The organism is Agathobaculum sp. (assembly GCF_034098985.1).
Classification (GTDB): domain Bacteria; phylum Bacillota; class Clostridia; order Oscillospirales; family Butyricicoccaceae; genus Agathobaculum.
This window is the reverse complement of sequence record NZ_JAXEOA010000022.1, coordinates 1-109,323: the sequence shown is the minus strand read 5'-3', so window position 1 is coordinate 109,323 and position 109,323 is coordinate 1. Positions and strand designations below refer to the sequence as shown.

Here is a 109,323-nt window from a genome sequence, read left to right as displayed (position 1 = left end):
CGCAAGCCACCCGCTATACGGGAGTGAACAAAGTAAATCCGGTTTTGGTATCTGCTATCAATTTGCTATCAAATGCCCCGTTTCCGTTTCAAAAACCCAGTGTTTTCAAGGCTTTGCGGGTTTTGTTAGTTATTCCCACTCTATTGTCGCCGGAGGCTTGGAAGTGATATCATATACAATCCGGTTAATCTGCTTCACTTCATTTACGATACGCACGCTGACACGATCGAGTACTTCATATGGGATGCGCGCCCAATCGGCTGTCATGAAGTCCGAGGTGGTCACCCCGCGCAGAGCGAGTGTATAATCATATGTGCGGTCATCGCCCATGACGCCAACCGAACGCATATCGGTTATAACGGCAAAATACTGGTGTATCGAACGATCCAGCCCAGCTTTGGCGATCTCATCCCGGAAGATATAGTCAGCCTCACGCAGAATATCTAACTTTTCCTCCGTCACTTCACCAATCACGCGAATACCGAGCCCGGGCCCCGGAAAAGGCTGACGCCACACCAGTGTTTCCGGCAGGCCTAATTCCAGTCCCATTTGGCGCACTTCATCCTTGAACAGCATGCGCAGAGGCTCAATCAGTTCTTCAAAGTCCACCACACTCGGCAGGCCGCCGACGTTATGATGGCTTTTAATTACCGCGCTGTCGCCCAAACCGGATTCAATAACGTCCGGGTAAATGGTACCCTGCACAAGAAAATCGACCTTGCCGATTTTCTTTGCCTCATCCTCAAATACGCGGATAAATTCTTCACCGATGATTTTACGTTTTGCCTCAGGTTCACTGACACCTTTCAAGCGATCTAAAAATCGCTTCTGTGCTTTGGCATGCACAAAGTTCGCGTTAAATCGCGTACGGAACGCATCCTCGACCTCAATGCCCTCATTTTTACGCATCAAACCGTTATCCACAAAAACGCAGGTCAACTGTGTTCCAACCGCCTTGCTCAATAAAGCGGCGGCTACACTTGAATCCACGCCGCCCGAAAGAGCGCACAACACCTTGCCATCGCCCACCTGTGCCCGAATCGTCTGAATCTGTTGGTCAATATAGCGTCCCATCGTCCAATCGCCGGTGCAACCGCATACCTCATATACAAAGCGGCGAAGCATATCGCTTCCATGCGGCGTATGGTTTACTTCCGGATGGAATTGCACGCCGTAAAACTTCTTTTCTGCGTTTTCCATCGCTGCTGTTGGGCAGGTAGCGGTAGTCGCCGTCACGCGGAAGCCTGCTGGAACTGCAGATATAAAATCTGTATGGCTCATCCAGCAAGTCTCTTGTTCGTCTAAATCAGAAAACAGAGTGGAAGAACAGTCCAATTTGACCAACGTCTTTCCATACTCGCTTTTTTCCGCAGCCTCGGAGACCGTGCCGCCTAGTACATGCGCCATCAATTGGCATCCATAGCAGATCCCGAGTACTGGAATACCCAACTCAAATATTTCCCTGCTACATTTCGGTGATGCTTCAGCATATACGCTGTTTGGTCCACCCGTAAAGATAATGCCAGCCGGGTTTAACGCCCGGATCTCCTCCAGCGGTGTTTGATAGCTTCTTACTTCGCAATATACATGCTGCTCACGCACGCGGCGCGCAATCAACTGATTATATTGTCCCCCAAAATCCAGCACCAGAATCAACTGATGATTTTCCATCGGGAATCTCCTTTCTTTCTCATAAAGCTTGTTAAAATTATGCCATAAAACGATGCTTTCAGCAAGCATTTTGCACCTGTTTTTCCCCTTTGAGCAAGAATGTCCGGTTTTCAGCACAAAATACACAATATTTTGTGCTAAACGACGGAATGGTTACATTTTGTGGTGTTCGACAAGATTCTACAATAAAATATGTGACCCAAGAGTATCATGGTACAAGCTGTATTAGAAAAGGAGATGCGACATGCACTATTTGGTCACAGAAAACCACGGACAATACGGCATCCGCGGAAGCAAACTTTCAATTGATGATATCACAGTATCAAAGGAAGAAATCACGAATTTGGTCCAGTTGCTCAATAATGGCGCCGCCGATGAAGACCAACTTTATGACATAATAGAAGATTGGTTCGGACGCTGGTAAGCTGATAATACATCCCAGTTCTGCTTGTTTCACCATGTATAATTTATCACTTTGTGGTACATACTGCGGGCAAGAGAACCTTTGGAAAGGGTGTATTGATTTTGAAAGATAAGAAATTGTTGTTGGCAGCCATCCTCCTGCCGTGTACTTTACTGTTTTCCGGCTATGCTCTGGCGGCGGGGCTTCGACCGGTGCAGACGACTGGAGCAGCACCGGTCGCGCAGGCGATAGAGGATGAAACCTGTGTAAACATCCCGATTGAATTAACTTTGTGTGCCACAGATGCTGACAACGATATTGCGCTCTATCAGCTCACCGAGCAGCCGCGTCTGGGCGCGGCTAAAATTGACGGTACTGTGCTCACCTATACTCCTGGCGCCAAGGCGGGCACCGACAAATTTTCCTATACTGCCGTTGATGCCAATGGCAACACCGCGCCTGCGGCACAGATCATCATTAAAGTTACCAAAAACCGAACGAAACTGACCTATTCCGATATGGCCGGCAATCCGGCGCACTATGCTGCCATCAAGCTATCGGAAGAGGGCGTCATGACAGGTGAAAAATTTGGCGACTGTGCATTCTTTCATCCCACACAAGAGGTCACTCGCAGCGAATTTATCACCATGGCTGCCGCTATGGCAAATTTGCCTGTCGAGCCGACTGAACAGACCGATTTTGTAGACGACAGCGGATTGTCGTCTTGGGCCAAACCCTATGTAAGCGCAGCCGCATCCAGCGGCTTGATCAGCGGTTACCATTTGGCAAATGGCCTTGCCGAAATTCGCGGTGAAAACCCTATTACGCTTGCAGAAGCATCCGTGGTCATCAATAACCTGCTGACCGAAACGCTTGACGGCGTCGAAGCCGCCTATGCGACCGAACACAGCGAAGATTTAAACTGGGCGCAAGCCGCAGTCAGCTCACTTGACCGTTTGGAAGTGCTCTCCCCTCTCGCACAAATGCAGCAACCCGGGCAAGCCATAACAAGGCAAACAGCTTGTGAGCTGCTTTATCGCGCTATGTGTTTGATGCGGGATTAATGTAAAGCAAAAAGCCGCCCGGTTAAATACCGGACGGCTTTTTTAGCTATTCTACACGGAGTTTTTCGATCAGTGCCTCATCCGGCGTGACATACGCTGTCTGGTATACATGGTAGATCACCATGCCGGGTTTGGCACCTGACGGTTTTTTGACCTGTCTGACCGGTGTATAATCGACCGGTACCATAGAAGAAACGCGCGCCTTTGAATGATAGGCAGCAATAATTGCGGCTTCCGTCATCGCTTGTTTGGTCGGCTCTCGGCCGTCAGCAGCCAAAATGACATGGGAGCCGTGAATCTTTTGCGTATGGAACCAAATATCGCTTTTTAGCGCCGTTTTTAACGTGAGCAAATCGTTTTGCAAATTATTTTTTCCCGCATAAATATCAAAGCCGTCACTGGAACGATAGTGAAACGGTTTGGTGGACGCAGGCTTCATCTGCGCCTTTTTGTTTCGGACTTGTTTGCGGGACAGCACGCCGGTCTGCATCAGTTCTTCCCGGAGCTGCGCTAAATCGCGCTCGCTCTCAGCTTCGCCGATCGATACCAAAACGCTTTCAAGATATTCCAAATCATCCCTGCCGCGCGATAGCTGCTCTGTCAGCACTTCTTCCGCGGTTTTCGCCTTGTTGTAAAGCTTAAAGTAACGCTGTGCATTTTGCTGTGGCGTCAGCCGCACATCCAAATCGATCTCAACCTCGGGGCAGGCTTCGTTATAATAATCGATGACCCGAACCTTGTTCATGCCCTTTTCAAGCTGGTATAGATTCGCTGTAATCAGATCGCCCAGGCGTTTATACTGGTCGCGGTTTCTGGTCTGCGCTAATTCCTTTTCCTGTGCGGCCAATTTTCGCGCCAAACGGTCGCGCGCGTTGACAACAGTCTTGTGCATATCCTGCGAGCGCCGCGCCATGCGCTCCACTTTACCTTTTTTTTCATAAAACGCGGCAAGCAGCGTAGAAAAGCTATCCATCTGTGTGACCGTCATCAGGCTTTCATACTGTGTGATCGGTAAAAAGGAAAAGTCAAAAACCGCATGGGTATCCTTTTTGGTCAGTAGAAATGGCCGGAAACGGTTTTCAATTACATACGTGCAGAAATCATCATAAACAGCACTGAACTTCTGCCGTTCTTCCTCCGTCAGTTTCTGAACCGGCTTGCCGGTGTCGCCGGTTGCCCGATAGCTAAGCTCACGACAAAGTAGCGGCGAAAAACCGAACAGGTTTTGAAGTAGAAAACGGTCAAGCGTTGTCGCACCATCTGCATCCAGCAAAGCGGCCGCCAGTCCGGAACCTGATACGGCAAATGGATCCTTTTTATCCTGCGCAGGCGGCATACGGTAAAACAGGCCGGGCAACAGCTGACGTTTGCCGCTCGCCAGATCTCCCTCGACCCGCCGGAGCGCATCTATAATGCGGCCATCCTCGCCGCAAAGAATCACATTAGCCTGATTGCTCATCATCTCGCACACCAAACGTTTTTTGCATGCAATTCCCATTTCATCGGTTGTATCCAGTTCGATCACGAGCACGCGTTCAACAGCAGGCTGTGTAATGGCTGCGATCTTCGCTCCCTGCACATGCTTTCGCAGCAGCATGCAGAACATTGGCGGCGCAGCAGGATTTTCGCGCGCGGATTCAATAAAATGAACGCGGGCTGCACCCGGCGTGATTGCCAACAGCAGGCGCTTTGCGCCGCCTGCGCCGCGTGTCTGTAGCACGATCTCATCTCTATCCGGCTGATACACCTTTTCGATCCTACAGCCGCAGAGCGCCTCATTCAGTTCATGTGCGGCTGCCCGCAAGCAAATTGCATCCAACGGCATAAATAATCATCCTCATACAAATTCAATACAGTCCACATGCCGTGCAGAAATCTTTACGCATAGCTGTGGAAACGCCTCCCCAATTTTTTCAGCAAATACCGCGGTCATTGGGTTTTCCGTCGGAAAATGCCCGGCATCCACCAAAGTCAGCCCAATTGCCTGTGCGCGCTGCATTAGGTCATAGCTGCAATCACCGATGACAAATGCCTGTGCGCCGCATTTCAGCGCATAATCCATCATTTTTCCGCACGCGCCGCCGCCGACTGCTACGCGGGAGATTTTACTGCCGCCGACGCAAAAACGTACGCCGCCCGCCCGGAGGCATTCTTTTACATACCCCGCAAACTCTCGCGGTTCCATCTCCCGTGGCAGCTCGCCTACGCGGCCCAGCATCCCGTTTTCACCTGCTCCCAATGGAAAGACGCCGGTTAGAAACAGAGCGGATGCCAGCGCATCGTTGACGCCGCCCTCCGCACAATCTGCATTGGTATGCATGCAGATTAACGCAATATCGTGCCGGATTGCTGCGCGCAGGATGCGTCCGGTCGGATCGTCGGCCGTCACACGGTTGACTGAAGTGAAAATAGCCGGATGATGCGCAACGATCAGCTCTGCACCGCATTCCGCCGCCTCTGCCACCACTGCTTCCGTCACATCCAACGCGCAAAGCACCTTGGTTACCTCCTGCGAGCGGTCTCCCGCCAGCAAGCCGACATTATCCCAAGATTCCGCCAAATCCGGCGGTGTAATTGCTTCTAAAAATTGCAGTACATCTAAAACCGTAATCATGTTAATTCCTCCATAGCCTGTTGGATGGCGGCGACCGTATCCCGCTGCTCCTGCAGCAGACCTATATCCATCACGCTTCCCTGCTCCATGCCCGCAAGCGCACGCGTCTGCCTGGAAAGAAGATGTCTGAGATAGTCATGCGCCTGCGCATCCCTGCATAACGCTCTGGATATGTGGCAGCGAGATAAGGGCAGTATTTGTTGCGCAGCCCCGCCCCGAACCGACAAAATAGTATACCAACGCCGTGCCTCTTGGCACAGCGTCTCTTTCTCCAGTTTATAGCCGTGCGCCCAAAGCCATTGCCGCAGCTCCGCCGCCATCGTCATGGGCTGTAAAAGCAGCAGATGGTCGCCACGGGCTGTCCACGGAGCCGCATCCAATATTTCCGCTATCGTTTGCCCGCCCATTCCGGCGATGGAAATCGTATCGCACTCCTCTGGGGAAACTGCATTCAGGCCCGGCGCCAGCCGAAGCGGCAACGCTACACCGTGATCCAGTGCATTTCGCGCGGCATGTGCAAGCGGTCCCCTCCCGATATCCGTGCCGACCGCAAACGCTATGCGTCCCTCTTTCAGCAGCCAGATCGGCAGCTTCCCATGGTCGGTCCCCACGTCGGCCAGCCGCGCCTGCAGCGGCATGAGCGCCGCGATACACGCCAACCGCGGCGTTAAAATTAATCGTTCCATAGTATCACCCAAAAAAACAGGGCCGGCATCACTCGCCGGCCCGTTTTTTCATCACTCTCCGAAAAAGCTGTTCAGCTTGGCAACCAGCTCGTCCGCATCCGTGCCATGCACCATGCAGGCTTCCTCAATGCTTTCACCCTGAGAGGCCGGACAGCCCAGGCAATGCATGCCGATTTCCATGAAAAACTTGGCGGCATCCAGATTGCGGGCCAAAACCTCGCCAATCGTGGTCTTTTTGGTAATGCTAGCCATGATAGACCTCCTATATCTATTTATGATGTGTTTAGTATACCGCAAAAAAAGCAGAATTTCAATAGGAACAGAAAAACACCCGATGGGAAATCCACCGGGTGTTTTATTGGACAAATTAGCCCTCTTCGCGCATCTTGGCGAAGCACTCGCTGCAGTACACCGGGCGATCGGACTTGGGCTCGAACGGAACACGAGCCTCGCCGCCGCAGGAAGCACAGGTAGCGGTGAAGTATTCACGCGGGCCACGGGCCGCATTCTTGCGGGCATCGCGGCAGTTCTTGCAGCGCTGGGGCTCATTCTGGAAGCCGCGCTCTGCGTAAAACTCCTGCTCGCCGGCAGTAAATACGAACTCCTGGCCGCATTCCTTACATACTAAAGTCTTGTCTTCGTACATGGTTTTTACCTCTCTTTGATACCGTTCCCTCGGGAACCTAGATTTATTGCGCACAGGCTCTTACGCCTGCTTTCGCCTATTGGGGTTTAACAGCTGCCGATTTTCGCTTGATGCGCTGGATGGCATTGTCCACAGACTTTATTGGTTTGTTCAGTGCTTCGGCCATTTGTTCATACGATAGGCCGTCCAAAAACAATGTCAAAACCTTTGCCTCGAATTCAGACAGAAGCGAATAAAGCTGCTTTTGCAGTTCCTCCCGCTCCTCATTGCCGATCACCAGCGTTTCGGGGTCACCAGTCGGTGCTACAACCCGGGTGTGCGATTCCGCAAGGTCTTCAAACAGAGGTCGATCAAAGGACAGAGAACGATTGAGTGGATCGTGCTTAAGCGCCGCCGCCGCACGCACCGCAGAATATATCCGCCGTGTGACACACAGCCGCGCAAACGCCTCAAAAGGCGTTCCGTTCGTCTGGTCAAACTCCCGGATCGCATGCAGTAATCCCAGCATACCTTCTTGCAACAGGTCTTCTGCATCCGCGCCTACTAAAAAATATGGGCGCGCACAGGTTTTGACCAGCCTGGAATACCGTTTGACCAGTGTTTCCGCTGCCGCGCCGTCGCTTTTTTGCGCCCGTTGGCACAAAACTTCATCGGACAGGCTGGGCAACGCATAATTATCGCTGTCGTTTCTCATGTCAACATTCATTATAGGGGAAGTACAGAGATTTGTCAAGAATATTTTGTGTAACCTATTTATTTTGCGTCAAAATTCTCATTCTCTTTTTGTGCTCTTTCTACAATTCCCAACTTTTCTTTATTCAACAGTGACCGATTTAGCCAGGTTACGCGGCTTATCAACGTCACAACTACGTTCGACCGCTATATAGTATGCCAAAAGCTGCAGCGGAATAATCGAAAGCGATGCGGAAAACTCAGATAAGCACTTGGGCAGCCGCACAATATGCTGGCAAACCGATTCGTCGCCGGTAAAATCGTCAGTCGTTACCAACACCACGACCGCCCCGCGCGATACGACTTCGCGGATATTGGAGACTGTCTTTTCAAATAGCGCAGGCTGCGTCGCCAGCGCGACGACCAAAGTCCCCTCTTCGATCAGCGAGATCGTGCCATGCTTCAGTTCACCCGCTGCATAGGCCTCCGAATGGATATAGCTGATCTCTTTAAGCTTGAGCGACGCCTCGAGCGCCGCCGCATAATCCAGTCCGCGGCCCAGAAAAAACACACTGGCGCGGTTTGCATACAGAGTGGCAATGCGCTGCATCGTCTCCTTACATTGCAGCGTTTGCTCGATGCACGTGGGCAGCCGCTGCAACTCCGCGCACAGCGCGCGTTCATCGCCGATCGAGATCAGGCCGCGTACACGCGCAACTTTGACCGAGATCATGTAAAGCGCGGCAAGCTGCGCTGAATAGGCTTTCGTGGTAGCGACCGAGATCTCCGGCCCCGCCCATGTATACAGTACGCCGTCGGCCTCGCGCGCAATCGTTGAAGACACCACGTTGACGACCGCGATGGTAAACGCGCCGGCCTGTTTGGCCAGTCGCATAGCGGCCAGTGTATCCGCCGTCTCTCCCGACTGGCTGATCACGATGCACAGGTCTTTCTTCCCAATAATAGGGTTTTCGTAACGGAACTCACTGGCGACTTCAGCCGTACAGCGGATTCGGCACATGCTCTCGATGACACGTTTTCCAACCATCCCGGCGTGCAGAGCCGAACCGCAGGCTACAAGATGGATGTGCTCGATGTCGCGCAGACGCTCGTCCGTTAAGCCGTTTTCCTCGAAGATCACCGCGTCATTTTGCAAGCGTGGACGCACGGTATCACCCACCGCTTTGGGCTGCTCCATAATCTCCTTAATCATGAAGTGCTCATAGCCGCCTTTTTCCGCAGCGGACATGTCCCACGTGACCGTCTGTACTTTCTTTTCTACCACGTCGCCGAATTCATTCATTACGGTCACGCTCTCCGGACGAACAACGGCGACCTCGTTGTCGTCCAGAATGATATAATTTCGGGTCCGGCCGATAATTGCCGTGATGTCGGACGCGATCATGTTCTCACCGTCCGCCAGACCGATGACCAGCGGATTATCCCGGCGTGCGGCGACGATCTCCTCTGGGTTATCCATTGATACCACACCGAGTGCATACGAACCACGCAGGCGCTGCACAGCCTGCAGTACGGTCTGCGCGAGATCTTCCTGTTTACCGGTATGCAGATAATCTACCAGATGTGCGACCGTTTCGGTGTCTGTTTCGGACTGGAACACATAGCCATGCGCCTCCAGGCGTTCGCGCAGTTCCATATAGTTTTCAATAATGCCGTTATGTACAACGGCGATTTTCCCTTCTGTTCCGCCCAAGTGAGGGTGGGAGTTGCGGTCTGACGGCCCGCCGTGCGTTGCCCAGCGTGTGTGCCCGATCCCGCAGGTGCAGGACAGCCCATCTCCCTCCTCCCTGATTTTTTCCTCCAGATTAGCGATGCGGCCTACCGTTTTGATGACGCGAAGACCATCTTTGGTGAAAGCAGCGATGCCCGCCGAGTCATAGCCGCGGTATTCCAGGCTGTACAGCCCCTTAATGAGCACCGGCAGCGCGTTGTCGTGTCCGGTAAATCCAACGATTCCACACATAAAATAGTATATCCTCCCAATAAACGGATGGTAATTTCTAGAAATTGAATCCGCCCAATTTTGGGCATAAAAATAGTGCGTTATGCATAGCTGCTTTGTCCGCGCGGTCGCCCGCGCGATTTGTCAGCCTGCTGACGACCAACCCACTCGTGGCCGAAAGGCATCCGCCGAATTTTCGATAAACCTTTCCCTCGTCAACTGCGATACCGGCTGCACCGCAGTTCTGGCGCTTTTGGCTATTCAGTTGTACTTGGCTCTCACCTCCCCGCTTAAAAAGGTGGACGCGAAAACCACGTCCACCCGGTTGGTTCTATTTATTATACGACAGACTCGATGACCTTTGCAACTTTTTTTGCCAAAGCCTCGACCTGCTCGCTATCCTTTCCCTCGACCATTACACGCACGAGCGCTTCCGTGCCGGACGGACGCACCAGAATGCGGCCGTTGCCCTGCAGCACAGCGTCCGCCGCATCAATTTCCGCTTTTACCTCCGGCAGTTCCTGCAACGTGGCTTTTTTGTCGTTTGGCACGCTAACATTAATCATGATCTGCGGCCACGGCACGACCTCCGCCGCAATTTCGGAACACTTTTTACCGCTGTCCTTTAAAATTGACATAAACTGCAAGGCAGTTAGTTCACCATCGCCTGTCGATGCATACTCCAGGAAAATGACGTGTCCCGACTGCTCGCCGCCCAGAATATAACCCTTATCGAGCATCATTTCCAGCACATAGCGATCGCCCACGTTGGAACATTCAATGCGCATATCATTCTTTTCCGCATACGCGTGCAACCCCATGTTGGACAACACGGTTGCAACGAACGCGCCGCCACGTAGCTTTCCCTCTTTTTTCATGCGCGCCGCACAGACCGCCATGATACGGTCGCCGTCAAGCTCTTCGCCAGTCTCGTCTACAATCAGGCAGCGGTCTGCATCACCGTCAAATGCAACGCCCAAGTCAAAATTACCGTTTTTGACACGCTCTTTCAATTTGTTTAAATGAGTCGAACCACAGCCAGCATTGATATTGATACCGTCTGGCTCGTAAAACCGGATCTCCGCTTTACATTCCACTAAGCGCATCAGCCGTTCGACCGTTGTCGAGGACGCACCATTCGCGCAGTCAACCGCGACGCGAAGGCCGGATAGGTCGCCCTTAATGGTTTCTGCTAAATGGTCAGTGTACTCTACGATCGGATCGATCGCGCTTTTGATAACGCGGCCCAAGCGCTCATGGGTTACTTTAGGGATCGAGTCAATATCATCGATCAGGTCTTCGATTTTTGCTTCGATCTCATCGGACAGCTTATATCCGTTCCCGGCAAAAATCTTGATGCCGTTGTATTCAAACGAATTATGGCTCGCGGAAATTACGATGCCCGCATCTGCTTTGTGCTTAATCGTCAAATAAGCGACCGCAGGCGTCGGGATCACACCGAGTAATTCAACATCTGCGCCGACCGAGCAAATGCCGGCAACCAGCGCATTTTCCAACATATCCGAAGAAATGCGCGTATCTTTACCGATCAGCAGCTTGGCTTTGCCCGTATGTGTGGCCTCCTCGGTCAGCACATATGCAGCAGCCGCACCGATTTTAAAAGCCAGCAACGCATCGAGTTCGACGTTTGCCACACCGCGCACGCCGTCCGTTCCAAAGTATCTACCCAATATAAAACACCCAACTTTCCTGTTATTCCCGCGTTTTGGATTACAGCTGCTGCTGTCCGTCTGCGGGTTCCATATCCAAATGGCGGTAGGCCTGCATCGTCGCACACCGCCCGCGCGGTGTACGGTTTAAAAAACCAATCTGCATCAAATAGGGCTCACATACATCCTCAAGTGTAATCGACTCTTCGCCAATGGTCGCCGCCAGCGTTTCCAGCCCGACCGGACCGCCGCTATAATTAAGAATGATGCTTTTCAGCATCCTGCGGTCAATATTGTCAAGCCCCAGATCATCAATTTCCAGCGCTTTGAGCGCCAAGTCGGCAATCGCACGATCGATTGTACCGCTGCCCCGCACCTGTGCGAAATCTCGCACCCGGCGCAGCAGACGGTTGGCGATACGTGGTGTGCCGCGGCTGCGCCGAGCGATCTCAAAAGCTCCCTCATGCACGCATGGAACGTTTAAAATCCCGGCTGAACGCTCAATAATCTGACACAGCTCCTCGGGGGAATACAGTTCGAGCCGAAGAATGACGCCAAAACGGTCGCGCAGCGGACTGGTCATCTGTCCCGAACGCGTTGTGGCGCCAATCAGCGTGAAACGCGGCAGATCCAGCCGGATCGATCGCGCCGACGGTCCCTTGCCAATGATAATATCGAGCGCATAATCCTCCATCGCAGGGTATAGTATTTCCTCTACGCTGCGGTCGAGCCGATGGATCTCGTCGATAAACAAAATATCATTTTCCGATAGATTTGTCAACAAAGCGGCCAAGTCTCCCGCTTTTTCAATGGCAGGGCCACTCGTCACGCGGATATTGACTCCCATTTCCGCCGCGATAATACCTGCCAATGTCGTCTTTCCCAATCCCGGCGGGCCATATAGCAGTGTATGGTCAAGCGATTCGCCGCGCTGCCGCGCTGCTTCGATAAACACCTGCAGGTTTTCTTTGACCTTGACCTGCCCGATATAGTCGCCCATCGTTTTAGGACGGAGCGAAGAATCGGTCTCATCCTCGGTGAGCTGACGGGTCGAGATGATGCGCTCGTCATCGGTCATGCCGCCTGAAAATTCAATACTCAAAGGAACACTCCTTTACTGACTGGCCAGCTTTTTGAGGCATTGCCGGATGATCTCGTCCGCCTCCAAATGCGCCGCGTCCAGCCCATCCATTGCGTGCAACGCCTCGGCTTGGCTGTAACCGAGCACCATCAGCGCCGCCACAGCTTCCTGCGTGTGATTGATGCCTCCATTCGCAGCCACGGCCGCCACAACACCCGATGCGCCCGATGCGGTTTCAAGCTGCTCCCGGCTCATCTTGTCACGTAGTTCCAAAATGATGCGCTGGGCAATTTTTTTCCCGATTCCCGGCGCCTGCGTGAGCAGTTTCTCGTCCCCCGTGATGATTGAAAGCGCCAGACGGTCCGGCGGCGCAACAGATAGGATCGACAGTGCTGCCTTAGGTCCGACACCCGATACTCCAATCATCATTTGAAAACAGGAAAGCTCTTCTTCATCGATAAACCCGTATAATTCAAAAATATCTTCGCGGACGTTAAGATATGTCAGAAGCCGGGCGCGGGCGCCCATTTTCAGTTTTCCGACGGTATGCTGCGAAGCATGGCAGGCATAACCGACACCGCCGCAGTCGATCACGGCTAGGCCCTGCTGCAGCAGTGCGACCGTTCCCTCTACATAGTAAAACATAGTCTTCCCTCTTTATCGATATCGCAGTGCCTGTGCGGAATGCCCATGGCAAATCGCAAGCGCAAGCGCGTCAGCCGCGTCGTCCGGACGCGGGAGCTTTGTCAAATGTAGGATGCTTTTTGTCATTTCCATCATCTGCATTTTTTCCGCGTTTCCATAACCGACGACTGCCATCTTCACCTGGTTCGGCGTGTAGGATACCGGGTGAAGGCCTTTTTGCGCGAGCGCGAGCAAAATGACCCCTCTCGCCTGCGCAACCTGGATTCCGGTAGTGATATTCTTGGAAAAAAACAGCTCCTCAATGGCAACTTCGTCCGGGTGGAATGTATCCACCAATGTGAAAATATCCTCATAGATCTCACAAAGGCGCAGATGCATCGGCATCCCCGATTTTGTCGTGACCGCGCCATATTGCACAGGGGTGAATTTCAAGTTGTCATACCGCACGACACCATAGCCAATCGTGCCATATCCTGGATCAATGCCAAGAATCGTCATAGCTGTCAAACCTCTGTTTCTTAACCTAAATATTGTACCATGAAACCGTGATTCGTGCAATATAGGGCATAAAAAAAGAGCGGCATAGCCGCTCTTTTTCAAACCTAACTGTGATTTTTGATCCGCTCAGCCGCCAGTAGGATCCCCGCTTTGCCTGATGAATACGTCAGGCCGCCCTGCATATAGCAAACGTACGGTTCCCGCATAGGCGCGTCCGCGGATAATTCAATTGAGGCGCCTTGGACGAACGCACCAGCTGCCATGATTACCTCATCATCATAGCCGGGCATTGCCCACGGTTCCGGGGTGACAAACGAGTCGACCGGCGCTCCCGCCTGAATGCCCTCACAGAAACGGCGCAGCGGTTCGGGCGCGCCGAACGCGATCGTCTGAATAATATCGTAGCGTGGGTGATCGGCTTTCGGACTGACCTCATAGCCCAGCAGTTCCATAATTCTAGCGCAAAAAATCGCGGTTTTCAGCGCCTGCGCCGTTGTGTGAGGCGCCATAAACAGCCCCTGATACAGCAAACGGTTCTGTCCCATCGTGCAGCCACACTCGCCGCCGATTCCGGGCGCAGTTAACTTATAAGCGGCGTTTTCAACCAGATCAGCGCGGCCTGCAACATATCCTCCAGTAGGTGCCAGCCCGCCGCCCGGGTTTTTGATCAGCGACCCGGCAATCAAATCGGCTCCAACCTGCGTAGGCTCTATTGCTTCCACAAACTCGCCGTAGCAGTTGTCGACCATGATGACCGCCGACGGATTGACACGGCGCACAGTTTCGCAAATCTCCCCAATCTGCTTGCAGGAAAGCGTCTCCCGCACTGCATACCCTCTGCTTCGCTGGATAAAGACCAGTTTGACTGCAGCGTCTTTTGCAGCCGTCTCGATTGCGGGCAAATCGGGCAAGCCGTTTTTCAAATCGACCTGCCGGTAGGCAATGCCATAGCTTTTCATACTGCCGCAATAATCGCCTGTTATGGTATTTTGCAGCGTATCATAGGCGGATCCGGTAACAGACAGCACCGTGTCCCCTGTTTTGACTGCGGAAAACATCGCGCAGGATAACGCGTGCGTGCCGTTAACAAAACCGATTCGTACCAACGCAGCCTCCGTATCAAAAACATCCGCGAAAATCCGGTCAAGCGTGTCGCGGCCATGATCGTCGTATCCATAGCCGGTCGTACCCGCGAATAGATTGTCCGAGACACGGTTCTTTGCAAAAGCTGCAAGAACTTTTTCCGTATTTTGATCACAAATTTTATCAATACGTGTAAAGTAAGGCATAATTTCGCGCTCAGCCTGACAGCCGAGCGCGCGAATCTCTTCTGAAATCTGAAGTCCCATGGTTTATTCTTCTCCTAATACCGATTGTCCGCCCGGCAGCGTAAACAGTTCCTCCCCGGGTTCGCCGGCCTGCAGTTCGCTGACCGTAACCTGCCGCACGAGCGTGTCGCCTTCGTAAAACGAAGCAGTTTTCAACAGGCCGCTCGCTGTGGAGATATAATAGACGCAACGGTAGCCATCCTGCTCAAATGCTGCCCGAATGCATGGCTCAAAGTCTACGTCCTGCTTGGCGGCATCCTGAAGCTTTACGCCCTCTTGCAGCACATCTTCATAGGTCGGTAGCATCGCTGACGCGTCATCGCTGAAATCTCCCCAAGCGCCTTTATAGTAACTCCGATCGCCCGCATTCCAACTATAAGCGGTGTCGTTTGCACGCAGAAGCGTGCTCTCCACTGTCCCAGATGCGTTCAGGGTATCCGTGCGCACAGCTTGCCCACGCGCATACCGGCGGCAAAAGCGCGTGGCAGAACCGCCTGAAAAATACAGCGTGTTTTCAATACGGCAGCTATACGCATCTGGCCGAATAAGCGTTGAGATGACCTTTTGCGCATTGTTCGTATTGATATCGATCTCGGCTACGCTCTGTGCCGTCAATATCAGACCGCCTTGACTTACTTGGGGCGCGTCTTCTTCCTCTGACGGCAGTTCAATGCCCGCGCCGCGTTCATGCAGCAGCCCTGAGGACAGCAGAAAACTGAAAAAAAGAACCGCCACCAGCACCGCTGCGCCAATTGAGGCCAGCATCGGTGTCGACACCTTTATTTTATTGGGTTTCCCGTTCATGGCTGGAACGGTGCGGGTGCATCCTCACGCACACCGAAATGCTGCTCGATCGCCTGCACGATCCGTTCGCAGGCTTTGCCGTCGCCATAAGGATTGACGGCATGTGCCATCGCATTATAGGCCTCCGAATCATCAAACAGCTCACGCGCAAGGCGCACGATTTCCGCCTGATCCACGCCGGCAAGCTTGACTGTGCCAGCCTCGATCGCTTCAGGACGTTCGGTCTCCCGGCGAAGCACCAATACCGGTTTCCCCAAGCTGGGAGCTTCCTCCTGCAGGCCGCCGGAATCGGTCATAATCAGATAGCAGCGAGCCATTAGGTTATGCATTTCGTCCACTGCGAGCGGGTGAATCAGATGAATGCGCTCGTTGCCGCCCAAGAATTTTTCGGCAGTCTCACGGACATACGGGCTCAAATGCACCGGATAAACGAAATGCACGTCAGGATACGCCGCTGAAAGCTCGGCGATCGCTCGACATATGTTTTCCATCGGTGCGCCATAATTTTCACGGCGGTGCGCTGTAACCAGAACGATGCGGTTGTTTTGAAAATCCAGCGCGCGAAGCTGCTCATCGCGGAATACGAAGTCCTCCCGCACCGTTAACTTAATCGCGTCGACTACTGTATTACCGCAGATGGAAACACCCTGCGTGATATCCTCGCGCGCGAGGTTGTCACGGTTACGGGCGGTAGGCGCAAAGTGAAGCGTCGCGATCTGCCCGGTGAGCTTACGGTTCATTTCCTCTGGGAACGGTGAATATTTGTCATAGGTGCGCAGTCCCGCCTCTACATGGCCGACCGGAATCTTATGATAAAACGCAGCGAGCGCTCCCGCGAACGTCGTCGACGTGTCGCCATGCACCAACACGATGTCGGGCTTTGCTTCTTCGAGCACACCGTCCAGACCGTGCAGGCTTTTTTCCGTAATGAGCGCTAGCGTTTGCTTAGGCTGCATGATATTCAAATCATAATCAGGCCGAATTTTGAAAATATCCAATACCTGATCCAGCATTTCCCGGTGCTGGGCAGTCACACAGACGATCGCCTCAGTATTTTCGTTCCGCTCCAGCGCGTGCACCAGCGGCGCCATTTTGATGGCCTCCGGACGCGTGCCAAATACGGTCATGACCTTAATCTTGTTCATCATCTTTCTCCTTTTGGCCGGTCTCATCTTTTTTATCTTCCGGCGGCTGCTCCTGCGGCGGTTTGCCGAACATATGGTGCTCCGCGCCATAAATCACGCAGGCGCCAACGATCGTCGCCACAATCACCGCCAGCAGCAGAAAAATCGCCTTGACCTCACCCGATGAGGTCAGCACAACGGCAGTCAGGCCGAGCGTACCACTGATCGCATACAAGATTGCCACCGCCTGCTTCTGGTTAAAGCCCATGTCGATCAGCTTGTGGTGCACATGCCCGCGGTCAGGGCTCATCGGGCTGCGCCCGGCGGCTACGCGCCGGATGATCGCATTTGCCGTGTCGAATATTGGCAGCCCGAGGATCAGGAACGGTACCGCAAATGAAATGACCGCGTAAAATTTGAACAAACCCATGATCGAAGCCGTAGCCAACATATACCCCAAAAACGTCGATCCCGTATCGCCCATAAAAATCTTGGCTGGGTTAAGATTGTATGGCATAAAGCCGACGCACGCGCCGGCAAGGGCGCCCATTGTGATTGCAATTCCCATCTCGCCCGTCAGCAACGCGACTGCCAGCATCGTAATTGCCGCAATCGACGACACGCCGACAGCCAAGCCGTCCAAGCCGTCGATCAGGTTGACTGCGTTGGTGATGCCGACGATCCATATAATTGTCACTGGGATCGCCAGCATGCCGAGATGGAAATATGGAGAATCGGAAAAGGGATTCAGGTTTGTAAACATATCGATGCGCAGCCCGCCAATGCAGACCGGTATCGCCGCTGCGACGATCTGCACAACAAATTTGAGTTTTGCGCCAAGCGCCATGATATCGTCAAAAATACCGAGCACCACGATCAGCAGAGCGCCAAATAGCACGCAAAGCATCTGCATGTCGAGCCGCCCGAAAATCAGCACTGAGCATAGGAACGCCATAAAGATGCCTAGGCCGCCAAGCCGCGGGATCGGCTCCTTGTGCATGCGTCGGTTGTCTTTCGGCACATCAATCGCGCCGACTTTCTGCGCAAACTTTTTCACGTAGGGCGTGAACAGATAGGAGAGCACGCCGGCAACAAGAAACGCGCCGACAATGACCCCGATCACAATATATTCTGGCATTTGTACTTCCTCTCCGGACGCTGGTCAGCGCGCGACGAAGCCAACTTTCCGATAAACCTTGTCGAGCGTTTTGCGCGCCAGATAGTTCGCTTTCTGCGCGCCCTCTGTATAAACCTTTTCCAGGTAGTCCTTGTTTTTCAGCAGATCCTCAGTTGTCTCACGAATCGGGCGCAGCAATTCGACCACAGCCTCGCCGACCGCGGGTTTAAACTCGCCGTATCCCTTGCCCGCAAATTCGTTTTCCGCCTCGGCAACCGTCTTGCCTGTCGCAAGCGCATAAATTTGCAGAAGATTGGAAACACCCGGCTTGCCCACCGGATCCATCACGATACGAGCCTCAGAATCCGTGACCGCACGCTTAAACTTACGCATAATGACTTCGGGTTGATCCATCAGTAGGATATAGCCGTTTTCATTTTCATCTGATTTGCTCATCTTTCGTTCCGGGTCGGACAGACTCATCACTTTTGCACCCTCGCCCGCTTTGGGATAGTATCCCTCCGGGATGGTGAACGTATCAGAATACACGCCGTTAAAACGGTTTGCAATATCACGCGTCAATTCAATATGCTGGCTTTGGTCGACGCCGACCGGCACCAAATCGGTCTGATACAGCAGGATATCGGCCGCCATCAGCACCGGGTAAGAAAACAGGCCTACATTAACATTATCCGTATGCTTAGCGGATTTGTCTTTAAACTGCGTCATTCGGGAGGCCTCTCCAAACATCGTATAACAGTTCAGAACCCAAGCCAGCTCCGCATGCGCCGGGACATGGCTCTGGATGAACAGAATACTTTTTTCAGGGTCCAGCCCACAGGCAATATACTGCGCGAGCACCTCAAGCGTCGAACGGCGCAGCGAAGGCGGGTCCTGCCTGACTGTGATTGCATGCATATCGACCACGCAGTAAACACAGTTGTATTCCTCCTGCAGGATCGGGAAATTACGGATTGCACCGAGATAGTTTCCGAGCGTTAATTTACCCGATGGCTGTACGCCGGAAAAGATGGTTTTCTTCTGTTTATCGCTCATATATACTACTTCCCTCATCAAAAAGTTGCAAACTCTCAAGTATCTAGCATACTGCCCCATACTTATTTGTTATCATACCACATTTCCCCGCTTTATGCAATTAAAAACTCGGGTTTTATGCACCGTTGACAAGGGCTTGCCACGCAGGCTATGATAGGTTTAATACAGAAAGAGAGGGACAGGCTATGGGAACCTATTTGCTTGCGCTCGACCAAGGCACCACCAGTTCGCGCGCCATCCTGTTTGACAGAGAACAGAATATCCTTGCGATCCGCCAGCACGAATTGCAGCAGCATTATCCGCATGAGGGCTGGGTCGAGCAGGATCCGATGGAGATTTGGTCGACCCAATACGCCGCCATGCTTGAGGTGCTGGCGGTCAGCGGGATATCGCCCGGCGAGGTCGCGGGCATCGGCATCACCAACCAGCGTGAGACCACGATCCTTTGGGACCGCCAAACCGGGCGGCCGATTTATAACGCGATTGTCTGGCAGTGCCGTCGTTCAGCCGAGCTTGTCGATCAGCTGGTAGCGGACGGGTTGGATTCGCACATCCGCAAAACGACTGGTCTTGTTCCGGATGCCTACTTCTCTGCCACTAAAATCAAGTGGATTCTTGATCACACGGAGGGTGCGCGCGAAAAAGCCGCGCGCGGCGATATTCTATTTGGCACAGTCGATTGCTGGCTAGTCTGGAAGCTGACAGGTGGCAAGACGCATGTAACCGATGCGACCAACGCCGCGCGCACCATGCTTTTTGATATCCACAAGCTGGACTGGGATGACACACTGCTCTCCGCGCTCGACATTCCCCGCGCAATGCTACCCGAAGTACGTTCTTCGAGTGAAATCTACGGTTATGTCGACCTGCCGGGCGGACGCATCCCTATCGCAGGCATCGCGGGCGACCAGCAGGCCGCCCTGTTCGGGCAGACCTGCTTTTCAGCTGGCGATGCGAAAAACACCTATGGCACCGGCTGCTTCCTGTTGATGAATACCGGAACGATCCCATATCAGAGTCAAAACGGTCTGCTGACAACCATTGCCATTCAGCTTGACGGAGAGACGCAATATGCGCTCGAGGGCAGTGTATTTGTCGGCGGCGCTGTTATCCAATGGCTGCGTGATGAGCTGCGGTTTTTCTCAGAAAGCCGGGATGCCGAATATTATGCCCAAAAAGTGCCGGACACGGGCGGCGTGTATCTGGTGCCGGCATTCACCGGTCTGGGCGCTCCGCACTGGGATATGTATGCCCGCGGCTGTTTGATCGGCCTGACGCGCGGCACTAAACGCGAGCATATCACCCGCGCCGCGCAGGAGTCGATCGCCTATCAGGTCAACGATCTACTGGATGCAATGGCGCGCGACACAGGCAAAAAGCTAACCCAGCTATTCGCAGACGGAGGCGCGAGCCGTGACAGCTTTTTAATGCAGTTTCAAGCCGATTTGTCGGGCTGCACGCTACGCCGTCCGGTCATCCGCGAGACCACCGCGCTCGGCGCGTGCTATCTGGCCGGACTGGCGGCCGGCGTCTGGAGCGGACGGGACGAGCTGACCCGGCTATGGCGGTGCGACACACTTTATCAGCCGCAAATGGACGAGCACACCCGCGCGGCGCTTCGGCGCGGTTGGGAGAAAGCAGTCGGCCGAAGCTTGGACTGGGCAGAGCACTAAAAAAAGCGGCGAGATTTTTCTCGCCGCTTTTCCCATAGAGCGGTCACTTCCGCTCTTTTCTTTTGCGCAAAATACCATAAGGATGCACTTCAAATGGAAATTGCAGAGCAAATCGCATCTCCGGGCGGTTAAAAAGTCCCAGTTCTTCGCCTTCCTCATTGACCGCATGTTCCGCGGCAAATACATAAGGCGCACACCCCGGCTGCATCAGCTCGAGTTCCTCCCCCTGATAAAAGCGGTTTTTTAACGAAAACATCGCGGCACCGTCGTCTCTCGTACCGACTGGCATGCCAACGACCTCCCAATCCCGGATATACTGGCTGTCTTCATAATGCTGGCCGATTTCCTCTGTACCAAAGTAAAAACCGGTATAGTAGTTCCGATGGCTGACCTTTCCGATTTCCTCCCGGATATCGGCGGGCAGCACAAACCCGTCAGGCTCCGATAAATACGCGTCGATTGCGCGGCGATAGGCTCCGGTAATCCCAGCCGCATAATACGCCGTTTTATTTCGCCCCTCGATTTTGAATGATGTGATACCCGCGCGTACAAGCTCCGGAATATGCTCGATCATGCACAAATCCTTTGAGTTATACAGATAAGTCCCGCCATCGTCCTCCAGCACCGGGAAATGCTCCCCCGGACGTTTTTCTTCCATCAGCGTGTATTTCCAGCGGCAGGGCTGCGCACACGCGCCTCGGTTGGCGTCGCGCCCAGTCAAATACTGGGAGATCAGGCAGCGACCCGAGTAGGAAATGCACATGGCGCCATGCACGAATGCTTCGATCTCCAGCGCGGAGGGCGTTTTGGCGCGAATCTCCGCAATCTCCTCCAGACTCAGCTCGCGTGCCAGCACAATGCGCTCCGCACCCAGATCAGCCCAAAAGTTTGCGGCTTCGTAATTGAGGATACTTGTCTGTGTGCTGATATGCAGCGGTACGCGCGGCGCAAACTTCCGCGCCAGACGGAGCACACCGACGTCAGCGACGATCAGCGCATCTGCCCCTACGTCCTGAAGCAGTTCCAGATATCCCGGCAGCGCGGCCAGCTCCCGGTTAGACGGCATGACGTTGACCGTCACATAGCACCGAACGTTCCGCATGTGCGCATAAGCGATTCCCTCACGCAGCTCGGCTTCGCTGAAGTTCGATGCCGCGGCACGCATACCAAACTGCTCTCCCGCCAGATAAACCGCGTCCGCACCGTATGCTGCTGCAAAACGAAGTTTTTCCAAATCTCCCGCGGGCGCAAGCAGTTCAGGACGGTTATTCCCCATCGCCATTGTCACCCGCCGCCTTTGCAGATGCAAAGGCATTTGCCGCCGTCACTTTGTTCATCTCATGCTCGTCGTTCGAGTTTGCAAAGAGGTGCGAGCCATCCGGCATTGCGACGTAATAGAAATAATTATGCTCCTCTGGATGGGATGCCGCGTAAAGCGACTTATAGCCTGGGTTGCAAATCGGTCCGGGCGGCAGACCCTGCTGGGTATATAGATTGTACGGCGTGTCCTTATCCAGGTCTGCCTGCGACAATTCGCCGCTCGTCCGACCAAGCCCATACAGAACAGATGCGTCTACCTGCAAAAACGGGAACTGTCCCGCATTGCTCAGACGGTTGTAAATAACGCCCGCAATTTTTGCATATTCATCATCATGCTGCGCCTCACGCTCGATGAGCGATGCGATTGTCACAATCTCATGCATGGAACGGCCGAGTTGCTCGGCGCCCGATTTGATCTCATCATCATACTTTTCATCAAAGTTATTGAGCATTTTATTGATTGCATCGACCGCATTGTTATTGGCGTACACCTCGTAGGTGTCCGGGAACAAATAGCCCTCAAGCCAGCCCTCTTTCGCGGGAAGTTCATCTTTCAAGTACTCATGTTTGAAAGAATATTCGTTCAGTGCTTCGTCTGCCGCTTTTTCCGTACATACGTGCTCATTTAGCAGCAGTTCCTTGATCTGGGCGACCGTATAGCCCTCTGGAATGGTCACCTTGACCGTTTCCGTCGTTTCGGAATTGACTAATGCCCGCGCGATCTGCGCATAGTCCATATTGGGGTTCAGTTTATAGGTGCCGGCCAGCACGCTGTCGTTCTTGCCAGACAAGCTAATATACAGTTTAAATACCGAACCATAGTGCAGCACGCCCGCATCGTCAAGCTGTTTGGACAGCGATGCGATATCGGTGTTTTCAGGCACGACGATCTCGACCGGCGCGTCGTCCGCGACAAAGGCGAACACATCGTTCGCCAGAAAAATAGCGACCAGTGACAGAACGATCGAAATACCGAGCACTGCAATTACATAAACCACCGTGCCCGCACATCCGCCGTTTTTCCGGCGGCGGCTTCTACGGCGATGCGGCGTCTGCTGTGGTTGTTGATTTACATTGTTTTCCATAGTCTCACCTCTTATTGATCTCGTTAAATCCAATGCAATACGGCTCTTGCTGTAAATGCCAGCACAAAGGCAATGACACCCGGATTGCGCACCAGACAAAACAAGTCACGCCATCCGCCGCCCTTTTCGAAACGCGGTATCGATCCCTTGACCAGCAGGATTTCGGCCGAGCGCAATGTCAGATACAAGAAGAGCAACAGAACCAGCGCGTTTATGGCCGCGAAATAGTTCCAGATACCGAATGCAGCATAAGTTTCGGTAATCCAAACGACGAATAAGTAATAAATATTATTGACCGCGTGTGCAAGCACGGCTGGCCAGATACTGCCGAAGCAGTAGGTCAAATAAGCATAGGCTGCACCAGCGATCATAGGGCCTGCAAAATTCATCAGGCTTCCATGTAGCATAGCGAACGCAAGACCGCTTGCCAGCAGGCACGCCCCCGTTCCTGCCATCTGCTCATTTGCTGCAAACAGCGCGCCGCGCAAAAACACCTCTTCGACGACTGCCGACAGCGCAACAATCACCAAAATCCGTCCGAGCGCTGTCAGCCCGGTCTGTGGCGCGTCCAATGCCGTCGTAGAAAGATCGGCGCCGGTCATACCGGCAATTTGATAAATGAGCAGGTTTAAAAACAATGACAGCACAGCGACCGTAATCCCCATGCGTATTGTAAGCCCCAGCGCGCCCTTAGGTAGTTTTTTCGGCTTGAGCCGCAAGGTAAACGGGGTCCGGTTTCCGCGAAGTGCACGCGCAAGCAGAAACGCCGGCAGAAGAAACGAAGCCGCTTCCGCTGCCGCCAGCGCAGGCGTGCCCCCGCCAAAGCGAGTGACCATCACACCTGTTCCCGTCAGTAGGCAAAAACAGAAGAACAGCGAGAGGCCGGAAAACAGCGCGGTCTTATTTCTCATAAATGCGCAATACCCGCCTTTCGGTAAAAATGAGGTCACACCGCTGATCGTAATTATCACAAGGCAACGCATCGATCAGCCTTTTTTCCGCACACAGCACAGCGGCATGAGCCGTGGTCTGTGCAAGATAACGATCGTAATAGCCGCCGCCATAGCCGAGCCTGACACCGGTTTGATCGCAAGCCAGCGCAGGCGTGACGATAAAATCGATCTCGTCAGGCCGCACGAGCGGCGTTTCTTTTGCAGGCTCTAAAATACCAAAAGAGCCGGTTTCCCGCAATTCATCAAGCGAATTAATGCGGTGCGCAGTCATCTGTTGATGTGCGCCGCACCGAGGTACGCATACGCACTTCCCATTTTGCAGTGCGTGCTGTAAAATCGCGCGCGTGTCAATCTCTTCCGCCGTTGCAACATAGAGAAAAACCGTGTTTGACCGCTGATATTCCGGGCTGTTTAAGACCCGCTGAACAACGGCTTCATCAATCTCCCGTTTTTCTGCGCACGATGTTTGCCGCCGCTCCCGGCGAAATTTTTGCCGAAGAAATTCTTTATTTTCCAACATGGTGTACGACCGCCTCGGCCACCTCGCGTGCCTTATCCTCTCCGCAAAGCGCTGCAACCAGTGCACATGAAAAATCCAGTGCACCGCCCACACCGCGGCCTGTGATGATATTACCGTCAACAACGCAGTTTTGCGCGACCGGTATCGCCCCGGTCATTCCCTGCTCCATTCCAGGATAGCAGGTAGCTTTTTTGGCGTGCAAAAGTCCCATTCCGCCGAGCACAACAGACGGCGCGGCGCAAATCGCCGCGACATATTTTCCGCGCTCGTACTGCGCTTGGACCGCAGCGGTCACGCGTGCGTCGGCGTATAGGTGTTTGGTTCCAGGCATCCCGCCCGGCAGTACGATCATATCCGCATTCGCAACATTGGCTTCATCAATCGTACAATCCGTACAGATCGCAATGCCATGCGCGCCGCGCACCGGATTACCGGTCACGCCAACCAGCTGGACTTCCACGCCCGCGCGGCGCAGCAGATCGGCTGGCGTCAGCGCCTCCACTTCTTCAAAGCCCTCAGCCAACAATACACATACCATCTATTTCACACCTTTCAGTTGAGCATCAGATTCATATATGCGGCAGAAACCGCATATTTCTCGTCATGCCATTTGGCACAGCCGAGCGGCACCGTTCCACCGGGCGATGACCAAGATAGCGCTTCAATCCCCAGCGTCCGCATCAGTCCCTGTGCATAAGGCTCAGTTAAGCCGACGGTTTCCTGCGCTTCGTTTTCCCAGCAAAACGCATAGGCAGCAAGCGCGCCCCCCTCGTACCAGCCATATACGCCCTTGCCCAGTGTATCAAACAGCGCTATCTGCCTGCGCCAATAATCTTCTTCTCGCTCAACAAATGTGTCGCCTGCCGTTTTGCGGAACAGCCTGTCCATTTGCGGGATGTCCGCACAGCTTAGATGCCGCGGCGTAACGCCTTCGGAACAGCGTTTTGCCTCGTGCCTGTCCACGAAAAAAACGGTCTGGTAACCAAACGATTGGTAAAAGCCAAACAGCCAATCCTCCTGCGGGATAAGGATCGACGCCACGCTGCCGGCTTCCTGATCAAGCGCGAAAGAGTGCTCAAGCAGCTGCGCCATCAATCCTTTGCGCCGGTGTTCCGGCGCGGTGCACGCACCATAGATATAGGTGACGCTGCGCGATTGGCGGCCACAGTGCATCCGGTATGGCAGCATTTGTAGCATAGCATATAGCGCGCCGCCCTCCTCAAACACCAGTGTGCGTTCAGGCTGAAACCATGCGTCAAAAAAGTAATCGTTAAAGCCGCCTTCGTCCGCAAAGCAGGCCTCCCATAGCCGCCGCACCGCTGCGCGCTCGTAGGGCATTGCAAACCTAATCACAGTTTCATCCCCTTCGGCACAGCAGCGTATTTGATGCCACGCATTGCCGGATAGTAGGAGAGCTTGGCCTTTCTCAGGCCTTCCAGTCCAAGGTCTTCTTCCCGATTGACGTATTCTACCCCGTCACAGTTCCGTAAAACAAACTGTTGGTTAATCATTTGATACGCGCCCGCGATCGTATGATCGGCTTTTTCAATTTGCACCACATACATATCGGGCGTTGCGGGACAGCCCAGCGTGAACGCGACCACCTTGCCGTCGAGCCGTAGCATGCCGCCGCGTAGGCCGAGCGCCGCAAAGTTTTCCAGCGCCAGTACAATCGCGCAGGTTTCCCCTTCAAATGCTGCGTTGTGCAGACAGCCGTTCTGTTGACACCAGCGCAAATGGTATGCATAGGCTTCGCGCGTCGATTCCGGGGAGATATCCTCATAGCTCCAGCGTCCGTCATACGCCGCGCGGAAGCGATTGACCAGATTGCGCTTGGACTGCAGCTTTTTACCGGAAAGCGTGCGCAGCTTTTCAGCCAGATAGATATAATCGTCCCCATCCTCGTTCGGATGGACAAAATCATACCGTCCGGGACGTACGGCTTGGATACGTCCAATCATTTCTTCCGCCACCGAAACCATGACAAATGGAACGCCGCGTTCCCGCGCGTCCGACTCCAACGCGTCCAGCGCGGCGCCAAGGTCGCCCTCGCCAATCGGCGCCAGATAGCGCGGCGTTTTATCCTCCATAGAATGCATCTTGACCAAGAGGAATCCATTCAGGAAACATATCTCCGTGCCATAATGCCCACGCCACATGAACATATCAGTGAAGCAATGTTCGCATAAATGATAATTATAATGGGACGCACAAGCTTCTACCGCCTGCTTGTCCTCCATGGTGATTTGACGAAATGGTAGTTGCATGAAAATCTCTTTTCTTTATTGAAGTGCCTGTTCCCGCAACCGCTTATAGTGTGTGCGGACCTCTTTTGCTTGCCCACACGACATTTTGCCTTCGCCGCAAACACCATCCACACAAGAAGGACCGCAGTTTGCAAACAGCGTAGGCGCGACCGCGTAGACCAGCCGATACATTTGTTCCGCCAGAGCGCGGATCTCCCACTGTGCGCGGTTGCAGCAGCGGAGCCTGAAGAAGTTTTTGAGCGAACGGGCGTTTGCCGTCATGATAATCCGCGTCGTGCAGGCGTTCGGCAGCACATAGCGCGCATCCTCAATCGCATGCTTTTCCGCCTGACTCCTCGCCTGCTTTTCCGAAACGCCCTGCCTAAGCAGGTCTTCCAGATAGCCCTCCATCAGAGCTTGTGTCAGCGCTTCATAGGTACGCTGATCATCTTCCATAGCTTTAATAAATTGTTCCCGCGCAGCAGGGATTTTATCAATCTCAGGCGGAATTACATATTCAAAGCCCTTCTCGCGCACATATCGCTGCGATTGCACGGAATACGACGCCATCCGGTGACGCGTGATCTGCGCGAGCAGCGAGCGAGAAACGCCCTCGGCCGCAAAGGTGAACGATACGTGCTCGATCGGGCTTTCATGGCCGATCTCGGTCAGCATGCCAAGGAAGCTCTGCGTTTTTTCGGGTGTTAAGCCTTCCAGCACGCTGTCCACGTCAGAAGCGGAGTAGCAGTTTTTCGCCGCAGCCGCGATCAGCTTTTCCGGCTCGGGCGTATGCGCGAGCAATTTCACTTTCATAATTTCTTTTTCCCCTTTCCGCGGGACATCCGCTGACCGATGACCAGAAACAAAAACTTGGGAAGCTTCATCATGCGGCCGATACGGCTTGGCTGGCAAAGCAGGCGGTAAAACCATTCCAGCCCCAGCTTGATAAATATTTTGGGCGCACGCTTGGCCTCTCCGGCGAAAACGTCCAACGAACCGCCAAGGCCGCAAAACAGCGTCCCATGGATCTCTTCCATGTGTGCAGCAATAAACTTTTCCTGCTTGGGCGCGCCCAAGCAGACAAATACCACATCTGCGCCGCCGACGCTGTTAATCGCGTCGACAACCTCCTGTGCGTCAGAAAAATAGCCGTCATGGCAACCTGCAAGTACCAGTCCCGGGTATTTATTACAGAGATTTTTACCCGCCTTTTCGGCAAATCCTGGTTTGGCGCCCAGCAAATATAAACGCATGTTTTCTTTTGCCATTGCCGCTATCAAAGCTTCACCAAATTCAATCCCAGGCACTCGCCCCTCGAGCGGCTCTCCTAAAATTTTTGCACCGTAATAGATTCCAATGCCATCAGGCAGTACGAGCGCGGCATGATTGACGATGCCGCGCAACTCGTCGTCCTTGCGGCAGAGCTCCACGATTTCCGGGTTAGGCGTCACCACATATCCCTGTTGATGCGCCCGAATTCGCGCCATCGCGGTATCGACTGCCTCCGGCAACGTGACTGCGTGAAAATGGACATCTAAAATTGAAGCGGTTCTCATTCCGGCAACTCCCTGTTTTCTTAAATCCAAAACTCTTTTTATTATATACCAAATGCCCCCAAATCACAAGAAAAACTATTTTCTCCGACCGCAGCCTCCCGGTCCGCAATGCTTAACAAATTCGTTCAAATAAACCGACATACCGGTGCATAGTACGCCTTGTACCACGCCGTCGTACAAGGCAGCGGCCAGGTTTGCATACTGTGAAATGCGCGCCAACGCCGACAGGCATGCAAGCCCCATACCGCAGATGGTCAGCGTCAGCGGGATCCACTGATTCGGGAACTTTTTTAGCGCCTTTAGCCCACATCCCAGGCAGTACAACACAGCGACCAAGATAGTATAGTCAGGCTTAATATATTGCGTTATTTCCGCCAAGTCTCCACACCTCCCGTTTCAATCTATGCGCAAACGGAAGGAAAAGACGCAAAAAGGGACTGCAATACTTGCAGTCCCCCAAAGCATTAAAATAGTTTCGCAATTTACAGCGCGTCCCGAATACGCTGCCCCATCTCCGAGGTGGAGATCGCGGCTTCGCCCTCTGCAGCAATATCCGCCGTGCGGTATCCAATGTCCAGCACTGACTCGACCGCGTTTTCAATCGCTTCGGCCTCGCTTTGCAGGCCGAACGAATATCGCAGCATCATCGCGCACGAAAGGATCGTCGCGATCGGATTGGCAATGCCCCTGCCCGCGATATCGGGGGCAGAACCGTGGATAGGTTCATACATGCCCTTCCCGCTTTCGTTCATCGACGCCGACGGCAGCATCCCGATCGAACCGGTAATCATTGAGGCTTCATCGGACAGAATATCGCCAAAGAGATTGCCGGTAACGATTACGTCAAACTGTCCCGGATTACGCACAAGCTGCATCGCGCAGTTATCCACGTACATATCAGAATATTCAACTTCCGGATAATCGCCCTTGATACGGTGCATGGTCTCGCGCCAGACGCGGCTGGTTTCCAGCACGTTTGCCTTATCTACCGAGCAGACCTTTTTATTCCGCTTCATCGCCATTTCAAATGCACGCCGGCCGATACGCTCCACCTCATAAACCGAATAGTTCATATCGTCTGCGCCAACGGTACCCCAGCCGTTTTCACTTTCGCGGCGATAATGCCTGCCGAAATACACGTCCCCGGTTAGCTCTCGGCAAACGAGGATGTCGAACCCACCGCCAATGATCTCCGGCTTGATCGGGCATGCGGCGCTAAGCGCCTTGTGCATCTGCGCCGGACGCAGGTTGACGAACAGGCCGAGCGCGCTTCGCAACCCCAAAAGCGCCTTTTCCGGACGCTTTTCCGAGGGTACGTCGTCCCACTTAGGGCCGCCGACCGCGCCAAGCAGCACCGAATCTGCCGCTTTGCAGGTTTCGACCGCCTGTTCTGTCAGCGGAATCCCGTGCGCATCGATCGAGCAACCGCCCGCGAGCACCTCGGCAAAGTGGAACTGGTGCCCAAACTTTTCCCCAACCACCTCCAGCGTTTTCATCGCTTCATCTACAATTTCAGGGCCGATGCCATCGCCTTTGACAACTGCAATTTGATACTGCATCGCTTACTCCCCTCTTTCTTTCAGCGATTTCAGAAGCCCACCCGCCTTGATGATGCTTTGGATAAAAGGAGGGAAAGCGGCCGCCTGATAGGTCTCGTTTTTGGTCTCGTTTACAATGGCGCCCGTATCAAAATCGATCGACACCGTATCTCCAGCTTCGATACCGTTTGCCGCGGCTTCACATTCCAAAATCGGCAGGCCGATATTGATCGCATTGCGGTAGAAAATGCGGGCAAACGAGCTCGCGATCACGCAGCTTACACCGTTTTCCTTGAGCACCAGCGGCGCGTGCTCACGAGAAGAGCCGCAGCCAAAGTTTCGCGTCGCGACGACGACATCGCCCTGCTGTACCTTTTTGACAAACCCGGTATCGATATCTTCCATCGCGTGGGTGGAAAGTTCCTTTACATCGGCAATATTCAGATAGCGTGCGGGAATGATAACGTCGGTATCGACATTATCTCCATATTTAAAAGCTTTACCTTTTGCATTCATATCGTTCAGTCCCTCTCCTTACTTTAGCTCGCCGGGCGCGCAAATGTAGCCTGCCACTGCCGACGCAGCCGCCACCGCCGGGCTGGCCAAATAAATTTCCGAGGTAATATGTCCCATGCGGCCGACGAAGTTGCGATTGGTCGTCGAGACCGAACGCTCGCCGTGCGCCAGAATGCCCATATGCCCGCCGAGGCACGGGCCGCAGGTCGGCGTCGAGACGATGGCTCCCGCCTGGATAAAGATCTTTGCCAGCCCCTCCTCAATGCACTGGAGATAGACCTCCTGCGTCGCAGGAATGATGATGGTGCGCACATTCGGGTTTACGCGGCGGCCTTTCAAAATTTCAGCTGCCGTGCGCATGTCGTCGATGCGGCCGTTGGTGCAGGAGCCGATGACCGACTGCTGGATCTCGATTTTGCCGAGCTCGCCGACCGTTTTGGTGTTTTCCGGCAGATGCGGACACGCAACCGTCGGCTGCAAAGCGGAAAGGTCGATCTCGACCGTGCGTTCATACGCCGCGTCCGCATCGGCTTCAAACACCGTCACAGGACGTCCGACGCGACCTTTAATATAGGCCATCGTCTTTTCGTCCACCGGGAAAATGCCGTTTTTGGCGCCTGCTTCGATCGCCATGTTGCAGATCGTGAAGCGGTCATCCATCGACAAGGAGGAAACGCCCTCGCCCGCAAACTCCATCGACTGATACAGCGCGCCGTCCACGCCGATCTTTCCAATGATATGTAAAATCACATCTTTGCCCGAAACATAGGGCCGGAGTTTGCCTTTCAGTTCAAACTTGATAGCAGTAGGCACCTTGAACCACGCCTTGCCGGTCGCCATGCCGGCCGCAAGGTCAGTCGAGCCGACGCCGGTCGAAAACGCGCCGAGCGCGCCGTAGGTACAAGTGTGGCTGTCCGCGCCAATGATTAGTTCGCCGGGCGCTGTCAGCCCCTTTTCTGGCAGAAGCGCATGCTCAATGCCCATTTCGCCCACGTCAAAAAAGTTCACAATGTCGTATTTCTTCGAGAATTCGCGGCATTCCAAGCACTGTTCCGCCGATTTGATGTCCTTGTTCGGCGCGAAATGATCCATCACGAGCGCAATCTTCGTGTTGTCGAATACCCGATCAAAACCCGCCTTTTCCATTTCCCGGATTGCGACCGGGCCGGTAATATCGTTTGCCAGTGTCAAATCGACATTGGCCTCGATCAGCTGTCCGGCAGCCACGCGATCCAGCCCCGCATGTTTGGCGAGGATCTTCTGCGTCATTGTCATGCCCATGGTTGGCATATCCCCCTGTCAATCGATAAAATATTTATTGATACCATTGATATAAGCCTTAATAGACGCCTCGATCACGTCGGTCGATACACCGCGGCCGGTGACGGTGTCACCGCCGTCTACCGAGATCTTCGCGATGGCTTCGGCCTGCGCGTCCTCGCCGTCCGTCATGGATTTCAGTGAGTAATCCTCAAGTACGACGTCCTTACCAACGATCTTGTTGATCGCACGGTAAGCGGCGTTGATCGGGCCGTCTGAAGCGGCGACGCGCTCAAACACTTCGTCACCTTTTTTCATGCTGATAACGGCGGTCGAAGTGATCGAATTGCCCGAATTGATGACAAACCGGTCGAGCGAATAGCGCTCCTCACCGGAAACCGGAACAGCGCCGACCAACGCTTCCAGGTCGCGGTCCTTGATGACCTTTTTCTTGTCGGCCAGTGCCTTGAACTTATCAAAGACCGTGTCCAGCTTGGCCTTATCGAGCGTATAGCCCAATTCGCGCAGGCGGTCTTCAAATGCGTGACGGCCGGAATGCTTGCCCAGAACGATCGCGTTCTTCGGAATGCCGACTGATTCTGGCGTCATGATCTCATAGGTCTCCTTGTTGGCCATCACGCCGTGCTGATGGATACCCGATTCGTGCGCAAACGCATTTGCGCCGACGATCGGCTTGGTCGGCGCGACCGGAACGCCGGTGATGGTCTGGATCATGCGGCTTGCACGGTAGATCTGCGTCGTGTCGATATTGCATCCGATACCAAACTGATCCTTGCGCGTTTTGAGCGCCATAACGCATTCCTCCATCGATGCGTTGCCCGCGCGCTCCCCAATGCCATTGAGCGTGCATTCGATCTGGTCGATGCCAGCCGCGACGCCTGCGAGCGAGTTGGCAACCGCCATGCCGAGGTCGTTGTGCATATGGCAGGACAGCGTGACATTTTCAATACCCGCAGTGTGTTCGCGAAGGTATTTGACGCGCGCCGCGTATTCCTCAGGAACCATATAGCCGACCGTATCGGGAATGTTCAGCGTCGTCGCTCCCGCCTTGATGGCGACCTCAAATGCGCGGCAGAGGAAGTCCAAATCGGAGCGGGTCGAATCCTCTGCTGAAAATTCAATATCACCGCAATACTTTTTTGCATAGGCAACATTGTACGCGATCGACTCGAGCACCTCTTCCGGTTTCATTTTTAGCTTATATTCCATATGCAGCGGCGAGGTGGCAAGAAATACATGAATCCGGGCGGAATTGGCCATTTTAATTGCATTCCATGCTGCATCGATATCCTTTTCCACGCACCGAGCCAGCGAGCAGATAGTCGAATCATGAACGGTGTCAGCGATCGCGGCGATGGCAGCAGCGTCGCCGGGCGATGCAATGGCGAAGCCCGCCTCGATAATATCGACTTTCAGCGCTTCCAGCACCTTTGCGACCTCAATTTTTTCATTCAGGTTCATGCTGCATCCGGGCGACTGCTCACCGTCGCGCAGTGTGGTGTCAAAAATTTTGATGGTTCTTTCCATGGTTTTGTCCTCACTTTCTCATGGTGAATGTGTTTGAAGGAGACAGGGACAAAAAAAGCTCCGTCCCTTACTCCGAAAGTAAGAGACGAAGCGAAAGCTCCGCGGTACCACTCTTGTTGCCGCAAACATGCGGCCACTCAGCGCGTATCTAACAATACGCCTCCCCTATAACGGTGGGCATCCGTTCCGACCTAGCGGGCCGAGCCTTTCAGCGGACAGCTCCCGGGCGAGGTTCACCGTTTTCAGCCGCTGCCTTACACCAACCGGCAGCTCTCTGCGGACATCCAGCGACTACTTTACCCGTTCATCACATTTTTCAATTTATGTACTATATATTATCCTCCGTCGCGCCGGTTGTCAAGTCCCTTTTTCTGTTTTTGCACGGTTTTGACGCGCGCCTTGAAAAAAGACGGTTTTTCTGCTATCATAATAAAGATTGTATAATAAGGAGAGAAAGAATACGTGAAACATTTCGGATTGTTGGCAAGATTGATCACCGGCATCGTGGCCGGCACGCTGATCGGCCTGTGCGGCGGCTGGTTCGGCATTGGGGATTCGGCGGGCTTTGTCGCGGTCGTCCGCCTTTTTGCAACCTTTACCTCCCTGTTTTCCAGCTTCCTGTCTTTCATGATCCCGCTTATTATTGTGTCGTTCATCACTGTCGGCTTGGCGGAACTTGGGAAAAAGGCCAACCGGCTTTTCGGTATCACATTGCTGCTGGCCTATGGAACCACGGTTGTTTCCGGATTCTTGACATTTTTTATTGGAAAAGCCGCGCTCCCGCATCTGATCCAGCCGATTATAGGCAACGTGCTCGAGTCCAACGCGTTCGAACCGTTTTTTACCATTGAGATGGCTCCGGTTTTCGGCGTTATGACTGCGCTGGTACTGGCATTCACTCTTGGCATAGGCATGGCCAACATCAAAGGGCAGTCGCTTCTGGGCGTGTGCCGCGATCTGCAAAAGATCGTCACCGCTGTCCTGTCGCGCATTATTATTCCTTTGATCCCCGTGCACATCGCAGGCCTGTTCTGCAATATTGCTGCGGAAGGCCGTCTGTTTGCCACTGTTAAAATGTTTGCTTCTCTTTATGTGGTAATCCTGATCCTGCAATTCGTTTATATCGTATCGCAGTTTGGACTGGCCAGCATTGTCTGCCGGAAAAACCACTTTAAAAGCATGAAAAATATCGCTCCTGCCTATTTTACCGCGTTGGGAACGCAATCTTCCGCCTCTACCATCCCAGTTGCGCTCGGCTGCGCGTATAACAATAAGGTTAAAGAGGATGTCGCGGATTTTTGTATCCCGCTCTGCGCGACTATCAATCTGAATGGCGATACGATCTGCCTTGTTCTCGGCGCAATGGGCATCATGCTTGCGAACGGCCTCACACCGACGCTTGCTATGTTTGCGCCGTATATCATGATGCTCGGCGTGACCATGGTCGCAGCACCCGGTGTCCCCGGCGGCGGCGTTATGGCGGCGCTTGGCCTGATCTCCAGCATGCTTGGATTCACCAATCCGATGCAGCAGCTCATCATTGCGCTGCATTTCTCGCAGGACAGCTTCGGCACTGCGACAAACGTCACCGGTGATCAGGCGATCGCACTGATGGTAGACCGGTTCGATGATTTGCAGGAAGCCAAAAATTGACCTCGAAAGGATGCTGACAACCCATGGACGTTGTGCTCGACATCATTCACACGTTTGATTATGATTTGCTGCTTCACATCTCCCAGACGATGCGCGGCGGCGTATCCGATACTGTTTGGAAGTTTTTTTCCTATCTCGGCAACTACGGCCTCTTATGGATCGCGCTCGCTGTGGTTCTGCTGCTCTTCCACAAGACGCGCCGTGCGGGTATCGCCATGTTGGCGGCGCTTGTCCTTGGTCTCCTAGTCGGCAACGTACTGATCAAAAACTGGGTGATGCGGCCAAGGCCGTTCGTTACCCACCCGGATCTTACCGCGCTGCTGGATCCAGGCGATCAATGGTCGTTCCCGTCGGCGCATACGCTGTCTGCATTCGCGGCCGCCACAGCACTATGCTTCCATTGGCGGCTTGCGGGATTTGCGGCCTATATCCCGGCTGCGCTGATTGCGTTTTCCCGACTCTATGCCTGCGTCCATTATCCGACCGACGTATTGGCAGGTTTACTTTTGGGCATCCTTTGCGGCATTACCGCCGCTTGGTTGACTGACCGCCTGATTGACCGCTTTCACACGCTTCGCCTGCGAAAAGGCACCTAAGAAGGAGCAGAAATGAATCAATACAAGCGTCTGCTAAGCAACACTTTTATCTTTGCCATCGGCACATTCAGCTCCAAAATCTTAGTTATTTTAATGCTCCGTTTTTATACGGGCATCCTCACACCGGACGAGATGGGCGTGGCCGATCTTATTATTAAGACCACCAGCATCCTATATCCAGTGGTTTCTCTCTCCATCGGGCAGGCCGTCATCCGATACGGTTTGGAACGGGCTCAAAGCAAACAGAACGTTTTTTCGATTGGCCTTCTGACCGTTCTTTGCGGATTTCTGATCGCGCTTCCTTTTCATCCTGCGCTTAATCTGGTTCATTATAATACCTCAGCCGGTGCAACCGGCTCGCTGTTGCCCTATGCATGGCTGATTTACCTATATGTACTGGTGTCCTGCACACAAAATGTATGCAGCCAATTTATTCGTGCGCTTGGCTTTGTGCGGCTCTATGCAATTGATGGTATTTTCCGCACGTTCATGACCATTTTGCTAAACATCTTGTATCTGAAGGTATTTGAATGGAATATCTTTGGCTATGTTTTTTCAATCATCTGCGCGGACGCACTTTCGACTGTCTGCCTGTTTCTGATTGCCGGACTCTGGAAGTATTTTAAGATCCGCAAACCCAACTTCCATTTATGGCGTGGGATGCTGGCCTATTCCCTTCCGCTCGTGCCTGACGCGATCCTAGTATTTGTAATTGGCTTTTCCGATCAGATGTTTCTCGCGCAGATGAAAGACACGGCGGTCAGCGGCATATATTCGGTCGCTTACCGAGTACCGACGCTTATCGCGCTTGTTGCTTCGATTTTTATTGATGCTTGGCAGCTTTCCATGGTAAACGATAACTCCCGCAAGGAACAAATTCGCTTTTTCTCCAACATCGGCAATATGTATGGTTCTATCGTATTTATCATCGTATCAGGCGGCGTAATGTGCGCCAAGCTTGCCATGAAAGTGCTGGCCGTTCCAAGTTATTATATTGGATGGACCTTTATTCCGCTTCTCGCGCTTGGCGCGGGTTTCAATTGCCTTTCCAGCTTTCAAAAAAGCGTGTATCTCCTTGAAAAGAAGACGGTATCGTCTTTTATTTCCACCGCATTATCTGCGGCAGTCAATATTACGCTCAATGCGCTGCTCATTCCTAAAATGGGCGGCAACGGCGCCGCGCTGGCAACGCTAATCAGCTATCTGCTGTTATTTTTCTACCGCGCGCTTGATAGCCGACGCTTTATGCCCGTGCATTGGAAAGTGCCCCGGCTCGCGCTGACTGTCCTGTTGATCGCGGCGCAGACCCTGCTGATGCTGAACGAACCTCCGTTTTGGGTTCTATGGCAGTTACTGCTGTTTATCATCGTTTTTTTGCTTAATGGTAAAGAACTTTTATATGGCGCAAAAAAAATCCTGCATCGCGCATAATAAAAAACGGACGATTGAAATCGTCCGTTTTTTATTTAAATTGAAAAGTCCGGCGCACGTCCCCTGTTTATGAGATCCTCAAGTGTTGTCTTATCCACATAGCTGTTGACTACTTTATATAGGCCGCGCCAAAATTCCAATGTGACACATTCTCCAGCGCGCACGCATTCCAGAGGTTCATGTTCCAAACAGGCAACCGGAGCCAGTGAACCCTCTGTGATGCGCAGGATGTCCCCAACCGTATATTCACTGGGCGGTTTTGCAAGCTGGTATCCGCCTTGCGCGCCGCGGGTTGAGCGTACAAATCCCGCGCGCGAAAGTTGAACAACGATTTGCTCCAAATATTTTGCTGAAATCTCCTGCCGCTTGGATATATCACGAAGCGGCACATAGCCGCCGGTATCGTGTTCTGCCAGGTCGATCATCAGCCGGAGTGCGTATCGTCCCTTTGTAGATATTTTCATAAGCACCTCTCCTGAAATTTGTTATACCACAAAGTCACTATGAATTCAAGCATATTCACATTTTTTACAGATAAAAGCATAGATTTGTGAAACTTTTCCCACAAAACGCACGAATTACTTGTTATATCGCTGATTTTTACGCACACAATACTATCAGCGAAACCCAATAAAACAAAAAGGAGAGAAAAAATCATGGCTAACACGAACAATGGTTCCAATCAGGGTATGGTGCCCGAAGCTCGCGCTGCAATGGATCGTTTCAAGATGGAGGCTGCTGCTGAGGTTGGCGTAAACCTGAAGCAGGGCTACAACGGCGATCTGACTTCCCGCCAGGCCGGTTCTGTCGGCGGCCAGATGGTCAAGAAGATGATCGAAGCCTACGAGCAGAAACTTGCTGGTCAGGGCTAATCTTCTCAAATGAATAGAAAATGCGCTGTTTCCAATCAAAGAACTGGAAACAGCGCATTTTCCCTATCTGAAAAGCCTGGATAACCAGGCTTTTCTATTATTGTTTTATTTGCGCCAATCAGCTACCATTTGCTCCGCCTCCGCCGCGCTTGGCGCATCCAACAGCCGCTCAGCAAGCATACGGCACTCTTCAAATGTCACCTCAGCCAGTTCGGCTTTCGCACCCAGCATCGCAGAGGCAGACATGGAAAGGTTGGTCACGCCGAGGCCGCACAAGACGGGCGCCATGCCCGGCGTTCCTGCCATCTCACCGCACACACCTACCTCAATGTGGTTTTCGTTGGCAGCCTTGGCCGTCATACGAATCAGCCGCAATACCCCAGGATGCAGCGGGCGGTACAGGTACGATATTTTTTCGTTGATACGGTCAACCGCGCAGGAATATTGGATCAAGTCGTTCGTACCGATCGAGAAGAAATCAACCTCTTTAGCCAGCACATCGGCGCACACAGCCGCCACCGGAATCTCGACCATAATACCGATCTTAACGTTCAGATCGAATTCTGCACCTTCCGCTGTCAGCAAGTCTTTCGCCTGCTGCAGAACCTGCTTGGCCGCTCGCACCTCGTCCACCGAAGATATCATCGGGAACATAATGCGCAAATCACCAAACTTGGCTGCGCGAAGCAGTGCGCGAAGCTGCGTTAGGAATAAATCCGTTCGGTTCAGACAAATGCGAATTGCGCGGTATCCCAAAAATGGGTTTTGCTCTTTTTCCAAACCGAGAGCGGGTACTTCCTTATCGCCGCCAATATCAAGCGTCCGGATAATGACCGGCTTGCCTGCCATCTCCTGACACGCTTTTTTATAGGCTTCAAACTGCTCTTCCTCACTCGGTAAATCGTCCCGATCCATAAACAGGAACTCCGAGCGAAACAGGCCAACACCCTCACCGCCCAGTTCGGCAACGCGTTTGGCGTCGCCCGGCGTACCGATATTCCCTTCGATTACTACGCGGCGGCCGTCCTTGGTCGCGCCTTCCCTGTCCCGGTAAGTTTCCAACACTGCGCGAAGCTTTTCCGCTTTCTCAAGCTTATGCGCAAACTCCGTAAGCGTTGCTTCATCCGGAGAAACCACGATCTCACCGGCGCTGCCGTCCAGCAACAGTTCGTCGCCGTCCGCAATATCATCTACCTTATCGCCCGCGCCTGCGATCGCCGGAATGCCCATAGAACGCGCCATGATTGCAGAATGGCTTGTGCGTCCACCGATCCGGGTGATAAAGCCCACGACAGGCTTGCTGCCAATACGTGCGGTATCAGACGGCGTCAGATCATTGGCGATCAGGATGCAAGGCTCGGTGATCGCATCGATTGCGTTATCGGCTATGCCTTTCAGGTTCTTGAGCACACGTTTGGAGATATCCCCAATATCCGCCGCGCGTGCCTGCATGTATTCATCGTCCATCGCCCGGAACATCTGCTGAAAATTTTCACAATTGCAGAAGCAAGCATACTCTGCACAGACTTTTTCCTCCGCAATCATGCCTGTCATGCCTTCGACAAAGTCCGGATCATCCAGCATCATCAAATGCGCATCAAAAATCTCGGCCTCCTCCGGGCCGATCGTACGTTCCGCTTCCTCGCGCAGCAGGCTAATCTGCTGCTTCGCTTTTCCCACCGCATCCAGCACGCGCTGCTGTTCTGCTTCAACGTCCGTAATGCTGTCCTTAACGACAGTAAGATCCTCCTCACGAATCAGCAGCGCCTTGGCGTGAGCCAAGCCCTCCGACACGCCGATTGCCTTGATTTTCAACATATCTTCATTTCCTCCCATTGTTCCTGTTGAACAAAAATCATAATACAATTGTACGGTATCTTGTCGCATCCGTCAACCCCGCAGCGAGGCGATCCCAAAAAGGTCACAAAAAATTAAAATTTAAGTGCTCTCCTTTGAAATATCTGTTATACTTAACCCATCCTACACCATTCGAGGAGGAAAGACAACGATGTCCAACCGATGCACGCATGTGCCCCATATCATGATGCCCAAAAAAGGAACAGACCTTTCCAAATGGGCGGTAATTGCCTGCGATCAATACACCTCGCAGCCCGACTACTGGGCCGAAACCGACCGGATCGTCGGGAGCGCGCCCTCCACACTGCGCCTGACTTTGCCCGAAGTCTATCTTGAGGACAGCAATGTGGGGACCCGCACCGCAAAGATCCACGAAACCATGCGCCAATATTTGACGGATGGAACGCTGGAGGAGCTTCCTGCCGGTATGATGCTGACCGAACGTTTTTCCGGCGGCAGCTGTCCCCGCCGCGGCTTGGTGCTCGCGCTTGATCTGGAAGCGTATGAATACAAAGCCGGTTCGCAGTCCCTAATCCGCCCGACGGAAAAAACCGTCGTTGAACGTATCCCGCCGCGCCTCAAGGTGCGCCAGGGCGCCTCACTCGAGCTGCCTCATATCATGATCCTGATCGACGACCCGGATCGCACGGTGATCGAGCCGCTGTTTGACCGCGTTTCTTCGTTTGAGCAAGTCTATCACACTGGTCTGATGCAAAACGGTGGGAGTATTCAGGGCTGGTTCATTCCGCAGGGCGCAGAGACCGATCTCATCGAGTGCAAACTCGAAGCGCTTTCCGAGCGCAAAACATTCAACAGAAAATACGGCTGCACCGATGAGCAAGCGTTGCTTCCCTATGCAGTTGGCGACGGCAATCACTCTATGGCGACCGCCAAGGCTTATTGGGAAGATATTAAACAAGGCCTGTCCGAAGCCGAACAAGCCGATCATCCTGCCCGCTTTGCTCTGGTCGAAGTCGTCAACATCCATGATGAAAGTCTCATTATCGAGCCAATCCATCGCATTATGTTCGGCGTGGACGCGGACGACTTGCTGAACGCCGCCCTTGCGTTTTATAAAGCGCAGGGCTGTGAAGCCTCGCTTGATGCCAGCGGCGATCACGTGTTCCCATTCTGTACAGAAAACAGCGGTGGTGTGCTCAGTGTAAAAAATCCCAAGTGGGCAATTCCGCTAGCCACGCTTCAGGCTTTCCTAGACGACTATATGGAAAGCCGTAAGGATGTGAAAATTGACTACATCCATGGCGAGGATGTAACCCGTGATCTTGGAAGCAAGCCGGGCAATATGGGCTTCTTCCTGCCCGATATTTCCAAAAATGATCTGTTCCGTGGTGTTATTTTTGACGGTGTTCTGCCACGTAAAACATTTTCCATGGGAGAAGCGCATGAAAAACGCTACTACATGGAAGCCAAAAAAATTGTAAAATGATTTTAAAAGGGCGCTGTAATGCAGCGCCTTTTTTATTTACGCCAATGTAAGGTTGCTATACCGTCGTTCACTTCGCATAGTGCAAAAACCGGTGCCAAAGCGAATGACGTATCACGTACAAATTGGCAGCATAATATAAAACCGTCTGCGGTTTGCTCAACCTGCACACCGTCCGTACGCAGCAGTATATCCAGCACTTCGTCGCCTGTCTGAACCCGCTGTTCTACAGACGTTTCAGGCGCTGGGACGGTTTTTTCCATCCCTGCTTTCCGCGCCGGAGGCGCTGTTCCATCCGACAGGTAGAATTCCCTTGGCGGCGCATGCAGACAGCCTGCCGCTTTCAGCGTTTCACGAGAAAGATGGCGCTTCAGCCGCAATCGGCCGTTCTGAGGTTCGGGCAGACCGATCAGCAGCGGTTCCCCATCTGTGCGGCCATAGCAGCGCAGCAAAATTCGGGGGTCGGAGGGCAGCACACAGTCGAGAGAAACCTGAACGCCATACGCATCCGGCTCCCATTCCAGATTGCCAGCCTCTTGCCCCTCCGACCATACCGATGCCCGCATGTCCGTCCCCTCCCATCAAAAAGCGCGTATCCTTGTTGATAGGATACGCGCTTCGTTATGCAAGTATGACTGTCAGCCCTGCACCGCGCCAAGACCGAAGCTAACGGCCAGCGCTTCGTCGACATTCCGCATTGCGTTCTCGTCAAGCGTGCCCATTTTCTCACGCAGGCGCCTCTTGTCCAGCGTACGGATCTGCTCGGCCAGAATGATGGAATCCTTGGTCAAGCCGTAGTTGGGCGCGCCAAGCGTAATATGCGTCGGCATTTTGGCCTTGTTGACCTGCGACGTGATCGCGGCGGCAATCACCGTCGGACTATAGCGATTGCCCACGTTGTTCTGGACAATAAGTACCGGACGGACGCCACCTTGCTCGCTGCCGACCACAGGACTGAGGTCGGCATAATAAATGTCTCCTCGTTTTATGCTGCTATCCACTTGGTTCACACTCCGATGAAATAGATTTGCGGCATTTCGCTGCAAACCTATTTTTCCCGTGTGCCGTAAAATTATAACGCGGCTGCACGAAAAAAACTGTGGCGGAAAAGCGATGCCTTTCCGCTTCATCTTATGTGGCCGTACGTCAGTTTGTCAATCCACGTAAATCCGCGGCATTCTCTGCCGCATGGCGCAAAGCACCTCATAGGAGATTGTTCCGGCTGAATCCGCCACGTCATCAGCTGTCAGGGATTCCGCTCCAAAAACCGTCGCTACGTCGCCGCGGTGGATCACAACGCCATCCGGGATCCGTGCCATGCACATGTCCATGCAGATGCGCCCCAGAACCGGCGCACGCACGCCGCCCAGCAGCACCTGTGCTTTTCCCGAGCCTGTCCGTAAAAAACCGTCCGCATACCCGATTGCCAGTACGGCGACGCGCGTTGCTTCCTGTGTCTCAAATGTCCTCCCATAGCTGACCGCCGTTTGTGCCGGTATATCGCGCACCTGCACCACACGTGCTTTTACCGTCATCGCCGGACGAAGATCGAGCACGGGCTGAACAGCCGGGTCGGGCCGGTAGCCATATAGGATGATACCGGCGCGTGTCATGGTGCCATGCATGCTTTCATATTGCTGGATCGCGCCGCTGTTCGCACAGTGGCGCAGCGGCAGATCGAGTCCGGCAGCCTTTAACGCTTCGCATACGCTGTAGAAGCGGCGGTATTGCAGCGCCGTATAGTCTCCGCCGGTCAGCGTGTCTGCATCCGCGAAATGCGTAAAAATGCCCTCGCTTTTCAGCCCCGGTAAACGGCTGCACGCCAAAACATCCGATACGGTACGCTCTTTCTCCCAAGATGGGAAACCCAAGCGTGTCATTCCGGTATCGAGCTTATAGTGCACCGTGATCGGGATTCCTGCGCGTTCTGCCGCGGCGGAGAGCAGTTTTGCCGTCTCGCAGTCATAAACGGGTGCGGCGATGTGGTACCGCGCGATGTCCACCATATCCGCTTCGTGTACATATCCCAGGATCATGATCGGCGCGCGGATGCCATGCTCCCGAAGTTCCACGGCTTCGGGTACGGTTGCGGCCGCAAAATACGGCGCTCCAAGTTCTTGTAGCCGCTGCGCGACACGCACTGCGCCGTGGCCATAGGCATCCGCCTTGACCACGCACAGCACGGGCGCTTTGCTTTGCCGACAGATTTCCCGGTAATTATGTTCAATGGCGCGCAGACTGATTTCCGTCCACGCACGGTGGCGCTGCATATCCTGCATATTCTTTTTCATCCCCGTTTTTTTATGTTTTTTCCTGATAACGTATAACCTGAATGGTTAAAATGCATCGGTTATCCGCGTAAAGCTCGGCGCAGACGGGCTGTCTGCCATCCGCGGTGAGCCACACCTGTTTGGCGATCTTCCCGCGATCGTCTTCGCTTTCATAGCGAAGCACGAGCAGCGTTTGTCCCGCCACGTCCTCTGTCCACTGCCCGGCGGGCGCGTCGTTCCGCAAATCGCTGAGCAGGCAGAATAGGCTATCCGCCGGCGTCAGCCCAGTGCGCTGCGGCATAGCGTCGTCCAGCTGGGCGCCGTCATATTGCAATGAAAATTGGCCGCTTCCGGTGCCTGCGATCGTGCCGCCGATCCCAGCCAGCGTCTCGGGCGCGGTAATAGTGAACGAATCGCTGTCTTCCTTATTATAAACGTAGTCCAGCTCATATTCCAGTACCGAATCTTCTAAATTGGATAAAATTTTAACATGGGCTTCAAAACCTGTGACTTCGCTGAAATAAGATCGGACATTTTCACTGTCTGCGGCTGTGCCGCAGCCCGACAGCACGGTAAGCGCCAGCAACGCCGCACAAAATTTTGCTTTCAGATCACCACTCCCTTGTGTTGTATAGTTTCGTGAGCCGCGGCAGGCGATCCAACATATCCGTCGGCGTCATGCCGGATTCTGACAGCTCGTTTGCCGCGAGATCGCCCGCTTTTCCATGGAGCCAGGCGGTAATGCAGGCCGCGCGCACCGGTTCAACGCCTTGACCGCACAGCGATACAAGCATGCCTGCCAGTACATCCCCGCTTCCGCCCTTAGCCATTCCCGGATTCCCGGAATGGTTGCGGTATACTTCGCCGTCAGGTGTATAGATGCAGGTCCGATGCCCTTTGAGCAGCACGATGCACCGCTGCTCCTGTGCAAATGCCACTGGATCTTTCTCAGGGCATAGACGCGCAAATTCACCGTCATGCGGCGTCAGGATCACTGGCTTTGCAGCTTGCCTGATACTATTTTTATGCCCGGACAGCGCATTTATGCCATCCGCATCCAGCACGATTTGGCACGGCGCGCGCTGTACAAGCGCACGGACGGTTTTCGTGACTTGCTCCGAACGCCCGAGTCCGCAACCGATCAGCAGCGCGTCCGCTTTATCCGCGAGCACCAAAAGTTCTGGAATCGCAGCTTCCGACAGCAGTCCCTCCTCATCGCACGGCATTGGCCGCACGACCGGCTCATTCAGCTTTGCTGCGAGTACCGGCCAAACCCTTTTCGGCGTTGCCAGCGTGACCACGCCGCTTCCCATCCGTACCGCTCCCATAGCCGCAAAATACGCCGCGCCAGTATAGCCCACGCTGCCGCAGACGCACAATACCCGGCCAAAATCGTTTTTATTTGCTTCCGCATCACGCCGCGGCATCCATTGATCAATGAAAACTTGCCCGATCTCCTGCATGCTGCATTCCTCCTGCTTGTTATACATATTTCCGCTCAACAACTATTGCATTTATCTTATAATTTGATAGTATTCCATATGCCAATATGCTGAAAAATATCTTGACATCTGGTTATAGATTTGGTATCCTAATTAGGCAAGGTTTTTGAAGATTACCAAATATCCGGGTGTAGCGCAGTTGGTAGCGTGCTTGACTGGGGGTCAAGAGGCCGCAGGTTCAAGTCCTGTCACTCGGACCAACTCAAAAAAGGCTTAAAATTACGTTTTTAACGTGTTTTAAGTCTTTTTTATTTGTTTAACAACAATTATGTTTAAAGATCTACGCTCCCTACAATCCGGGTGCGAATAGGGTGCGAAATTTTATAAAAAGCTAAAGGAACGCCCCTAACGAAAGGGGCGTTCCTTTTCGTTATCACAAAGTTACTTTGTGAAACGTCTTCTTACCTTTTTTTATAATACATTCATCCATAAATGTACTCTTGTCAAGCATTTGTTTTGGATCGCTTACCTTTTCATTATTTAACGACACACCGCCGCCGAGCACCAGCTTGCGTGCTTCACCATTGGAGCCCGCCAAGCCGCACTTTACCAAAAGCGTCAGAACGCCAATTTGATTATTGGAAAATTCTTCATCTTCCAATTGGGTCGTTGGCATATTCTCGCTTGATACACCGCCAACAAAAATACTCTTTGCCGCATCCATCGCCTTATCAGCTTCTTCTTTGCCGTGAACAAGTTCCGTCAGCTCATAAGCCAGTATTTCTTTTGCCCGGTTCAGCTGCGCACCTTCCCAATTGTCCATATCTCGGATCTGGTCCATTGGTAGAAAAGTCAGCATACGGATGCACTTCAGTACGTCTGCATCGTCTACATTACGCCAATACTGGAAGAAATCATATGGAGAAGTTTTATTGGGGTCGAGCCATACCGCGCCGGCGGCCGTTTTCCCCATCTTCTTGCCTTCCGAGTTGAGCAGCAACGTAATGGTCATCGCGTGCGCATCCTTGCCCAGCTTGCGGCGGATCAGTTCAGTGCCGCCCAGCATATTGCTCCACTGATCGTTTCCGCCAAACTGCATGTTGCATCCATAATGCTGGAACAGATAGTAAAAGTCATACGACTGCATAATCATATAATTGAATTCCAGAAAACTAAGCCCTTTTTCCATACGCTGCTTATAGCACTCTGCGCGCAGCATATTGTTCACAGAAAAGCATGCGCCGACCTCGCGCAAAAGCTCAACGTAGTTCAAATCCATGAGCCAATCCGCGTTATTGACCATCTGCGCCTTACCCTCGCCAAATTCGATAAAGCGTTCCATCTGTTTTTTAAAGCAGTCGCAGTTGTGCTGAATGATTTCTGGCGTCATCATCGAACGCATATCCGTGCGCCCAGACGGGTCGCCAACCATCCCCGTTCCTCCGCCGATCAATGCGATCGGCTTGTTACCCGCCATCTGCAAGCGCTTCATCAGACAAAGCGCCATAAAATGCCCGACGTGCAGGCTGTCCGCGGTCGGATCGAAACCAATATAAAAGGTCGCCTTGCCATGATCAATCATATCGCGAATCATTTCTTCATTGGTGACCTGTGCGATCAACCCACGATCCTTTAACTCCTGAAACAGTCCCATTATCTAAAATCTCCTTAATATTAAATCTATTTTAAAAACAGATTTATTATCACGGTGCGCGCTCCTTGCGCCGTTCGTCAATTACCACCGTACTCTTCCCTGTTTTAAAGCGCTTCGCTTCTTCCAGCAATTCAGCGGCATTATTTTGTGAGGCATCCGTGATTCGTTCGCCCGATATCATGCGCGCAATCTCATCGACCCGCGTAGCCTTGTCCATCGGACTGACCGCCGTATAACTACGGCCATTGTGCACCGATTTGGAAATCAACAAATGATGGTCCCCCATCGCGGCGATCTGCGGCAGATGTGTAACACAAAGCGTCTGTTTTTTTTGTCCAATCACAGAAAGCTTGTGCGCGATCTGCTGCGCCGCGTGCCCGCTCACGCCAGTATCGATCTCGTCAAAAATCAGCATACCAACATCTTCGCCAGCCGTCAAGACATTTTTGAGCGCAAGCATGATGCGTGACAGCTCACCGCCCGATGCTACTTTGGACAGCGGCTTCTCCGGTTCGCCAGGGTTGACTGAAATTTCAAACGAAACCGTATCAAACCCGTAAACCGTCAGTTTCGTGCCCGTATGCACTGCTATCCGCATGCGCACCTTTTCCATGTCCAAATCGGCCAATTCTTTTATGATATGCTGCTCCAGCTTTTTCGCGGCGCAGCGGCGCGCTTCGGTCAGCTTTGAGGCGGACTGCTTAGCTTCTGCCAGCTGCACCCTATATTGTTCCCGCAAAGCATCCCGGCGTGTATCTGCCGTTTGCAGGGACTCCAGTTCAGCCGTGATGCTTTGATGATATGCCAGAATTTCTTCAATGGTTGCGCCATATTTCTGCTTTAAGCGGTAGATCTCATCAAGCTGCTGTTCTACCTGTTCGCGTTCCGCTTGCGAAAAATCCAGGTTATCGCACTGTCCTGATACGCTGTCTCGCAAATCGGCTGCCAAATAGCGCAGTTCCTGCGCCCGGTCAGCCACTTGCCCAAAAGCATTCGACACCTCATGGATGCCGGACAGCGCTTCAGCAGCGCGTTCCAATAAAGTGCAGGCGCCCTCCGCGTTATCGTCTCCCGTCAAGGCGAACCGCGCCGTTTCCAGCGCGCCCGCGATTCGGCTCGCATGATCAAAAAATGCTTTGCGCTGCGCCAGTGTTTCGTCTTCTCCCGGCTGAAGCGCCGCCTGTTCGATCTCCTCTTTGTGAAACGCCAGCATATCTATCCGCTGCAGCCGTTCCTGTTCGCCGGTTTCCAGCGCGGTAATTTCCCGTTTAAGGGCAAGAAGCGCCTGATACCGCGGCCGATAGTCGGCCAGCAGCGCTTCATTTTGTGCAAAGCCATCTAAATAGTCGATGTGGTGCTGTTCGTCCAAAAGTTTTTGCCCATCGTTTTGACCATGGATGTCAATGAGATAGGGGGAAAGCGATTTTAGCACCGCCGCCGTCACCGGTTTCATATTGACCCGGCACGTGCTTTTCCCATCTGCCGTGATCTGCCGTTGGATATGCAGTGTATCGGGTTCATCACCGGTCAATTCCAGAGATTCCAACTCCGCTGACAGCGCAGGAGACAGTCTTGTGAACACCGCGCTGACAAAACCCTTTTCCGACCCGGAACGGATCAAATCACGGCTGACGCGGCGCCCCAAAATCGCCCCGATCGCATCAATGACGATCGACTTACCCGCGCCGGTCTCACCGCTCATAACCGTCAGCCCCGGCTCCAGTTCGATGTCGGCCTGCTCGATCACCGCGATATTTTCAATGTGAAGCAGTTCCAGCACCGCCCAGTCTCCCCTTTCGCCCTATTACTTCAAAATGTCGCGCGCCGCTTTGCAGAACTGCGCCGCGCTTTCATTATCTTTCATCACAGCAAAAACCGTATCGTCGCCGCCCAGTGTGCCGATAACCTCCGGGGCGCGCATCGCATCAATCGCCATAGCAGCCGCCTGCCCAAGTCCGGGCAGCGTCTTGATGACCACCATGTTCTGCGCTGCCTGGATATCGGTCACACATTCGCGAAAGATGTTTCGCAGGCGCGTGGTAAAGCTATCCGCCGCACCCGCGGCGGCGGCCGCATATTTATACTTGCCTGTTTGCTCGGACATGGTTTTGATCAGGCGCAGCTCCTTGATATCGCGCGAAACAGTCGCTTGTGTAGTGGTATAGCCCAGCGCACGCAGATGATCGGTCAAATCCTCCTGCGTTTCGATCTCGAATCGATCGATCAATTCCAGAATTTTAGCCTGCCGCTGAAATTTCATTGTGCGCCCTCCCGTTATAGCTTCTGATGCAAGATCGTATAAAAACTATTGCCTTTCAGACGGATCAACCTGCTGACCAGCCCGGAACGCGTAATCTCGACCCGGTCGTCCGGCCGGATCGCAAAGCCCTGTCCCCCGTCCGACGAAACAAAAACCTCGCTGCCCCCCTCGCACGATGCGGCCAGCGTGATATGCCGTCCAGGTCCAAAAACAAATGACTTTGCCTGCAGCGCATGTGCGCAGATCGGCGTGACCGCCATGTTTTCCGCGCTCGGCTCAATGATCGGCCCACCTGCAGAAAGCGCGTATGCCGTCGTCCCCGTAGGGGTGGAAACTATCACGCCGTCGCCGTTAAAAGCCGTCACCGGCTCGCCGTCGGCCTCGATATTCACGCATACGACCCGAAACGCCGTGCCCTTTGCCACCACAATATCATTCAGCGCATCGTTTTCATAAACGACGCGTCCAGCGCGCAAAATCTTTACATGCAGCATCATGCGGCTGTCCAGCACATATTCCCCGGTAAAAAGCTTTTCCATCTGCCCCAATTCGTCGCGTTCGAGTTCGGTCATAAACCCGACGTGCCCCAAATTGATGCCGAGCAGCGGCAGTTCCTGTTGTGCAGCCGCCCGTGCGATGCGCAACATCGTGCCATCGCCGCCCAAAACGACTGCCGCGTCCGCCACGCGAACCGCTTCGTCGGTTTCCATATAGTCAGCACCCTCCTGCACGCCAAAGCCGCGCGACTGCATCGGCAGCGTCAGCCGTGCACCGTGCGCTCGCAGCAGCGCGCAGATCTCGGGCAGCACTTCCCGCACGCCCTCCTTGCGGGTGTTGGGATAGATGAAAAAGTTTTTCATACGCATCAATCGTCCAATTCCTTATGTGCTTGCCGCACGATTTCGGTCAAATCGAGTACAGCGTCGCTCCCCAATTTGGTCAGATAACCTAAAAACTCAATATTCCCTTCTGGCCCTTTAATAGGGGAATACGTAATATCCTTTACTGCAAAGCCTGCGTCATGCGCATTCTGAAGAAAGGCTTCCAGCACCTCAGTATGGATTTCGGGTTCGCGCACCACGCCTTTTTTGCCGACCTTGCCTTTTCCCGCTTCAAACTGCGGCTTGATCAAGCATGCAACGCAGCCGTCATCCGTCAGCAGTTCCGCTATAACAGGCAGCACCAGCTTCAGCGAAATAAACGATACGTCGATCACGCACAGGGACGGCGTCTCCTCCAGTTGTTCCGGCGTAACATACCGAATATTGGTGCGCTCCATGCAGACGACGCGCGGGTCCTGCCGGAGGCTCCAAGCAAGCTGCCCATAGCCCACATCGATCGAATAGACCTTGATCGCGCCGCGGCGCAGCAGGCAGTCGGTAAAACCGCCTGTCGAAGCGCCCACGTCCATGACCACCAAACCGGCCGGATCAATGGCAAAATAGTCGAGCGCTTTCTCAATTTTATGTCCGCCGCGCGATACAAACGCCTTGCCCATATCCCGCACTTCGATTTCTGCGTCCTCCGGGACCGTCATGCCGGCTTTATCGGCTTTTTGGCCATTGACATACACCAGTCCAGCCATAATCGTTGTTTTGGCCCGCTCACGCGAGGGCGTCAGCCCACGCTCGAACAGCACGACATCCAAACGTTGTTTGCTCAAATCCCCATTGCCTCCCCGACCGTCTTTGCTAAACCGTCCGCATCCAGCCCGCATTCGCGGTACAACTCGTCCACACTTCCATGAGTCAGAAAGCGGTCTCCCGTATTGCATAAACGCAGTTTCGCCGTTGTCAATCCCTGCTCTGCCAGCGCAGCGGCAAGCGCCTCGCCCATGCCGCCGCGTTGCACAACATCCTCGGCAACGAGAACCGCGCGCGCCCGAGCCGCCGCCTGCAGCAGTTTCTCCTCCATAGGTGCGGTCAAATCATTCCATTTATAAACCGCGGCCTGCACGCCTTTTTCCGCTAATATTTCAGCAGCGCGCAACGCCTGATCGACTAAAGCTCCGTAAGTGGCAATAACCGCATCGCCGCCCTTACACACGCATACACAGGCCTCGCCCGCCGTGTTGCCCGAAAACACAGCCTGTCCGCCGCGCGGATACCGGATGGCAATCGGGCCGCTGTCACGGTAAACGGCTTGGCTGAGCATGGTGCGCAGTTCCGCAAAATTGGACGGCGCATAGAGTTTAAAGCCCGGTATCTGCCGGATAAAGCCTACGTCGAACACGCCGTTATGCGTCGCTCCGTCCGCGCCGACAATGCCCGCACGGTCGATTGCCAGTACCAAATGGATGCCCCCGTCAATCGCGACATCGTGGATCAGCTGGTCATACGCCCGCTGTAAAAACGTGGAATACATAGCCACGACCGGGACAAGCCCCTGTTTTGCCATGCCGGCCGCCATAGCAAGTGCGTGCTCCTCTGCAATGCCGACATCAAAAAAGCGGTCTGGATGCGCTTCCGCAAAGTGTGAAAGCCCGGTGCCCGACGGCATGGCTGCGGTCACAGCACAGATTCGGCTGTCCTTTTCCGCGAGCGCGCAAAGCTCCGCTCCAAAGCAAGCCGAGAAATCTTCCGCGCTCTGCCCGGCGCTCTTTCCCGTGGCCGCATTGAACTGCGAGATCCCGTGAAAGCGCTCGGGATCGGATTCCGACGGTCCATAACCTTTCCCCTTGCGCGTCATCACGTGCAGCAACACGGGTTTTTTCATTTTCTTTGCCTGTGCAAGCAATTCGCACACGGATTTTAGGTCGTGCCCATCGACCGGCCCCAGATAAGCAAGCCCCATCTGCTCAAACAATGAAGTCGGCAATAACAGCCGTTTCATTCGCGTCTTAAACCGCGATACTGCTTGGATCAGGCTTTTGCCGCCTGGAATCTTGGCCAGCACAGCTTTGACATTGGTTTTGGCGCGCAGATAACCCGGATTGACGCGCAGCCGCGACAAATGCCGGCTCATGCCCCCGACATTTTGTGCAATCGACATATTATTATCATTGAGCACGACGAGCAGCGGTTCACCGCTCGTGCCCACGCTATTGAGCGCTTCGTATGCCATGCCGCCGGTCAGCGCGCCGTCTCCAATCACCGCGACCACATGGTATTTCTGATTTTTCAGCGTGCGTGCATGCGCCATGCCAAGCGCGACAGAAACCGATCCGGACGCATGTCCTGTGATGCAGGGGTCGGTGATGCTTTCCTCTGGCTTCATGAAGCCGGACAGCCCGCCATATTGCCGCAGTGTATCGAAGCGGTCTTTGCGGCCAGTCAATATTTTATGCACATAGCTCTGATGCCCGACATCGTAAATGATGCGATCTTTCGCCGAATCAAATTCACGCTCCAGCGCGACTGCCAACTCAACAACACCGAGATTAGACGCCAAATGTCCCCCCGTCTGCGAAACATGGTCTACGATAAACTCACGCAGCGCGCCGCAAAGCGCAGCCAGCGAATCGTACGACAGATCACGCAGATCGGCGGGACTGGTTATATTATCTAAAATTCCATACCGTTTGTTCATGGTTCCTCCTTTGGATGGAGGTGCATTTTATTTCTTTTTTTCAAAGGAAACGGGCAGCACCGACAGCACCCGACCGCAGATCGACAGCACCTTGCCGCTGTATGCGATCGCAATCCCCTTGCCGGCAGCCTTGCCGCCGATCGTCATGGCAGAAATCATGCCGGTAATCAAGAGTGAGACAACAACCGCTTCACCCGCGCCTTTTCCCGCTGTAAGCGCGGCAACAATCAGCGCGCCAGTAGCACCCGAAATAATGCCTGCAATATCGCCGATTACATCGTTGCAGATGCTCGATACCTTTTCCGCGTTCCGCGTCATCCACACTGCCTCTTTTGCGCCTTTGACCTTGCGCGCCGCCATGGAGTGAAACTCCTTTTCCGTCGCTGAGGTCGCCGCTACACCAATCATATCGAACATAATGCCAAAGGCAATAAACAAAAACAGGACGATAAACGACGTAGCCGTATTTGCATTGTTCAGCGCTTCGTTGGAAGCGTAGGACATCGTCATGGAAAGCAGCAGGCTGACCGTCATGATGGTGACCACCCAGCGAACGTTGACCAGCCGGGCTTTGGGTTGCGGGGATGGCTTTTTCTTCTGTCTGTCGGATGCGTCCAAGGATATAAGCTCCTTTATAAGAATAATACGCCTATACGAGGCGCTTTCTGTAATAAAAAAAGTGGCGGCAGGCGGAGTAAATCTTACGGCTTGAGGTTCGGTTGGATTTCCCCGCGGACTGCCACGCGTCGCCGTCGTGGGGGTTTCCCATTAAAGTCCGTGCCGGGATGTTGCCATCACCGGGACCGAATTGCCACTGAGTCCGTACTGCAATCCTCCGTCTGCCTCTTTGGGAACAGCCTAGGTGATTTCCACTGCAGGCAACACGATTCTTAGCCTCTTTTGCAGCCATGGTTTCAAGCGTCAATTCCCGCGGCGTTCCTGGCCGGGAAACCGCGGGCGGATACCCTATCCACCATAACCACTCAAGGCAGGCTACACTGCACACAGCGTTTTGCAGCTGATTGCACACCTTTCTCTTGCCCCGAAGGCAAGCGTGTCGCTCACATCTGCTCCGCACCGCAATACAGGTTTCATCCTATACCGTAAGACATCCATCAATCAAAACGATGCTATAGGTGTCCCACGCATATAGGTCTCCACGGCAGGAGGGTCGGTACTTCATGCCATTGAAGCGCGCCCTCGAGCCTTAACCTCCAGCATCCACCCCAAACTGGGCGTAAGAAGCAAACACCAGAGACTTCATCGATATGCCCTTCTACGGATTTTTAGGCCCGTCCTGGGAATCGCATGCGCTGACTAGGATACTGCGCCACTTTAAACGATATTTGTACCCCGTTTTGCACGGAAGCATCCATGATCGTCTAGTTGCAATTATAACAGATATATAACTTGCTTTTCAAGACATATTCATATTAATTTGTTAACATTTATCTTTTGCTGATCTCATCTGTACGCATATAGGGAATAAAATCTCTTTTTCGATGCTTATAAAGAGATTAGCTATTCATAGTATTAAACAGCGTGTATCTCTCCGCTTCTTTCTGAAACGGTGAAATACACGCCTTTGCAAGCTGTATTGTTTATCAAAAAAACGCTGTTAAACTATTTTATACATAAAACAGAATGTCAGAATACGTGGGGAAGGGCCAAAATTCCTTGCCGACACGGGTCTCCAGCTTATCAGCCGGTTCCCGCGCGGCCTGCATAGCCGGGATCACGGTATCATGATAATATTGAGCGATTGCACACGCTGAAGTCTCGGGGGCGTTATCCAGCGCGGACTCCAGCGCTGCACACTCGGTATACAGCTTCTCCGCAAGCGCCGAAACCTCTGCAAGCAATGCAGCTTCCATGCCGCCCGCAATACCGATATCCTTTTTATCTTTGACAGTCTTTGCGAGTTCGCGTTCATATGAAACACACGCAGGGACGATCTGCTGGCGAATCATGTCGCTCATGGTCAGCGCCTCAATATGAAGCGTTTTGGCATATTCTTCGAGCAGTGTCTCTTCGCGGGACTCCATTTCTTCCTTTGTATAAACATTGTGCTGTGCGAACAGTTTCAGGTTCTTTTCATCCGTGTAGTGCGGCAGTGCGTCTGCGGTCGACTTTAAATTTGACAGACCGCGCGCTTCCGCCTCTTCAATCCAAGCATCGTCGTATCCGTTCCCATTGAAGATGATACGCTTATGCGCCTTAATTTCACGCTGCACCAACTTGATCAACGCGTCATTAAAGTCTTCTGCACGCTCCAATTCGTCGGCAAACACGCGCAGTTCTTCGGCAACCGCCGTGTTAATCATGATATTGGCGCACGCAATATTGAATGTAGAACCCAGCATGCGGAACTCAAACTTATTTCCGGTAAATGCAAACGGCGAAGTACGGTTGCGGTCAGTCGTATCCTTGGGAATCGGCGGTAGCACAGAAACACCCAGAGACATCTTGGTCTTGACCATGTCGGTATAGTCCTCACCTGTTTCGATCGCGTCCAGCACCGCCTGCAGTTCATCGCCAATGAACATAGATACAATAGCGGGCGGGGCTTCGTTCGCGCCCAGCCGGTGATCGTTACCCGCCGAAGCGACCGAAATGCGAAGCAAATCCTGATACTCATCGACCGCTTTGATAACCGCAGTCAAAAACAGCAGGAACTGCGCGTTCTGGCTTGGGCTTCTGCCCGGTTCCAGCAGATTTTCGCCATCGTCTGTGGACAGCGACCAGTTGTTATGCTTGCCAGAGCCGTTCACGCCTTCAAACGGCTTTTCATGCAATAGACAGATGAAATTGTGTTTCTGTGCCACACGTTTCATCACTTCCATCGTCAGCTGATTGTGATCGGTCGCGATATTGGTCGTGGTGAACACTGGCGCCATCTCGTGCTGCGCCGGCGCAACCTCATTGTGCTTGGTCTTTGCAAAGATACCGAGTTTCCACAGTTCTTCGTCCAGTTCTTTCATGAATGCCGAGACCCGTGGACGGATAGAACCAAAATAATGATCCTCCATCTCCTGCCCCTTGGGCGGCTTTGCGCCGAATAGCGTGCGTCCGGTGAAGATCAGGTCCTTGCGCTTAGCGTAATCTTTCTTGTCGATCAGGAAATATTCCTGTTCCGGGCCGACCGTCGTTGTCACGCGCTTGACATCCTTACCAAACAGCCGCAGTACGCGAACGGCCTGCTTACTGATCGCATCCATCGAACGCAGCAACGGGGTCTTTTTATCCAGAATCTGACCGGTGTACGAACAAAAAGCAGTCGGGATGAACAACGATCCATCCTTGACAAACGCATAGCTTGTTGGATCCCAAGCGGTATAGCCACGCGCCTCAAATGTGGCGCGCAGGCCGCCTGACGGAAAAGAAGAAGCGTCTGGTTCCCCGCGGATCAGCTCTTTGCCCGAAAACTCCATCATAACGCCGCCGTCGTCGGTCGGCGAAATAAAAGAATCATGTTTTTCGGCCGTGATGCCTGTCATTGGCTGGAACCAGTGGGTATAATGGGTCGCGCCCTTGCTCACTGCCCAGTCTTTCATCGCAGTCGCCACAACAGCGGCTACATCGGCGTCGATCGCGTTGCCCTCGCGCATGGTTTTCTTCAATTTTCTGAAGATGTCCTTGGGAAGACGTTCTTTCATAACAGTCTCATTAAAGACCATGCTGCCGAACAGCTCGGGGACATTGCTTGCTGTGCTCATGAACCAATCGCTCCTTACTATATGTGAATTTCATTGCGAACAACATAAAAATAAAATAAGCGCTGCGGGTCGTGTTCCCACAGCGCCTTTGCTGTTTACACTCTGAATTATATCCATCCAGCCTTTCTTTGTCAAGCAAAAACCCGTTTCTTTTTTCGTTTTTACCAGATTTAATGCAAGATATTGAATTAAAGTCGGCACTTTCCACCTATTTCTATGCAACTTGCAAAAATCCGGGTATTCTTTGGGATTTCGCTTGACGGCGCGCCCATCCTCCTATAAAATGAAAAGCGGACAAAGGCGTCCACCATAGCCAAGGAATTAGGGCTTTCCCTTTCTTGGCTATGGTGGACGCCTTTTTATTTTTCGAATTTTGGATGTGCGTACAGTGATAAGGAGGAATCAATTGTGTTGCAAAAAGAAGGAGCGGTCCGTATCCCATCTGGATGCGCCATTTCCGGCATATTCCATAAGGATGGACACCGGGAAAATGGAGAGCGTATCATTGCATCGATCCGCATGATGCACGACCGTTCCAACGGTTTAGGCGGCGGTTTTGCCGGCTATGGCATTTATCCCGAATATGCCGACTATTACGCATTTCACATCTTTTATAATACGCAAAAAGCAAAAGAAGCCTGTGAGGAGCAGCTGGAAAAGCATTTTGATATCGTTAACCTTTCCAAAATTCCGACCCGCCGTCATCCATGTATTACGGATGAGCCGATGATCTGGCGGTATTTTGTCATCCCGCTTCACGTTAAGCTGACTGCAAGCCAGCTTGACGAACGAGAATTTGTTTCCCGTTTCGTCATCCGTATCAACCATGCGCTTGACGACGCGTACATTTTTTCCTCTGGTAAAAACATGGGCGTATTTAAGGCCAGCGGTTTCCCAGAGGACGTCGGCGAATATTACAAACTGGAAGAATACAAAGCTTATTGCTGGACCTGTCACGGCCGCTATCCGACCAATACGCCAGGCTGGTGGGGCGGCGCGCACCCGTTTTCGCTGCTCGATACCACAGTCGTGCATAATGGAGAGATTTCCTCATATGACGCCAACCGCCGCTATATTGAAATGTTCGGCTATTCGTGCGACCTGCAGACCGATACCGAGGTCATCACCTATATCATTGACTATCTTAGCCGCAAGCTCGGGCTCACACTCGAAGAGATCAGCCATGTCCTCGCCGCGCCGTTTTGGTCTACGATCGAAAAACAGAAACCTGCGGAACGCGCACGGCTGACTTATCTGCGTAACGCATTCGCTTCACTCATGGTCACCGGGCCGTTTTCCATCTTAGTCGGCTACGAAGGCGGACTGATGGCGCTCAACGACCGGTTAAAGCTGCGCTCTATGGTCGTCGGTGAAAAAGGTGAAACCGTCTATATTGCGTCTGAGGAATGTGCAATCCGCATAGTCGAATCCGAGTTGGACCGTATCTGGGCACCGCGCGGCGGTGAAGCGGTGCTGGTCAGTCTAAACGATGGAGGAGAACAGTAATGGCGATTAATTTCATATATCCGCAGTACGAGGTCGTCCGCAATTATGACCGCTGTATATCCTGCCGTGTCTGTGAACGGCAGTGCGCCAATGAGGTGCATTTCTACAGCCCAGAATCTCAAAAGATGCTGGTGGACGAATCCAAATGTGTCTGCTGCCACCGCTGCGTATCCCTATGTCCAACGCGCGCGCTCAAGATCGTCAAGACCGATCACACCTTTAAAGAAAATGCTAACTGGACGGGCAAAACTATTTCTGAGATTTATCTTCAGGCCGAAACAGGCGGCGTATTACTCTCCTCGATGGGAAATCCCGAACCGTTTCCGGTTTATTGGGATAAAATTCTCATCAATGCATCTCAGGTCACCAATCCCTCTATCGATCCGCTGCGCGAACCCATGGAGACTAAAACTTTTCTCGGCAAAAAGCCCGGCAGGATCGAACGAAGTGCGGATGGTGTCGTCGTGCCCAATCTGTCCCCACAGCTCGAACTCGACGTGCCGATTATGTTTTCTGCTATGAGCTATGGGTCGATCTCCTATAACGCACACGCCTCACTCGCCCGTGCTGCCGCCGCACTCGGCACCTATTACAATACCGGCGAGGGCGGCCTGCACGAGGACTTCTACCAATATGGCCCTCACACTATCGTACAAGTCGCGTCCGGCCGCTTTGGCGTTCACAAGAATTATCTGAACGCGGGCGCCGCTATTGAGATCAAGATGGGCCAGGGTGCGAAACCCGGTATCGGCGGCCATCTGCCCGGTCTCAAGGTCGACCCGGACATTTCCAAGACCCGCATGATCCCCGAGGGAGCAGATGCGATCTCCCCTGCACCGCACCACGATATTTACTCCATCGAGGATCTCCGGCAGCTCGTTTTCTCCCTCAAGGAAGCAACTTCTTATCAAAAGCCAATCATGGTCAAGATCGCTGCTGTGCACAATGTGGCGGCGATCGCGTCGGGCATCGCCCGCTCGGGGGCGGATATTTTATGCATCGACGGCTATCGCGGCGGTACGGGTGCGGCGCCGACCCGGATCCGCGACAACGTCGGCATCCCAATTGAGCTTGCGCTCGCTGCAGTCGACCAGCGTCTGCGCGACGAGGGCATCCGCGGGCAAGTATCAGTCGTGGTCGGCGGTTCGATCCGTAATTCTGCCGATCTTTTAAAAGCGGTCGCGCTTGGCGCGGACGCCTGCTATATTGCTACTTCCGCCCTGCTTGCGCTTGGCTGCCACCTTTGCCGCTCCTGTCAATCAGGTAAATGCAACTGGGGCATCGCAACACAGCGCCCCGAATTGGTTAAGCGCCTTAACCCTGATGATGGCTCACAACGGCTGATCAATCTAGTTGCAGCGTGGGATCACGAGCTGAAAGAAATGATGGGTGGTATGGGCATCAATTCGATCGAAGCGCTGCGCGGCAACCGCTTGATGCTACGCGGACTAGGCTTGACGGAAAAAGAGCTTGCCATCCTTGGTATCAAGCACGCTGGCGAATAAGGGGGCGAATGTTTATGAATATTCAGGCAAACCTGACCAATTATCAGCTGGTCAACGAGCAGCTTCGCTCGCATGATGACCGGGAAATCAGTCTAGAGCATGTAATCGGCCAGCGCTATCTGGGCTGTGGTTCCGCCGGCAAGTATATTTCTATCCGAGGCACGCCGGGTAACGGCCTCGGCCAATATTTAAACGGCTCAACCATCGAGGTATTCGGCAACGCGCAGGAAACAGTCGGCAACACGATGAACGACGGCGAAATCATCATTCACGGAAACTGCGGCGATACCTGCGGTTATGCCATGCGCGGTGGACGCATCTTTATCAATGGTGACTGCGGCTATCGTGCAGGAATACATATGAAAGCCTATCAGAACAAAAAACCTGCCATCGTCATCGGCGGCAAGGCAGGCTCGTTCTTAGGAGAATACCAAGCTGGCGGCCTGATCCTGGTGCTCGGCATTGGGCAGAACGGTGCGTATCCCGTCAGTAATTTCTGCGGCACCGGTATGCATGGCGGCAAAATTGTGATACACTGTGAGCAAGCGCCCGAGGGTCTGCCCAAGCAGGTGCTTGTCAGCCGTGCAACCGGGTGCGACCTCACTGAAATTCAGCCGCATATTGCGGATTTCTGCCGTCTTTTCGGCGGCGATGCCGACAATCTCATAAGGCAACAATACTTTGTGCTGACCCCCAATCCCGCAGCGGGTTATAAACAACTCTACACATTTAATTAACCGAACAAATACAAGGAGGAGCGGCTTTATGGATTCCACCATGAATGAGGTCGTGCAATTTATTGAGGAAAATGACGTAAAATTTATTCGTCTGGCTTTCTGCGATATTTTCGGCAACCAAAAAAACATTGCCATTATGCCCGCGGAACTACCGCGCGCTTTTGAGCAGGGGATCCATTTCAACGCAGCTGCGCTGCGTGGATTTTTAAATATCGAAGTCTCCGACCTGCTTCTATTCCCTGACCCGGCCACGCTGTCTGTTCTGCCATGGCGGCCAAGCCAGGGACGGGTCGTCCGATTTTACTGCGACATCCGCTATCCGGACGGCTCGCCGTTTGAGGGCGACGGCCGGCACATCCTGCGTCTGGCTTCGGCGCGCGCCCGCAAACTGGGCTATACCGTCACCATGGGCACAGCCAGCGAATTTTACCTCTTTGAGCTCGATGAAAATGGCCATCCGACCATGATTCCGCACGACCATGGGGAATATTTCGATATTGCACCGCTCGATAAGGGTGAAAACGTCCGCCGCCAAATCTGCCTGACCTTAGAGGAAATGGGCATTCAGCCTGAGTCCTCCCACCACGAGCAAGGCCCTGGCCAACATGAGATTGACTTTCGTTATGCCGACGCGATAGCGGCGGCCGACAATTTTCTAACCTTTAAATCTGTCGTCAAATCGATAGCCACGGCAAGCGGCCTTTTTGCCTCGTTTCTGCCCAAGCCTCTGCCCGACGCGCCCGGAAACGGTCTTCATCTCAGCATTTCCATTCATAAAAACGGGCAAAACCTGTTTTGTCCACAGTTTTCCACGGCTCAGGAAGGTCAGAGCTTTGTCGCCGGCGTATTGAAACACGCCGCGGCGTCAACCATCTTCGGCAATCCGCTGACCAATTCCTACGCTCGGCTGGGCGAATTTGAAGCGCCCAAATATATCACATGGTCGCATCAAAACCGTTCTCCGCTCATCACGCTTCCCATGACGACGCTCGGCTCGCCCAGCCGCATGAAAGTCCGTGCGTTCGATGGCTGTATTAATCCGTATATCGTGTTCGCGCTCATCATCCATGCCGGGCTGGACGGCATTGAGCAAAGCATGCCACTTACCCCCGCATGTGATGTCAACCTGTTTACCGCGCCACCTGAAACTGTTTCCCTTTATCAGACGCTTCCGGTATCTCTATGCGAGGCAGTCGAATATGCGCAAAGCAGTCCGTTCATAACAGGCATTCTGCCAGAGCGCACGCGAAGCTGTTTTTTTGCCGCAAAACAGGCTGAGCATGACCGGATCAAAGCGGCGGACGACCGCACGGCAGCGGAACATGCTTTGTATTTTGAGCGTTATTGACCATATCGGTCCCAGAAAGCGATAAAGGAAAGGGGGACTTTCTTGGAACAGATTCTGGTCGTCTCTGCACTGGAAAACACATATGCCACACTTGTGCAATTCCTGGTATCCTGCGGCGTACAAGCGCAAATGTTCCCCGCTTTTTCCGGCGCAGAGGCGCGGCGCGCTCTGGTTGATCGCGATTTCGATCTCGTTTTGGTCAACGCGCCCCTTTCCGATGAATTTGGCCATGAGCTTGCACAAACCGCCGCACACCGTTCGCTTGCAGGTGTATTGCTGCTAACAAAGGCCGAGATCGCCGACGCGGTGTCGGAAAAGGTGGAGGATGACGGCGTGTTTGTTCTGCCAAAACCGCTGAACCGGGCGCTAATGCACCAGGCGCTTCGCATGGCCCGTGCAGCCCGCTCACGCCTGACCGGGCTGCAAAGCGAAAACCGCAGGCTGCAAAAACGCATTGCAGATATCCGGCTGGTCGACCGTGCAAAGTGCGTACTCATTGAATGCTGCGGCATGTCCGAGCCCGACGCGCACGCATATATTGAAAAACAAGCGATGGACCGCCGCCAGACCAAGTGCGAGATCGCTGAGGATATCCTCCGTGGTCAGGAAAAGTGACCAAAAATCCGCCGCATCTATCCGACAAAATTTTTCCGCTTTTTTTGAATTGACTAGAGAATTTTCGTCCGGATTATGCTATACTAAATGGTGTGTGAGCCAGTTTTCGAAAGAAACTGCCTTGCGCGCCATTTTTTGTATCTAAGGAGTGATTGCACGTGAGGCTGGCTTTCACCAAAATGCACGGCTGCGGCAACAACTATATTTACTTTAATTGCTTCGACCAGACGATCCCGGAGCCCGAGGCGCTCTCGATCCGCCTGAGCGAGCCGCATTTCGGCATCGGCGGCGACGGCATTATTCTCATCTCTCCTTCGGATAAGGCAGACGCGCAAATGCGCATTTTTAATGCCGACGGGTCAGAAGGTAAAATGTGCGGCAACGGCATCCGCTGCGTCGGCAAATACCTATATGACAACGGCATGGTAGGCGAACGCACCACGGTCACCATCGATACCCTGTCGGGTGTGAAAACGCTCGAGCTTTTTACGGAGAACGGAAAAATGGTCACCGCGCGAGTCGACATGGGCGTGGCCATTCTGGCGCCGCGCAATATCCCCGCCGCGTTTGACGGTGAACATGTGATCGACGCGCCGTTGGTCGTAGATGAAAAGGTATACCATATCACCTGCGTTTCCATGGGCAACCCGCACTGTGTAGTCTTTACCGACGAAAAGGTCGCAACGCTGGATCTTGCGCGCATTGGGCCTAAATTCGAGCACAACCCGCTCTTTCCCGAGCGTGTTAACACGGAATTTGTCAATGTGAATCCAGATGGTTCGCTTCAGATGCGCGTTTGGGAACGCGGATCTGGCGAAACCTGGGCATGCGGCACAGGCGCATGCGCAGTCGGTGTGGCGGCGGTGCTCAACGGGCACGCGCAGAAAAACCAGGATATCACCGTGCATTTGCGCGGCGGCGATCTGACGATCCGATATACAGATGAGACCGTGTTCATGACAGGCGCGGCGACTACCGTATTTGAGGGGGAAATCGAGTTATGACAAAATATATTTTCGTGACCGGCGGCGTGGTCTCTGGTCTGGGAAAAGGCATCACAGCGGCTTCGCTCGGCCGCCTGCTTAAAAGCCGCGGCCTTAAGGTCGCCGCACAGAAGCTGGATCCGTACATCAACGTCGATCCGGGCACGATGAGCCCATTTCAGCACGGTGAGGTCTACGTGACCGACGACGGCGCAGAGACTGATCTTGACCTCGGCCACTACGAGCGCTTTATCGACGAGGATCTTAATAAATTCTCCAACCTTACGACTGGCAAGGTATACTGGAACGTGCTCAACAAGGAGCGGGCGGGCGAATATCTGGGTGAGACCGTGCAGGTCATCCCCCATATTACCAACGAGATTAAATCGTTTATTTACTCGGTCGGTAAAAAGACCTCGGCAGACGTGGTCATCACAGAGATCGGCGGCACGACCGGCGATATCGAATCACAGCCGTTTCTGGAGGCCATCCGGCAGGTCGCGGTCGAAGTCGGCCGCCGCAACTGTCTATTTATTCATGTAACGCTTGTTCCTTACATCTCCGGCTCCAACGAACCCAAGTCCAAGCCCACCCAGCATTCTGTCAAGGAACTGCGCGGTCTGGGCATTTCCCCAGACATCATCGTCGCGCGCGTCGACCGGCCAATGGATGACGAGATCAAGCGCAAGATTGCTATGTTCTGCACCGTAGCGGAGGACTGCGTCATTGAAAACCGCACGCTTCCCGTGCTGTATCAGGCGCCCATGATGCTGGAGGAAAGCCACCTGTCGGATATCGTGTGCCGCGAGCTTGCTATCGGCGCGCCCAAGGGCGATATGAGCGAGTGGACCGCGATGCTTGAACGCATCGCAGCCCGTCAGGATCATGTGAAGATCGCTCTTGTTGGCAAGTACGTCAAGCTGCACGACGCGTATCTTTCCGTGGCAGAGGCGCTCCAGCACGGCGGCTATGAGACCGAGTGCTTTGTCGACATCGACTGGGTTGATTCCGAGGAAATCAACGACTCGACCGTGGACAAGCTTTTGGGCGAGGTCGACGGCATTATCCTCCCCGGCGGATTCGGCCCGCGCGGCATTGAAGGCATGATCTGCGCAGCAAATTATGCGCGTACACAGGGTATCCCCTATTTCGGCATTTGCCTTGGCATGCAGATCGCGGTCATGAGCTATGCCCGGAATGTGCTGGGCTTTGAGGACGCCAATTCCAGCGAGTTTGACCCGGAATCCACCCATCCGGTCATCGACTTGATGGAAAGCCAGCAGGGCGTTTCCAAAAAAGGCGGAACGATGCGTCTTGGCGCATACCCCTGCAAGGTGCGCCCAGATACCATCATGGCGCGCGCCTACGGGGAAGAGATGATCTCCGAGCGCCACCGCCACCGCTATGAGTTTAATAACAGTTTCCGCGAGGATATTGAAAATAAGGGCATGCTGATTACAGGCTCCTCGCCGACCGGCGAGCTTGTTGAGACGGTTGAAATTCCAGAGCATCCGTTTTATATCGGCGTGCAGTTCCATCCCGAATTTAAATCCCGCCCCAACCGTGCGCACCCGCTGTTCAAAGCATTTGTGCACGCAGCACTGAAAAGGAGTCAAGACGATGCAGATCAACAAGAATTTTGATAATCTGGAGCAGAGCTATCTGTTCTCTACCGTAAACCGCAAGCAGCGAGAGTTCGCCGCCGCACACCCGGAAGCCGATATCATCAAGCTGTCGATCGGCGATGTGACCCGTCCGCTTGTGCCTGCTGTTATCGACGCGCTGCATGCCGCCGTCGAAGACCAGGCCAAACAGGAAACCTTTCACGGCTATGGCGACGAGCAGGGCTACGGATTCCTGCATGAAGCGCTCGTCGGATATTATCAAAGTCATGGCGTGGCGCTCGATACCGATGAAATCTTTATTTCCGACGGTGCCAAAAGCGACCTTGGCAATATCCTCGATATTTTTGGCGGAGACAATACCGTGCTGATCCCCGATCCGGTTTATCCGGTTTACGTGGACACCAATGTGATGGCGGGCCGCAAGGTCGTTTTCATGGACGCAAACGAAGAAAACGGCTTTTTGCCGCTTCCCGATTCTTCCGTCAAAGCCGATATTATCTATCTCTGCTCGCCAAACAACCCGACCGGCGCGGCCTACGACCGTGATGGGCTGAAAGCTTGGGTCGATTATGCGAATAGCATGAATGCCGTCATCCTATATGATGCGGCGTATGAATGCTTTATCGAGGACAAGAATCTTCCCCGTTCGATCTATGAGATCGATGGCGCAAAGACCTGCGCGGTCGAGTTTTGCTCATTCTCCAAAATGGCGGGTTTCACCGGCACGCGCTGCGGCTGGACCGTCGTTCCCAAGGCGCTGGCAGAAGGTCAGCTCAACAAGATGTGGCTGCGCCGTCAGACAACCAAGTTCAACGGCGTTCCTTATATCGTCCAGAAAGGCGCGGCGGCTTGTTTCACCGATGAGGGACAAAAGCAGATCCGTGAAACACTCGCATATTACAAGCAAAACGCCAAGGTGCTTTCCGAAACGCTCGACGAACTCGGCATCTGGTATACGGGCGGAAAATCCAGCCCTTACCTGTGGCTCAAATGTCCGAACGGTATGGGAAGCTGGGACTTTTTTGACTATCTGCTTGAAAACGCTCATGTGGTCGGCACGCCCGGTGCGGGCTTTGGCAAAAACGGCGACGGTTTTTTCCGCCTAACCGCGTTTGGCGACCAGCAGCGCACGCTAGAAGCGGCGAAACGCTTGAAAAAGCTGCTCGGCTAACTGCTATATTCATAATGGGACTGTTGTGAAACAGTCCCATTGTTTCTATCAGGTGGTGCGTAAATGGGGTTAATTTATCCGAAAAAATGTCTGCTTTGCCGGGAACCACTTGCCGTTTCCGGCACGGGCAACGCCATGCTGTGCGAAGCCTGTGCACGGCGGGTGCGGCAGGAATACCGCTGCATCGAGGGTATCCGTGTTTCTGGAATCGATGGCGTTGCAGCACCTCTTTATTACAAAGGGCTTGTCGCCGAAGCAATGAAACGATATAAGTTCAGTCATTTCCAGCATTATGCCCCTTGGTTCGCCGCGCAGCTTGCCCCGCTGATCGCGGAGCATTTGGAAGATTGGCAGCCCGATCTTATCACGTTCATTCCTATTGGCATGTTTCGCTTATACCAGCGCGGCTATAACCAAAGCAAGCTCCTTGCAGAACCGATCGCTGCGCAGTTTGACCTGCCGTGCATACCGCTGCTTCGCAAGCGTCCGTTTTCCGCCAAGCAATCCCTGCAAAAGAATGCGGCCAAGCGTTTTCAAAATGTAAAAAAATCCTTTCTTCCCATGAACACATGCGATTTGTCCGGAAAGTCCGTCCTCATAATCGACGATATTATTACGACCGGCGCAACGGTTTCCGCCGCTGCATCCATACTCCGGCAGATGGGCGCATCGCGCGTGTTTGCTGCCGCTGCAACGCGAACCCCGCATAAATAATAAAAATGCCGCCCTTTTTAGGGCGGCGTTTTTTATTCGTAGCCGTTGCTGGAAGAATATTGGTGCTCGTTTCCAAAATTGTCTGTCAGCGTCACGCGTATCTCGACCGCATCAATGGAGGGGCTTTCATGTGCAGAAAAATCGGCGCAAAGCTGGATGGAGCCTTCGGCAAACCGAACCGGCCCATCCGCATCATGCCAAATGGGCTGCGCATTCTCCTCAACACGTAGTTCATGCGTCTCCACCAGCTCTCCCGAAATGTACAGCTCCGCGCGGCCACCGGTCGGTTTTACGGAATTCTCAGAAAGCCCGGGCTGCACATCCACGGTGACAGTAACGGCCTCAAGCGTGCCGCCGCGCCAGGAAAACGGTGCATGGACAAATGTGTCTCCCAGCTTATAAAGCTTGTTTAAATCATAAAACGTCTCGACTTCCAAATTTCGTGTCTTGCCGTCCTGCTGCAAGCGCAGGATCAAGATATACGTCTGGGCGGGCGGTGCCGTTATATCCGCTTTCAGCATGCCGTTTTCTTCTAACGCCTGTGCTTCCAGCGTTGTTTCATCGCCCTGCAATACAAACCATGCTCCCCCGCCCGCTTCACGCGGCATGACCTTGCAGGAAAACCGTAGGTTTTCGCCGTCAAAATGCACCTCATTATGAATACTTGTAAAGTCACCCGGCTGCGTATTTGTATCCGGACCTGGCACATATACCGTGTTCATGCCTGTTGGCATGCTGTCCACTTGCTTTTGCAGTTTGTCCAGCCAAACCAGTGAGACGATACCGCATAGAACGCTTACCGCAATCAACGCGCTCAGGCACCAAATAAACCACTTGGTCTTTTTCGTAAGCTCCGGCTTGTAGGAAATAGTATAGCCATTTGGTTGAAAAGCCGTGGGGCTTTCCACAGATTTCCCGGGCAATGGTTCGTCCGGCCGCAGCAGCGTGTCCACGGACACCCCAAACAGCTTAGCCAGCTCGACCAGATTCTCCATGCCTGGGACTGTTTGGTCTGCTTCCCATTTGGATACCGCCTGCCGGGACAGTCCCAGCTTATCCGCAAGCGCCTCTTGGCTGAGATCCAGCTCGCGCCGGAGTGCTGCGATTTTTTCTCCAGTCGTCATGTCCGTTCCACCTGCCTTTCCTGCTTTCAGCGTACCTTAAATATGTGTGCCACGCCACCAACCCGGTGTTTCTTTTTGTCAACCAGCAGTTGCCTCATCAAAAAAGCTCCGAAAGACAATGCTTTCAGAGCTTTCGTTTCGCTATGTAGGATTTACTCAATGCCCTCTTCTTCCCCTTCGGGACGATTGTTAAATGCGTATTCCGGGCACTTTTCCTTGGCTTCCTCTTCGGTCGCATACGGACACTTTCGGACGATTCCCTCAACTTCCTGCAATGCTACACAAATCTTATCCGTGCCGGTCGCGTTGCGGCGGCGGAACAGACACCAAAGCTTTTTCATAAGGATTCTCCTTTTCTTGTCGGTAGTATGGTTTTATTATACCGTGAGAAGTGATTCTTGTCAATCCAACATTGATAAATAATTATCATTCTTACTCGCCAAAGAATTCCTCATGAATCGCCTTGACCGCCTTTTCGCTGTCTTCTTCGTTAATCAGAACCGAGATTTTGATTTCCGAGGTCGAAATCATACGGATATTGATGCCCGCCATCGCGAGCGCCTCAAACATTTTCGCCGCAACCCCTGAGCTGGACGCCATGCCCGCGCCGACGATCGAGACCTTTGCGACGTTTGTATTGATGGAGACATCCTCATAGCCCAGCATCCCGGCGTTTTCGCGCAGGATCTGGCCGACACGCTCAGCGTCGTCCTGCGGGATCGTGAACGAAATGGATTTTTTATTATCGCGGCCGACCGACTGCAGGATAATGTCGATATTCACATTATGCTTGGCCATCAGCGAAAACACCTTGAACGCGGTGCCCGGCGTATCAGACAGGTTGATGATCGCGACACGCGCGCATTTATTATCGCGGGCAACGCCCGAAACATTCAGTTTTTCCATGTGTGAGCCCTCCTTGACTTTGGTACCCGGATTGCGGGTAAAGCTGGAAACGACCTCTAGGTCGACATTGTACTTCTTGGCCATTTCGACGCTGCGGTTATGCAGCACCTGCGCACCGAGCGACGCGAGTTCGAGCATCTCGTCATAGGTGATGGCATCGAGCTTACGCGCACCGGGAACAATACGCGGATCAGCGGTATAGACGCCGTCCACATCGGTATAGATCTGGCACAAGTCGGCTCCAAGCGTCGCCGCAATCGCGACCGCCGTCGTATCAGAGCCGCCGCGACCGAGCGTGGTTACGTCGCCCAGCTTGTTGATGCCCTGGAAACCAGCGACAATGACAATCATGCCGTTGTCCAACTCCGCTTTCAGCCGATCCCCCGCCAGACGCTTGATGCGCGCATCCGAATAGTTGCTGTTGGTCTCGAGGCCGATCTGCCATCCTGTCAGCGATACGACGGGAAAGCCCAGCTTTTGAATCGCCATTGCAAGCAGTGACATAGAGATCATTTCACCCGTGTTCAGAAGTACATCCATCTCCCGGTTGGAAGGCCGGTCGTTCAACTCAGCGGCTTTTTCGATCAGGTCATCTGTCGTATCTCCCTGCGCGGATACGACCACGACGACTTGGTTTCCCGCTTTCGCGGTCGAGGTCACGATATCTGCAACGTTTTTCAGCCGTTCGGTATTGGCTACCGAGGTGCCGCCGAACTTTTGTACAATAAGACTCATACTAGTTTCATTTCCTCCTTATATGCCCTCAGAGGCTCAAAGCCGCTTCACCACTGCGCCGACTTCGTCACAGCGCAGCTGCATGGGCTTCCAATGCGGGTATTTCTCTGCACAGAGCGTCTGCGCACGGGTTAAGTAGTCGTGGTCGCCTTTATAGACCAGCGCGATAATGGACGGCCCGGCCCCCGAGATAAATGTACCCAGCGCGCCCAATTCTTTCGCGCCGCGCACAATGTCCTCGCCGTTTTCAATCAGCGGGAACCGGTAAGGCTGGTGCAGGCAGTCGCCCGTGGCCACGTCCAGGTTTTCCAGTTTGCCTGTTGTCAGCGAGCCTGCAAGCAGCGCGGCGCGCGCAAGGTTAAACACGGCGTCTCGATGGTCGATCGTTTTGGGCAGCGCGGCACGCGCCTTTTCGGTCGACAATTTAAAATCAGGGATAAACACCACGAAATCGATTGCACCGTGCACGGGCACGCGCACGTGATGCACATGGCCGTCTTCCAGAAGCGCAACACAGAAGCCGCCCAGAATGGCTGGCGTCGAATTATCCGGATGGCCTTCAATAGTCGCTGAAAGATCGATGACCGCCTGCCGATCAAGCGGATCGCCCAAAAGCGCATTCGCACCCAGAATGCCCGCGACTGTACAAGCCGACGACGAGCCTAAGCCGCGTGTCTGTGGGATCGCACAATCCTCGACGATCTTTAATCCGTGCAAAGGCTTGCCACACTCGTCAAACACACGCTTGGCACATTGATAAATTAGGTTGCGCGCGTCTTTGGGCACAAACTGCCCGTTTTTATCCGAAATTTCAATGCGGTCGCTCTCTTCCAGATCGATGATATTATAAAGCTCGAGCGCAATACCGATGCTGTCATAGCCAGAGCCCATATTCGCGCTCGTGGCCGGAACGGTTACACGAATCATCTCCCGTTCCTCCTTACAGCATACGCATCGCAGCCAGCACCTGACCCTTTTGAGCAAGCAACTTGCGTTTTTGTTCCATGTCAGCCGTCGACAACTTCTTTGTCTTGACTACGACCACGCCCTGCACCGGCTCGGTCACGCTCTCCACGGGAAGCACAGCTTCTAGATCTTTGGGGTCGCCCTTGTAACGCACATACCACGCGCTTTGCAGCGCATCGACCGGGCGCAGCAGATGTTTGGATCCATTGCCCCACAAGATGCGGCGGCGGTTCTCCTTATGTTCGATGCAATCCAGCATATCGGCCACGACAGCCGACGCCGTCGCGAGCTTGCCCGCTCCTTTGCCATAAAACATGACTTCGCCTGTCGCATTACCGTCCACCATGATCGCATTGAATACGTCTTCCACTGCGGCCAGCGGGCTTTCTTTATGGATAAGATGCGGCGCAACATAGGCATAGGCCGTGCCGTCCTCGCATCGCACCGCGCGGCCCAGCAGTTTGATGACACAGCCTAGCTTGTCAGCATTGGCCACATCCTCTAGCGTGATTTTTGTAATGCCCTCACAGGATACCTCGTCTGGCTCAAATTTATCGCCAAATGCCAGATCAGACAGAATGCAGATTTTCCGGCAGGCATCATGCCCTTCGATATCGGCAGTCGGATCGGCTTCGGCATAGCCGCTCGCCTGTGCCTGCTTGAGCGCGTCCTCAAACCTGACGCCGTTATGAATCATCTGTGTCAAAATGTAGTTGGTCGTGCCATTCAGGATGCCGCAAATTTCATTAAACTCATTAGCCGCCAAGCATTGCAGCATCGGGCGGATAATCGGGATGCCGCCGCCGACCGACGCTTCAAACATATAGTTTACGCCATGCTCTTCCGCGATGCGGAGAAGTTCTTCGCCGTGCGTCGCCACGAGCTCCTTATTGGAGGTGCAGACACTCTTGCCCGCCTGCAGGCAGCGCTTGGTAAACTGGTATGCCGCGCCAACGCCGCCCATGACCTCGGCTACGACCGAGACTTCAGGATCATTCTCAATCACTGCGAAGTCGCTTATAAATTTATGGCCGTACGGCAACGCGGAAAAATCGCGCAGGTCGAGCACATATTTAACCTCGACCGGCTCCCCGACGACACGCGCGATCTTTTCAGCGTTCATTTCAAACACTTCATAAACGCCTGAGCCGACTGTTCCGTGGCCCATGATAGCTGCTTTGATCATAAGATTAATTCCTCCCGGATGGATTATCAGATTCAGTTACTCGGAAGCCAGTATTTCTACTTTGCCGACCCCTTCCATGTTCTCTGCGCGATGGATCAGTTCTTCGACTGTATATTTCATTTCCCCTGTGCGCGCGGCGATAGTCACAGAGGCCTGCCCGCGCATGGGGATCGACTGGTTCACAGTCAGCAAATTAGCGCCTGAGCGCGCCATTAGCCCCAGAATGCTTGACAGTACGCCCGGCTGGTCGTGCAGCATGAAATGAAAGGTTACGATGCGGTCGGTCGTGGCCTCAAAAAAAGGACGAACGCCGTCCTTATACTTATAATAAGCGCTACGGGACAGCCCGGCAATTTTGGCGGCTTCGCTCGCTGTAGCAGCGCGGCCTGAGGCGATCGCCTCGTTTGCCTCGATCACCCGCTGAAAGACTTCAGGCAGCAGCGAGCGCTCAACCAGATAGTATTTTGGCTTTACCATGCGTTGTCCTCCCTAAAAAGACAAGTGTCTTTCTCACGCTTAAATAGCATACCATACCGTGCTATACAAAGCAAGGGAATATCCGATAAAAACTTCAGTTTTTTGACTTTGCTTTTGTCCATTGTGACGATGCAGCACTTTAATTCGGTTTTTGTCTGCCAAAGTTGATCCTATTTTTCTAGTAAAACTGCGCAACATGACCACCTTGTTCGTTTTGCCGTTTCATGGTATACTACTTAAAGTACGCTTTAAGCGTTTATCAGTTCAAAAATCGGAGAGTAAAAAAGATGAAACAAGAGAACGGTAACGGCACTTTTTCTTCCAAGATCGGCTTTGTGCTCGCCGCAGTGGGGTCGGCGGTCGGCATGGGTAATATCTGGATGTTCCCCTACCGCACCGGGCAATATGGCGGCGCGGCGTTTTTAATCCCTTATCTGCTGTTTGTGGCGCTGTTCGGCTATGTTGGCTTGTCGGGCGAGTTTGCGCTCGGACGCCTTACCGGCACCGGCCCCATCGGTTCCTATGATTACGCGCTCAAATCGCGCGGCAAAAAGGGCGGTTCGATTTTAGGCTCAATCCCGCTGTTTGGTTCGCTTGGCATCGCCATCGGCTATGCGATCATCGTCGGTTGGGTCGTCCGCAGCGCGTTTGGCGCACTGACCGGCACGCTGATGACCACAGAACCTGAAACATTTTTCGCACAGATGAGCGCGTCTCATCTGTCTAGCGTCCCGTGGCATATCATTGTCGTTGTGATCACCGCTGCTATCCTGATTTTCGGCGTTTCCGGCGGTATTGAAAAAATCAATAAGGTTATGATGCCGACCTTTTTTATCCTGTTCCTTGTAATCGCAGTGCGCGTTGCCTTCCTTCCCGGCGCAATGGAGGGGTACAGATATCTACTGGTTCCCGATTGGAGCTATTTACTGAACGTTAAGACCTGGATCATGGCGATGGGACAAGCGTTTTTCTCCCTTTCCGTCACAGGCTCCGGCATGATCATTTACGGCAGCTATCTTTCAAAGAAAGAGGATATCGTACATTCCTCGACCATGACTGCCGTGCTTGACACCTGCGCCGCCATGCTTGCAGGCTTTGCTGTCATCCCAGCCGTGTTTGCTTTTGGGCTGGATCCGCAGGCCGGCCCGAAACTGCTCTTCATCACACTACCCCGTGTATTCCAGCAAATGCCCGCAGGGCGCGTATTCGCATTGTTTTTCTTTGTTTCCGTTTTGTTTGCCGGCATCACATCTCTGGCAAACATGCTGGAAGCAGTATCTGAAGCTGCGCAGACCCGCCTCGGCCTAAAGCGCAAGACCGCCGTGCTTCTCGCTTCTCTGGCCACTTTGGTCGTCGGCCTGTTTATCGAATACGAACCGTTTATGGGTAAATGGATGGATATCATCACAATCTATATTGTGCCGATCGGCGCGATCCTAGGTGCGGTGATAATCTACTGGGTGCTTGGCGTGCCCAAGATCAAGGAAGAGCTGATGCTGGGGCGCGATAAGCCCTTGGGACGCGCGTTTGCACCGCTGGCGAAATATGTCTATGTATTTCTCGCGGCCCTCGTAGTTCTGTTCAGCTTTCTCATCCCCGGCGGGATCGGATAAAATAAAGAAAGGAACGGCTAATTGCCGTTCCTTTTTATTCCACCAGAGAAAAAATACTCTCAACTGGCTGCCCGAACAAACGGGCAACCTTGATGGCCAGTTCCAACGTTGGGTCATATTTATCGTTTTCCATCGCCACAACAGTTTGCCGCGATACACCCAGCAACTTTGCCATGTCCTCCTGACGTAAACCGCGGGCCTTGCGAAGCGCTTTAATATTGTTCTGCATATCCCCCTCCGCTCAGGAAGCAAGAACGACGATGACCAGCAGCCCGCCAAGCGCGCCGATCAGCGCGGAAACCCCCAGAATCCACAGCGCAGTCTTCCACAGCGGATAGGTTTTATATTCCTCATCTCCCTGCGTGCTGCGATGGCGGAGCACCAGCGTGGCGCCGGACTGGGTCAGCACACCAAGCAGCAATGCAAAATTAGACAGGGGCATGCTTTCCCTTTTGACAAACGTACTGTAAAAAGTGATACCCAGCAGGGCGAACAGCACAACGGTATAGGCGATCGAGACCGCTTTATACTGAATAATGCGCTCCATTTCATCCATCTTTCGCATTCCCAGATGGTCGGCCAGCGCCATAGCCCGTTTTGATTTGCTCTTGCCAATCCAAAGCACGATGCCGAACACGATGCCAAAGGCCGCAAACGGCATAGCGGCTAAAAAAATATATTTCATAACAGACTCCCAAAGCAAAATGTTAAACTCCCTTTACATTTAGAGTTTACATCTGTTTTCATGGAATGTCAAGATCTTTTTACATTTCCTCATAAAAGAAACCCACGGTGTCTGCCGTGGGTTTCTTGTTACTCCGACTCTTCCGACTCCGCTATCCCTTCCGGGGTAACCGTGCGCTCCGCGGAGGTGATTGGTTCTGCCTGCGCCATCAGATCGTCCCCGACGACCTTATCAGGTACGCTCTCGCCGTTATAGACTTTAACAAAAGTCTCTCCGTCCATCGTTTCATTCCGAATCAAATATTCCGCAACATTGGTCAACTGTTCCATATGCTCGGAAATCAGCTTTTCACAGGCGCGGTGCGCGTCCTCGATGATACGGTGGATTTCCTCGTCAATCTCAGCAGCCTTTACCTCGGAGTATCCCTTGCCCGCAGCAAAATCGCGGCCAAGGAAAATCTCCCCGTTATCGGCTGCATAATCAATTGGGCCGATACGGTCGCTCATGCCATAACTAGTGACCATTGCGCGCGCCATCTGCGTCGCCTGCTTAATATCGCCGTATGCGCCGGTGGAGATATCGTCCATCACCAGCTGCTCGGCCACGCGGCCGCCCAGGCAAACAACGATATATTCCTCCATATAGTGGCGGGTGCGGTACGCCTGATCCTCCTCTGGTAGCGGCATCGTAAAGCCGCCCGCACCGGAGGAACGCGGGATGATGGTCACATGGTGCACCGGATCTTGCGTCGGCAGCACGTGGAAGCAGATCGCATGACCGGCCTCATGATAAGCGGTTAGCTTTTTGTCCTTTTCGGTGATGATATGCGTCTTTTTCTCGACGCCCATGACCACCTTGAGCAACGACTCTTCAATCTCCTCAAGCGTAATAAACTTTTTGTTCCGCCGTGCAGCCAGAAGCGCCGCTTCATTCAGCAGGTTTTCCAGATCGGCTCCAGTAAAGCCGGCGGTCGTTTTGGCAATGGAATCAAACTTAACATCTGGATCGAACTGCTTATTGCGCGCATGCACCTTGAGGATCGCCTCACGCCCCTTGACATCGGGGGCGCCCACATAGACCTGGCGGTCAAAGCGTCCCGGACGCAGCAACGCGCCGTCCAGAATATCCTTACGGTTGGTCGCAGCGATGACGATGACGCCCTCGTTTGCACCAAAGCCATCCATCTCCACAAGAAGCTGGTTAAGCGTCTGTTCGCGCTCGTCATGTCCACCGCCCAGTCCAGCGCCGCGCTGGCGGCCGACCGCGTCGATCTCATCGATAAACACGATGGACGGAGCGTTTTTCTTTGCCTGCTCAAACAGATCGCGCACACGGGATGCGCCGACACCGACATAGAGCTCGACAAAATCCGAGCCTGAAATCGACAGGAACGGCACCCCCGCTTCTCCAGCTACCGCGCGGGCAATCAATGTTTTACCGGTACCCGGAGGGCCCACCAGCAAAACACCCTTAGGAATGCGCGCACCGATCTGCACAAACTTCTGTGGGTTTTTTAAAAACTCGACGATCTCCTGAAGCTCTGCTTTTTCCTCATCCGCACCGGCCACGTCTTCAAAGGTGACCTTGCGCTTATCATCCTGCGCGAGCTTGGCGCGCGCCTTGCCGAACTGCATTGGGCTGCCGCCGCCGCCCGACTGCTTGTTCATCATAAAATACCAGAACGCGCCGAGCAGGACAATCAAAATTAGATACGGCACAAAATTTGCCCACCACGGGATATTCTGTGAGATAAACTCCACCCGGGTCAGCGTGCCGTCCTTGATCTGGTCATCGATCATATCGCTGAGCTGCATATAAAGGATGCTGAAATAGTTGCCGAAATCGCAGTCGACGACTTTCCCGTCTTTCAGTTTGAGGGTAATGACATTGTTCTCTGTCTTAAATTCTTCGACCTCCCGGCTGTCAAAATACCGGTAAACGTCGTCAAACGTTGTCGCATCGGTCTTCTGCGACTGGCTGAGCACAAAGCTGAGGCCAGCCAGCACAAACACCAGAATGACCATATAAAGGCCAAAGCCTTTCATCTTACCTTTCAAATCGGTATCACACCTTTCTCTGCGGAACGCTTATTCCGCGCCGCCGTAAACGGCTGGTTTTAAAATGCCGATATACGGCAGGTTACGGTACTTTTCCGCATAGTCGAGGCCGTAACCGACGACGAATTCGTCTGGAATCTCAAAGCCGAGATAATCGACCTTAACATCCACCTTGCGGCGAGAGGGCTTCGATAGCAGGGTACACAGCCGGATCGACCGCGCGCCGCGCGCTTGCAGCACTTTCATCAGATAGCTGAGCGTTACGCCGCTGTCCAGAATATCTTCGATGATCAGCAGATCGCGTCCATCGATCTGCTGTTCGATATCCTTGATGATCTGCACCTCCCCCGACGTTTTGGTGCTTTTCCCATAGCTGGAGACCACCATAAAATCCACATTGCAGGCCGTGTCGATCTTGCGGGTCAGGTCGGCCATAAAAACATAGGAGCCTTTGAGCACGCTGACAATCAGGGGATTCTTACCCTCATAATCCCTAGTGATGCGCGCGCCAAGCTCGGCGACCTTGTCCGCGAGCTGCTGCTCGGTAAACAGCACTTCTTTGATGTCGTTCCTCATGCTTATTTCCCTTCAAAATGAATTTCTATCGTTTTGCCGTCCGTGCCTCCGCGGCTCTGGTCTGCGCCCAGCCCCTGCACCGCGATAACGCCGTATTTGTCAGCGATCACTGCAAGGCGCGCACGCGCAAAACGCGGGATGCGCCGGTCAATCATCAGCTTTTTGAGCGACCGGCTGCCGCCCCGTTCGGTCAACCGCAGACGGTCTTCCGGTTTTCTCGCTCGAACGGTCAAAGTTTCAATGTCTATTTTACCACAATCTACGGGAAAAGTATTGAATGATTTGTAAAAAACCTTGTTTTTTTCAGCAAATCTAAGCGTCAGCCTGACCTCGTCCGGCCCTACCGCCCCGTCAAACGGGATGGAGAGCCGCTTTTCCCACCAAGCCGTCGTGGTTCCCTCCCGTGTGACCGCTATCTTTTCATAGTTCCTGAGAGCAGAATAGCCGCCCGGCAGATTCAGCGATGCGGAGGGGTTTTCGCTCGCCAGCAGCTTCTGCAATAGCAGGATATGCGTTTCGCCGGTCTGCGCGCGCGGCACGCCGCTTTGCGCAAGCAGCAACCGCAGCGCGCGGGAGCTGAGTGGATGAGGTGCTTCCCGCAGCGGCTGTACAAGGTATCCGTCGATCTGCCGCGCTCGTCGCAAGAGCGTTTCAGCCTGAAAATCCAAATATGCGTCGTCCTGCCGGATCAAGCGGGTCAACCGTCCGACTGCCTCCCCCAGTTCTGGGTTCAACTGCCGCAGTATAGGCACGACCTCGTGCCGAATACGATTTCGTGTGCAGTCAGTGGTCAAGTTCGTGCTGTCGGTGACAAACGCCTGTCCATTATCTTTAAGATATGCTTCGATCTGCGACCTGCTGGTTTCTATCATCGGGCGGATGATCGCGCCGCGCATCGGAGGAATGCCAGCCAGACCTTTTGCTCCAGTGCCACGGGTTAAATGAAAGAGTACGGTTTCAATATTGTCGTCCGCCGTATGCGCTGTTGCTATCTTTTTCCCGGCCGCATATTCCCCCAGCAGCTGATAGCGTTTGACCCGCGCGGCAGTTTCGATGCTCTCTTTCCGCTCCACAGCCAGCGCGGCGATATTCTCCCGGGCGACCGTAAGCGGCACGCCCAATCCGGCGCAAAGGCTTCGTACAAAGGCCTCATCGCGCATCGCTTCATCCCCACGCAAACCGTGGTTCAAATGAAACGCGGAAACCAAGTATCCAAGCTCCCGCAGACAAAGCAGCATAGCTACTGAATCCGCCCCGCCTGAAAGCGCAACCAGCACGTTTTCGCCGGGTGTGAGCATTTGATAACGCGCGACCGTTTGCCCGACCCGTTCCAGTATATTATGCTCCATGGACACGGTCCTGATTGGAGAATGTCGTATATTGGCCGACCCATTGCAGCTCAATGGTGTTGGTCGCGCCGTGTCGGTTCTTCGCAACGATGATCTCCGCGATATTTTTCATTTCACTATCATCGTCGTAATAATCATCGCGGTAGATGAACATGACAATGTCGGCATCCTGCTCGATCGCGCCCGATTCACGTAGATCAGACAGCATTGGGCGTTTATCCGCACGCTGCTCGGACGCACGCGAAAGCTGAGACAAGCAGACCACCGGGATGTTAAGCTCTTTCGCCATAATCTTGAGCGAACGTGAAATTTCCGCAACCTCCTGCACACGGTTGTCCGAGTGCCGCCCGCCGGAATGCATCAGCTGTAAATAGTCAATTACAATAAGCCCCAGCTCGTCGCCCAGCCGGCGGCATTTGGCTTTGATCTCCGCGACCGTGATCGCGGGGTTATCGTCCACATAGATGTTGACTCCGGCGAGCACACCCGACGCGCGCGCGATTTTTACCCAGTCGTCCGGATCCAGATTGCCGGTCTTAAGCTTTTGCGTTTCTATCAGCGCCTCGCTCGCCAGAAAACGGCTTGCCAACTGCTCCTTGCTCATTTCAAGCTGGAACACGCAGACGCCCGTCCCCTTTCTGTCATGTTTATCCTTTTTGGCTTTAACGGCAGCTTTTGCGGCGTTCAACGCGATATTCAAGGCAAACGCCGTCTTGCCCATACCGGGGCGCGCCGCAATCAGAATCAGGTCGGATTTATTTAGGCCGGTTAATGCGGCGTCCAGCGCGTGGAAGCCGGTCGACATGCCGGGAATCTCGCTGTCCGATTTCGCGCGTTCATCCAGCTCGGTATATAGGTCTGCAATGACCTCGCTCAGCCGCGAAAGCCCTTTGATTTCACGGCCCTGCCGGATATTATAGACCCTTTGTTCGGCAAGCTCGGCAATCGAGGAGGCTTCGCCGCGCGCCTCCAAAGCGTTTTGCTGGATTTCGGCACCTGCATCTGCCAGCTGGCGCAGCAGGCTTTTATCGCGAACAATGCGCAGATATTCGCCGACATTCCGGGTGTTCGGCGTGACCTCCATCAGTTGAAACAAATACGCGCGTCCGCCCGCCTCGTCATAATAGCCCATGCGCGTGAGCATATCGAGCACAGTGACAGGGTCAATCTTCTGCGCGCTGTTGAACATTGAATAGATGACCTCAAAAATGCGACGGTTCTCCTCCGCGTAAAAATCTTCCGCGCGCACCTGTTCGATGACCTCCGGGATACACGCCGGGTCGACCAGCATGGAGCCAATCAGCGACTGCTCCGCGGTCAGGTCCTGCGGCACCTGCCGCATCAAAAGCTCATCCATCCATCCCACCTCCCCGGGCTGCAGTTCCCACGTTTATTCCTCTACGACCTGCACCAAAATTTCGCCCGCGATCTCCGCATAAAGCTTAGCTTTTACATGATGCACACCAAAGGTCTTAATTGGCTCGTCCAGCACGATCTTGTTTTTGGGCACGTCGACCCCGTACTGCTTCTTGAGCTCCTCCGCAATCTCCTTTGCTGTGATCGCGCCGAACAGTCTTCCGCCGGAACCGCCCTTTGCCGGCACCTTGACCGGGCTGACCTTTAGCTTTTCCGCCGCCTCGCGCGCCGCTTTCTGCTCGAGCGCGACCTTGCGGGCGTGCGCCTCGTCCTGCGCGCGTTTGACGTTTAAATTATCCGCAGTCGCAGGCTCGGCCAAACCGCGCGGCATCAAAAAGTTGCGCCCGTAGCCCTCGCTGACCTCGATTAGATCGCCCGCTTTACCTTTTCCCTTTACATCGGCCTTCAGAATGACTTTCATAGCTTGCATATCTCCCTTGTGTGATTATTCTTTGGTGTCTCCACTGTTATCAGCCAAATAGGCCTCGATCGTTTCTGTCAACAGACGGTCGGCTTCGGCAGCCGTTGTATTTTTCAGCTGCGCGCCCGCCGCGGAATGGTTTCCGCCACCGCCCAGCCGCTCCATCAGCAGCTGCACGTTGACCTGCCCCGCCGCGCGTGCGGAAACGGCCATATCCGACCCGCTCCGGAACGCCACCACGCTCGCCCGCGTGCCGATGATGCTCAAAAGCTCATCGGCTGCCTGTGCCGCGGCGATGCGGTCAATCTCCTCGTCCGACACGGCGAGGATCACGCCCTGTCCGCAGTCGCGCGCAAGCGATATCAGCTTTTGCCGCTCCATGTACTGGTCGAAGCTCGATTGGAACATCCGCTTTACATCGGCAACCTCCGCGCCTGCACGGCGAAGATAGGCGGCGGCTTCAAATGTTCGCACGCCAGTGCGCGTGGCAAAGCCCTTGGTGTCCAGATAAATACCCGCAAGCATGGCCTCAGCCTCGCCCGTCAAGATACCTGTCGTCGGCACCAGGTATTGCAGCAGCTCGCTGACCAGCTCGGATGCCGATGAGGCATACGGCTCGTGCAGGCTGACGACCGCGTTTTCAATATAGTCCGCCGCGCGCCTATGATGGTCGATAACCGCCACTTTATTAATGGATTGCAGCAACGCCGCGCTTTCAACATAGCCCGGGCGGTTTACGTCCACCACGATCAAGAGCGTGTTGAAATCGCACATGATCATTGCCTGATCGGCGTCGATGAACACGTCCTGATATTCCGGCAGTGTTTCCAGCCGGCGGATCAAATCGCCCGCCATGGTATGCTGCCGGTCGACCACGATATGCACAGGCTTTCCCTTGACGCGCGCCGCACAAACCATGCCCGCCGCCGCGCCGACCGCATCCATATCGCTGTTCTGGTGACCCATGACCAGCACCTGCGACGAATCGCGGATCAACTGGCTCAACGCACCCGCGACGACGCGCGACTTGACTTTTGTACGCTTTTCTACTTCTTCGCTAAGACCGCCGTAAAAATCAAACGTATAGCGGTTTTTAACGACCGCCTGGTCGCCGCCGCGAGATAGTGCCATATCGATCGCCAGTCCCGCGTATTGATAGCTTTCAGCCAGCGTTTCGCCGTCCCGTCCGACGCCGATGGAAAGCGTCGCGACGACGCCCTCATGGTTCTGAATTTCTCGGACCTCTTGCAAAACAGAAAACTTTTTTTCGGCCAGCTTGTTTAGGTCTGCCGTTTCCAGAATGAAGATGTACTTGTCCCGATCATACTTGCGCAGCACAGCGCTGCACGCTTTGGTCCACGCCGACAACCGCTTATCGATCCCCGCCAAGATGGCGGATTTTTCAGAATCAGTGGCGTTTTTCATCAGTTCTTCATAATTATCGATCGCAATCACAGCAATCGCAGGACGTCTGGTCTCCGCTTCATCCCGCAGATGGACAAATTCGGTGCAGTTGAGAAAATGGAGCATCATCATCTGTCCGTTTCCGCCCGGCATCATACTGCCGAAGATCTGGAAGCTATCCTTACCCATGCGCAGCTCACCCGGAAGCTGATGTTTCCCTTCGATCAGCCAGCGCGTCTCAAAATTGGGGGCAAGCTCGCTGATCCGCATGTTGCGCGCACCGTTAAACTGTCCGGTCAGTTCGCTGAACGCATCGTTCGACCAGACGATCTCTCCCGTCGTTGCGAGCGCCACCACCGTCGGCAACGGGGACTGGACAATCGTGGTCTTCAGTTCGCCGCCGCTGTCGATCTCCACATTGTTCATCAGCTCCTGCACCTGGCGTTTTCTCTCAGCCTCCTGCCGAACGGATGCCAAACGCAGCAGCGCACATACTGCAATACCGATCAGCCCAAATGGAATTGAAAAAAACAAACTGCTCAGCGCAAATAACAAAAACAACGCAAAGTAAAGAGTCTGCCCCGGCTGCAGGGCTTTTTGTATTCGTTTATTCAAGGATTCCCGTCCTCCTTTCGGACGCAAATATACACGTTAATTATAGCATATTGCTTGCCCAATGGCAAACCCTTTGTTGCTTCCCCTATACAGCCTCTCTTTCAATAGCGGCAAACAAATACCGCCAAGAATTACTCTACGGCGGTATCAAAGCATATTGTTGTTTATGTGGGACTGTATTGAAGCAGTTCTTCGAGCGGTACCGCAGGGCTGTATAAATATCCCTGAAATACCGTGCAGCCCAATTGTAGCAGCGCATTCCGGACAGCTTGATTTTCAACATATTCTGCAACAACTTGAAAGCCAAGGCTGTGTCCCAGTGTGACAATGGAACCGATGATTTCACCGGATCTGCCGTTTTCCAGGACTTGCCTTACCAAGCTGCCGTCCAACTTCACATAGTGGAATCTATTATTGCGCAAATAGTTCAAAGACGTATGCCCCATGCTAAAATCATCAATTGCCAGATAAACGCCCTGCCGGCTCAGCTTATCGATATTCGCGGAGATATGCGGAAGCGCTGTGAGCGAGGTCTCTTCCGTCACCTCCAACACCAGATTACGATGGATCCCCTGCTGTTCCGCCAAGCGGAGGATGCGCTCGGTCAGGATAGGATCATTCAGCTGTTCCGCCACAATATTGACCGAAACGCGTATTTCCGTTCCAAAGCGATCCCGTATGACCGGGATATCTTTGCAAACTGTATTGAAGATACTCCATGTCAACGCTTCAAAACAGCCGTCCTCCTGTGCCAGCGCGACGACCAGCGGTGGATACAGTATGCTGCCGCCATACCGCCAACGAAGCAAGGCTTCAGCACCAACCAGCGCTCCCCGCTCGTCTACCTGCGGTTGGTAAAACATCATGATCCTATCGGCGGCGATATCTGCGCGCAGCTTACCCATTAGGCTTTTGGCCATCACGCCCAAGCTATCGTTACGATCCAGATAATATATCCGCTCGCCGCGCTGCTCCCGGCTCTGGAAATGTGAGGTCAACTCTTTGGTCAGAAAAACTTCGCGATCCTCCTGCAGGCGCTCCGACAGACGGACAAACGGAATATAGATCAACGTTCCGAGCGCTACAGACACGAGTTGAACCGCCGCGCCTCTCCATGAACCAGTCGCCAGATATCCGCTGAAAAAGACAGGCGTGGTCCAATTGACCGTCTGCTGTACAAACGGCATCCAGCCAATGGCCGCTGCGCCGTAAGCCAGCAGCATGGATACAATCGGCGTCAGGATAAATGGGATCGTGAAGACCGGATTCAAGACAATTGGAAACCCAAAGACCAAAATTTCATTAATATTAAATAACGCCAGCGGCGCCGCAGAATATGCCAGTTGGCGGTTGCTCTTTTGGCGCGACACGAGCAGCAGTGCAAGAAGCAGGCAAAGGGTTGCACCGCTCCCTCCAAGCACTGAAAAACTATCTAAAAAGGATTTTGTCATGATGCTGCCAGACGTTCCATCGGCAAAAACCGTTTGCGCAACCGCATCGAGCGCATTGCCGCCATGGATACCGAACACCCACAAAAAATCCAACAGAAACAGGAAGACTACCCCGTTCCCCGGCTCATGCTGCAGGCCGCCGAAAGCCTGAAAAAGCAGCCCGCTGATCAGATCATTAAGGTTTCCAACATGGAACAGCTTTTGCAAAAGCAGATTGCCCGCCGCAAAAACGGCTACGCAGACCGCCACCGGAAAAATCGCCGACATGGAACTACGGAAGTGAATATCATTTCCCGCGGCATACGAACGGTATCGGCTATATAGGCGTAATTCCAGCGCAAAAAACAACCGCGTCGCCAAAACCGCACATACCATGGCGGTGAATACGCCGATGGTACCAAAGGACGCAATTGACAGCGAGCCGCTCTCGCCGCCGAATGAGGCTATAAAGCACGCGCAGGATGCTACCATGGCCATGATCTGCAATGTAATATGGTTGCCCGCAAGTGGAGCCGAATAAAAATAACTGATCGCCAGGACCAGGTAAAGCGAAACAAATCCAGTGGTCGCATCGACGATGAACTGTAACAGTGAGGCGACCCATCCGCCGCCAAACGAGCGCAGAAATTCCTGATATGGCAGCAGCGGGAAATTCAATAACAGCAAGGCAAAGGAACCAGTCAGCACGATCGGGATGATCAGCAGAAAGCCTTTTTTTATGGCGCTCAGCACCGGACTATTTTCCACTGCGTACAGCATCTTGCGTATCTTTTGCAGCACCGTTCCACCCCCTGCCCGTTTCATTTATTGTACCATACCCTGCCCACGGATTAAAGCTTGGATTTTCATTCTTTTTATGCCGGTTGCCATTTTGCATATATCATGTTAAAGTAAAGATATCATGAAAAACAAGGAGGTTCTTTCATGCAATTTACCTTTGCCCATAATAACCTAAACGTATTTGAGCTCAGTCGCTCACTCGCTTTCTACAGCGAGGCGCTTGGGCTGACAGAAACCCGGCGCATCGAAGCGCCGGACGGCAGCTTTATAATCGTATATCTTGGGGATGGGAAGACGCCGCACCAGCTCGAATTGACATGGCTGCGAGACCGTACCACGCCTTACGATCTGGGCGATAACGAAATCCATTTGGCTTTCCGGACAGACAATTTTGATGCAGCGCACGCAAAACACGCCTCCATGGGCTGCATCTGCTTTGAAAATCCCCATATGGGTATCTACTTTATCGCCGACCCCGACGGCTACTGGCTCGAGGTCATTCCCGCCGCCAAGTAACCTGATGATCCGCCGAACGCTTTCTGCCGTCCGGCGGATTTTTCCTATTTTCATGTACGCCGCTGCCGGAATGTGGTATACTAAACGCCGGAAGGAGCTGACAGTGCTTGAACCCCTATCTGGATTTGTTTTTGACATTCGCCCGCGTCGGCGTATGTACCTTTGGCGGCGGATACGCCATGCTGCCGCTTTTGCAGCGTGAAGTGGTCGAACGCCGCGGCTGGGCAACGGAAAGCGAACTTATGGACTACTATGCCATCGGCCAATGCACACCCGGTGTGATCGCGGTCAACACCTCGACGTTTATCGGCTATAAAACGCGCGGGATCCGCGGTGCGGTCTGTGCGACAGCGGGCATGATTTTCCCCTCGCTTGTGATCATTTCGGTCATCGCAGCGTTTATCGCACAATTTGCCCATATGGAAGCGGTGCAGCACGCGTTTGCCGGCATCCGGCTGGCGGTGTGCGCGCTTGTGTTGCGGTCAGTCTATAAGATGTCACGAAACGGTGTGGTGGACTTGCTGACCGGCGCGCTGCTACTGGCCACTTTTTGTGCTGTGGCGTTTGCCGGGCTGTCGCCTGTGCTAATGATCGTGCTGTCAGGCGCGGTGGGCATCCTTGCCGGGCTGGTTAGGAGGCGGCGCATATGATTTTTTTGCAGCTTTTCTGGGAGTTTTTTAAAACCGGACTGTTTGCTGTCGGCGGCGGTCTGGCTACATTGCCGTTCCTGCGGCAGATCGCTCTCCGTTATCCCTGGTTTACCACTGACGACCTACTCAACATGATCGCCATTTCTGAATCGACGCCTGGGCCGATCGGCGTTAACACTGCGACCTATGCAGGTTTTCATGCTGCCGGGGTGCCGGGCGCGCTGACCGCGACCCTGTCTCTTGTACTGCCTTCGGTCGTCATCATTATTCTGGTTTCCCGCGCATTGGAGCGGTTCCGTGATTCTGCATTGGTGCAGGACGCATTCTACGGTCTCCGTCCGGCCTCTGCCGGGCTGATATTCGGCGCTATGTTTGAGGTTTTTTTCGCATCGCTGTTTCACCCAGAAGCGTTTACCAGCCTCAGCAGTCTGGGAGACGCGTTGAACATTCCCGCAATCCTGTTTTTCTTGATCATGCTGTTTGCAGTCTGGAAGCTTCCCCGGCTGCATCCGATCGTTTTCATTTTAGTCGGCGCGGTCAGTGGTATCGTGTTTCAATTCTAAAGGGAAAAGCGGTGAAAGCCCCCTGCTTTCACCGCTTAATTATTGTTCTGCGAGAATATAATCCTCCACCACATCATGAAAATGTTCTACTGGCACAGCGTTTTCTTGTAGTAACCGCACCAATGGCATAACGCGTTCGAATGACGGAAACACGTCCTCGATACAGTCAGCCACTTCTCCCCTATCAACGGCTGCGATACTGAACATTTCCCGTTCGGTCGTTTCTTTCTTTACCGCAATATATTGTGTCATTTCTCTCACCCTCCTGGATAATATTGTATTTTCCTGGTCTATTGTATCGGATGAGAGAAGTGCCGTCTGTCCAAAAATGTCGACTGAACAGAAAAAAATTTGCCGCAGATGCCTTGACATCTGCGGCCATTGTTCATTCCACCAAAAGTTTCTCCACCAATCGACAGGCATCTTCAATACAGCCTTGGCAGGAGCGGCGCACATTCCCATCCCCCACACCTTTCAGCTCCCGGCAGATGTAAGTTCCATTCTGCTCCTTAAAGGCTTTTGCCAATTCACGGTTAATGCCATACGTCGCGGCCTTGGTCTTTCCGGGCGCCTCCAGTCCTGCGCTCCCTTTCAAGCCCGCCAGCATGTACGCGCCGGTTAACGCGCCGCAGGTGTCCATCAGCCCCATGCCTAGGCCAAATCCCTCGGCCATTTTATAAGCCGTTTCTTCATCCGTGGCAAACAAATCGCAGTATGCGCAAACAACCGCCTGCGCGCAATTATATCCCTGTTCATGCAGGCGTTGCGCCCGCTCCATCCGGTTATCCATGCAAAAGGCCTCCTTAATATTCCACCTGATCAAAATAGCGCATGATCGCATTGCACTGCGCGCGCGCTTCTGCCTGCCAATCTTCCTCGCTGTCGATATAAGCGGCGTCTTCATTATTATCAATAAAGCAGAATTCACTCGTTAGTGCCGGGATCTGTAATTCCGCCGCAACGCGGTTGGTGTAATAATAATCGCCGTTATCTCCGTGCCGGAACCAAATCGGTCGAATGGACAGCCCCAGCTTTTCATATTCCTCGTTTAGCAATTCGGCCAGCACCTTGGTCGGCCCACCGTCTTCATCGGAGATCTGTGCGAGGATCTGCGCGCCGCGCGCCTGCGTGTTGAACGAGTTGTGATGGACGCTGAAAAACAGGTCGACGGAATCCTGGTATTTCTCCATGACAGTTTTGCGCAGGGTCAGCGATGAGCCCTCCTCGAGCGTATCGCGTACCATGATGACTGTAACGCCTTCGTCCTCCAGATACTGCTGCAAATATTTGGAGACGTACAAGTTGACGTGCTTTTCATCCAGATCAAGCTCTTTATTGTTTGCGCCGCCGTCGCTTCCTCCATGGCCGGGATCGAGGATAACTGTGATCTTGCCATCCAACTGCGATGTACGCGGCTCCGGTTCAGGCTCGGGTTCCGGCTCCGGCTCGGGATCGGGCTTCGGCGTTGGTGTCGGCTCAGGCTCAGGCTCCGGTTCGGGGGTATGGATCATCACCGTGCGGCTCGCGCTTTCAAAGGCAGCTGTAAAACCGATCTCAGAAGCAACGTCGGCAATTTTATAATAGTTATTTCCATTTATATTATAGCCCTTGACCGAAACAGCTTTTCCATCCATCGTGACCTTGGCGGTTGAAGCCTGCACTTTAAGCGTGCCCGCCGACTGCTTCTCCATTTCGCCGCCGACCGCAGTGTACTTCGAGCCGGTCACCATATTGATAGTCTTAGCCGCACTGTTCCATTTCACATCGAACGTCGACGTAGTGCCGCTGAGCAGATATGCGATATCGCGCAGCTTAAAATAGTTGTATCCGTCAATATTGTAGGCCTGCGGTGTGACTGCGGCGCCGTTCACCTGGACTTTGTGCGTTGAGGCGACGACGCGCGGTGCCGCTGCAAATGCCGTGCCGGTCGACAGGCACAAAACCGCGCATAAAAGCGCGAAAAATCGTTTGGCTTTCATGTGATCCTCCGTAGTATATCAAGCGGGCGACTTCAAACGAAACCCGGGATAATACGGAAAGTATATCACCATATTCGACTGTTTTCAATGGGAAACCAGCCTTTTCGCCGCATTTGTAATATTACAAATTGCAATATCCGCATTTTACAGCATCGCAGCGCCGATCAGCCCGGCGTCGTTTCCCAACGCCGCCAGTACGATCCGCGTATTTTTTGTTTCACAGCGGAACGTTTCCGGGAATGTCAGGCGGCGCAGCGGCTCGATCAGCTTTTCGCCGTAGCCTGCAAGCCCACCGCCCAAAACGATACAGTCTGGTTGGAAGATATTGATCAGATTCGCCAGACCGCACGACAAATTCTGGCAATATCCCTCAAAAAGTTCGATAGCCAGCGCATCGCCCGCGTCCACCGCATCGCAGATCATCTTGGCGTTTAAGTGTCCCTTATTGATGGACAGTACACTCTCCCGTCCCGCATCCAGCGCCCGCTCGGCAAATTTAACAAAATGCGAAGCCGACGCATAAGCCTCCAAGCAACCCTTTCTGCCGCAGTTGCATGGTTCCCCGCCCTGCCGGATGACCATATGGCCGATTTCTCCCGCAATATCATTGCAGCCGGCATACAGCTTTCCGTCGATCACAATGCCGCCGCCGACACCCGTCCCCAGCGTTACCATGAGCATATGGCGCTCCCTGCTGCCAGCGCCCGCCGTCGCCTCGCCCAGAGCGGCGCAGTTCGCATCGTTATCCAGCTTGACCGGGCAGGAAAACTCCGGCTGGAACGCGTCTCCGAACATCACGTCCCGCATATCCAGATTGGTACCGAAAATCAGGCGGCAATTCGCCTTGTCCAACGAGCCCGGCAAACCCAGACCGATACTGCTGACTGTATCCGGGGCAATCCCCTCCATCTGGCACAGCCGCAGAGCGAGTGTTTTCATGCCGCCGCGCAGGCCGTCCGGGTCACCGACCGGCGTTGGGACGCTGTCCCGTTGCAAAATGGCGCCGCCATCATTGCAAAGCGCGGCTTTGACGCTCGTACCACCCAGATCAATACCGATCCTCACGATCCCGTCCCCCTGTTCTCCCACAGCATAATGTCGCGCGACCGGAAGTACGCGTCCAAACGCTCCATGCTGCTGTTGATCACCAGTTCTTCCGGAAATCCGATCTCGGCAAGCATTGCGAGCGCGCCGTCTACGCGGCCGACCATATACTCGATATGCGCATCGCTGCTTACCGCGACCGGCACCTCATATTTCCTGCACAGCCGCGCGATCTCCGCGCAGTTCTCCCGGCTGCCTTTTCGAATGCTCAGCGAGTTGTTGTTGATCTCGACGATCTTACCGCAATCGTTGCATTGCCGGATGATATATTCCATATCGAATTCAAACGCCGCATTGCCAAGGTGTCCGAATGCATTGACATATGGATTATGCAAAATCGCCTCCAACGCAGCCGTGTGCACCGCACGGGTCGAAGGCGGGAACAGGCACTCATGGAAAGACGCAAGCGCAAACTCCACCGAACGCAGGCTTTTGTTCGCCATAAAATTTATGCCGCCCGCTGGAGCGGTAATATCGAATTCAATGCCGCGGATCACGGTCACACCGTCTATCTGCCGCGGGATTAGATCCATATTGGCAAAATGCCATTCATGCGGACCATCCGGGTTGGTCGGTCCGTGATTGGTGATCGCGATTGCTTTCAGCCCGGCGGCTTTCGCACCGCGCACCATTTCAGACAGCGTACTGAAAGCATGTGCGGTTACGCTGGTATGCGTATGCAAATCTGCAATGATATTCACAAAACATCTCTCCTTTAAAAATGGCGAGGCCGCTTACGCGGCTTCGCCAATCTGCCCGTGCCGTATTAGTTGCCGTACTGTTTCAGCATGCGCTCCTGCAGTTCTTTTGCCGCGTTAAAGCCCATCTTTTTCTGGCGGTTGTTCATTGCCGCGACCTCGATAATGACCGCAAGGTTGCGGCCGGGCTTGACCGGGATCGTCAGCGACGGCACCGAGATGTCGAGAATCGAGGTGGTCTCCCCTTCGAGACCCAGGCGGTCGTACTGCTTGCCGTCCTCCCACGGTTCGAGGTTGATAATGAGTTCTACCTTTTCCGTCATCTTGATCGAGCCAATACCGAAGATGCGGCGCACATCAACGATTCCTATGCCGCGTAGCTCGATAAAGTGACGGATGACCTCGGGCGCCGTGCCGACAAGGGTCTTGTCCGATACACGCTTGATCTCCACCGCGTCGTCCGCGATCAGGCGGTGCCCACGCTTGACCAGCTCGATCGCGGTCTCCGATTTACCGACGCCCGAATCGCCGAGCAGAAGCACGCCCTCGCCGTAAATCTCGATGAGCACGCCGTGCAGCGTGATGCGCGGCGCAAGACTGACCTTAAGCGACGCAATGATCGCGCTCATGATTGTCGAGGTGAACTCATTTGTGCGCAGGACAGGGACCTTGTATTTTTCGGCGGCTTCCCGGCACTCGGGAAATACGTCGATATTTCGTGAAATGATCATGCATGGGATACCGGTGGCGAACAGCCGGTCAAAGCACGCGCGGCGCTCTTCCGGCGCCATTTTTTCCACATAGCTCGATTCAACCTTACCCATGATCTGGATGCGGTTGGGATCGAAATAATCAAAAAAACCGGCGAGCTGCAAACCGGGGCGGCTCACATCGTCCTTGGTGATTTCCACCTTTTCAAAGTTTTCGGGGCCGTAGACCACCTCAAAGCTGAATTCTTGTACTAAATCGCCCAGGCTGACGCCGAATTCCTTTAACTGCATAACTGAAAGCTCCTCTCCGCCGAAGCGGCTGCATTCCTCAATTGATGCCTTTATTATACCCTGATTCCCCCCTGTTTTCAATGCTTTTCCAGCACCAGCGCGGATTTTTCGGGGCACATACTTTTTTTGAGAATTTTTCTTGCAATTCCCCGGTTCGTGTGGTAATATAATATACGTTACGCAATAAGCACAAGAGAAGGAGGTGCAGGAAAATGGCAAAGTGTGATATTTGCGGCAAGGGCGTGACCTTTGGTATTCAGGTCTCTCACTCTCACCGACGTTCCAACCGTACATGGAAGCCGAACATTCGTCGAGTGAAGGCTCTGGTCGAAGGTACTCCCCGCCATATCAACGTATGTACTCGGTGCCTCCGCTCCGGCAAGGTTACCCGCGCCGTCTGATGCATTTCGTATCCCACGTTGAATAATTTGAGGCGCTCTGCTTGCAGGGCGCTTTTTTATTGGGTGATGCCTTTATGAAACAAGCTCTGCGCCCCGCCTTCACCGCGACAGTCCCGGTGCTGTGCGGCTACTTATTTATCGGCTTCGCGTTCGGCGTCATGCTGCGGGACGCGGGCTTTGCGCCCGGCTGGGCGTTTTTGTCAAGCCTTACGATCTATGCCGGTTCTGGCCAGTACCTGCTCGTATCGCTGCTCGCCGCGAACGCTTCGCTCGTCACCGTCGCGGTGATGACGCTGCTGCTGAACTGCCGTCATATCTTCTATGGCCTTTCTTTTCTCGAGCAGTTCCGCGAAATGGGAAAGGCCATGCCCTATATGGTCTTTTCTCTCACCGACGAGACCTATTCCCTGCTCTGTTCGCTTAAAACGCCGGAAAACGTCGACCCGAACGCCATGCGCTTTCTAGTCGCGCTCCTCGATCAGAGCTATTGGATCTTTGGCTCGGTTATCGGTGCGATTATCGGCGGCGTTTTGCCCTTTGATTCGACCGGTATCGATTTTGCCATGACCGCGCTTTTCGTCGTCATTTTTATCGAACAATGGAAAAGCGCCAAGCGCCACCTGCCTGCTTTCATCGGGCTCGGCTGCGCCGCGCTCTCGCTCGCGGTGTTTGGCGCGCAAAAATTTATTATGCCCGCGCTGCTGCTGATTTCAGTGCTGCTGCTCGTATTCCGCCAAACCATTGAAAGCGGGGTGTCCGAAGCATGAGTTTTTCCCGCACGCTGCTCATGATTTTAATTGCCGCAGCTTGTACGCTCGCCACGCGCGCCATCCCTTTCCTCGTATTTGGCGGCAACAAGGAAATCCCGCATTGGGTGCGTTATCTCGGCATGGCGTTGCCCCCTGCCGTTATCGCGCTGCTTGTGGTATATTGCGTCAAGGGCGTCAATTGGCTTGCTTTCCCAAACGGTATTCCGGAACTAATCTCGATCGCCGTCGTCGCCGTGCTGCACCTGTGGAAACGCAACAACCTGCTTTCGATCGGCGCGGGCACTGTGCTATACATGGTGTTGGTTCAGGCTGTATTTATTTAAAAAAACAAAAGGCATGGTTTACCATGCCTTTTGTTTTTGGTAAAATAGGGGTAGTCATGAAAAGGAGTAAGTTATGGAAACGATCCTTCAAATACTGGCGCGTGAACTAGGCCAGAAAGAGCAATATGTGGAAAACGTGGTGCAATTGCTGGATGAGGGCAATACCGTGCCGTTTATTGCGCGCTACCGCAAAGAGCTGCACGGCACAATGGACGACCAGCTCATTCGCACGTTGGCCGACCGGCTGGCTTATCTGCGCAGCTTGGACGAAAAACGCGCCGACATTTTGGCCTCCATCGAAGAACAAGGCAAGCTGACTGCTGAACTTGCAGAAAGAATCGCGGCCGCGCAAACGCTTGCCGCGCTCGACGATCTATATCGCCCGTACCGTCCCAAACGCCGCACCCGCGCATCGGCGGCGCGGGAAAAAGGGCTGGAACCGCTTGCCGCGGCTCTGCTGGCCGCCCGTGCGCCGTCCCCCTCCATGGAGGAATTGGCGCTGCCCTTTGCCGATGCGCAAAAGGGCGTGGAAAGCGTGGAGGATGCGCTCGCAGGCGCGTCCGATATCATTGCAGAAGACCTTTCGGACGACGCGGGCGTCCGCGCCAAGCTGCGTGCGCTCCTCCGGCGCACCGGGGTGCTGCATACCGTCGGTGCGGATGAAGAAGACACAGTCTACGCCATGTACCACGATTTCTCCGAGCCGGTCTCCAAATTGCAAAGCCACCGCGTGCTTGCCATCAACCGCGGCGAAAAAGAGGGCAAGCTAAAAGCCACACTGACGGTCGACGACGCGCAGGCGCTGATCGAGCTGAACCGGGCTGTTCTTCATCCCAAAAATCCATTTTGCGACGCGCTGCGCAAGACCTGTGCCGACAGCTGGAGCCGACTGCTGTTTCCCTCGCTCGAACGGGAGCTGCGCGGCGAACTGACCGACAAGGCTAATGAGCAGGCCATCCGCACGTTTGCGCTCAACCTGCGCCCGCTGCTGATGCAGCCGCCGGTGAAAAACCGCGTGACCTTAGGCTTTGACCCCGCCTACCGAACGGGCTGCAAGCTCGCCGTGGTCGACGGCACGGGCAAGGTGCTGGAAACCGGCGTCATTTATCCTACGCCGCCGATGAAAAAGATCGACGAGGCCAAGCATTCCATGAAGCGTTTGTGCGACAAGTATCACATCACTTGCATCGCCATCGGCAACGGTACGGCGAGCAAGGAAAGCGAGCTCTTTGTGGCCGATTTTATACGGGAATATGGCGGCGGCATTGAATACATGGTCGTTTCCGAAGCCGGCGCGTCGGTCTATTCCGCTAGCAAGCTGGGCGCGGAGGAATTCCCGGAATTTGACGTTTCCCTGCGCTCGGCCGTATCCATTGCGCGGCGGCTGCAAGACCCTTTAGCCGAGCTGGTCAAGATCGACCCCAAGGCCATCGGCGTTGGCCAGTACCAGCACGATATGCCGCAGACGCGCTTGTCCGAGTCGCTTGACGGTGTGGTTGAGGACTGTGTTAACGCGGTCGGCGTCGACCTGAACACCGCTTCCCCCGCGCTGCTTATGCGTGTGGCCGGTGTATCGGCCGCAGTCTCTAAAAATATCGCGTCTTTCCGAGATCAAAACGGACGGTTCGACAGCCGCAAACAGCTTTTGAAAGTCAAAGGGCTCGGCCCCAAGGCGTTTGAGCAGTGCGCGGGCTTTCTGCGCGTGCCGGAAAGCGAAAACCTGCTTGACCGGACCGCCGTACATCCCGAGTCCTATGCCGCCGCGCAAACGCTGCTCACGCTATGCGGCTATACTGCCGAGGACGCCGCAAGCGGCAAACTGGCAGAGCTTTCTTCGCGGATCGAACAGCTTGGCCGCGAGGAGACCGCGCGGCGCTGCGGCGTGGGCGTTCCCACATTGCTGGACATCGCCTCCGAGCTGCAAAAGCCGGGGCGCGACCCGCGCGACGAACTGCCGCCTCCCATGCTGCGCTCGGACGTTTTGGATTTCAATGACCTGCAGCCCGGCATGAAGCTCAAGGGCACCGTGCGCAATGTAGCGGATTTCGGTGCGTTTGTCGACATCGGCGTGCATCAGGATGGACTGGTGCATATTTCCCAGATCTGCGATAAGTTTATCAGGCATCCGTCTGAAGCTGTCACGGTCGGCGATATCGTCGAGGTCACCGTGCTTTCGGTTGACCCCAAAAGCCACCGCATTTCGCTTTCCATGAAGCAGGCATAATCAAAACAAGGCGCGGCCCTTTTGAGGCTGCGCCTTGTTCTTTATTCCTCCGGGTCTTCCCGTTCTTCTTCAATAAACATTACGCCGAATACAATAAGCAGCAGCACACAGGCAAGAAGCAATGCCTTTTCAGCCAGAAAACAGGTTGCAAAGCTGCCCAGCACCGCGCCGGCAATGAAAAACAGGATGATAGAATAATACCGCGCCATCTTGTTCGCCGCTCCGCGTTCGCCGGTCTGCCGCCAAATCACAAGCTGTTCGGTGCCCGATCGGAGGTTTCCCGTGCACATCGTGGTCGCAAACGCGCTACCCCGTACCTTGCGAAAGGTTTGAACCTGAAGCGCGCACACAAAGGAAATCACGATATTCACTGTCATATTCATTTGCTGGGGCAGAAATGCCGCCATTGCCAGCAGCACCACCTCGGCCAATATAATAATCTGCCGCCAGTGGATGTTGATATCCTGATTCTGCCGCCGCTTATACCGCCCCTTGACCACCTCGGCCACCACCACGCCGAGCGCGAACGCCACAATCGGAAGCAGGTAGGTCAGCGCGCGCAGCCACTCGCCGTCCGCTGCTTTGATGCCAAGCAGCACGATATTGCCCGTTTGCGCGTTGGCAAACACCCCGCCGCGGCAGAGATAGGTGTAAGCGTCAAAAAAGCCGCCCGCCACGGCAAGCAACGCGCCCAGCAGCATGGATTCCGACATCTGCCCCCGTATCCGCTTCATCCGTCTGTTCCCTTTCCCATTGCTTTTTGCCCATTATACCAAAAAAAGCCGTCCGTTTCAATCAAACGGGCGGCTTTTCTGGGTTTTACTTATCCTCTGCGATGCGCAGGCGGTTGACCGCCTTTTTCAGCTTGATCTGCGCGAGATCCTGCTCATGGTCGCTCTCCTGCTGCTGCAGCCGCAGGCGGGCGCGCTCGGCGGCCTCGCGGGCGCGGTTGATGTCGATCTCGTCAGCCCACTCGCAGGTGCGCGCAAGCACGACGGTCTGTTCTTTCGATACGTCGACAAAGCCGCCCGAAACTGCAGCGACGCGCTCTTCCCCGTCCTTGATGACGGTCAGCCCGCCGATGCCGAGCGCCGCGGTATACGGCACATGGCCGGGCAGGATACCCACGTCGCCCTGCGTAGTGCGCACGATGATGCGGTCGACCTCGCCGTCGTAAAAGCTGCGCTCGGTCGTCAGCACTTTCAGGTGAAAGGTAGACATGCCTTACGCCTCCTTCTTCGCCTTCTCCACAACCTCGTCAATAGAGCCCGCGAACAGGAACGCCGATTCGGGCAGGTCGTCATACTTGCCTTCGAGAATTTCCTTAAAGCCTCGCACGGTCTCGTTAACCGGCACATATTTGCCCGCCATGCCCGTGAATTGCTCGGCCACGTGGAACGGCTGCGACAGGAAGTTCTGGATCTTACGCGCGCGGGCGACTGTCAGCTTGTCCTCGTCGGACAGTTCATCCATGCCCAGAATCGCGATAATATCCTGCAGATCCTTGTACTTCTGCAAAATGGACTGCACGGCCCGCGCGACCTCGTAGTGCTCGATGCCGACGACCTCGGCCGTCAGGATGCGCGAGGAGGAATCCAGCGGATCCACCGCAGGGTAAATACCCATCGACGCGATATCGCGCGACAGGACGACCTTGGCGTCCAAATGCGAGAACGTCGTCGCAGGCGCAGGGTCAGTCAGGTCGTCCGCAGGCACGTAGACCGCCTGAACCGACGTGATCGAGCCCTTCTTGGTCGACGTAATACGCTCCTGCAGCGCGCCCATCTCGGTCGCAAGGGTCGGCTGGTATCCAACTGCGGACGGCATGCGCCCCAGAAGCGCGGAAACCTCCGAGCCCGCCTGCGTGAAGCGGAAGATGTTGTCGATAAACAGCAGCACGTCCTGACCCTCCACATCACGGAAATACTCCGCCATGGTGAGCCCAGAAAGCGCCACGCGCATACGCGCTCCGGGTGGCTCGTTCATCTGGCCGTAGACCAGCGCGGTTTTGTTGATAACCCCGCTTTCCTGCATTTCGTTATATAGGTCGTTACCCTCGCGGGTGCGCTCGCCGACGCCGGTGAATACCGAAATGCCGCCGTGCTGCTTGGCGATGTTGTTGATCAGCTCCATGATAATGACCGTCTTGCCGACGCCCGCGCCGCCGAACAGGCCGATCTTACCGCCCTTGGCGTACGGCGCGATCAGGTCGACGACCTTGATGCCGGTCTCCAGGATCTCTGTCGTAGATTCCTGCTCCTCATACGAGGGCGCGGGACGGTGGATCGGCCAGCGCTCATCGCTCTGAACGGGTTCCTTTTCATCCACCGGCTCGCCGAGCAGGTTAAAGATGCGGCCGAGGTTGCCCGAGCCGACCGGTACTGTAATCGGTCCGCCGGTGTCGACCGCTTTCATGCCGCGCACGAGGCCGTCGGTCGACTGCATTGCGATGCAGCGAACCGTATCCTGGCCGATGTGCTGTGCGACCTCGAGCGTGACCGTGCGGCCCTCTGCCTCGATGGTAATTGCATTGAGCAGCTTGGGCAGCGCGTCCGCATCGAATTTAATGTCCAGTACCGGTCCAATGATCTGGACGACGGTACCAATATTCTGCTCACTCATTGGCATAACTCCTAATTTCGTGATTTCGCTAGCCGACCTGACCCGCGCCGGCGACAATCTCGGTGATCTCCTGCGTGATCGCGGCCTGACGTGCACGGTTGTACGACAGGTTGAGATTCTCGATCATTTCGCCCGCGTTATCGGACGCAGCCTCCATCGCCATACGACGCGCGGATTGCTCTGAGCAAAAGCTCTCGACCACCGCGCCGTACAACACGCCGTATAGGTATTCGGGGATAATCGCCTCAAACACCGCCTCGGGAGAGGGATCGTATTCGGTCAGCACAGTTGGCTCCTGTTTTTCCTCCTGCTCCTTCTTTTCAAAGCTTGCAGGCAGCAGTTGAATACATTTGGCCTCCTGCTGTAAAGGCGACAGGAACTCAGTATAGCACAGGAACACCTCGTCGACCTCCCCCGCGCGGAACAGCTCAATCAGCCGCGCCACGATCGGATGGGTGTCGCTAATCTTGAGCGTTTCCGCAATACCCGGGAAATCCTCCACGACTGGCCACGGGCGCTTCGCATAGTGCTCCTCCGCTTTTTTGCCAATCGTGATCACGCGCGCCGATTTGCCCGCCATGTGGGCGGCGGCCAGCTTGAAGATATTGGCGTTGTAGCCGCCCGCCAACCCGCGGTCGCCCGCGACAACCAGATATAGACTGTTTTTGACCTCGCGCTTTTTGGTGTAGACCGAATCATCCTCGCGCGTGGCCGATGCCAGACGTGTGATCGTTTCGTACATCGTATTAAAGTACGGGCGGGCACGCAGCGTGCGCTCCTTGGCGCGCCGCAACTTGGAGGAGGCAACCAGCTCCATCGCCTTGGTGATCTGCATGGTCGACTGCACGCTGCGAATGCGGCGCTTAATGTCTTTCATATTGCCGGAAGCCATCGGTTCAGCCCTCCTTCCTTCCGAACTAGTTTATTTAATGCTCGGACAGGAACTTGGCCTTGAACTCGTCAATGGCCTGATCCAGCTTCTGCTTGATATCATCATCCATTTTGCCGGTCGCGCGGATGGTTTCCGGGATGTCGCCATAAACACCGTCGACGAACTCGAACAGTTCTTTCTCAAACACGCCGATCAGATCGGTCGGCACGTCGAGCAGCTTGCCCGAAATAACTGCATAAATGATAATGACCTGCTTTTCAACCGGAATCGGGCTGTTTTGCGGCTGCTTGAGCACCTCGACAATGCGTGCGCCCTGTTCCAGACGCTTCTTAGTATCCGCGTCAAGATCCGAGCCGAACTGCGAGAACGCCTGCAGCTCGCGGTACTGCGAATACGCGAGTTTAAGCGTGCCCGCGACCTTTTTCATCGCCTTGATCTGGGCGTTGCCGCCGACGCGTGAAACCGAAATGCCGGGGTTTACCGCCGGACGGATGCCCGAGTTGAACAGCTCAGTCTCAAGGAAGATCTGGCCGTCGGTAATTGAAATGACGTTGGTCGGAATATAGGCCGACACGTCGCCCGCCTGTGTCTCAATCAGCGGCAGCGCGGTCAGCGAGCCGCCGTCTGCAAGGTTCGCCGCGCGTTCGAGCAGACGGGAATGCAGATAGAAAACGTCGCCGGGGTATGCTTCACGTCCTGGCGGACGGTGGAGCAGCAGGGAAAGTGCACGGTAAGCGACGGCGTGCTTTGACAGATCATCATAGATCACGAGCACGTCCTTACCCTTGTGCATAAAATATTCGCCGATCGAACAGCCGGAATACGGCGCGATATATTGCAGCGGCGCAGATTCCGACGCGGTCGCCGCGACAACGATGGTATAGTCCATCGCACCGTTGGCGGTCAGCGTCTCCACGACCTGTGCAACGGTCGAACGCTTTTGTCCGATCGCCACATAGACGCAGATCACGCCCGTGCCTTTCTGGTTAATGATCGTGTCGAGGCAGATCGCGGTCTTGCCGGTCTGCCGGTCACCGATGATCAGCTCGCGCTGTCCGCGACCGATCGGGATCATGGAGTCGATCGCCTTGATACCGGTCTGCAGCGGCACATTCACAGGCGCGCGCTTGATGATACCCGGCGCCGGGCATTCGATCGGCCGCGCCTCACTCGTGTTCACCGGCCCTTTTCCGTCAATCGGTGCGCCGAGCGCGTCGACGACGCGGCCCAGCATAGCTTCGCCGACCGGCACTTCGACAATGCGGTTCGTCCGCTTGACAGTATCGCCCTCACGGATGTTTTGATCAGAACCCAGGATAACGGCGCCCACAAGGTCCTCCTCGAGGTTTTGGGCCATGCCGTATACCCCGCCGTCAAATTCGAGCAGCTCGCCGGACATGCAGTCCTCCAAACCGTGGATATGCGCGATACCGTCACCCACCGTCACGACCGTGCCGACGTTCGTCAGCTTGATCTGGGACTGGTAGTTTACGATCTGCTCTTTGATAATGTTACTGATCTCTTCGGGGCGTAATTCCATAAAGTCACCTACTTCCTTACGCTATTGTATTGGTAAGCTGCTGTGCAAGCTCTGTCAGCCGGGTACGCAGGCTGGTGTCAAACTGTTTGTTGTTCACCTTGACCACGATGCCGCCGAGCAGCGCCGGATCGACTGCGGTCTTCAGCACGACCTGCTTGCCGGTCACAGCCGCCATTTTGTCACGCAGTTTCGCAACAAGGGCTTCGCTCATAGGCGCCGCGGTGACCGCACGCACCTCAACGATGCCATTTTCAAGATAATAAAGATCCTTATAGGCCTCACACATATCTGAAATTAGGCCAATACGGCCTTTTTCGGTAATAAGCATGAGGAAATTGAGCAAATATGGTTCGATACGCCCATCAAACACGTTTTTTAAAACGGTCTGCTTGTCCTCGAACGCGATAGACGGTGTTGTCAGCACCTTTAAAAAGTCGGGCTGCGCCTCAAAAATGCCGCTTACGGACAACAGCTCTGTTAGAAACTGCTCATCCTTGCCCACGTCTTTCGCGACCTCGTAGAGCGATAGCGCATAACGCTCGCTGACTACATTAGCCATGCTATGCTCACCCCACCTTGTCGATGAATTCTTCGATCAGGCGCTCATGGTCGGCCTCGTTAATGTCGCGTTCGACCACCTTGGAGGCGATCATGACCGACAGGCCGGCGATCTCGTCCTTGATCTCATTCATCGCTTTCTGGCGTTCCATGGTGATATTGGCCTCTGCTTTTTTCACCATGGCTGCCGCCTGCTGTGAGGATTCTTTCAGGATCTCTTCGCTGCGCACAGTCGCGCGGCGGGTAGCGGAACCGACGATCTCGGCCGCCTCCTCCTTGGCTTTTGCCAAGCGCTCGGTGTATTCGGCGCGCAGGCTTTCCGCCTCGGTCTGTGTCTTTTCCGCAACTGCATACATATTCTGCACTTCCTCCTGCCGCGCGGCCAGCATCTTACGAACCGGCTTAAAGAGGAATCGCTTTACGATCAAAAATGTGATCAGCGTATTGCAGATCGTCACGACGATCTCCCACGGTGTGAATCCTACAAACGGCAAAACTTTATCCAACAAAGGCTTTGTCCTCCTTCCTTTCTGGAAGTTTTATTTGCCGTCCTATCAGAATTTGCCGCCCTTAAAGTCAACAAACGGGTTGGCAAACAGCAGGATCAGCGCGACGACCAGCGCGTAGATACCGGTCGATTCGGCCATCGCGATACCAAGGATCATTGTGCGGGTAATATCGCCCTGCGCCTCTGGCTGGCGACCGATCGCCGCACACGCCTGACCGGCGGTATAGCCTTCACCAATACCAGGGCCGATACCGGCGATCATCGCGAGTCCCGCGCCGAGGGCGGACATGCCTGCTACAAATGCTTTGGAATCCATAATTTTTTCCTCCTGAACATGATTAGGATGATATTGTTTTACCGCGTCAGTCCGTGCTGCGCGCGTCGCCGACGTAAGCCATCGTCAGCATACTGAAGATGAATGCCTGCATCGCCGAGGTGAACAGATCAAAATATAGAGATAAAACACCCGGCAGGCCGACCTGCAACAGCGGCACCGGCAGGAAACTGAGCAGCATATTGCTCAAAGCGCTCAGCGCTCCGAGCAGCAGCGTTGAGATGACCAGACCGCCCGCGATATTGCCGAAATGACGAAACGACATCGCGACCGGCGTCGCCACCTCGCTGAGCACGTTGAGCGGCGCCATTATGAACACCGGCTCCAAAAAGCCTTTCAAATAACCGCCAAAGCCGTTAAACTTGATTTTGTTGAACGTGATCAGGAAAAACGTAATGAGCGCCCAGCCAAGCGTTGTGTTCAGGTCGCCCGTTACCGGACGCATGAAGAACAGCGAGGCCATTGAACCGCAGAACGAGAACATTAAAAGTGTCGCGATATAGGGTGAAAAACTGCGGTTTCCCGCTCCCATCGTGCTGTCGACCAGACTGTCGATCATCTGCACTGCTTTCTCTGCAAGCGCCTGCTTGCCGTGGGGCACCTTTTCCATCCGGTGCGTCAAAAACATGCACAGGAACAGAATGAACAACATGACGATCCACGCGTTCCGCATGGTTTCCGTGATCGGCTGCCCGCCAATCAGCGGAATGCCTTCCGGAAGTTCCCACAGTATTTTAGGGCCGGTGATTTCAACTCCCATGCGTTACCCTCCTTTCCTCGGAAATAAATTGGCACATACCAGAATGACCTTGGGAAAAAACAGCGGCAACACCGCTGCCAGCGGATTGATAAACGGAAGCTTGATGGCCAGAACCACCAGGATGCCGGTCAGCACATAGCGGAAGATATAGCCCTTTCGGACGATCCGAATACCCCGTTCGGGCGGGAACAGCGTCGCCTTGACGGCGTTTTTCCCGATCATCCGGAACAGCGTGAGCGAATATGCCGCGCCTAGCAGCAGGCTGAGCGCTGTGCGCACGCCTCCAAAGCCGAACAGCGTCAGCGCGCCGAATGCGATCAGCAGCAACGGTACAAAGCCGCGCGCCAGCCGCACAAGCTCCTGACGGACGATTTCCATGCCTTCTTTCAAGGCTTGTCCTCCTCACGCTCTCTTTGGCGGGCTTTTTTCTCGGTCATACGCAAAAAATCGCGCAGCCCACAGGCCGCGACCGCGACGCCGAGCAAAATCCCGCCGATCACCACGCCGTTTCCCCATCCGAATTTATCCCGCAGCCAAAGCGAGAAAAATGCGAACAGCACAGGCGGCATGACCAGCGTGACGCCCACCTGTGTAAAGTATACCAGATAGCGCAGCGCCGACCAGTCTGTTTTCCTTTTTTTCAACCGCATCCCCCCAAGGGAAATTTGATGTTAAAGAGCGCATCCGGAATTTTGCAGCATGCGAAAAAGCCAGACTGCCCCCTATCCCACACATCAGCTTTATTATACCGAATTCCACCAAAAAGGGAAACACTTTTTATCACGAATCCATAAAAATTTTTCGTCTTTTCTCGCGCTATTATGCAAACCGCATAAAACATTTTTACACTTTTTAGCGATTTAGCCGATTGACGAATTTGGAAAAACCTGTTTTCCAGAAAAATAAAAAGCGTTCCAATACGGAACGCTTTTTATTAAACTAAGTATTCTTTTTTATAGGAACCGCTTCATACCCTCGGTCGCCTTTGCTGCATCCTCACTGAGCGAAACCGTAAAATTGACGCTGTGCTTCTGCGAAAACGCATCGAGCCCGTTCAGGAACGCTTCTGTCTCAGCAACGTCCTTGGTACCCGCGATTTTGTAAAGGCCATCGATAAAAATGCGGGTAATATCATAGTTGCCGGCATGGATACCGCACACAAAGCCGAGCAGGCTGTTATAATCCTGCACTGCATAGTCGGACGCATCGATCAGGCGGGCATCATGCGAGATGTCAAATGTGAGCTTGCTGCCGCGCGAAATGCAAACCACGCTTCCTTTTTCTTCTTTTACTGCGGCGTTGACCTGGTCGATCAATTCCTTGGTCTTGCCCGATCCGGTGCCGCCAATGATAAGTTTTACCATTTGTATTCCTCCCAACCTTTGAGGTCGTTATAAGTGTATCATAGTTTGCCCAAAATCACAAGCACGTTTTCCAAACTTCCCGTGAAATTATCCAAATTTTATTCACCATTTGTCAGGCTGTCGAAGAAAGCGGTAAACAGGTCGCGCAGCCCTTTTGCCTCGACCGCTTCGGACGCGTAAAGCGGCACCGTGAGCAGCGTTTCGCCGCCCGCATCCCTAACGGTCAATTCGCCCAAATGCTGCCCCCGCTCGACTGGTGCGGCCAGCGTTTCCGGCAGCGTGACCTCGGCCGACATCTCGGCCATCTTAGCCTTTTCCACGATCAGCTCACCCTGATCCATCGCGGGCATCACGCTGTCCGCGCGTCCCAACGTCACCGGAATGGGCTGAAGCACATCGGCGGGCGGCGTGTAAGCCGCGAAGTTGGCAAAGCCGTAATTCAGCAGCGCGGTCGCCGCCGCCATGCGGTCTTCTTTCGTTGGCGCGGCCATCACCACCGCGACGATCGAGAGTCCGTCCCGTTCGGCACTCGCCGAGATGCAGAAACCAGCCTCGGATATGTAGCCAGTCTTAAGGCCGGTCAAACCCTGATAGCTTTTTAGCATCTTATTGGTGTTGGCCAGCGCGAATTTGCCGCCACGGATGCTGTCCATCCAAATTCCGGTGTAATCTAAAATCTTCGGATGCTTCAGCAACTCGCATGAGATCAGCGCGAGGTCGCGCGCCGAGGTCAGCGTCTTCTGCCCCATGCCGTCCAGACCGTTCGCGTTAATAAAGGTCGTGTTTTGACATCCAAGTTCGGCCGCGCGCGCATTCATCTTCTCAACGAATGCCGCTTCCGTACCCGCAAGATGCTCGGCGACCGCGACCGCGCAGTCGTTCGCCGAGCCGACCGCAATCGCTTTTAGCATATCGTCCAGCGGCATCTGCTCGCCCGGCTCGAGCCATATCTGCGTGCCGCCCATCGAGCAGGCGTATTCACTGCCCGTAATCATGGTATCGAGCGTCACGTCGCCCCGTTCCAGCGCCTCCATCGCGAGCAGCATGGTCATAATCTTGGTTACGCTCGCCGGCTGCAATTCCTCCTCGGCGTTGTATTCATAAAGCATCTGTCCATTCGCGGCATAAAGTGCGGCGGATTTCGCGGAGAGCGTCCCCATCTCCGGCAAAGCCAACGCGGATTGCAGCAGGAGCCCCAGGCAAAACGTAAGGCAAACGATCTTCTTCATCCGATCTTTCCTCCTTTTTGTTCAGCCTATGCGTTTTTCATCTGAAACATGCCCTCCGGGAAATTGACAAATTTGGCAATGCATCGTATGATTGATAAGGTTGCACAATGGAGGGGTTTTATGTTCACAAACAGCTTTCTGGTCCTACAGCAGATCATCGTGATGTTTTTACTCATCGCGGTGGGCTTTTTATTGTTCCGGCAAAAAATTTTTGATAACCACATCACGCAGAATATGTCGCTGCTACTGAATAAATTTATCATACCAATGTGCATTTTAAGATCGTTCCAGCGCCCGTTCGACGCGGAGCTTGGGTATTCCTTGGTCATGATCTTCGTTTGCGGCACCGTTCTGTTTTTGTTATCCATCGTGATTATAAACCGGATATACCGTCCGGAAAAAATGGCGAACTTCGCCGACCGTCGCGTGGCCGCCGTATTGACCAACAATGGGTTTATGGCGCTGCCACTGCTCGAGGCCATGTTCGGCACGGACGGCGTTTTCCTTGGCTCGGCGCATATCGCCTGCATGGCGATCGTGCTATGGACCTATGGGATCAATCAGCTTTCCGGCGGCAAAGAGGGCTTTGGCGCAAAAAACATCTTCTGCAATCCCGCGATGCTGGCGACCATCGGCGGTTTTATCCTGTTCTGCTCGCCGGTCAAGCTGCCGGAGGTGGTGTTCCGGGCTGTCGACTTCATGGGAGATATCAACACGCCGCTCGCCATGTTTGTGCTGGGCTGTTTTCTGGCGCAGACCGACCTCAAAAAGTGCTTTGCCGATAGGACTGTTTGGCAGCTTTCTGCCGTACGTCTGCTGTTTGTCCCTGCCGTAAGCATCGTTTTGCTGCTGTTTGTCCCGCTGAACACGATGTCCAAGCTGACGCTGCTCACCGGCGTGGCGGCGCCCTGCGCTATCGCCTCGGCCATGTTCGGGCAGATCTACCATACGGATTACTTATTCTCCACCCGCGCCATCACACTGACTACCATCCTATCTGCTTTCACGCTGCCGTTCTCCATTGCCGTGCTTGAAAGCCTGCTACGGCTCATCGGATGAGAAACGAAAACGCGCACTGCTTCATGCAGCGCGCGTTTTATTATAGGCCTTAATCTTCGATCTCAATTAACACCGGACAGTGATCCGAGCCGAACACATCGGACAAAATCCCGGCTTGCCTCACTCTGTCTGCAAACCGGTTCGATACGAGGAAATAATCGATGCGCCATCCAGCGTTCTTTTCACGTGCCTTAAAACGGTAACTCCACCAAGAATACGCGCCCGTCAAATCCGGGTAGAACGCGCGAAACGTGTCGGTAAAGCCCGCGGCAAGCAGCTCGGTCATCTTCTGCCGCTCATCATCCGAGAAGCCGGCGTTTCGGCGGTTGGCCTTCGGATTCTTCAGATCGATCTCCTCATGCGCGACATTCATATCTCCGCAAATCACAACGGGCTTGCTCTCGTCGAGCCTGCACACGTAAGCGCGGAACGCGTCTTCCCACTGCATACGGTAATCCAGCCGCTTGAGTTCATCCTGAGAATTTGGCGTGTATACCGTGACCAGGTAAAAACCGGGATATTCGGCGGTGATCACACGCCCCTCATGGTCGTGCTCGTCGATCCCCAGACCGTTTGAAACCCGGAGCGGCTGCTGTTTGGACAGCAGCGCCACGCCCGAATAGCCTTTCTTGTCCGCTGAGTTCCAATACGTATGGTATCCCACGATCTGCGGCGCCTGTTCCGGCTGCAGCTTGGTTTCCTGCAGGCACAGCACATCCGGCTGCTGTGCTTCTATAAATTCAAAAAATCCCTTGCCCACGCAGGCGCGCAAGCCGTTAACGTTCCAGGAAATCAGTTTCATTCGGTTATCCTTTCAAAATCCCGCTTTTTTCGATGCGCCGAACCGCCTCGCGCATACGCTCGGGCGGCACGACCAGCGCAAAGCGTACATAGCCTTGTCCCCGCGCGCCAAAGCTGTCTCCCGGCACGCAGATGACACCGGTCCTGTCCATCAGCGCCATGGCAAATTCGACAGATGAAGCAAAATGCTCCGGGATTTTTGCCCAGACAAACATCGTGCCCTTGGCGTCAGGCACGTCCCAGCCGATCGCACGCAGCCCGCCGCACAATGCATCGCGCCGCTCCATATAGCCTGTCCGGTTTTTTAAAACAATATCCTGCGGGCCGTTCAGCGCCGCCACCGCACCCGCCATGACGGGATAAAACATGCCGTAATCAATCTGCGAGCGGAACGCGCGGAATTTTGAAAGCACTTCGCTGTTGCCCAGCGCGAACGACACGCGCATACCGGTTAGGTTATAGGTCTTTGAAAGCGAGTTAAACTCAATGCCGATTTCCTTTGCGCCGGGCACAGAAAGGAAAGAAATCCCTTCCGTACCATCCAGTAGCAGGTCGGAATAAGCATTATCATGGATGACAAGCAGTTCATGCCGCTTTGCAAACGCCACCAGTTTTTCATAAAACTGGATATTTGCGGTCGCGGTCGTCGGATTATTGGGATAGGATACAATGATCGCTTTGGCGCGGCTCGCCACGTCATCCGGAATATCGGCAAAATCCAGCACCCAACCGTTTTCCTCCCGCAGGGGATAAAGGCCGATCGTCGCACCTGTCATCATCGGGCCAAAGGAGAAAATCGGATAGCCCGGATCGGGCGCAAGCACCAAATCATCAGCGCCCGCGAAAGCAAAGCCCACGTGCGCGATCCCCTCCTGCGAACCACAAACAGCCATGATCTCCTCGTCACGCAATATAACGCCGTAACGCCGCCGATACCAAGCCTGCACCGCGTCCAGCAGCTCCCGTGTTTCGATCAGCGAATAACGGTACTGCTCCGGGGCGAGCGCCGCACGGCTAACCGCTTCCATCACATGCCGATCTGGCGCAAAATCCGGCGTGCCGATCGATAGGTTAATTACATCCTTGCCGCTCGCTAAAAGCTGCCGCTTTTTCTCATCAAGCTGATTGAATATATTGCTTTCGGCGCTCTCGCCGGCTTTGATAAACTGCATGTTGTCCTTCATCTTCCCATCAAAAATTCTATGACCGTGCGGTTAAAGCGCGCGGGCTGTTTTTTGGCTACAAAATGGTCGCCATCGCGGAACACCTCGACGCGGCAGTCCGGAATGCGCGACGCTATTTCCTTAGTCTGTTTGTCCCGTATCAAATCATGCTCGCCCACAATGATGAGCACAGGCATGGAAAGGCGCACCAGATCGGGCATCGAAACGCCGTATGGATGCACCATCAGACCGAGCACATCGCGTTTGTGCGCCGCCTTACGGCCGAACCGCCCAAACACGCTCAGCAATCCGTATACCGGATAAAGCGGTAGTTGTACCGCAGGCTTGATCCCACGGAACATCTCCACATTTGCCCCGTTCAGCACCAGTTTTGCGACATACTGCGGATTGGCAAGCGCAAATTTGATTGCAAGATTTCCTCCATCCGAAAAGCCCAAAATATGCGCTTTTTGAATGTGCAAAGCGTCCAGAACTGTTTTCAGGTCTTCCGCCATCACTTCAAACGATAAGCCTTGCCCGCCGCTGTCCGACTGTCCGTGTCCCCGGCTGTCGATCGCGATAACACGGAAAAACTTCGTGAATTCCGGGATCTGGGCCTTGAAATACGAGCTGTCCTCCCCATTCCCGTGAAGCAGCACCAGAGGGAAACCCTGCCCCTCATCATAATATGCAATACGTGCGTCTCCGCACAAAATAAACTGCGGCTCCAGCCCGAATATCATAATGTGCTCACTCCATACCGTCCTTACAGTCTTCGATAAACTTAATCGGATGCTGAATGATCTCCGCCGTCTGCTCTGGCGAGTATCCCTCTTTTAAATACCGCTTCGCAATCACTGCCATCGACTCTCCAATTTCAATCATATGCCAGTCGGGGTCATAAATACGCACCACGCGCTGCTGCCATTCATGTTTTTTCGGCGGATGCACCAGTTCGATTTCAGGATGCCGGCGCAGGCGATCCAGAAACGCCTCAAAATCGTCGACCTCAAAATATAATTCCATATTGTTCGATTGGTGCAGCACAGTGGTTTTCGGAATGCCAACCAGCCAGTCAAAATCCTGCTGCAACGCAAAGCCTCCCGAAAGTGTGACGTTTTTTCCCAGATCCATCACGACTTTCTGATCGAACAGCTCTCGGTAAAACTGTTTAGAACGCTCAACATCCCGTACTGCGATCAGCGGCAGTTCAAATTTGATCGTCATGGTGTTTCCTCCGTCATAATCATCATTGGCGTACTGCCGGTGGCAGTAAAGCCATATTGTTCATAAAACGGAATATTATTAGGATCATCGGCCAGCAGTAGCAAATATAGGTATCCTCTATACTTTTCTTTCAAACGCCTGACTAGCTCTTTTCCGATTCCATGCCCATGGTATGCAGAATGGACAAGCACATAATGCGCGTACGCGGTCAATTCCCCATCGTCTATTGCGTTCACCAAGCCGACTAGACGGCTGCCATCCCACGCAGAGATCACTGTATCACTGCCATTGAGCGCCTTTGCCAGACGCTTCGGGTATTTCCCGGAAAGCCAGCCGACAGACAAAAACAAGGCCTCCACCTGTTCGGGTGTAAAGCACTTATCTTCCCGATAAGAAATCGTCATGCGTGTTCCTCCTAGTATGAGTTGCAATATTATCATAGCACAAATTCATTTATCCGACAATCCTCAAGGTATTCTGAAAAAGAAAAAAGCAACAACCGAAGTTGCTGCTTTTTCCAGTGTGCGCGTCGAGTTATCTTTCCGGGCCGTCGCCAGCCAAGTATTGTCACCGTAAATGAGCTTAACTACTGTGTTCGGAATGGGAACAGGTGTACCCTCATCACCATTGACACGCACTATATATGAGAAACGCTTACGCGTCTTCTCCCTTTGTATTTCGCATACCCCGCCGCCTCTTCACCATACAAAATAAATGGTGACCCGTGGGGGAATCGAACCCCCGTTTGCGGCGTGAGAGGCCGCCGTCTTAACCGCTTGACCAACGGGCCATTTCGCGGCTTGCCGGTATGCTCGGCACCCTGTGGGATCAAACTTGCCGTCCAATCCCACAGCGCACCTCTCTGGTACACCATCACGGGCTCGAACCGTGGACCCACTGATTAAGAGTCAGTTGCTCTACCAACTGAGCTAATGGTGCATTTCCAAGGAATATACCCTGAAAACTGAACAAGAACTACTTGCAAGCTATAAGAGTTTGAGGTTACCTCTAATAATGAGGTCAAGCCCTCGGCCTATTAGTATCAGTCCGCTGCACGTGTTACCACGCTTCCACTCCTGACCTATCAACCAC

At 53.9% G+C, this 109,323-nt stretch carries 111 protein-coding genes, 3 tRNA genes, 1 rRNA gene and 1 other annotated feature; of the genes, 27 read left to right on the top strand and 88 right to left on the bottom strand.

The genetic code is table 11. The annotated features are described in order from the left end of the window. Nucleotides 1-129: 129 nt before the first annotated feature. Complete coding sequence (gene guaA / locus SO058_RS07850) at nucleotides 130-1,671, bottom strand: glutamine-hydrolyzing GMP synthase (RefSeq protein WP_320842436.1); 1,542 nt, start codon at nucleotides 1,669-1,671, stop codon at nucleotides 130-132. Between the two features lie 244 nt (nucleotides 1,672-1,915). Between guaA and SO058_RS07845 the strand changes: the two genes are divergently transcribed. Together SO058_RS07845 and SO058_RS07840 are read left to right on the top strand one after the other, a co-directional pair. Next, entirely contained in the window at nucleotides 1,916-2,095 is a 180-nt protein-coding gene (locus SO058_RS07845; RefSeq protein WP_320842435.1) for a DUF6514 family protein, read from the top strand. 101 nt (nucleotides 2,096-2,196) lie between these two features. Further along, entirely contained in the window at nucleotides 2,197-3,138 is a 942-nt protein-coding gene (locus tag SO058_RS07840) for an Ig-like domain-containing protein (RefSeq protein WP_320842434.1), read from the top strand. Nucleotides 3,139-3,184: 46 nt separating this feature from the next. Here the strand turns inward: SO058_RS07840 and SO058_RS07835 are convergent, their stop codons facing one another. From SO058_RS07835 to trpS, 16 genes are all read right to left on the bottom strand, one after another. Next, entirely contained in the window at nucleotides 3,185-4,963 is a 1,779-nt protein-coding gene (locus tag SO058_RS07835) for an Rqc2 family fibronectin-binding protein (RefSeq protein ID WP_320842433.1), read from the bottom strand. A 12-nt stretch (nucleotides 4,964-4,975) separates the two neighbouring features. Continuing rightward, nucleotides 4,976-5,752 carry a Nif3-like dinuclear metal center hexameric protein gene (locus SO058_RS07830; RefSeq protein ID WP_320842432.1) on the bottom strand — a complete coding sequence of 259 codons (777 nt, stop codon included), beginning with the start codon at nucleotides 5,750-5,752 and terminating at the stop codon, nucleotides 4,976-4,978. Next, complete coding sequence (locus SO058_RS07825) at nucleotides 5,749-6,438, bottom strand: tRNA (adenine(22)-N(1))-methyltransferase (protein WP_320842431.1); 690 nt, start codon at nucleotides 6,436-6,438, stop codon at nucleotides 5,749-5,751. Before SO058_RS07825 ends, SO058_RS07830 begins: the two co-directional genes overlap by 4 nt. Before the next feature lie 51 nt (nucleotides 6,439-6,489). Beyond that, on the bottom strand, nucleotides 6,490-6,690 hold the full coding sequence (locus SO058_RS07820; RefSeq protein ID WP_320842430.1) for a DUF1858 domain-containing protein: 201 nt from the start codon (nucleotides 6,688-6,690) through the stop codon (nucleotides 6,490-6,492). A gap of 115 nt (nucleotides 6,691-6,805) precedes the next feature. Further along, a complete protein-coding gene (locus tag SO058_RS07815; protein WP_320842429.1) occupies nucleotides 6,806-7,084 on the bottom strand; it encodes a zinc-ribbon domain containing protein in 279 nt (92 codons plus the stop codon). 76 nt (nucleotides 7,085-7,160) lie between these two features. After that, nucleotides 7,161-7,778 carry a sigma-70 family RNA polymerase sigma factor gene (locus SO058_RS07810; RefSeq protein ID WP_320842428.1) on the bottom strand — a complete coding sequence of 206 codons (618 nt, stop codon included), beginning with the start codon at nucleotides 7,776-7,778 and terminating at the stop codon, nucleotides 7,161-7,163. Between the two features lie 120 nt (nucleotides 7,779-7,898). After that, complete coding sequence (gene glmS / locus SO058_RS07805) at nucleotides 7,899-9,740, bottom strand: glutamine--fructose-6-phosphate transaminase (isomerizing) (RefSeq protein WP_320842427.1); 1,842 nt, start codon at nucleotides 9,738-9,740, stop codon at nucleotides 7,899-7,901. A gap of 317 nt (nucleotides 9,741-10,057) precedes the next feature. Then, a complete protein-coding gene (gene glmM / locus SO058_RS07800) occupies nucleotides 10,058-11,410 on the bottom strand; it encodes a phosphoglucosamine mutase (protein WP_320842426.1) in 1,353 nt (450 codons plus the stop codon). A gap of 40 nt (nucleotides 11,411-11,450) precedes the next feature. After that, a complete protein-coding gene (gene ruvB / locus SO058_RS07795; protein ID WP_320842425.1) occupies nucleotides 11,451-12,491 on the bottom strand; it encodes a Holliday junction branch migration DNA helicase RuvB in 1,041 nt (346 codons plus the stop codon). A 12-nt stretch (nucleotides 12,492-12,503) separates the two neighbouring features. Next, nucleotides 12,504-13,115: a Holliday junction branch migration protein RuvA gene (ruvA, locus tag SO058_RS07790; protein WP_320842424.1), complete on the bottom strand. Its 612-nt coding sequence runs from the start codon at nucleotides 13,113-13,115 to the stop codon at nucleotides 12,504-12,506. 12 nt (nucleotides 13,116-13,127) lie between these two features. Next, complete coding sequence (gene ruvC / locus SO058_RS07785) at nucleotides 13,128-13,613, bottom strand: crossover junction endodeoxyribonuclease RuvC (RefSeq protein ID WP_320842423.1); 486 nt, start codon at nucleotides 13,611-13,613, stop codon at nucleotides 13,128-13,130. Nucleotides 13,614-13,717: 104 nt separating this feature from the next. Beyond that, nucleotides 13,718-14,962: a methionine gamma-lyase family protein gene (locus SO058_RS07780; RefSeq protein ID WP_320842422.1), complete on the bottom strand. Its 1,245-nt coding sequence runs from the start codon at nucleotides 14,960-14,962 to the stop codon at nucleotides 13,718-13,720. A gap of 3 nt (nucleotides 14,963-14,965) precedes the next feature. After that, complete coding sequence (locus SO058_RS07775) at nucleotides 14,966-15,706, bottom strand: hypothetical protein (RefSeq protein ID WP_320842421.1); 741 nt, start codon at nucleotides 15,704-15,706, stop codon at nucleotides 14,966-14,968. A gap of 35 nt (nucleotides 15,707-15,741) precedes the next feature. Then, nucleotides 15,742-16,890, bottom strand: coding sequence for a non-hydrolyzing UDP-N-acetylglucosamine 2-epimerase (gene wecB, locus SO058_RS07770; RefSeq protein WP_320842420.1), 1,149 nt, complete (start codon nucleotides 16,888-16,890; stop codon nucleotides 15,742-15,744). Next, a complete protein-coding gene (locus tag SO058_RS07765) occupies nucleotides 16,877-18,007 on the bottom strand; it encodes a glycosyltransferase family 4 protein (protein ID WP_320842419.1) in 1,131 nt (376 codons plus the stop codon). Before SO058_RS07765 ends, wecB begins: the two co-directional genes overlap by 14 nt. A gap of 24 nt (nucleotides 18,008-18,031) precedes the next feature. Then, a complete protein-coding gene (trpS, locus tag SO058_RS07760) occupies nucleotides 18,032-19,042 on the bottom strand; it encodes a tryptophan--tRNA ligase (protein ID WP_320842418.1) in 1,011 nt (336 codons plus the stop codon). Nucleotides 19,043-19,227: 185 nt separating this feature from the next. Between trpS and glpK the strand changes: the two genes are divergently transcribed. Next, complete coding sequence (gene glpK, locus SO058_RS07755) at nucleotides 19,228-20,715, top strand: glycerol kinase GlpK (protein ID WP_320842417.1); 1,488 nt, start codon at nucleotides 19,228-19,230, stop codon at nucleotides 20,713-20,715. Nucleotides 20,716-20,758: 43 nt separating this feature from the next. On the opposite strand, the gene SO058_RS07750 is transcribed toward glpK, so the two are convergent. From SO058_RS07750 to SO058_RS07685, 14 genes are all read right to left on the bottom strand, one after another. Continuing rightward, nucleotides 20,759-21,997 carry a peptidase U32 family protein gene (locus SO058_RS07750; RefSeq protein WP_320842416.1) on the bottom strand — a complete coding sequence of 413 codons (1,239 nt, stop codon included), beginning with the start codon at nucleotides 21,995-21,997 and terminating at the stop codon, nucleotides 20,759-20,761. After that, nucleotides 21,981-23,120: an endolytic transglycosylase MltG gene (gene mltG, locus SO058_RS07745; protein ID WP_320842415.1), complete on the bottom strand. Its 1,140-nt coding sequence runs from the start codon at nucleotides 23,118-23,120 to the stop codon at nucleotides 21,981-21,983. The genes SO058_RS07750 and mltG overlap by 17 nt, the downstream gene beginning before the upstream one ends. Nucleotides 23,121-23,143: 23 nt before the next feature. Next, the gene (locus SO058_RS07740; RefSeq protein ID WP_320842414.1) at nucleotides 23,144-24,031 is read right to left on the bottom strand and encodes a CPBP family intramembrane glutamic endopeptidase; all 888 of its coding nucleotides are present in this window, start codon (nucleotides 24,029-24,031) and stop codon (nucleotides 23,144-23,146) included. Then, nucleotides 24,021-24,593, bottom strand: a complete 573-nt coding sequence (locus tag SO058_RS07735; RefSeq protein ID WP_320842413.1) for a 5-formyltetrahydrofolate cyclo-ligase — start codon at nucleotides 24,591-24,593, stop codon at nucleotides 24,021-24,023. Before SO058_RS07735 ends, SO058_RS07740 begins: the two co-directional genes overlap by 11 nt. Continuing rightward, nucleotides 24,580-25,131 (bottom strand): DJ-1 family glyoxalase III, encoded by a 552-nt coding sequence (locus SO058_RS07730; protein ID WP_320842412.1) that lies wholly within the window; start codon nucleotides 25,129-25,131, stop codon nucleotides 24,580-24,582. Before SO058_RS07730 ends, SO058_RS07735 begins: the two co-directional genes overlap by 14 nt. 14 nt (nucleotides 25,132-25,145) lie before the next feature. Continuing rightward, nucleotides 25,146-25,946 carry a GNAT family N-acetyltransferase gene (locus SO058_RS07725; RefSeq protein WP_320842411.1) on the bottom strand — a complete coding sequence of 267 codons (801 nt, stop codon included), beginning with the start codon at nucleotides 25,944-25,946 and terminating at the stop codon, nucleotides 25,146-25,148. After that, on the bottom strand, nucleotides 25,943-26,860 hold the full coding sequence (locus SO058_RS07720) for a DUF2156 domain-containing protein (protein ID WP_320842410.1): 918 nt from the start codon (nucleotides 26,858-26,860) through the stop codon (nucleotides 25,943-25,945). Before SO058_RS07720 ends, SO058_RS07725 begins: the two co-directional genes overlap by 4 nt. A 15-nt stretch (nucleotides 26,861-26,875) precedes the next feature. Then, nucleotides 26,876-27,655: an FAD-dependent thymidylate synthase gene (thyX, locus tag SO058_RS07715; protein WP_320842440.1), complete on the bottom strand. Its 780-nt coding sequence runs from the start codon at nucleotides 27,653-27,655 to the stop codon at nucleotides 26,876-26,878. Further along, a complete protein-coding gene (locus SO058_RS07710) occupies nucleotides 27,649-28,395 on the bottom strand; it encodes a WecB/TagA/CpsF family glycosyltransferase (RefSeq protein ID WP_320842409.1) in 747 nt (248 codons plus the stop codon). Before SO058_RS07710 ends, thyX begins: the two co-directional genes overlap by 7 nt. A gap of 75 nt (nucleotides 28,396-28,470) precedes the next feature. Next, on the bottom strand, nucleotides 28,471-28,773 hold the full coding sequence (locus SO058_RS07705; RefSeq protein WP_320842408.1) for a phage holin family protein: 303 nt from the start codon (nucleotides 28,771-28,773) through the stop codon (nucleotides 28,471-28,473). Nucleotides 28,774-28,877: 104 nt separating this feature from the next. Beyond that, nucleotides 28,878-29,954: a 3-isopropylmalate dehydrogenase gene (gene leuB / locus SO058_RS07700; RefSeq protein WP_320842407.1), complete on the bottom strand. Its 1,077-nt coding sequence runs from the start codon at nucleotides 29,952-29,954 to the stop codon at nucleotides 28,878-28,880. Between the two features lie 3 nt (nucleotides 29,955-29,957). After that, nucleotides 29,958-30,449: a 3-isopropylmalate dehydratase small subunit gene (locus SO058_RS07695; protein WP_320842406.1), complete on the bottom strand. Its 492-nt coding sequence runs from the start codon at nucleotides 30,447-30,449 to the stop codon at nucleotides 29,958-29,960. 18 nt (nucleotides 30,450-30,467) lie between these two features. Next, nucleotides 30,468-31,730: a 3-isopropylmalate dehydratase large subunit gene (leuC, locus tag SO058_RS07690; protein ID WP_320842405.1), complete on the bottom strand. Its 1,263-nt coding sequence runs from the start codon at nucleotides 31,728-31,730 to the stop codon at nucleotides 30,468-30,470. An 18-nt stretch (nucleotides 31,731-31,748) separates the two neighbouring features. Beyond that, a complete protein-coding gene (locus SO058_RS07685) occupies nucleotides 31,749-33,257 on the bottom strand; it encodes a 2-isopropylmalate synthase (RefSeq protein WP_320842404.1) in 1,509 nt (502 codons plus the stop codon). A gap of 78 nt (nucleotides 33,258-33,335) precedes the next feature. Beyond that, nucleotides 33,336-33,574, bottom strand: a binding site (T-box leader). A 145-nt stretch (nucleotides 33,575-33,719) separates the two neighbouring features. Between SO058_RS07685 and SO058_RS07680 the strand changes: the two genes are divergently transcribed. The 3 genes from SO058_RS07680 to SO058_RS07670 are packed head-to-tail and all read left to right on the top strand — an operon-like array spanning nucleotide 33,720 to nucleotide 36,937. Further along, entirely contained in the window at nucleotides 33,720-34,910 is a 1,191-nt protein-coding gene (locus SO058_RS07680; RefSeq protein WP_320842403.1) for a dicarboxylate/amino acid:cation symporter, read from the top strand. 23 nt (nucleotides 34,911-34,933) lie between these two features. Further along, a complete protein-coding gene (locus SO058_RS07675) occupies nucleotides 34,934-35,506 on the top strand; it encodes a phosphatase PAP2 family protein (protein WP_320842402.1) in 573 nt (190 codons plus the stop codon). A gap of 12 nt (nucleotides 35,507-35,518) precedes the next feature. Next, nucleotides 35,519-36,937 carry a lipopolysaccharide biosynthesis protein gene (locus tag SO058_RS07670; protein ID WP_320842401.1) on the top strand — a complete coding sequence of 473 codons (1,419 nt, stop codon included), beginning with the start codon at nucleotides 35,519-35,521 and terminating at the stop codon, nucleotides 36,935-36,937. 35 nt (nucleotides 36,938-36,972) lie between these two features. On the opposite strand, the gene SO058_RS07665 is transcribed toward SO058_RS07670, so the two are convergent. After that, on the bottom strand, nucleotides 36,973-37,401 hold the full coding sequence (locus SO058_RS07665; RefSeq protein WP_320842400.1) for an RrF2 family transcriptional regulator: 429 nt from the start codon (nucleotides 37,399-37,401) through the stop codon (nucleotides 36,973-36,975). A 192-nt stretch (nucleotides 37,402-37,593) separates the two neighbouring features. Here SO058_RS07665 and SO058_RS07660 point away from each other — a divergent pair, with 192 nt between their 5' ends. Beyond that, on the top strand, nucleotides 37,594-37,809 hold the full coding sequence (locus SO058_RS07660; protein WP_280960500.1) for an alpha/beta-type small acid-soluble spore protein: 216 nt from the start codon (nucleotides 37,594-37,596) through the stop codon (nucleotides 37,807-37,809). Between the two features lie 105 nt (nucleotides 37,810-37,914). Here the strand turns inward: SO058_RS07660 and ptsP are convergent, their stop codons facing one another. After that, a complete protein-coding gene (gene ptsP / locus SO058_RS07655) occupies nucleotides 37,915-39,627 on the bottom strand; it encodes a phosphoenolpyruvate--protein phosphotransferase (RefSeq protein WP_320842399.1) in 1,713 nt (570 codons plus the stop codon). 190 nt (nucleotides 39,628-39,817) lie between these two features. On the opposite strand from ptsP, the gene SO058_RS07650 reads away from it, so the two are divergent. Continuing rightward, a complete protein-coding gene (locus tag SO058_RS07650; protein ID WP_320842398.1) occupies nucleotides 39,818-41,113 on the top strand; it encodes a DUF1015 domain-containing protein in 1,296 nt (431 codons plus the stop codon). Between the two features lie 32 nt (nucleotides 41,114-41,145). Here SO058_RS07650 and SO058_RS07645 read toward each other — a convergent pair whose 3' ends face one another. The 5 genes from SO058_RS07645 to SO058_RS07625 form a co-directional block, all read right to left on the bottom strand. Further along, on the bottom strand, nucleotides 41,146-41,676 hold the full coding sequence (locus tag SO058_RS07645; protein ID WP_320842397.1) for a hypothetical protein: 531 nt from the start codon (nucleotides 41,674-41,676) through the stop codon (nucleotides 41,146-41,148). 72 nt (nucleotides 41,677-41,748) lie between these two features. Beyond that, nucleotides 41,749-42,111, bottom strand: a complete 363-nt coding sequence (locus SO058_RS07640) for a type II toxin-antitoxin system PemK/MazF family toxin (protein WP_320842396.1) — start codon at nucleotides 42,109-42,111, stop codon at nucleotides 41,749-41,751. Nucleotides 42,112-42,264: 153 nt separating this feature from the next. Next, complete coding sequence (gene alr / locus SO058_RS07635) at nucleotides 42,265-43,389, bottom strand: alanine racemase (protein ID WP_320842395.1); 1,125 nt, start codon at nucleotides 43,387-43,389, stop codon at nucleotides 42,265-42,267. Between the two features lie 22 nt (nucleotides 43,390-43,411). Continuing rightward, nucleotides 43,412-43,966: a hypothetical protein gene (locus SO058_RS07630; protein WP_320842394.1), complete on the bottom strand. Its 555-nt coding sequence runs from the start codon at nucleotides 43,964-43,966 to the stop codon at nucleotides 43,412-43,414. Between the two features lie 25 nt (nucleotides 43,967-43,991). Then, nucleotides 43,992-44,843 carry an NAD(P)H-hydrate dehydratase gene (locus SO058_RS07625; RefSeq protein WP_320842393.1) on the bottom strand — a complete coding sequence of 284 codons (852 nt, stop codon included), beginning with the start codon at nucleotides 44,841-44,843 and terminating at the stop codon, nucleotides 43,992-43,994. Between the two features lie 163 nt (nucleotides 44,844-45,006). On the opposite strand from SO058_RS07625, the gene SO058_RS07620 reads away from it, so the two are divergent. Further along, nucleotides 45,007-45,082, top strand: a tRNA-Pro gene (locus SO058_RS07620). Between the two features lie 173 nt (nucleotides 45,083-45,255). Here SO058_RS07620 and tyrS read toward each other — a convergent pair. From tyrS to SO058_RS07580, 8 genes are all read right to left on the bottom strand, one after another. Next, on the bottom strand, nucleotides 45,256-46,476 hold the full coding sequence (gene tyrS / locus SO058_RS07615) for a tyrosine--tRNA ligase (RefSeq protein WP_320842392.1): 1,221 nt from the start codon (nucleotides 46,474-46,476) through the stop codon (nucleotides 45,256-45,258). A 49-nt stretch (nucleotides 46,477-46,525) separates the two neighbouring features. After that, nucleotides 46,526-48,256, bottom strand: a complete 1,731-nt coding sequence (recN, locus tag SO058_RS07610) for a DNA repair protein RecN (RefSeq protein WP_320842391.1) — start codon at nucleotides 48,254-48,256, stop codon at nucleotides 46,526-46,528. 24 nt (nucleotides 48,257-48,280) lie between these two features. Then, nucleotides 48,281-48,736 (bottom strand): arginine repressor, encoded by a 456-nt coding sequence (locus tag SO058_RS07605; RefSeq protein WP_320842390.1) that lies wholly within the window; start codon nucleotides 48,734-48,736, stop codon nucleotides 48,281-48,283. 14 nt (nucleotides 48,737-48,750) lie between these two features. Continuing rightward, complete coding sequence (locus SO058_RS07600; RefSeq protein WP_320842389.1) at nucleotides 48,751-49,596, bottom strand: NAD(+)/NADH kinase; 846 nt, start codon at nucleotides 49,594-49,596, stop codon at nucleotides 48,751-48,753. A gap of 5 nt (nucleotides 49,597-49,601) precedes the next feature. Beyond that, entirely contained in the window at nucleotides 49,602-50,399 is a 798-nt protein-coding gene (locus tag SO058_RS07595; RefSeq protein ID WP_320842388.1) for a TlyA family RNA methyltransferase, read from the bottom strand. Next, on the bottom strand, nucleotides 50,396-52,264 hold the full coding sequence (gene dxs, locus SO058_RS07590; RefSeq protein WP_320842387.1) for a 1-deoxy-D-xylulose-5-phosphate synthase: 1,869 nt from the start codon (nucleotides 52,262-52,264) through the stop codon (nucleotides 50,396-50,398). Before dxs ends, SO058_RS07595 begins: the two co-directional genes overlap by 4 nt. Before the next feature lie 27 nt (nucleotides 52,265-52,291). Continuing rightward, nucleotides 52,292-52,882, bottom strand: coding sequence for a hypothetical protein (locus SO058_RS07585; protein ID WP_320842386.1), 591 nt, complete (start codon nucleotides 52,880-52,882; stop codon nucleotides 52,292-52,294). 1,010 nt (nucleotides 52,883-53,892) lie between these two features. Next, on the bottom strand, nucleotides 53,893-55,980 hold the full coding sequence (locus SO058_RS07580; RefSeq protein WP_320842385.1) for a glutamine synthetase III family protein: 2,088 nt from the start codon (nucleotides 55,978-55,980) through the stop codon (nucleotides 53,893-53,895). Between the two features lie 411 nt (nucleotides 55,981-56,391). Between SO058_RS07580 and SO058_RS07575 the strand changes: the two genes are divergently transcribed. From SO058_RS07575 to SO058_RS07535, 9 genes are all read left to right on the top strand, one after another. Continuing rightward, nucleotides 56,392-57,486, top strand: coding sequence for a class II glutamine amidotransferase (locus tag SO058_RS07575; protein ID WP_320842439.1), 1,095 nt, complete (start codon nucleotides 56,392-56,394; stop codon nucleotides 57,484-57,486). After that, entirely contained in the window at nucleotides 57,486-58,991 is a 1,506-nt protein-coding gene (locus SO058_RS07570) for a glutamate synthase-related protein (protein WP_320842384.1), read from the top strand. Before SO058_RS07575 ends, SO058_RS07570 begins: the two co-directional genes overlap by 1 nt. A 14-nt stretch (nucleotides 58,992-59,005) precedes the next feature. Further along, the gene (locus SO058_RS07565) at nucleotides 59,006-59,728 is read left to right on the top strand and encodes a glutamate synthase (protein ID WP_320842383.1); all 723 of its coding nucleotides are present in this window, start codon (nucleotides 59,006-59,008) and stop codon (nucleotides 59,726-59,728) included. Nucleotides 59,729-59,756: 28 nt separating this feature from the next. Continuing rightward, complete coding sequence (locus tag SO058_RS07560; protein ID WP_320842382.1) at nucleotides 59,757-61,076, top strand: glutamine synthetase family protein; 1,320 nt, start codon at nucleotides 59,757-59,759, stop codon at nucleotides 61,074-61,076. 42 nt (nucleotides 61,077-61,118) lie between these two features. Further along, a complete protein-coding gene (locus SO058_RS07555; protein WP_320842381.1) occupies nucleotides 61,119-61,691 on the top strand; it encodes an ANTAR domain-containing response regulator in 573 nt (190 codons plus the stop codon). A 158-nt stretch (nucleotides 61,692-61,849) separates the two neighbouring features. Continuing rightward, a complete protein-coding gene (gene dapF / locus SO058_RS07550) occupies nucleotides 61,850-62,695 on the top strand; it encodes a diaminopimelate epimerase (RefSeq protein WP_320842380.1) in 846 nt (281 codons plus the stop codon). After that, nucleotides 62,692-64,317 (top strand): CTP synthase, encoded by a 1,626-nt coding sequence (locus SO058_RS07545; RefSeq protein WP_320842379.1) that lies wholly within the window; start codon nucleotides 62,692-62,694, stop codon nucleotides 64,315-64,317. The genes dapF and SO058_RS07545 overlap by 4 nt, the downstream gene beginning before the upstream one ends. Continuing rightward, a complete protein-coding gene (locus SO058_RS07540; RefSeq protein ID WP_320842378.1) occupies nucleotides 64,295-65,470 on the top strand; it encodes an LL-diaminopimelate aminotransferase in 1,176 nt (391 codons plus the stop codon). The genes SO058_RS07545 and SO058_RS07540 overlap by 23 nt, the downstream gene beginning before the upstream one ends. 63 nt (nucleotides 65,471-65,533) lie before the next feature. Continuing rightward, entirely contained in the window at nucleotides 65,534-66,184 is a 651-nt protein-coding gene (locus SO058_RS07535) for a ComF family protein (RefSeq protein WP_320842377.1), read from the top strand. 32 nt (nucleotides 66,185-66,216) lie between these two features. On the opposite strand, the gene SO058_RS07530 is transcribed toward SO058_RS07535, so the two are convergent. The 6 genes from SO058_RS07530 to SO058_RS07505 all read right to left on the bottom strand — a co-directional run bounded on the left by SO058_RS07530 (nucleotide 66,217) and on the right by SO058_RS07505 (nucleotide 71,578). After that, nucleotides 66,217-67,308 carry a helix-turn-helix domain-containing protein gene (locus SO058_RS07530; RefSeq protein WP_320842376.1) on the bottom strand — a complete coding sequence of 364 codons (1,092 nt, stop codon included), beginning with the start codon at nucleotides 67,306-67,308 and terminating at the stop codon, nucleotides 66,217-66,219. Nucleotides 67,309-67,460: 152 nt separating this feature from the next. Beyond that, on the bottom strand, nucleotides 67,461-67,649 hold the full coding sequence (locus SO058_RS07525; protein ID WP_320842375.1) for a hypothetical protein: 189 nt from the start codon (nucleotides 67,647-67,649) through the stop codon (nucleotides 67,461-67,463). A 91-nt stretch (nucleotides 67,650-67,740) separates the two neighbouring features. Then, entirely contained in the window at nucleotides 67,741-68,949 is a 1,209-nt protein-coding gene (locus SO058_RS07520; protein WP_320842374.1) for an aspartate kinase, read from the bottom strand. Between the two features lie 36 nt (nucleotides 68,950-68,985). Beyond that, complete coding sequence (thrB, locus tag SO058_RS07515) at nucleotides 68,986-69,876, bottom strand: homoserine kinase (protein ID WP_320842373.1); 891 nt, start codon at nucleotides 69,874-69,876, stop codon at nucleotides 68,986-68,988. 13 nt (nucleotides 69,877-69,889) lie between these two features. Beyond that, entirely contained in the window at nucleotides 69,890-71,101 is a 1,212-nt protein-coding gene (locus SO058_RS07510; protein WP_320842372.1) for a homoserine dehydrogenase, read from the bottom strand. 36 nt (nucleotides 71,102-71,137) lie between these two features. Further along, nucleotides 71,138-71,578, bottom strand: a complete 441-nt coding sequence (locus SO058_RS07505) for an ACT domain-containing protein (RefSeq protein WP_320842371.1) — start codon at nucleotides 71,576-71,578, stop codon at nucleotides 71,138-71,140. A gap of 287 nt (nucleotides 71,579-71,865) precedes the next feature. On the opposite strand from SO058_RS07505, the gene SO058_RS07500 reads away from it, so the two are divergent. Then, complete coding sequence (locus SO058_RS07500) at nucleotides 71,866-73,191, top strand: sodium-dependent transporter (RefSeq protein WP_320842370.1); 1,326 nt, start codon at nucleotides 71,866-71,868, stop codon at nucleotides 73,189-73,191. Between the two features lie 34 nt (nucleotides 73,192-73,225). Here SO058_RS07500 and SO058_RS07495 read toward each other — a convergent pair whose 3' ends face one another. From SO058_RS07495 to SO058_RS07455, 9 genes are all read right to left on the bottom strand, one after another. Next, nucleotides 73,226-73,420, bottom strand: a complete 195-nt coding sequence (locus tag SO058_RS07495) for a helix-turn-helix transcriptional regulator (protein WP_320842369.1) — start codon at nucleotides 73,418-73,420, stop codon at nucleotides 73,226-73,228. A gap of 12 nt (nucleotides 73,421-73,432) precedes the next feature. Then, nucleotides 73,433-73,876: a hypothetical protein gene (locus tag SO058_RS07490; RefSeq protein WP_320842368.1), complete on the bottom strand. Its 444-nt coding sequence runs from the start codon at nucleotides 73,874-73,876 to the stop codon at nucleotides 73,433-73,435. A 128-nt stretch (nucleotides 73,877-74,004) separates the two neighbouring features. Then, complete coding sequence (gene ftsH / locus SO058_RS07485) at nucleotides 74,005-75,921, bottom strand: ATP-dependent zinc metalloprotease FtsH (RefSeq protein WP_320842438.1); 1,917 nt, start codon at nucleotides 75,919-75,921, stop codon at nucleotides 74,005-74,007. Between the two features lie 42 nt (nucleotides 75,922-75,963). Continuing rightward, nucleotides 75,964-76,509 (bottom strand): hypoxanthine phosphoribosyltransferase, encoded by a 546-nt coding sequence (gene hpt, locus SO058_RS07480; RefSeq protein WP_320842367.1) that lies wholly within the window; start codon nucleotides 76,507-76,509, stop codon nucleotides 75,964-75,966. Nucleotides 76,510-76,511: 2 nt separating this feature from the next. Continuing rightward, nucleotides 76,512-77,858 carry a tRNA lysidine(34) synthetase TilS gene (gene tilS / locus SO058_RS07475; RefSeq protein WP_320842366.1) on the bottom strand — a complete coding sequence of 449 codons (1,347 nt, stop codon included), beginning with the start codon at nucleotides 77,856-77,858 and terminating at the stop codon, nucleotides 76,512-76,514. Beyond that, complete coding sequence (dnaB, locus tag SO058_RS07470; RefSeq protein ID WP_320842365.1) at nucleotides 77,848-79,215, bottom strand: replicative DNA helicase; 1,368 nt, start codon at nucleotides 79,213-79,215, stop codon at nucleotides 77,848-77,850. The genes tilS and dnaB overlap by 11 nt, the downstream gene beginning before the upstream one ends. 33 nt (nucleotides 79,216-79,248) lie before the next feature. Continuing rightward, nucleotides 79,249-79,695, bottom strand: a complete 447-nt coding sequence (gene rplI, locus SO058_RS07465) for a 50S ribosomal protein L9 (RefSeq protein ID WP_320842364.1) — start codon at nucleotides 79,693-79,695, stop codon at nucleotides 79,249-79,251. 24 nt (nucleotides 79,696-79,719) lie between these two features. Further along, on the bottom strand, nucleotides 79,720-81,714 hold the full coding sequence (locus SO058_RS07460; RefSeq protein WP_320842363.1) for a DHH family phosphoesterase: 1,995 nt from the start codon (nucleotides 81,712-81,714) through the stop codon (nucleotides 79,720-79,722). Between the two features lie 164 nt (nucleotides 81,715-81,878). Continuing rightward, complete coding sequence (locus tag SO058_RS07455; RefSeq protein ID WP_320842362.1) at nucleotides 81,879-83,945, bottom strand: PTS sugar transporter subunit IIC/EAL domain-containing protein; 2,067 nt, start codon at nucleotides 83,943-83,945, stop codon at nucleotides 81,879-81,881. A gap of 144 nt (nucleotides 83,946-84,089) precedes the next feature. Between SO058_RS07455 and SO058_RS07450 the strand changes: the two genes are divergently transcribed. The 3 genes from SO058_RS07450 to SO058_RS07440 all read left to right on the top strand — a co-directional run bounded on the left by SO058_RS07450 (nucleotide 84,090) and on the right by SO058_RS07440 (nucleotide 85,674). Beyond that, a complete protein-coding gene (locus SO058_RS07450) occupies nucleotides 84,090-84,461 on the top strand; it encodes a VOC family protein (RefSeq protein ID WP_320842361.1) in 372 nt (123 codons plus the stop codon). A 107-nt stretch (nucleotides 84,462-84,568) separates the two neighbouring features. Then, on the top strand, nucleotides 84,569-85,111 hold the full coding sequence (locus SO058_RS07445; RefSeq protein WP_320842360.1) for a chromate transporter: 543 nt from the start codon (nucleotides 84,569-84,571) through the stop codon (nucleotides 85,109-85,111). Further along, nucleotides 85,108-85,674 carry a chromate transporter gene (locus SO058_RS07440; protein ID WP_320842359.1) on the top strand — a complete coding sequence of 189 codons (567 nt, stop codon included), beginning with the start codon at nucleotides 85,108-85,110 and terminating at the stop codon, nucleotides 85,672-85,674. The genes SO058_RS07445 and SO058_RS07440 overlap by 4 nt, the downstream gene beginning before the upstream one ends. 39 nt (nucleotides 85,675-85,713) lie before the next feature. Here SO058_RS07440 and SO058_RS07435 read toward each other — a convergent pair whose 3' ends face one another. The 6 genes from SO058_RS07435 to hprK all read right to left on the bottom strand — a co-directional run bounded on the left by SO058_RS07435 (nucleotide 85,714) and on the right by hprK (nucleotide 90,456). Continuing rightward, complete coding sequence (locus SO058_RS07435; protein ID WP_320842358.1) at nucleotides 85,714-85,926, bottom strand: DUF6514 family protein; 213 nt, start codon at nucleotides 85,924-85,926, stop codon at nucleotides 85,714-85,716. A gap of 133 nt (nucleotides 85,927-86,059) precedes the next feature. Continuing rightward, nucleotides 86,060-86,464 (bottom strand): C-GCAxxG-C-C family protein, encoded by a 405-nt coding sequence (locus tag SO058_RS07430; protein WP_320842357.1) that lies wholly within the window; start codon nucleotides 86,462-86,464, stop codon nucleotides 86,060-86,062. A 13-nt stretch (nucleotides 86,465-86,477) separates the two neighbouring features. Beyond that, nucleotides 86,478-87,653 (bottom strand): N-acetylmuramoyl-L-alanine amidase, encoded by a 1,176-nt coding sequence (locus SO058_RS07425; RefSeq protein ID WP_320842356.1) that lies wholly within the window; start codon nucleotides 87,651-87,653, stop codon nucleotides 86,478-86,480. Nucleotides 87,654-87,797: 144 nt separating this feature from the next. After that, nucleotides 87,798-88,718: an ROK family protein gene (locus SO058_RS07420; protein WP_320842355.1), complete on the bottom strand. Its 921-nt coding sequence runs from the start codon at nucleotides 88,716-88,718 to the stop codon at nucleotides 87,798-87,800. Further along, nucleotides 88,715-89,458 carry a phosphatase gene (locus tag SO058_RS07415; RefSeq protein WP_320842354.1) on the bottom strand — a complete coding sequence of 248 codons (744 nt, stop codon included), beginning with the start codon at nucleotides 89,456-89,458 and terminating at the stop codon, nucleotides 88,715-88,717. Before SO058_RS07415 ends, SO058_RS07420 begins: the two co-directional genes overlap by 4 nt. 65 nt (nucleotides 89,459-89,523) lie before the next feature. Further along, nucleotides 89,524-90,456: an HPr(Ser) kinase/phosphatase gene (gene hprK, locus SO058_RS07410; protein ID WP_320842353.1), complete on the bottom strand. Its 933-nt coding sequence runs from the start codon at nucleotides 90,454-90,456 to the stop codon at nucleotides 89,524-89,526. Between the two features lie 212 nt (nucleotides 90,457-90,668). On the opposite strand from hprK, the gene rpmB reads away from it, so the two are divergent. The 4 genes from rpmB to SO058_RS07390 all read left to right on the top strand — a co-directional run bounded on the left by rpmB (nucleotide 90,669) and on the right by SO058_RS07390 (nucleotide 94,174). Then, on the top strand, nucleotides 90,669-90,857 hold the full coding sequence (gene rpmB, locus SO058_RS07405; protein WP_320842352.1) for a 50S ribosomal protein L28: 189 nt from the start codon (nucleotides 90,669-90,671) through the stop codon (nucleotides 90,855-90,857). Nucleotides 90,858-90,931: 74 nt separating this feature from the next. Further along, complete coding sequence (locus tag SO058_RS07400) at nucleotides 90,932-91,624, top strand: AzlC family ABC transporter permease (RefSeq protein WP_320842351.1); 693 nt, start codon at nucleotides 90,932-90,934, stop codon at nucleotides 91,622-91,624. After that, entirely contained in the window at nucleotides 91,621-91,950 is a 330-nt protein-coding gene (locus tag SO058_RS07395; RefSeq protein ID WP_320842350.1) for a branched-chain amino acid transporter permease, read from the top strand. Before SO058_RS07400 ends, SO058_RS07395 begins: the two co-directional genes overlap by 4 nt. A gap of 73 nt (nucleotides 91,951-92,023) precedes the next feature. Further along, nucleotides 92,024-94,174, top strand: a complete 2,151-nt coding sequence (locus SO058_RS07390) for a Tex family protein (RefSeq protein ID WP_320842349.1) — start codon at nucleotides 92,024-92,026, stop codon at nucleotides 94,172-94,174. A gap of 41 nt (nucleotides 94,175-94,215) precedes the next feature. Here the strand turns inward: SO058_RS07390 and SO058_RS07385 are convergent, their stop codons facing one another. The 13 genes from SO058_RS07385 to SO058_RS07325 form a co-directional block, all read right to left on the bottom strand. Next, nucleotides 94,216-94,908, bottom strand: a complete 693-nt coding sequence (locus tag SO058_RS07385; protein WP_320842348.1) for a YoaK family protein — start codon at nucleotides 94,906-94,908, stop codon at nucleotides 94,216-94,218. Nucleotides 94,909-94,993: 85 nt separating this feature from the next. Then, nucleotides 94,994-95,395, bottom strand: coding sequence for an ATP synthase F1 subunit epsilon (gene atpC / locus SO058_RS07380; protein ID WP_320842347.1), 402 nt, complete (start codon nucleotides 95,393-95,395; stop codon nucleotides 94,994-94,996). A 3-nt stretch (nucleotides 95,396-95,398) separates the two neighbouring features. After that, entirely contained in the window at nucleotides 95,399-96,796 is a 1,398-nt protein-coding gene (atpD, locus tag SO058_RS07375) for a F0F1 ATP synthase subunit beta (RefSeq protein ID WP_320842346.1), read from the bottom strand. A 28-nt stretch (nucleotides 96,797-96,824) separates the two neighbouring features. Next, nucleotides 96,825-97,688, bottom strand: coding sequence for an ATP synthase F1 subunit gamma (gene atpG / locus SO058_RS07370; protein WP_320842345.1), 864 nt, complete (start codon nucleotides 97,686-97,688; stop codon nucleotides 96,825-96,827). A 34-nt stretch (nucleotides 97,689-97,722) separates the two neighbouring features. Further along, on the bottom strand, nucleotides 97,723-99,228 hold the full coding sequence (gene atpA, locus SO058_RS07365; RefSeq protein ID WP_320842344.1) for a F0F1 ATP synthase subunit alpha: 1,506 nt from the start codon (nucleotides 99,226-99,228) through the stop codon (nucleotides 97,723-97,725). A 16-nt stretch (nucleotides 99,229-99,244) separates the two neighbouring features. After that, nucleotides 99,245-99,787: an ATP synthase F1 subunit delta gene (atpH, locus tag SO058_RS07360; protein ID WP_320842343.1), complete on the bottom strand. Its 543-nt coding sequence runs from the start codon at nucleotides 99,785-99,787 to the stop codon at nucleotides 99,245-99,247. A gap of 7 nt (nucleotides 99,788-99,794) precedes the next feature. Then, nucleotides 99,795-100,295, bottom strand: a complete 501-nt coding sequence (atpF, locus tag SO058_RS07355; RefSeq protein WP_320842342.1) for a F0F1 ATP synthase subunit B — start codon at nucleotides 100,293-100,295, stop codon at nucleotides 99,795-99,797. Between the two features lie 45 nt (nucleotides 100,296-100,340). Further along, nucleotides 100,341-100,610 (bottom strand): ATP synthase F0 subunit C, encoded by a 270-nt coding sequence (gene atpE / locus SO058_RS07350; RefSeq protein WP_320842341.1) that lies wholly within the window; start codon nucleotides 100,608-100,610, stop codon nucleotides 100,341-100,343. 46 nt (nucleotides 100,611-100,656) lie between these two features. Beyond that, entirely contained in the window at nucleotides 100,657-101,388 is a 732-nt protein-coding gene (locus SO058_RS07345; RefSeq protein WP_320842340.1) for a F0F1 ATP synthase subunit A, read from the bottom strand. Between the two features lie 3 nt (nucleotides 101,389-101,391). Next, complete coding sequence (locus SO058_RS07340; protein WP_320842339.1) at nucleotides 101,392-101,778, bottom strand: ATP synthase subunit I; 387 nt, start codon at nucleotides 101,776-101,778, stop codon at nucleotides 101,392-101,394. Beyond that, entirely contained in the window at nucleotides 101,775-102,032 is a 258-nt protein-coding gene (locus tag SO058_RS07335) for an AtpZ/AtpI family protein (RefSeq protein WP_320842338.1), read from the bottom strand. Before SO058_RS07335 ends, SO058_RS07340 begins: the two co-directional genes overlap by 4 nt. Before the next feature lie 309 nt (nucleotides 102,033-102,341). Beyond that, complete coding sequence (locus SO058_RS07330) at nucleotides 102,342-102,752, bottom strand: hypothetical protein (RefSeq protein WP_320842337.1); 411 nt, start codon at nucleotides 102,750-102,752, stop codon at nucleotides 102,342-102,344. Between the two features lie 98 nt (nucleotides 102,753-102,850). Beyond that, complete coding sequence (locus SO058_RS07325) at nucleotides 102,851-103,981, bottom strand: D-alanyl-D-alanine carboxypeptidase family protein (protein ID WP_320842336.1); 1,131 nt, start codon at nucleotides 103,979-103,981, stop codon at nucleotides 102,851-102,853. Nucleotides 103,982-104,101: 120 nt separating this feature from the next. Between SO058_RS07325 and SO058_RS07320 the strand changes: the two genes are divergently transcribed. Next, nucleotides 104,102-105,040: an AEC family transporter gene (locus SO058_RS07320; RefSeq protein WP_320842335.1), complete on the top strand. Its 939-nt coding sequence runs from the start codon at nucleotides 104,102-104,104 to the stop codon at nucleotides 105,038-105,040. Nucleotides 105,041-105,089: 49 nt separating this feature from the next. Here the strand turns inward: SO058_RS07320 and SO058_RS07315 are convergent, their stop codons facing one another. From SO058_RS07315 to SO058_RS07280, 8 genes are all read right to left on the bottom strand, one after another. After that, entirely contained in the window at nucleotides 105,090-105,842 is a 753-nt protein-coding gene (locus SO058_RS07315; RefSeq protein WP_320842334.1) for an exodeoxyribonuclease III, read from the bottom strand. 4 nt (nucleotides 105,843-105,846) lie between these two features. Beyond that, nucleotides 105,847-107,013 carry an aminotransferase class I/II-fold pyridoxal phosphate-dependent enzyme gene (locus SO058_RS07310; protein ID WP_320842333.1) on the bottom strand — a complete coding sequence of 389 codons (1,167 nt, stop codon included), beginning with the start codon at nucleotides 107,011-107,013 and terminating at the stop codon, nucleotides 105,847-105,849. Between the two features lie 8 nt (nucleotides 107,014-107,021). Further along, entirely contained in the window at nucleotides 107,022-107,747 is a 726-nt protein-coding gene (locus SO058_RS07305; protein WP_320842332.1) for an alpha/beta fold hydrolase, read from the bottom strand. A 7-nt stretch (nucleotides 107,748-107,754) separates the two neighbouring features. Continuing rightward, on the bottom strand, nucleotides 107,755-108,225 hold the full coding sequence (locus SO058_RS07300) for a VOC family protein (protein ID WP_320842437.1): 471 nt from the start codon (nucleotides 108,223-108,225) through the stop codon (nucleotides 107,755-107,757). A 2-nt stretch (nucleotides 108,226-108,227) separates the two neighbouring features. Next, a complete protein-coding gene (locus SO058_RS07295; protein ID WP_320842331.1) occupies nucleotides 108,228-108,635 on the bottom strand; it encodes a GNAT family N-acetyltransferase in 408 nt (135 codons plus the stop codon). Between the two features lie 117 nt (nucleotides 108,636-108,752). Further along, nucleotides 108,753-108,869: ribosomal RNA gene (gene rrf, locus SO058_RS07290) — 5S ribosomal RNA — on the bottom strand. A 77-nt stretch (nucleotides 108,870-108,946) separates the two neighbouring features. After that, a tRNA-Glu gene (locus tag SO058_RS07285) sits at nucleotides 108,947-109,021 on the bottom strand. Nucleotides 109,022-109,094: 73 nt separating this feature from the next. Then, nucleotides 109,095-109,170, bottom strand: a tRNA-Lys gene (locus SO058_RS07280). Nucleotides 109,171-109,323: the final 153 nt, after the last annotated feature.

What these genes read in the sequence shown, in the direction of transcription:
- SO058_RS07490 (WP_320842368.1), bottom strand. Translation starts at nt 73,876, where the DNA reads ATGAAATATATTTTTTTAGCCGCTATGCCGTTTGCGGCCTTTGGCATC.
- SO058_RS07305 (WP_320842332.1), bottom strand. Translation starts at nt 107,747, where the DNA reads ATGATATTCGGGCTGGAGCCGCAGTTTATTTTGTGCGGAGACGCACGT.
- SO058_RS07675 (WP_320842402.1), top strand. Translation starts at nt 34,934, where the DNA reads ATGGACGTTGTGCTCGACATCATTCACACGTTTGATTATGATTTGCTG.
- SO058_RS07400 (WP_320842351.1), top strand. Translation starts at nt 90,932, where the DNA reads ATGAAACAAGCTCTGCGCCCCGCCTTCACCGCGACAGTCCCGGTGCTG.
- SO058_RS07345 (WP_320842340.1), bottom strand. Translation starts at nt 101,388, where the DNA reads ATGGGAGTTGAAATCACCGGCCCTAAAATACTGTGGGAACTTCCGGAA.
- tilS (WP_320842366.1), bottom strand. Translation starts at nt 77,858, where the DNA reads ATGGAGCATAATATACTGGAACGGGTCGGGCAAACGGTCGCGCGTTAT.
- SO058_RS07395 (WP_320842350.1), top strand. Translation starts at nt 91,621, where the DNA reads ATGAGTTTTTCCCGCACGCTGCTCATGATTTTAATTGCCGCAGCTTGT.
- SO058_RS07625 (WP_320842393.1), bottom strand. Translation starts at nt 44,843, where the DNA reads ATGCAGGAGATCGGGCAAGTTTTCATTGATCAATGGATGCCGCGGCGT.
- glpK (WP_320842417.1), top strand. Translation starts at nt 19,228, where the DNA reads ATGGGAACCTATTTGCTTGCGCTCGACCAAGGCACCACCAGTTCGCGC.
- SO058_RS07730 (WP_320842412.1), bottom strand. Translation starts at nt 25,131, where the DNA reads ATGGTATGTGTATTGTTGGCTGAGGGCTTTGAAGAAGTGGAGGCGCTG.
- ptsP (WP_320842399.1), bottom strand. Translation starts at nt 39,627, where the DNA reads ATGTTGAAAATCAAGGCAATCGGCGTGTCGGAGGGCTTGGCTCACGCC.
- SO058_RS07570 (WP_320842384.1), top strand. Translation starts at nt 57,486, where the DNA reads ATGGCGATTAATTTCATATATCCGCAGTACGAGGTCGTCCGCAATTAT.
- SO058_RS07720 (WP_320842410.1), bottom strand. Translation starts at nt 26,860, where the DNA reads ATGCAACTACCATTTCGTCAAATCACCATGGAGGACAAGCAGGCGGTA.
- SO058_RS07750 (WP_320842416.1), bottom strand. Translation starts at nt 21,997, where the DNA reads ATGGCGATGGGGAATAACCGTCCTGAACTGCTTGCGCCCGCGGGAGAT.
- mltG (WP_320842415.1), bottom strand. Translation starts at nt 23,120, where the DNA reads ATGGAAAACAATGTAAATCAACAACCACAGCAGACGCCGCATCGCCGT.
- leuB (WP_320842407.1), bottom strand. Translation starts at nt 29,954, where the DNA reads ATGCAGTATCAAATTGCAGTTGTCAAAGGCGATGGCATCGGCCCTGAA.
- SO058_RS07645 (WP_320842397.1), bottom strand. Translation starts at nt 41,676, where the DNA reads ATGCGGGCATCGGTATGGTCGGAGGGGCAAGAGGCTGGCAATCTGGAA.
- atpA (WP_320842344.1), bottom strand. Translation starts at nt 99,228, where the DNA reads ATGGAATTACGCCCCGAAGAGATCAGTAACATTATCAAAGAGCAGATC.
- SO058_RS07320 (WP_320842335.1), top strand. Translation starts at nt 104,102, where the DNA reads ATGTTCACAAACAGCTTTCTGGTCCTACAGCAGATCATCGTGATGTTT.
- SO058_RS07330 (WP_320842337.1), bottom strand. Translation starts at nt 102,752, where the DNA reads ATGGTAAAACTTATCATTGGCGGCACCGGATCGGGCAAGACCAAGGAA.
- guaA (WP_320842436.1), bottom strand. Translation starts at nt 1,671, where the DNA reads ATGGAAAATCATCAGTTGATTCTGGTGCTGGATTTTGGGGGACAATAT.
- ruvC (WP_320842423.1), bottom strand. Translation starts at nt 13,613, where the DNA reads ATGACGATTCTTGGCATTGATCCAGGATATGGCACGATTGGCTATGGT.
- SO058_RS07510 (WP_320842372.1), bottom strand. Translation starts at nt 71,101, where the DNA reads ATGATCAAAGCAGCTATCATGGGCCACGGAACAGTCGGCTCAGGCGTT.
- ruvA (WP_320842424.1), bottom strand. Translation starts at nt 13,115, where the DNA reads ATGTTTTACTATGTAGAGGGAACGGTCGCACTGCTGCAGCAGGGCCTA.
- SO058_RS07500 (WP_320842370.1), top strand. Translation starts at nt 71,866, where the DNA reads ATGAAACAAGAGAACGGTAACGGCACTTTTTCTTCCAAGATCGGCTTT.
- SO058_RS07835 (WP_320842433.1), bottom strand. Translation starts at nt 4,963, where the DNA reads ATGCCGTTGGATGCAATTTGCTTGCGGGCAGCCGCACATGAACTGAAT.
- SO058_RS07695 (WP_320842406.1), bottom strand. Translation starts at nt 30,449, where the DNA reads ATGAATGCAAAAGGTAAAGCTTTTAAATATGGAGATAATGTCGATACC.
- thrB (WP_320842373.1), bottom strand. Translation starts at nt 69,876, where the DNA reads ATGATTCGTGTAACCGTTCCGGCCACGAGCGCGAATATGGGCTCTGGC.
- SO058_RS07530 (WP_320842376.1), bottom strand. Translation starts at nt 67,308, where the DNA reads ATGACGACTGGAGAAAAAATCGCAGCACTCCGGCGCGAGCTGGATCTC.
- wecB (WP_320842420.1), bottom strand. Translation starts at nt 16,890, where the DNA reads ATGAACAAGATTAAGGTCATGACCGTATTTGGCACGCGTCCGGAGGCC.
- SO058_RS07685 (WP_320842404.1), bottom strand. Translation starts at nt 33,257, where the DNA reads ATGGAAAGAACCATCAAAATTTTTGACACCACACTGCGCGACGGTGAG.
- SO058_RS07580 (WP_320842385.1), bottom strand. Translation starts at nt 55,980, where the DNA reads ATGAGCACAGCAAGCAATGTCCCCGAGCTGTTCGGCAGCATGGTCTTT.
- SO058_RS07430 (WP_320842357.1), bottom strand. Translation starts at nt 86,464, where the DNA reads ATGGATAACCGGATGGAGCGGGCGCAACGCCTGCATGAACAGGGATAT.
- SO058_RS07435 (WP_320842358.1), bottom strand. Translation starts at nt 85,926, where the DNA reads ATGACACAATATATTGCGGTAAAGAAAGAAACGACCGAACGGGAAATG.
- atpG (WP_320842345.1), bottom strand. Translation starts at nt 97,688, where the DNA reads ATGGCTTCCGGCAATATGAAAGACATTAAGCGCCGCATTCGCAGCGTG.
- rpmB (WP_320842352.1), top strand. Translation starts at nt 90,669, where the DNA reads ATGGCAAAGTGTGATATTTGCGGCAAGGGCGTGACCTTTGGTATTCAG.
- rplI (WP_320842364.1), bottom strand. Translation starts at nt 79,695, where the DNA reads ATGAAAGTCATTCTGAAGGCCGATGTAAAGGGAAAAGGTAAAGCGGGC.
- SO058_RS07845 (WP_320842435.1), top strand. Translation starts at nt 1,916, where the DNA reads ATGCACTATTTGGTCACAGAAAACCACGGACAATACGGCATCCGCGGA.
- SO058_RS07740 (WP_320842414.1), bottom strand. Translation starts at nt 24,031, where the DNA reads ATGAGAAATAAGACCGCGCTGTTTTCCGGCCTCTCGCTGTTCTTCTGT.
- trpS (WP_320842418.1), bottom strand. Translation starts at nt 19,042, where the DNA reads ATGAGCGATAAACAGAAGAAAACCATCTTTTCCGGCGTACAGCCATCG.
- SO058_RS07325 (WP_320842336.1), bottom strand. Translation starts at nt 103,981, where the DNA reads ATGAAGAAGATCGTTTGCCTTACGTTTTGCCTGGGGCTCCTGCTGCAA.
- SO058_RS07825 (WP_320842431.1), bottom strand. Translation starts at nt 6,438, where the DNA reads ATGGAACGATTAATTTTAACGCCGCGGTTGGCGTGTATCGCGGCGCTC.
- SO058_RS07525 (WP_320842375.1), bottom strand. Translation starts at nt 67,649, where the DNA reads ATGAAAAAGCTTTGGTGTCTGTTCCGCCGCCGCAACGCGACCGGCACG.
- SO058_RS07820 (WP_320842430.1), bottom strand. Translation starts at nt 6,690, where the DNA reads ATGGCTAGCATTACCAAAAAGACCACGATTGGCGAGGTTTTGGCCCGC.
- SO058_RS07505 (WP_320842371.1), bottom strand. Translation starts at nt 71,578, where the DNA reads ATGGTAAAGCCAAAATACTATCTGGTTGAGCGCTCGCTGCTGCCTGAA.
- SO058_RS07735 (WP_320842413.1), bottom strand. Translation starts at nt 24,593, where the DNA reads ATGTTGGAAAATAAAGAATTTCTTCGGCAAAAATTTCGCCGGGAGCGG.
- SO058_RS07810 (WP_320842428.1), bottom strand. Translation starts at nt 7,778, where the DNA reads ATGAGAAACGACAGCGATAATTATGCGTTGCCCAGCCTGTCCGATGAA.
- alr (WP_320842395.1), bottom strand. Translation starts at nt 43,389, where the DNA reads ATGCAGGATATGCAGCGCCACCGTGCGTGGACGGAAATCAGTCTGCGC.
- SO058_RS07540 (WP_320842378.1), top strand. Translation starts at nt 64,295, where the DNA reads ATGCAGATCAACAAGAATTTTGATAATCTGGAGCAGAGCTATCTGTTC.
- SO058_RS07545 (WP_320842379.1), top strand. Translation starts at nt 62,692, where the DNA reads ATGACAAAATATATTTTCGTGACCGGCGGCGTGGTCTCTGGTCTGGGA.
- tyrS (WP_320842392.1), bottom strand. Translation starts at nt 46,476, where the DNA reads ATGGGACTGTTTCAGGAGTTAAAGGATCGTGGGTTGATCGCACAGGTC.
- SO058_RS07440 (WP_320842359.1), top strand. Translation starts at nt 85,108, where the DNA reads ATGATTTTTTTGCAGCTTTTCTGGGAGTTTTTTAAAACCGGACTGTTT.
- hpt (WP_320842367.1), bottom strand. Translation starts at nt 76,509, where the DNA reads ATGAGGAACGACATCAAAGAAGTGCTGTTTACCGAGCAGCAGCTCGCG.
- atpE (WP_320842341.1), bottom strand. Translation starts at nt 100,610, where the DNA reads ATGGATTCCAAAGCATTTGTAGCAGGCATGTCCGCCCTCGGCGCGGGA.
- SO058_RS07765 (WP_320842419.1), bottom strand. Translation starts at nt 18,007, where the DNA reads ATGCCAGAATATATTGTGATCGGGGTCATTGTCGGCGCGTTTCTTGTT.
- atpC (WP_320842347.1), bottom strand. Translation starts at nt 95,395, where the DNA reads ATGTCTACCTTTCACCTGAAAGTGCTGACGACCGAGCGCAGCTTTTAC.
- SO058_RS07385 (WP_320842348.1), bottom strand. Translation starts at nt 94,908, where the DNA reads ATGAAGCGGATACGGGGGCAGATGTCGGAATCCATGCTGCTGGGCGCG.
- hprK (WP_320842353.1), bottom strand. Translation starts at nt 90,456, where the DNA reads ATGCAGTTAAAGGAATTCGGCGTCAGCCTGGGCGATTTAGTACAAGAA.
- glmS (WP_320842427.1), bottom strand. Translation starts at nt 9,740, where the DNA reads ATGTGTGGAATCGTTGGATTTACCGGACACGACAACGCGCTGCCGGTG.
- SO058_RS07670 (WP_320842401.1), top strand. Translation starts at nt 35,519, where the DNA reads ATGAATCAATACAAGCGTCTGCTAAGCAACACTTTTATCTTTGCCATC.
- SO058_RS07710 (WP_320842409.1), bottom strand. Translation starts at nt 28,395, where the DNA reads ATGAGAACCGCTTCAATTTTAGATGTCCATTTTCACGCAGTCACGTTG.
- SO058_RS07605 (WP_320842390.1), bottom strand. Translation starts at nt 48,736, where the DNA reads ATGAAATTTCAGCGGCAGGCTAAAATTCTGGAATTGATCGATCGATTC.
- SO058_RS07560 (WP_320842382.1), top strand. Translation starts at nt 59,757, where the DNA reads ATGGATTCCACCATGAATGAGGTCGTGCAATTTATTGAGGAAAATGAC.
- SO058_RS07775 (WP_320842421.1), bottom strand. Translation starts at nt 15,706, where the DNA reads ATGCTGGCCTCAATTGGCGCAGCGGTGCTGGTGGCGGTTCTTTTTTTC.
- SO058_RS07665 (WP_320842400.1), bottom strand. Translation starts at nt 37,401, where the DNA reads ATGAAAATATCTACAAAGGGACGATACGCACTCCGGCTGATGATCGAC.
- SO058_RS07650 (WP_320842398.1), top strand. Translation starts at nt 39,818, where the DNA reads ATGTCCAACCGATGCACGCATGTGCCCCATATCATGATGCCCAAAAAA.
- ftsH (WP_320842438.1), bottom strand. Translation starts at nt 75,921, where the DNA reads ATGAAAGGCTTTGGCCTTTATATGGTCATTCTGGTGTTTGTGCTGGCT.
- SO058_RS07425 (WP_320842356.1), bottom strand. Translation starts at nt 87,653, where the DNA reads ATGAAAGCCAAACGATTTTTCGCGCTTTTATGCGCGGTTTTGTGCCTG.
- SO058_RS07495 (WP_320842369.1), bottom strand. Translation starts at nt 73,420, where the DNA reads ATGCAGAACAATATTAAAGCGCTTCGCAAGGCCCGCGGTTTACGTCAG.
- SO058_RS07780 (WP_320842422.1), bottom strand. Translation starts at nt 14,962, where the DNA reads ATGGGACTTCAGATTTCAGAAGAGATTCGCGCGCTCGGCTGTCAGGCT.
- atpH (WP_320842343.1), bottom strand. Translation starts at nt 99,787, where the DNA reads ATGGCTAATGTAGTCAGCGAGCGTTATGCGCTATCGCTCTACGAGGTC.
- SO058_RS07565 (WP_320842383.1), top strand. Translation starts at nt 59,006, where the DNA reads ATGAATATTCAGGCAAACCTGACCAATTATCAGCTGGTCAACGAGCAG.
- SO058_RS07600 (WP_320842389.1), bottom strand. Translation starts at nt 49,596, where the DNA reads ATGAAAAACTTTTTCATCTATCCCAACACCCGCAAGGAGGGCGTGCGG.
- SO058_RS07390 (WP_320842349.1), top strand. Translation starts at nt 92,024, where the DNA reads ATGGAAACGATCCTTCAAATACTGGCGCGTGAACTAGGCCAGAAAGAG.
- atpD (WP_320842346.1), bottom strand. Translation starts at nt 96,796, where the DNA reads ATGAGTGAGCAGAATATTGGTACCGTCGTCCAGATCATTGGACCGGTA.
- SO058_RS07535 (WP_320842377.1), top strand. Translation starts at nt 65,534, where the DNA reads ATGGGGTTAATTTATCCGAAAAAATGTCTGCTTTGCCGGGAACCACTT.
- SO058_RS07295 (WP_320842331.1), bottom strand. Translation starts at nt 108,635, where the DNA reads ATGACGATTTCTTATCGGGAAGATAAGTGCTTTACACCCGAACAGGTG.
- SO058_RS07520 (WP_320842374.1), bottom strand. Translation starts at nt 68,949, where the DNA reads ATGAGTCTTATTGTACAAAAGTTCGGCGGCACCTCGGTAGCCAATACC.
- SO058_RS07815 (WP_320842429.1), bottom strand. Translation starts at nt 7,084, where the DNA reads ATGTACGAAGACAAGACTTTAGTATGTAAGGAATGCGGCCAGGAGTTC.
- dnaB (WP_320842365.1), bottom strand. Translation starts at nt 79,215, where the DNA reads ATGGATGAGCTTTTGATGCGGCAGGTGCCGCAGGACCTGACCGCGGAG.
- SO058_RS07450 (WP_320842361.1), top strand. Translation starts at nt 84,090, where the DNA reads ATGCAATTTACCTTTGCCCATAATAACCTAAACGTATTTGAGCTCAGT.
- SO058_RS07310 (WP_320842333.1), bottom strand. Translation starts at nt 107,013, where the DNA reads ATGCAGTTTATCAAAGCCGGCGAGAGCGCCGAAAGCAATATATTCAAT.
- leuC (WP_320842405.1), bottom strand. Translation starts at nt 31,730, where the DNA reads ATGGGCATGACAATGACGCAGAAGATCCTCGCCAAACATGCGGGGCTG.
- SO058_RS07830 (WP_320842432.1), bottom strand. Translation starts at nt 5,752, where the DNA reads ATGATTACGGTTTTAGATGTACTGCAATTTTTAGAAGCAATTACACCG.
- SO058_RS07315 (WP_320842334.1), bottom strand. Translation starts at nt 105,842, where the DNA reads ATGAAACTGATTTCCTGGAACGTTAACGGCTTGCGCGCCTGCGTGGGC.
- dxs (WP_320842387.1), bottom strand. Translation starts at nt 52,264, where the DNA reads ATGAACAAACGGTATGGAATTTTAGATAATATAACCAGTCCCGCCGAT.
- SO058_RS07660 (WP_280960500.1), top strand. Translation starts at nt 37,594, where the DNA reads ATGGCTAACACGAACAATGGTTCCAATCAGGGTATGGTGCCCGAAGCT.